105 protein-coding genes (1 of these 105 cut by a window edge) are annotated in these 114,748 nt (G+C 59.6%); 59 read left to right on the forward strand and 46 right to left on the reverse strand.

From position 1 onward, the window contains the following. Positions 1-29: 29 nt before the first annotated feature. The 6 genes from RHP74_RS24440 to RHP74_RS24470 form a co-directional block, all read right to left on the reverse strand. Positions 30-1,085: an ABC transporter ATP-binding protein gene (locus tag RHP74_RS24440; protein ID WP_010457573.1), complete on the reverse strand. Its 1,056-nt coding sequence runs from the start codon at positions 1,083-1,085 to the stop codon at positions 30-32. A gap of 15 nt (positions 1,086-1,100) precedes the next feature. Further along, complete coding sequence (locus RHP74_RS24445) at positions 1,101-1,949, reverse strand: ABC transporter permease (protein WP_010457574.1); 849 nt, start codon at positions 1,947-1,949, stop codon at positions 1,101-1,103. Continuing rightward, positions 1,946-2,854: an ABC transporter permease gene (locus RHP74_RS24450; protein ID WP_311096491.1), complete on the reverse strand. Its 909-nt coding sequence runs from the start codon at positions 2,852-2,854 to the stop codon at positions 1,946-1,948. Before RHP74_RS24450 ends, RHP74_RS24445 begins: the two co-directional genes overlap by 4 nt. A gap of 194 nt (positions 2,855-3,048) precedes the next feature. After that, positions 3,049-4,152 (reverse strand): extracellular solute-binding protein, encoded by a 1,104-nt coding sequence (locus tag RHP74_RS24460; RefSeq protein ID WP_010457579.1) that lies wholly within the window; start codon positions 4,150-4,152, stop codon positions 3,049-3,051. Between the two features lie 217 nt (positions 4,153-4,369). After that, a complete protein-coding gene (locus tag RHP74_RS24465; protein WP_288110739.1) occupies positions 4,370-5,818 on the reverse strand; it encodes an aldehyde dehydrogenase family protein in 1,449 nt (482 codons plus the stop codon). After that, on the reverse strand, positions 5,815-7,452 hold the full coding sequence (locus tag RHP74_RS24470; protein WP_077750445.1) for a 5-guanidino-2-oxopentanoate decarboxylase: 1,638 nt from the start codon (positions 7,450-7,452) through the stop codon (positions 5,815-5,817). Before RHP74_RS24470 ends, RHP74_RS24465 begins: the two co-directional genes overlap by 4 nt. 159 nt (positions 7,453-7,611) lie before the next feature. On the opposite strand from RHP74_RS24470, the gene RHP74_RS24475 reads away from it, so the two are divergent. Continuing rightward, complete coding sequence (locus RHP74_RS24475; protein ID WP_010457585.1) at positions 7,612-8,493, forward strand: LysR substrate-binding domain-containing protein; 882 nt, start codon at positions 7,612-7,614, stop codon at positions 8,491-8,493. A 56-nt stretch (positions 8,494-8,549) separates the two neighbouring features. Here the strand turns inward: RHP74_RS24475 and RHP74_RS24480 are convergent, their stop codons facing one another. The 3 genes from RHP74_RS24480 to RHP74_RS24490 form a co-directional block, all read right to left on the reverse strand. Beyond that, positions 8,550-9,497, reverse strand: a complete 948-nt coding sequence (locus tag RHP74_RS24480) for an IS110 family transposase (protein WP_042932411.1) — start codon at positions 9,495-9,497, stop codon at positions 8,550-8,552. A gap of 300 nt (positions 9,498-9,797) precedes the next feature. Beyond that, entirely contained in the window at positions 9,798-10,412 is a 615-nt protein-coding gene (locus RHP74_RS24485) for an NAD(P)-dependent oxidoreductase (protein WP_311096493.1), read from the reverse strand. Positions 10,413-10,624: 212 nt separating this feature from the next. After that, positions 10,625-11,512, reverse strand: coding sequence for an MBL fold metallo-hydrolase (locus RHP74_RS24490; protein ID WP_311096494.1), 888 nt, complete (start codon positions 11,510-11,512; stop codon positions 10,625-10,627). Between the two features lie 115 nt (positions 11,513-11,627). On the opposite strand from RHP74_RS24490, the gene RHP74_RS24495 reads away from it, so the two are divergent. Together RHP74_RS24495 and RHP74_RS24500 are read left to right on the forward strand one after the other, a co-directional pair. Further along, positions 11,628-12,533, forward strand: a complete 906-nt coding sequence (locus RHP74_RS24495; RefSeq protein ID WP_311096495.1) for a LysR family transcriptional regulator — start codon at positions 11,628-11,630, stop codon at positions 12,531-12,533. Between the two features lie 1,302 nt (positions 12,534-13,835). Further along, entirely contained in the window at positions 13,836-14,012 is a 177-nt protein-coding gene (locus RHP74_RS24500; RefSeq protein ID WP_010457594.1) for a hypothetical protein, read from the forward strand. Between the two features lie 9 nt (positions 14,013-14,021). On the opposite strand, the gene RHP74_RS24505 is transcribed toward RHP74_RS24500, so the two are convergent. Continuing rightward, the gene (locus tag RHP74_RS24505; protein ID WP_010457596.1) at positions 14,022-14,918 is read right to left on the reverse strand and encodes a helix-turn-helix domain-containing protein; all 897 of its coding nucleotides are present in this window, start codon (positions 14,916-14,918) and stop codon (positions 14,022-14,024) included. Between the two features lie 188 nt (positions 14,919-15,106). Here RHP74_RS24505 and pobA point away from each other — a divergent pair, with 188 nt between their 5' ends. Together pobA and RHP74_RS24515 are read left to right on the forward strand one after the other, a co-directional pair. Then, a complete protein-coding gene (gene pobA / locus RHP74_RS24510; protein ID WP_172962138.1) occupies positions 15,107-16,291 on the forward strand; it encodes a 4-hydroxybenzoate 3-monooxygenase in 1,185 nt (394 codons plus the stop codon). A gap of 79 nt (positions 16,292-16,370) precedes the next feature. After that, positions 16,371-17,888: an MDR family MFS transporter gene (locus RHP74_RS24515; RefSeq protein WP_311096496.1), complete on the forward strand. Its 1,518-nt coding sequence runs from the start codon at positions 16,371-16,373 to the stop codon at positions 17,886-17,888. 136 nt (positions 17,889-18,024) lie between these two features. Here RHP74_RS24515 and RHP74_RS24520 read toward each other — a convergent pair whose 3' ends face one another. From RHP74_RS24520 to RHP74_RS24535, 4 genes are all read right to left on the reverse strand, one after another. After that, positions 18,025-18,873, reverse strand: a complete 849-nt coding sequence (locus RHP74_RS24520; protein WP_077750482.1) for a cache domain-containing protein — start codon at positions 18,871-18,873, stop codon at positions 18,025-18,027. 93 nt (positions 18,874-18,966) lie between these two features. Continuing rightward, on the reverse strand, positions 18,967-19,842 hold the full coding sequence (locus RHP74_RS24525; protein WP_311096497.1) for an ATPase: 876 nt from the start codon (positions 19,840-19,842) through the stop codon (positions 18,967-18,969). A gap of 121 nt (positions 19,843-19,963) precedes the next feature. Continuing rightward, positions 19,964-20,956 (reverse strand): NAD(P)-dependent oxidoreductase, encoded by a 993-nt coding sequence (locus tag RHP74_RS24530; protein WP_010457606.1) that lies wholly within the window; start codon positions 20,954-20,956, stop codon positions 19,964-19,966. 96 nt (positions 20,957-21,052) lie between these two features. After that, positions 21,053-21,952, reverse strand: a complete 900-nt coding sequence (locus RHP74_RS24535) for a LysR family transcriptional regulator ArgP (RefSeq protein WP_083375865.1) — start codon at positions 21,950-21,952, stop codon at positions 21,053-21,055. Between the two features lie 95 nt (positions 21,953-22,047). On the opposite strand from RHP74_RS24535, the gene RHP74_RS24540 reads away from it, so the two are divergent. The 3 genes from RHP74_RS24540 to RHP74_RS24550 all read left to right on the forward strand — a co-directional run bounded on the left by RHP74_RS24540 (position 22,048) and on the right by RHP74_RS24550 (position 23,831). Then, positions 22,048-22,449 carry an ACT domain-containing protein gene (locus tag RHP74_RS24540; RefSeq protein WP_010457610.1) on the forward strand — a complete coding sequence of 134 codons (402 nt, stop codon included), beginning with the start codon at positions 22,048-22,050 and terminating at the stop codon, positions 22,447-22,449. Between the two features lie 6 nt (positions 22,450-22,455). Next, positions 22,456-23,058: a LysE/ArgO family amino acid transporter gene (locus RHP74_RS24545; protein ID WP_010457612.1), complete on the forward strand. Its 603-nt coding sequence runs from the start codon at positions 22,456-22,458 to the stop codon at positions 23,056-23,058. A gap of 176 nt (positions 23,059-23,234) precedes the next feature. Beyond that, positions 23,235-23,831: a superoxide dismutase gene (locus RHP74_RS24550; RefSeq protein ID WP_010457614.1), complete on the forward strand. Its 597-nt coding sequence runs from the start codon at positions 23,235-23,237 to the stop codon at positions 23,829-23,831. Positions 23,832-24,048: 217 nt separating this feature from the next. Here RHP74_RS24550 and RHP74_RS24555 read toward each other — a convergent pair whose 3' ends face one another. Next, positions 24,049-24,405, reverse strand: coding sequence for a DUF6124 family protein (locus tag RHP74_RS24555; RefSeq protein WP_154501498.1), 357 nt, complete (start codon positions 24,403-24,405; stop codon positions 24,049-24,051). Between the two features lie 1,310 nt (positions 24,406-25,715). On the opposite strand from RHP74_RS24555, the gene RHP74_RS24560 reads away from it, so the two are divergent. From RHP74_RS24560 to RHP74_RS24590, 7 genes are all read left to right on the forward strand, one after another. Beyond that, positions 25,716-27,767 (forward strand): bifunctional diguanylate cyclase/phosphodiesterase, encoded by a 2,052-nt coding sequence (locus RHP74_RS24560; protein ID WP_010457618.1) that lies wholly within the window; start codon positions 25,716-25,718, stop codon positions 27,765-27,767. Positions 27,768-28,000: 233 nt separating this feature from the next. Further along, positions 28,001-29,344, forward strand: a complete 1,344-nt coding sequence (locus tag RHP74_RS24565; RefSeq protein WP_311096498.1) for an imelysin family protein — start codon at positions 28,001-28,003, stop codon at positions 29,342-29,344. 752 nt (positions 29,345-30,096) lie between these two features. After that, a complete protein-coding gene (locus RHP74_RS24570; RefSeq protein WP_311096499.1) occupies positions 30,097-31,524 on the forward strand; it encodes a di-heme oxidoredictase family protein in 1,428 nt (475 codons plus the stop codon). Between the two features lie 26 nt (positions 31,525-31,550). Further along, positions 31,551-32,615 (forward strand): imelysin family protein, encoded by a 1,065-nt coding sequence (locus RHP74_RS24575; RefSeq protein WP_077749880.1) that lies wholly within the window; start codon positions 31,551-31,553, stop codon positions 32,613-32,615. 14 nt (positions 32,616-32,629) lie between these two features. Further along, positions 32,630-33,727, forward strand: coding sequence for a DUF1513 domain-containing protein (locus RHP74_RS24580; protein WP_311096502.1), 1,098 nt, complete (start codon positions 32,630-32,632; stop codon positions 33,725-33,727). 240 nt (positions 33,728-33,967) lie between these two features. Further along, positions 33,968-35,116 carry an efflux RND transporter periplasmic adaptor subunit gene (locus RHP74_RS24585; RefSeq protein WP_311096503.1) on the forward strand — a complete coding sequence of 383 codons (1,149 nt, stop codon included), beginning with the start codon at positions 33,968-33,970 and terminating at the stop codon, positions 35,114-35,116. A 13-nt stretch (positions 35,117-35,129) separates the two neighbouring features. Beyond that, the gene (locus tag RHP74_RS24590; protein ID WP_311096504.1) at positions 35,130-38,162 is read left to right on the forward strand and encodes a multidrug efflux RND transporter permease subunit; all 3,033 of its coding nucleotides are present in this window, start codon (positions 35,130-35,132) and stop codon (positions 38,160-38,162) included. Positions 38,163-38,337: 175 nt separating this feature from the next. Here RHP74_RS24590 and RHP74_RS24595 read toward each other — a convergent pair whose 3' ends face one another. From RHP74_RS24595 to colR, 5 genes are all read right to left on the reverse strand, one after another. Next, entirely contained in the window at positions 38,338-38,565 is a 228-nt protein-coding gene (locus RHP74_RS24595) for a hypothetical protein (protein ID WP_077749882.1), read from the reverse strand. A gap of 2 nt (positions 38,566-38,567) precedes the next feature. Continuing rightward, positions 38,568-39,281 carry a lipopolysaccharide kinase InaA family protein gene (locus RHP74_RS24600; RefSeq protein ID WP_311096505.1) on the reverse strand — a complete coding sequence of 238 codons (714 nt, stop codon included), beginning with the start codon at positions 39,279-39,281 and terminating at the stop codon, positions 38,568-38,570. A 4-nt stretch (positions 39,282-39,285) separates the two neighbouring features. Next, positions 39,286-39,954: a class I SAM-dependent methyltransferase gene (locus RHP74_RS24605; RefSeq protein ID WP_304816620.1), complete on the reverse strand. Its 669-nt coding sequence runs from the start codon at positions 39,952-39,954 to the stop codon at positions 39,286-39,288. A 160-nt stretch (positions 39,955-40,114) separates the two neighbouring features. Next, positions 40,115-41,389, reverse strand: a complete 1,275-nt coding sequence (locus RHP74_RS24610) for a HAMP domain-containing sensor histidine kinase (RefSeq protein ID WP_311096507.1) — start codon at positions 41,387-41,389, stop codon at positions 40,115-40,117. After that, positions 41,379-42,062 (reverse strand): two-component system response regulator ColR, encoded by a 684-nt coding sequence (gene colR, locus RHP74_RS24615; protein ID WP_010457636.1) that lies wholly within the window; start codon positions 42,060-42,062, stop codon positions 41,379-41,381. Before colR ends, RHP74_RS24610 begins: the two co-directional genes overlap by 11 nt. 218 nt (positions 42,063-42,280) lie before the next feature. Between colR and RHP74_RS24620 the strand changes: the two genes are divergently transcribed. Continuing rightward, complete coding sequence (locus RHP74_RS24620; protein WP_311096508.1) at positions 42,281-43,024, forward strand: phosphatase PAP2 family protein; 744 nt, start codon at positions 42,281-42,283, stop codon at positions 43,022-43,024. Between the two features lie 169 nt (positions 43,025-43,193). Here RHP74_RS24620 and groL read toward each other — a convergent pair whose 3' ends face one another. The 4 genes from groL to RHP74_RS24640 all read right to left on the reverse strand — a co-directional run bounded on the left by groL (position 43,194) and on the right by RHP74_RS24640 (position 46,703). Beyond that, entirely contained in the window at positions 43,194-44,837 is a 1,644-nt protein-coding gene (gene groL / locus RHP74_RS24625; RefSeq protein ID WP_008155543.1) for a chaperonin GroEL, read from the reverse strand. A 49-nt stretch (positions 44,838-44,886) separates the two neighbouring features. After that, positions 44,887-45,180, reverse strand: a complete 294-nt coding sequence (locus tag RHP74_RS24630; RefSeq protein WP_007948593.1) for a co-chaperone GroES — start codon at positions 45,178-45,180, stop codon at positions 44,887-44,889. Between the two features lie 248 nt (positions 45,181-45,428). After that, positions 45,429-45,905, reverse strand: coding sequence for an FxsA family protein (locus tag RHP74_RS24635; RefSeq protein ID WP_010457646.1), 477 nt, complete (start codon positions 45,903-45,905; stop codon positions 45,429-45,431). Between the two features lie 66 nt (positions 45,906-45,971). Then, positions 45,972-46,703 carry a HugZ family protein gene (locus tag RHP74_RS24640; RefSeq protein WP_311096512.1) on the reverse strand — a complete coding sequence of 244 codons (732 nt, stop codon included), beginning with the start codon at positions 46,701-46,703 and terminating at the stop codon, positions 45,972-45,974. A 166-nt stretch (positions 46,704-46,869) separates the two neighbouring features. Between RHP74_RS24640 and RHP74_RS24645 the strand changes: the two genes are divergently transcribed. Continuing rightward, positions 46,870-47,628 carry an SDR family oxidoreductase gene (locus tag RHP74_RS24645; protein WP_077749886.1) on the forward strand — a complete coding sequence of 253 codons (759 nt, stop codon included), beginning with the start codon at positions 46,870-46,872 and terminating at the stop codon, positions 47,626-47,628. A gap of 125 nt (positions 47,629-47,753) precedes the next feature. On the opposite strand, the gene apbC is transcribed toward RHP74_RS24645, so the two are convergent. Continuing rightward, the gene (apbC, locus tag RHP74_RS24650; protein ID WP_010457651.1) at positions 47,754-48,848 is read right to left on the reverse strand and encodes an iron-sulfur cluster carrier protein ApbC; all 1,095 of its coding nucleotides are present in this window, start codon (positions 48,846-48,848) and stop codon (positions 47,754-47,756) included. Positions 48,849-49,174: 326 nt separating this feature from the next. Between apbC and metG the strand changes: the two genes are divergently transcribed. From metG to RHP74_RS24690, 8 genes are all read left to right on the forward strand, one after another. Further along, entirely contained in the window at positions 49,175-51,226 is a 2,052-nt protein-coding gene (gene metG, locus RHP74_RS24655; RefSeq protein WP_010457653.1) for a methionine--tRNA ligase, read from the forward strand. Positions 51,227-51,369: 143 nt separating this feature from the next. Then, complete coding sequence (locus RHP74_RS24660; protein ID WP_010457655.1) at positions 51,370-51,939, forward strand: electron transport complex protein RnfA; 570 nt, start codon at positions 51,370-51,372, stop codon at positions 51,937-51,939. Beyond that, complete coding sequence (rsxB, locus tag RHP74_RS24665) at positions 51,936-52,952, forward strand: electron transport complex subunit RsxB (protein WP_083375854.1); 1,017 nt, start codon at positions 51,936-51,938, stop codon at positions 52,950-52,952. Before RHP74_RS24660 ends, rsxB begins: the two co-directional genes overlap by 4 nt. Further along, positions 52,939-53,922 (forward strand): RnfABCDGE type electron transport complex subunit D, encoded by a 984-nt coding sequence (locus RHP74_RS24670; protein WP_311096515.1) that lies wholly within the window; start codon positions 52,939-52,941, stop codon positions 53,920-53,922. Before rsxB ends, RHP74_RS24670 begins: the two co-directional genes overlap by 14 nt. Further along, a complete protein-coding gene (locus RHP74_RS24675) occupies positions 53,919-54,530 on the forward strand; it encodes an RnfABCDGE type electron transport complex subunit G (RefSeq protein ID WP_010457660.1) in 612 nt (203 codons plus the stop codon). The genes RHP74_RS24670 and RHP74_RS24675 overlap by 4 nt, the downstream gene beginning before the upstream one ends. Then, positions 54,523-55,032: an Rnf-Nqr domain containing protein gene (locus RHP74_RS24680; protein WP_221107219.1), complete on the forward strand. Its 510-nt coding sequence runs from the start codon at positions 54,523-54,525 to the stop codon at positions 55,030-55,032. Before RHP74_RS24675 ends, RHP74_RS24680 begins: the two co-directional genes overlap by 8 nt. Before the next feature lie 25 nt (positions 55,033-55,057). Next, on the forward strand, positions 55,058-55,696 hold the full coding sequence (gene nth, locus RHP74_RS24685) for an endonuclease III (RefSeq protein ID WP_311096517.1): 639 nt from the start codon (positions 55,058-55,060) through the stop codon (positions 55,694-55,696). A 107-nt stretch (positions 55,697-55,803) separates the two neighbouring features. Beyond that, entirely contained in the window at positions 55,804-55,983 is a 180-nt protein-coding gene (locus RHP74_RS24690; protein ID WP_010457665.1) for a PA3496 family putative envelope integrity protein, read from the forward strand. 95 nt (positions 55,984-56,078) lie between these two features. Here RHP74_RS24690 and RHP74_RS24695 read toward each other — a convergent pair whose 3' ends face one another. After that, positions 56,079-56,705 (reverse strand): response regulator transcription factor, encoded by a 627-nt coding sequence (locus tag RHP74_RS24695; protein ID WP_010457667.1) that lies wholly within the window; start codon positions 56,703-56,705, stop codon positions 56,079-56,081. Between the two features lie 598 nt (positions 56,706-57,303). Between RHP74_RS24695 and RHP74_RS24700 the strand changes: the two genes are divergently transcribed. After that, a complete protein-coding gene (locus tag RHP74_RS24700) occupies positions 57,304-57,873 on the forward strand; it encodes a hypothetical protein (RefSeq protein ID WP_311096520.1) in 570 nt (189 codons plus the stop codon). A gap of 182 nt (positions 57,874-58,055) precedes the next feature. On the opposite strand, the gene RHP74_RS24705 is transcribed toward RHP74_RS24700, so the two are convergent. Then, a complete protein-coding gene (locus RHP74_RS24705; protein ID WP_007898502.1) occupies positions 58,056-59,273 on the reverse strand; it encodes an argininosuccinate synthase in 1,218 nt (405 codons plus the stop codon). Positions 59,274-59,402: 129 nt separating this feature from the next. Continuing rightward, entirely contained in the window at positions 59,403-60,311 is a 909-nt protein-coding gene (locus RHP74_RS24710; protein ID WP_288114795.1) for an OmpA family protein, read from the reverse strand. Positions 60,312-60,468: 157 nt separating this feature from the next. Here RHP74_RS24710 and pyrC point away from each other — a divergent pair, with 157 nt between their 5' ends. Further along, positions 60,469-61,515: a dihydroorotase gene (gene pyrC / locus RHP74_RS24715; protein WP_311096523.1), complete on the forward strand. Its 1,047-nt coding sequence runs from the start codon at positions 60,469-60,471 to the stop codon at positions 61,513-61,515. Then, the gene (rnt, locus tag RHP74_RS24720; protein ID WP_008155580.1) at positions 61,512-62,189 is read left to right on the forward strand and encodes a ribonuclease T; all 678 of its coding nucleotides are present in this window, start codon (positions 61,512-61,514) and stop codon (positions 62,187-62,189) included. The genes pyrC and rnt overlap by 4 nt, the downstream gene beginning before the upstream one ends. A 75-nt stretch (positions 62,190-62,264) precedes the next feature. On the opposite strand, the gene RHP74_RS24725 is transcribed toward rnt, so the two are convergent. Next, a complete protein-coding gene (locus tag RHP74_RS24725; protein ID WP_010457682.1) occupies positions 62,265-62,867 on the reverse strand; it encodes a peroxiredoxin in 603 nt (200 codons plus the stop codon). Between the two features lie 315 nt (positions 62,868-63,182). On the opposite strand from RHP74_RS24725, the gene RHP74_RS24730 reads away from it, so the two are divergent. After that, a complete protein-coding gene (locus RHP74_RS24730) occupies positions 63,183-63,401 on the forward strand; it encodes a bacterioferritin-associated ferredoxin (protein ID WP_007943567.1) in 219 nt (72 codons plus the stop codon). A 199-nt stretch (positions 63,402-63,600) separates the two neighbouring features. Then, positions 63,601-64,074: a bacterioferritin gene (gene bfr, locus RHP74_RS24735; protein WP_010457685.1), complete on the forward strand. Its 474-nt coding sequence runs from the start codon at positions 63,601-63,603 to the stop codon at positions 64,072-64,074. A 221-nt stretch (positions 64,075-64,295) separates the two neighbouring features. On the opposite strand, the gene grxD is transcribed toward bfr, so the two are convergent. From grxD to RHP74_RS24760, 5 genes are all read right to left on the reverse strand, one after another. Then, a complete protein-coding gene (grxD, locus tag RHP74_RS24740) occupies positions 64,296-64,637 on the reverse strand; it encodes a Grx4 family monothiol glutaredoxin (protein WP_010457686.1) in 342 nt (113 codons plus the stop codon). Positions 64,638-64,734: 97 nt separating this feature from the next. After that, positions 64,735-66,843 carry a molybdopterin oxidoreductase family protein gene (locus RHP74_RS24745; RefSeq protein WP_311096526.1) on the reverse strand — a complete coding sequence of 703 codons (2,109 nt, stop codon included), beginning with the start codon at positions 66,841-66,843 and terminating at the stop codon, positions 64,735-64,737. Positions 66,844-66,977: 134 nt separating this feature from the next. Next, positions 66,978-67,271, reverse strand: a complete 294-nt coding sequence (locus tag RHP74_RS24750; protein ID WP_010457688.1) for a hypothetical protein — start codon at positions 67,269-67,271, stop codon at positions 66,978-66,980. A gap of 156 nt (positions 67,272-67,427) precedes the next feature. Continuing rightward, positions 67,428-67,763 carry a hypothetical protein gene (locus RHP74_RS24755; RefSeq protein ID WP_138739082.1) on the reverse strand — a complete coding sequence of 112 codons (336 nt, stop codon included), beginning with the start codon at positions 67,761-67,763 and terminating at the stop codon, positions 67,428-67,430. Further along, on the reverse strand, positions 67,744-67,950 hold the full coding sequence (locus RHP74_RS24760; RefSeq protein WP_010457690.1) for a hypothetical protein: 207 nt from the start codon (positions 67,948-67,950) through the stop codon (positions 67,744-67,746). The genes RHP74_RS24755 and RHP74_RS24760 overlap by 20 nt, the downstream gene beginning before the upstream one ends. A gap of 448 nt (positions 67,951-68,398) precedes the next feature. On the opposite strand from RHP74_RS24760, the gene argF reads away from it, so the two are divergent. After that, the gene (gene argF, locus RHP74_RS24765; RefSeq protein WP_010457691.1) at positions 68,399-69,319 is read left to right on the forward strand and encodes an ornithine carbamoyltransferase; all 921 of its coding nucleotides are present in this window, start codon (positions 68,399-68,401) and stop codon (positions 69,317-69,319) included. Further along, entirely contained in the window at positions 69,316-70,425 is a 1,110-nt protein-coding gene (locus RHP74_RS24770; protein WP_311096529.1) for an ABC transporter ATP-binding protein, read from the forward strand. The genes argF and RHP74_RS24770 overlap by 4 nt, the downstream gene beginning before the upstream one ends. Positions 70,426-70,481: 56 nt before the next feature. Here RHP74_RS24770 and RHP74_RS24775 read toward each other — a convergent pair whose 3' ends face one another. Both RHP74_RS24775 and ybaK read right to left on the reverse strand, forming a co-directional pair. After that, complete coding sequence (locus RHP74_RS24775) at positions 70,482-71,264, reverse strand: PhzF family phenazine biosynthesis protein (protein ID WP_010457693.1); 783 nt, start codon at positions 71,262-71,264, stop codon at positions 70,482-70,484. Between the two features lie 15 nt (positions 71,265-71,279). After that, a complete protein-coding gene (gene ybaK / locus RHP74_RS24780; protein WP_077749898.1) occupies positions 71,280-71,750 on the reverse strand; it encodes a Cys-tRNA(Pro) deacylase in 471 nt (156 codons plus the stop codon). Positions 71,751-72,121: 371 nt separating this feature from the next. On the opposite strand from ybaK, the gene RHP74_RS24785 reads away from it, so the two are divergent. From RHP74_RS24785 to glpD, 4 genes are all read left to right on the forward strand, one after another. Then, positions 72,122-72,973: an MIP/aquaporin family protein gene (locus tag RHP74_RS24785; protein WP_010457695.1), complete on the forward strand. Its 852-nt coding sequence runs from the start codon at positions 72,122-72,124 to the stop codon at positions 72,971-72,973. Between the two features lie 75 nt (positions 72,974-73,048). Further along, positions 73,049-74,554, forward strand: a complete 1,506-nt coding sequence (gene glpK / locus RHP74_RS24790; protein ID WP_311096532.1) for a glycerol kinase GlpK — start codon at positions 73,049-73,051, stop codon at positions 74,552-74,554. 94 nt (positions 74,555-74,648) lie between these two features. Beyond that, on the forward strand, positions 74,649-75,404 hold the full coding sequence (locus RHP74_RS24795) for a DeoR/GlpR family transcriptional regulator (protein ID WP_010457697.1): 756 nt from the start codon (positions 74,649-74,651) through the stop codon (positions 75,402-75,404). Positions 75,405-75,720: 316 nt separating this feature from the next. Further along, the gene (gene glpD / locus RHP74_RS24800) at positions 75,721-77,259 is read left to right on the forward strand and encodes a glycerol-3-phosphate dehydrogenase (protein ID WP_010457698.1); all 1,539 of its coding nucleotides are present in this window, start codon (positions 75,721-75,723) and stop codon (positions 77,257-77,259) included. Between the two features lie 61 nt (positions 77,260-77,320). Here the strand turns inward: glpD and RHP74_RS24805 are convergent, their stop codons facing one another. Further along, positions 77,321-78,208, reverse strand: coding sequence for a LysR family transcriptional regulator (locus RHP74_RS24805; protein ID WP_311096533.1), 888 nt, complete (start codon positions 78,206-78,208; stop codon positions 77,321-77,323). Between the two features lie 105 nt (positions 78,209-78,313). On the opposite strand from RHP74_RS24805, the gene RHP74_RS24810 reads away from it, so the two are divergent. From RHP74_RS24810 to RHP74_RS24865, 12 genes are all read left to right on the forward strand, one after another. Continuing rightward, positions 78,314-79,681, forward strand: coding sequence for an MFS transporter (locus RHP74_RS24810; RefSeq protein WP_311096534.1), 1,368 nt, complete (start codon positions 78,314-78,316; stop codon positions 79,679-79,681). Then, entirely contained in the window at positions 79,662-80,072 is a 411-nt protein-coding gene (locus tag RHP74_RS24815) for a DUF4440 domain-containing protein (protein ID WP_311096536.1), read from the forward strand. Before RHP74_RS24810 ends, RHP74_RS24815 begins: the two co-directional genes overlap by 20 nt. A 286-nt stretch (positions 80,073-80,358) precedes the next feature. Next, entirely contained in the window at positions 80,359-81,285 is a 927-nt protein-coding gene (locus RHP74_RS24820) for a glutamate/aspartate ABC transporter substrate-binding protein (protein ID WP_145308525.1), read from the forward strand. 192 nt (positions 81,286-81,477) lie between these two features. Beyond that, entirely contained in the window at positions 81,478-82,224 is a 747-nt protein-coding gene (locus RHP74_RS24825) for an amino acid ABC transporter permease (protein WP_010457703.1), read from the forward strand. Next, positions 82,224-82,895 (forward strand): amino acid ABC transporter permease, encoded by a 672-nt coding sequence (locus tag RHP74_RS24830; protein ID WP_010457704.1) that lies wholly within the window; start codon positions 82,224-82,226, stop codon positions 82,893-82,895. The genes RHP74_RS24825 and RHP74_RS24830 overlap by 1 nt, the downstream gene beginning before the upstream one ends. Then, a complete protein-coding gene (locus RHP74_RS24835) occupies positions 82,892-83,626 on the forward strand; it encodes an amino acid ABC transporter ATP-binding protein (RefSeq protein ID WP_010457705.1) in 735 nt (244 codons plus the stop codon). Before RHP74_RS24830 ends, RHP74_RS24835 begins: the two co-directional genes overlap by 4 nt. Positions 83,627-83,721: 95 nt before the next feature. Beyond that, positions 83,722-85,623 (forward strand): sensor histidine kinase, encoded by a 1,902-nt coding sequence (locus RHP74_RS24840; protein ID WP_311096538.1) that lies wholly within the window; start codon positions 83,722-83,724, stop codon positions 85,621-85,623. Positions 85,624-85,667: 44 nt separating this feature from the next. Beyond that, positions 85,668-86,948, forward strand: coding sequence for a sigma-54 dependent transcriptional regulator (locus RHP74_RS24845; RefSeq protein WP_229801794.1), 1,281 nt, complete (start codon positions 85,668-85,670; stop codon positions 86,946-86,948). Between the two features lie 8 nt (positions 86,949-86,956). Beyond that, positions 86,957-87,286, forward strand: coding sequence for a GlpM family protein (locus RHP74_RS24850; RefSeq protein WP_169857921.1), 330 nt, complete (start codon positions 86,957-86,959; stop codon positions 87,284-87,286). A gap of 268 nt (positions 87,287-87,554) precedes the next feature. Continuing rightward, a complete protein-coding gene (locus RHP74_RS24855; RefSeq protein ID WP_083375844.1) occupies positions 87,555-88,475 on the forward strand; it encodes an arginase in 921 nt (306 codons plus the stop codon). After that, positions 88,472-88,846 (forward strand): transporter, encoded by a 375-nt coding sequence (locus RHP74_RS24860; protein ID WP_311096539.1) that lies wholly within the window; start codon positions 88,472-88,474, stop codon positions 88,844-88,846. Before RHP74_RS24855 ends, RHP74_RS24860 begins: the two co-directional genes overlap by 4 nt. A 10-nt stretch (positions 88,847-88,856) precedes the next feature. Next, positions 88,857-89,255: a transporter gene (locus RHP74_RS24865; RefSeq protein WP_010457712.1), complete on the forward strand. Its 399-nt coding sequence runs from the start codon at positions 88,857-88,859 to the stop codon at positions 89,253-89,255. Positions 89,256-89,409: 154 nt separating this feature from the next. Here RHP74_RS24865 and RHP74_RS24870 read toward each other — a convergent pair whose 3' ends face one another. Next, complete coding sequence (locus RHP74_RS24870) at positions 89,410-90,171, reverse strand: MipA/OmpV family protein (protein ID WP_311096540.1); 762 nt, start codon at positions 90,169-90,171, stop codon at positions 89,410-89,412. Positions 90,172-90,391: 220 nt separating this feature from the next. Between RHP74_RS24870 and RHP74_RS24875 the strand changes: the two genes are divergently transcribed. The 6 genes from RHP74_RS24875 (at position 90,392) to RHP74_RS24900 (ending at position 97,816) form a co-directional block, all read left to right on the forward strand. Continuing rightward, positions 90,392-91,090 carry an MtnX-like HAD-IB family phosphatase gene (locus tag RHP74_RS24875; protein ID WP_010457714.1) on the forward strand — a complete coding sequence of 233 codons (699 nt, stop codon included), beginning with the start codon at positions 90,392-90,394 and terminating at the stop codon, positions 91,088-91,090. Continuing rightward, complete coding sequence (locus RHP74_RS24880; protein WP_010457715.1) at positions 91,083-92,477, forward strand: aspartate aminotransferase family protein; 1,395 nt, start codon at positions 91,083-91,085, stop codon at positions 92,475-92,477. The genes RHP74_RS24875 and RHP74_RS24880 overlap by 8 nt, the downstream gene beginning before the upstream one ends. Then, positions 92,474-93,367: a carboxylesterase gene (locus RHP74_RS24885; RefSeq protein WP_042932618.1), complete on the forward strand. Its 894-nt coding sequence runs from the start codon at positions 92,474-92,476 to the stop codon at positions 93,365-93,367. The genes RHP74_RS24880 and RHP74_RS24885 overlap by 4 nt, the downstream gene beginning before the upstream one ends. A gap of 174 nt (positions 93,368-93,541) precedes the next feature. Beyond that, positions 93,542-94,669: a GNAT family N-acetyltransferase gene (locus tag RHP74_RS24890; protein WP_311096541.1), complete on the forward strand. Its 1,128-nt coding sequence runs from the start codon at positions 93,542-93,544 to the stop codon at positions 94,667-94,669. Then, positions 94,666-96,438: an ATP-binding protein gene (locus RHP74_RS24895; protein WP_311096542.1), complete on the forward strand. Its 1,773-nt coding sequence runs from the start codon at positions 94,666-94,668 to the stop codon at positions 96,436-96,438. The genes RHP74_RS24890 and RHP74_RS24895 overlap by 4 nt, the downstream gene beginning before the upstream one ends. Then, positions 96,428-97,816 carry a sigma-54 dependent transcriptional regulator gene (locus RHP74_RS24900; RefSeq protein WP_311096543.1) on the forward strand — a complete coding sequence of 463 codons (1,389 nt, stop codon included), beginning with the start codon at positions 96,428-96,430 and terminating at the stop codon, positions 97,814-97,816. Before RHP74_RS24895 ends, RHP74_RS24900 begins: the two co-directional genes overlap by 11 nt. A 157-nt stretch (positions 97,817-97,973) precedes the next feature. Here RHP74_RS24900 and RHP74_RS24905 read toward each other — a convergent pair whose 3' ends face one another. Continuing rightward, complete coding sequence (locus RHP74_RS24905) at positions 97,974-98,639, reverse strand: DsbA family oxidoreductase (protein ID WP_311096544.1); 666 nt, start codon at positions 98,637-98,639, stop codon at positions 97,974-97,976. Between the two features lie 534 nt (positions 98,640-99,173). Here RHP74_RS24905 and RHP74_RS24910 point away from each other — a divergent pair. Both RHP74_RS24910 and RHP74_RS24915 read left to right on the forward strand, forming a co-directional pair. Then, positions 99,174-99,533, forward strand: a complete 360-nt coding sequence (locus RHP74_RS24910; RefSeq protein WP_311096545.1) for a DUF6124 family protein — start codon at positions 99,174-99,176, stop codon at positions 99,531-99,533. 282 nt (positions 99,534-99,815) lie between these two features. Beyond that, positions 99,816-101,147: an IS110 family transposase gene (locus RHP74_RS24915; protein WP_304875483.1), complete on the forward strand. Its 1,332-nt coding sequence runs from the start codon at positions 99,816-99,818 to the stop codon at positions 101,145-101,147. Positions 101,148-101,340: 193 nt separating this feature from the next. On the opposite strand, the gene RHP74_RS24920 is transcribed toward RHP74_RS24915, so the two are convergent. Together RHP74_RS24920 and metE are read right to left on the reverse strand one after the other, a co-directional pair. Then, positions 101,341-102,360, reverse strand: a complete 1,020-nt coding sequence (locus RHP74_RS24920) for an alpha/beta fold hydrolase (RefSeq protein ID WP_010457723.1) — start codon at positions 102,358-102,360, stop codon at positions 101,341-101,343. A gap of 248 nt (positions 102,361-102,608) precedes the next feature. After that, positions 102,609-104,921, reverse strand: coding sequence for a 5-methyltetrahydropteroyltriglutamate--homocysteine S-methyltransferase (gene metE / locus RHP74_RS24925; RefSeq protein ID WP_010457724.1), 2,313 nt, complete (start codon positions 104,919-104,921; stop codon positions 102,609-102,611). A 107-nt stretch (positions 104,922-105,028) separates the two neighbouring features. Between metE and metR the strand changes: the two genes are divergently transcribed. Next, a complete protein-coding gene (gene metR, locus RHP74_RS24930) occupies positions 105,029-105,946 on the forward strand; it encodes a transcriptional regulator MetR (protein ID WP_221107237.1) in 918 nt (305 codons plus the stop codon). A gap of 121 nt (positions 105,947-106,067) precedes the next feature. On the opposite strand, the gene RHP74_RS24935 is transcribed toward metR, so the two are convergent. The 5 genes from RHP74_RS24935 to RHP74_RS24955 form a co-directional block, all read right to left on the reverse strand. Beyond that, complete coding sequence (locus RHP74_RS24935; RefSeq protein WP_010457726.1) at positions 106,068-106,565, reverse strand: GNAT family N-acetyltransferase; 498 nt, start codon at positions 106,563-106,565, stop codon at positions 106,068-106,070. Positions 106,566-106,567: 2 nt separating this feature from the next. Further along, on the reverse strand, positions 106,568-107,206 hold the full coding sequence (locus tag RHP74_RS24940) for a LysE family translocator (protein WP_010457727.1): 639 nt from the start codon (positions 107,204-107,206) through the stop codon (positions 106,568-106,570). Between the two features lie 192 nt (positions 107,207-107,398). Then, positions 107,399-107,803 (reverse strand): hypothetical protein, encoded by a 405-nt coding sequence (locus RHP74_RS24945; protein WP_311096546.1) that lies wholly within the window; start codon positions 107,801-107,803, stop codon positions 107,399-107,401. A gap of 862 nt (positions 107,804-108,665) precedes the next feature. Next, positions 108,666-109,100: an NUDIX domain-containing protein gene (locus tag RHP74_RS24950; RefSeq protein WP_311096547.1), complete on the reverse strand. Its 435-nt coding sequence runs from the start codon at positions 109,098-109,100 to the stop codon at positions 108,666-108,668. A 197-nt stretch (positions 109,101-109,297) separates the two neighbouring features. Further along, positions 109,298-110,677 carry an HD domain-containing phosphohydrolase gene (locus RHP74_RS24955; RefSeq protein ID WP_311096548.1) on the reverse strand — a complete coding sequence of 460 codons (1,380 nt, stop codon included), beginning with the start codon at positions 110,675-110,677 and terminating at the stop codon, positions 109,298-109,300. Between the two features lie 259 nt (positions 110,678-110,936). Between RHP74_RS24955 and RHP74_RS24960 the strand changes: the two genes are divergently transcribed. After that, on the forward strand, positions 110,937-113,231 hold the full coding sequence (locus RHP74_RS24960) for a bifunctional diguanylate cyclase/phosphodiesterase (RefSeq protein ID WP_154912501.1): 2,295 nt from the start codon (positions 110,937-110,939) through the stop codon (positions 113,229-113,231). Further along, positions 113,231-114,748, forward strand: the 5' portion of a protein-coding gene (locus RHP74_RS24965) for a bifunctional diguanylate cyclase/phosphodiesterase (protein WP_010457731.1). Its footprint extends 357 nt past the window's final position; the window shows 1,518 of its 1,875 coding nt (coding positions 1-1,518); its start codon is at positions 113,231-113,233; its stop codon lies off the right edge, out of view. Before RHP74_RS24960 ends, RHP74_RS24965 begins: the two co-directional genes overlap by 1 nt.

A 114,748-nucleotide genomic window follows, 5' to 3' on the forward strand; every position in this document is an offset into this window, starting at 1 on the left:
GTGAGCCTGCTCGCGATGGGGCCAGTCAGTCAGGCGCCGAGTACGCGGCACGCCTCAGCCGGCAAGGTCACCGACACCGGGTTGCCAATGCTCAAACCAAACCCCTGACACGGCGTGCTCAGCGCCGTAAATGAAACCCCGGAACACTCCACCGTCGTTTCAATCGTCGCGCCGATATCGCGTACGAACGTCACCGTACCGAGCAACCGATTTCCCGCCGTGGCCTGCGGGTGCGACAGTTGCAGGTCTTCAGGACGAATCAGCATCTTCACCTTCTCCCCCACCACAATGCTGCTGCAAATCGGCACTTCCAGCGCGGCGCCCCCCGGCAACCCGACCTTGCCGTTGCCCAGCGCCGTGGCGGGGAAGATGTTGCCCGAGCCGATAAAGTCGGCGACAAATTCGTTGGCCGGGTGCCGGTAGATTTCAATCGGCGACCCCACCTGCTGCACCCGATGCTCACCCAGCACCACCACGATATCGGCCATGGTCATGGCTTCACGCTGGTCGTGGGTCACCATGATCGTGGTGATGTTCAGGCGCTGTTGCAGCTGACGAATTTCCACCTGCATCGATTCGCGCAGCTTGGCGTCGAGCGCCGACAGCGGTTCATCCAGCAGGAGGATTTTCGGGTGGTTGGCAATCGCCCGGGCAATCGCCACGCGCTGGCGTTGACCGCCGGAGAGTTTGGCCACCGGGCGATCAATCATCTCGCTCAGCTGAATCAATTCCAGCAACTCCACCACCCGCGCCTGCTGATCAGCCTTGCTGACCCCGCGCAGTTTCAGCGGATAGGCGATGTTCTCCCCCACCGTCATGTGCGGGAACAGCGCCAGGGACTGGAACACCATGCCGAAGTTGCGCTGATGCGCCGGGGTGTGGCCGATGTCTTCACCGTCCAGGCGAATTTCGCCGCCGCTCAGGGTCTCAAGCCCGGCGATCATCCGCAGCAAGGTGGTTTTACCGCAGCCCGACGGGCCGAGGAAACACACCAGTTTGCCTTCCGGCAAATGCAGGTTTACATCCTTTACCGCGCAGGCCGAGCCGTAATGTTTCTCGACGTTTTCCAGAATCAGACCAGACATAAATCACCTCAAGAATCAGAACGAAACGCCACCTTCACCGACCAGCTTCTCCAGCGCCCAGATCAGGACGAAGTCGATCAGCACGATCAGCACGGCAAACGAAAATACGGTGGGGTCGAGCGACGACACGGTGCGGCTGTACATCCAGATCGGCACGGTCATCACATCGATGGTGTAGAGGAAATAGGTCACGGTGAATTCGTTGAACGAGACGATGAACGCCAGCAGCATGCCCGCCAGAATCCCCGACTTCATCAACGGCACCACCACATCGATGATCGCCCGCAGCGGTGAAGCGCCAAGCATTTGCGCGGCCTCTTCGACTTCGCTGCCGATGGAGAGCATTGCGGCGGTGCAGTTCTTCACCACGAACGGCAGGGCCAGGATCACGTGGGCAATCACCAGCCGCGAGGTGGTCATCTGGAACGGCAGGCTGTCGAACACCAGCAGCAATGCCAGGCCCAACACCACCATCGGAAACACCAGCGGCAGCGACATCAGTTGCAGCGCCACGGCCTTGCCACGGAACTCGCAACGGGTCAGCGCGTAAGCCGCCGGCACCGCCACAATGGTGGCGAAGACCATGGTCAGGCACGCCACCATCAGGCTGGTAGTCATGGCTTTGCCCAGGCTCAGCACATCGCTGGCATCGGGCGACACAAAGGTGTGCCAGGCCGCCTTGTACCATTGCAGGCTGTAACTGCTCGGCGGGAAGTCGAGGTTCGATGCGCCGCTGAACGACATGACGATCATGGTCAGGATCGGCAACACCGCCAGCAGCAGGATGAAGCCCGAGAGAATGCCGGCAAACTTGCCGGTCTCACCGGGCAGCAGCCCATAACGTTTCTTGGTCAACGTGCTCATTGGGAAGCCTCCAGCATGCGCCGACGACGGCCAGTGATGAATTCGGACAAGGTCATGATCGCCAGGGTGGTGACAATCAGCACCACTCCGGCAGCGGACGCGGCGGGCCAGTTCATCAGCGGGGCGATCTGGTCATGCACCATCACCGCCAGCATCGGCACGCGCCGACCGCCGAGCAACAACGGCACCACAAAACTGCTGGCGTTGTAGGCAAACACTAACGTCGCGCCGGTGATGATCCCCGGCATGCTCATCGGCAGCACCACCTGGCGGAACACTTGGAAGCGACTTGCCCCCAGGGTGGCGGCGGCTTCTTCGTAAGTGCGGGCGACGCCGCGCATGGCGCTGGCAATCGGCAGCACGGCCAACGGGAACGCGGTTTGCACCAGGCCCATCAACACGCCGTTCTGGTTGTAGAGCAGCATGATCGGTCGCTTGATCAGGCCCAGGCCCATCAGTGCCTGATTGAGCATGCCGCCAGGGCCGAGAATCACCAGCCAGCCGTAGCTTTGCAGCAGCAGGTTGACCAGCAACGGCAGCAGCACCGCCGCGAGGAAGATCCGTCGCACGAACGGCGAGGTCAGGCGCGACATGGTGTAGGCCACCGGGATCGCCAGCAACACCGCGATCACCGCGCTGATCAGCGCCAGACGCAGGGTCAGCAGCAAGGATTTGAGGTAATAGGGTTCGAGCAATTGGGCATAACTGGCCAGGCTGAACCCGGTCCACTCTGCGCCTTTGGTGCCCACGCTCATGCGCAGTACCAGCAGGCTGGCGGCAATCAGCACGCCCAGAAACAGCATCGAGGGCGAGAGGAAAAACCACGCACGCGCCGTCGGCGAAACACCCCGATTGGCACGCACGGGAGTGGCGGCGACCGGATGAGTCAGAGGTTGGTGTTCCATAGCAAAGGTCTCGTCAATGGAAAGCAGCTGACAAACACAGCCCTCAAAACCACATCAGCCCCCTGTGGGAGCGAGCCTGCTCGCGAAAGCGATCCATCAGTCGACATCAATGGTGAATGTCAGACCGCATTCGCGAGCAGGCTCGCTCCCACAGGGGATCTTCAGTGGTTGAAGATCTTGTGTTCGCCACTCAATCAGGAAGAAAAGATTTCCGTGTAACGACGAATCCATTGGTCATGCACGGAGGCCAGGAAGGCGTTGTCGTGCATGATCGCCTTCTCGGCAATCTGCTCCGGCGTGAGGATGTAAGGGCTCTTGCGCGCTTCGGCGGAGATGATCGCCTTGGCGTTGACCGGGCCGTTGTAGATGTCCTCGGCCATCTTGCCCTGCACCAGCGGGTCCAGAGAGTGGTTGATGAAGGCGTAGGTCAGGTCGGTATCGCCCGGACGGTTCTTCGGCATCACCGAGAGCATCAGGTCGGTGTAGAAACCTTCCTTCATCCCGAACGTAGCGCCCAGGCCATAGGCCGGATCGCGGATCTGTTTCGGGAAGAACGCCGGTGCGTACAGGCCGCCCATGTCCAGGGAACCGGTGCGGAACAATTCGGCGATCTGGTTCGGGTTTTCACCCAGGGTGACCACACGGTCTTTCAGCTCGGCGAGTTTCTTGAAGCCCGGCTCGATGTTGTGCTCGTCACCCCCGGCCAGTTTGGCGGCGATGATGATCAGGTCCATCGCTTCGGTCCAGTTCGGCGGCGGCAGGAAGATGTTCGGCGACAGCTCGGCGTCCCACAGGGCGGCGTAACTGTCCGGTGCTTCCTTGATGGTGCGGGTGCTGTAGACGAGGCTGTTGCACCACAGCAGGTAACCGATGCCGTGACCGTTAGCGCCGGTACGGTATTTCTCCGGTACGTCGACCAGGTTGGGAATGCGGTTAAGGTCTGGTTTTTCCAGCAGATTGGCTGCTGCCAGACCTTCGGCGCCGACGCCGGCCAGGGTGATGATGTCGTACTGCGGACGATCACCGGCGGCCTTGAGTTTGGCGACCATTTCCGAGGTGCTGCCGGTGCGGTCAGCGATGACCTTGCAACCATATTTGTCTTCGAAGGTGGCCGCGATGTTACGCAGTGCAGCCAGGCCGGTGTCGTCGGACCAGGTCAACAGGCGCAGGGTCTTGCCCTGGAAGCGCGTGTCGCTGGCATTGGCCTTGACGAAGGGCAAACTCATGGCCGCCGCGGCTACGGACGCCACGCCCACGGTTTTGATGAATTGACGTCTGTTCAGATCATGTTCGCCCATTACGGACTCCCTTTGTTTTTGTAGGTATAAGGCAGGTCGAAACTGTTGCATCCGCGCAGCCGGATCAGCGTTTTCCCTCGTATTTTCGGGGGTTTGGCTGAACCAGTGAGTTCATCCTGAGGTCGTGCAAAACACCTGACTATCGATAAAAACTCATCGAAGCCATGACACCAGTGCATGCCTCGATACGAGGCATGCACTCACCTGTTTCGTGCCTTCAGACGGCGCGAATCACGTGTTTGATTTCCTGGAAAGCCTGCAAGCCCCACGGCCCCAATTCGCGGCCGATGCTGCTCTGTTTGTAGCCACCCCAGGCGGTCTGCGGGAAGATCACTTGCGGCGCGTTGATCCACACCAGCCCCGCCTGCAAGGCGTTGGCGACCCGATCCGCGGCTTCGTTGTCGCGAGTCACCACGCTGGCCACCAAACCAAACTGGCTGTCGTTGGCCAGGGCAATCGCTTCGGCTTCGGTGGCGAAACTGCGCACGCAGATCACCGGGCCGAAAATCTCTTCACACCACAACGCACTGCCCTGGGGCACTTCGGTGAAAATCGTCGGCTGCAAAAAATAGCCGCGGGGCAGGTCTGCAGGGCGATTACCGCCGCAAACCAGCTTGGCCCCGGCGCTCAAACCGCGATCGATGTGGCCCAGCACACGCTGGTATTGCGCCTGATTGACCAGCGCGCCCATTTCCACGTTCGGGTCGAACGGGTCGGCGACGCGAATGGCTTCGGCGCGGGCCTTCAATCGGATGAGGAACTCATCTGCCAATTCATCAGCGACCAGCACGCGGCTGGTGGCGGAGCACATTTGCCCGGCGTTGAAGAAACCGCCGCCACAAGCCACTTCCACCGCCAGTTCGATGTCGGCGTCAGCGAGCACCAGCAGCGAAGATTTGCCGCCCAGTTCCAGGCTCACGCCTTTGACGGTTTCCGCCGCACGTTGCATGACCTGCACACCGACCGCATTGCTGCCGGTGAAGGAAATTTTGGCGATGCGCGGGTCGGCCGACAGCGGCGCGCCGACGGCCAGGCCCGTGCCGCAGACCAGGTTGAACACGCCATCCGGCAAGCCGGCCTCAGCGACGATCGCCGCCAGTTCCAGCTCGGGCAACGGCGTGACTTCGGACGGTTTGAGCACCACGCAGCAACCGGCCGCCAGGGCTGGGGCGAGTTTCCAGGCCGTGGTGACCATCGGGAAATTCCACGGCACGATCAGGCCGACCACGCCGCACGGTTCACGGCGCACGCGAGCGCTGAAATCGTCGGTGGGCAGCTCGACGTTGCTGTCTTGTCTGGCATCGAGGCCTTCGGCGAGACCGGCGTAGTACTCGAACGTCGCGATCACGTCATCGACGTCGATGGCGGCTTCGAACAGCGGCTTGCCGTTGTTGCTCGACTGCAACTTCATCAAGTGGTCGCGCCCGGCCTGCACGCCGGCGGCGATTCTGCGCAGGATCGCGCCGCGTTCGGCACCGGTGGTTTTCGACCATTCGCCGAACGCCTGGGTGGCGGCGGTGACCGCTTGATCGACGGCTTTTTCATCGCCGCCATTCACGGTGGTCAACAGGGCTTCGGTCGCCGGGTTGATCACACGCAGATGTTCGTTGCCAGCCGACCATTGGCCGTTGATGTACAGGCCGTCCAGAGTGGTAGGGAAACTCATTTCGACACCGCCTTCATCCACTGGGTCTGATCGATTTCAATCAGGGTCGGGCCCTGACGGTCGGCGGCGCTGCGCAAGGCGCTGCGCAGTTGTTCAACACCGTTGACCGCTTCCGCCGCACAGCCCAGCGCCTTGGCCACACCGATGAAGTCCGGGGTGTAGATGTCCACGCCCACCGGTTCGATGGCGCGGTTGACCATGTATTTCTTGATCTCTTCGTAGCCCTGGTTATTCCACAGCAGGACGATCACCGGGGTGCGCGCTTCAACGGCGCTGGCCAGTTCCGGCAGGGTGAATTGCAGGCCGCCGTCACCGATCAGGCACACCACCGGAGGACGCGCGCCGTTTTCAAGGCTGCCACCGAGCCAGGCGCCGATTGCCGCCGGCAAGGCGTAACCGAGGGTGCCGTAACCGGTGGACGAATTGAACCAGCGACGCGGGCGTTCCGGGTTGAAGGTCAGGTTGCCGGTGTACACCGGTTGGGTCGAATCGCCGACGAACACTGCGTCCGGCAATTCGTGCAACACGGTTTCGAGGAAGCGGGTCTGGGCCAGGGTCGGGGCGTCCCAGGTGGCGGCGAGGTCGTCACGCAGACGGGCAGCGCGGACTTGTCCCCAATCGTTGCGACGCTCGGCCAGCGAGTGCTTGGACAGTTCACTGAGCAAGGCTTGCGCGGCGTTACGCGAGTCCGCCACCAGGGCGACTTTCGGCGGGTAATTGCGCACGGTCTGGTCGGGGTCGATGTCCACGCGCAGCAGCACGCCGGGAATCTCGAAACCGCCGGCAAACGTGACGTCGTAATCGGTCTCGGCCAGTTCGGTGCCGATGGCCAGCACTACGTCGGCCTCGGCGACCAAGGCACGGGTCGCAACCAGGCTCTGGGTCGAACCGATCAGCAGCGGGTGACTGGACTCGAGCATGCCTTTGGCATTGATGGTCAGGGCCACGGGTGCGTCCAGCCGTTCGGCCAACTCGGTCAACTCGGCGGCGGCATCAATGGCGCCGCCACCCGCGAGAATCAGTGGGCGCTTGGCGCCGGCCAGCAGCGCGGTCATGCGGCTGATGGCGCTTGGCGAGGCGCCGGCACGGTCGATGTTCACCGGGAGACTGGCGAGTAGGTCATCGGCTTCTTCGACCAGCACGTCCAGCGGAATTTCGATGTGAACCGGGCGAGGACGGCCGGCCTGGAACAGAGCAAAGGCGCGGGCCAATACGCCCGGCAATTCAGCCGCCGACATCAGAGTGTGGGAGAACGCCGCCACGCCGCCGACCAATGCGCTCTGGTTCGGCAGCTCGTGGAGCTTGCCGCGACCACCGCCCAACTGGCTGCGCGATTGCACGCTGGAAATCACCAGCATCGGGATCGAATCGGCGTAGGCCTGGCCCATGGCGGTGGTGATGTTGGTCATGCCCGGGCCGGTAATGATGAAGCACACACCCGGTTTGCCACTGGTGCGCGCATAACCGTCGGCCATGAAACCGGCGCCCTGTTCGTGACGCGGCGTGACGTGGTTGATGCTCGAACGGGCCAGCCCGCGATACAGCTCCACGGTATGAACCCCGGGAATGCCGAACACCTGCTCGACCCCGTAATCTTCGAGTAACTTGACCAATACTTCGCCGCACGTCGCCATGTCTTTGCCCTTTTTGTTCGTTTGAGACGCCGGGCCTGCGCAGTGTTTATGATGCGTGGGCAGGTCCAGGGATGGCCTCATTGGAACGGGCGACACGTAGCCGCAACAATGGATAAAAAGTCATACTAGCCATGTCCTCACGTCATACCTTGGATCCAAATGAAACGATTGCCTCCCCTGCCGGCGCTGCACACTTTTCTGATTACCGCGCAGTGCTGCAACTTCACTCGGGCCGCCGAACAGCTCTACATCACCCAAGGCGCGGTGAGCCGGCAGATCGCCGGGCTGGAAGAACATCTGGGTTATGAGTTGTTTATCCGCCAGGCCCGGGGCTTGAGCCTGACCGCTGAAGGACGCGAGTGGCTGCCACGGGTGCAGCAGATTTTCGGCTTGATCGACGAGGCGGTGGAACAGATCGGCGAGAAGCGCGAAACCCTGCAACTCAAGGCCCCGACATGCGTGATGCGCTGGTTGTTGCCGCGCCTGGTGCAGTGGCAAAGGGAGCGCCCGGACGTGCCGGTCGAACTGACCACCACGGTAAAACACGGCGTGGATTTTCATCGCGAGCAGTTCGATGCGGCGGTGATCTATGGCGTACCCCCGGAGACATCACTGGCGTCCCATCGACTGTTCGATGAGCAACTGACGCCAGTCTGCTCCCGGCCGTACCTCGAGGGGCCTGTGCCGCTGCAAGCGCCGGAGGATCTGGAACAACACATGCTGTTGCACCCGACCCGCGATGAACGCGACTGGAAAGCCTGGCTGGCCAGCGCCGATATTCGCTTGAGCAATGTCGGCAAGGGCCAGCATTTCGAAACCCTGGACCTGGCGATGTCGATGGCGTCCCAAGGGACTGGCGTGGCGATTGGGGACTGGTCGTTGATTGGCGACGACCTGAGCGCTGGGCGACTGGTCATGCCGTTTGAATTGAAGGTGAAGACAGGGTTGGCGTATTACCTGGTGTTCCCGGAAAAACCCGGGCCTTCGCCGAAGTTGCGCGAGTTGTTGGGGTGGTTGGTGGAGCAGGCTCAGTCACGCTGAGCCGCGAAGACTTGGTGCATAACCCTGTGGGAGATTCTATGGTTGAGGGGAAACCCTCAACTGACCTTTGACTGATATTCGCTTTGCCCTTTCAGCAAGGCGAATGCCACCCGCGCAAGCTTGCGAGCCAGCATCACCAGCGCCTCAGTAGTGCTGAAGCCCCGGGCTCTTTGGGCTTCGTAAAACCCTTTCCAGGCTTTCGTACGGCTAGCCGACATCGCTGCATTGTGCAGAAGCCGGCGGGCCTCGGGGTCACCGCGCTTGGTCAAACTGCGGCGACCGTCCTTCTGTCCTGATTTAGACACCCGTAAATCCATGCCCAGGAAGGCGATAAACGCATCCGCGTTTCTAAAATCCCCGCGCTGAAATGCAGTTATCAAGCGAGCCCCAGTCAAAAATCCAATGCCTTCAACTTTCAGGCAACGTTTCAGTTGACCGAGTAAACCGGCTTCTTTGAGCTGATCGTTGATCGTCTTTTCGATCAGCGTTTCAAGCTGCTGCATGGACTTCACTTGTTCTGCAAAAGCCGCTTTCAGCAGCGGCTCATTCGACCAACTCTGCACCAGGCCAACCCTAGCCTGGACCAAGGCAGCCCGGCGGCGGAAGAGGCTCAGGAGCTGGCGGTACAGCGGTGATGGAGGGGTCCAAGGGCGCAACTCCTCGGCTTCGTTCTTCAGGTAACGGGCCAGCAACTTGGCGTCCAGCGCGTCGGTTTTGGCGCGGATTTTCACGCCTTCGCGATAATGTTTGAGTTCATAGCCTCCCACCATGTAAATCGCACATCCGGCCTCATAGGCCAGATCAGCAAAGTCCAGGTGATAGATGTTGGTCGCCTCAATGGCAATAGCCACCGTCCCCGGCAACGTATTCAGCCACTGCTTGATGGATGTTTTAGTGTTGGGAATCTCTTTAAGCAAATCGTTATCAGCCTGATAAATCACCAGTTCATTCTTGGCGACATCCACGCCCACGATCGGTTTTGATAGAGAGACCGGCATTGCCATAGGATTTCCTCCGAGATAAGGTTTGAGCACTTGAAGGGCTCACCCAGAGGCGCAGGCTTGTTCCTATCGTCGGTCTAGCCAGATGCATTCTTTATCGGCGCTTGGGTGAAAGGAGGAGGGGCGAAATCTCCCACAGTCTGTACTGCGTCAACAGTCAGAATCGAGCCTTGTCCCTCCTCCTCCCTTCAAGTCCTACCATACAAGCGAGCCTGCTCGCGATAGCGGTGAGTCAGTCGGCATATTTGTTGAATGACCCACCGCTATCGCGAGCAGGCTCGCTCCCACAGGTTTTTCAGTGACTCAGTAACCGACGGTGAACCGCTGACGCGAATGCTTCGGCGCTTCCACTTCATCGATCAGCGCAATCGCGTAATCGGCGAACGAAATCCAGCTCCGCCCTTCGCTGCTCACCAGCAAATCATCCTTGCCCACCCGAAACGCCCCCGTACGCTCACCTTCGACGAACTCCGCCGACGGTGACAGAAAGGTCCAGTCCAGATCCTGTTCCTCACGCAGGTTTTCCAGAAACAAAGCCCCGGCGCTCGCCTCAGCCTTGTACTCCTCAGGAAATCCCTTGCTGTCGATCACTCGAGTGCCGTCCGGCAGCAACAGCGAACCCGCACCGCCCACCACCAGCAGGCGTTTCACCCCGGCCTTTTTCACCGGCCCGATCACCGCGCTGGCGGGAAGGGTCGCGAAGTGCGCCGCGCTGATGACCACGTCATGGCCTTCGACGGCCGCCTGCAACGCTTGGGCATCAAGGGCATCGACATCCTTGGCGACCACCCCGGCACGCGGGGCGATTTTCGAGGTGTCGCGGGCAATGGCCGTGACGCTATGACCCCGACGCAGGGCTTCTTCCAGCAATTGGCTGCCGGCACGGCCGGTGGCACCGATGATTGCGATTTTGCTCATGACGTTCTCCAGTTGGCTTGAGTACACGCGTATTCGTTTGGCATCCAACATTGTGGCGAGGGAGCTTGCTCCCGTTCGGCTGCGCAGCAGTCGTAAAACCTGAGAGTGCGCTGTGGCTCAAACACTGCGGAGGAGCGCTTCGCACTGGAGCGCCAGCCCGGTCCAGCGGGAGCAAGCTCCCTCGCCACAGTTAATCCACTCGCCACATAAACTCATTCACCCCACTTCATCTCGCCCTTGGCGACTTTCGCGCTCAGCTCCAGCGAGCTGTCTTCGCCCAAAGTCGGGAAGCGTTTTTTCATGGCGGCGATCAGCGCGGCGGCGTCTTTGGCCTTTGGGGTTTCTTCGTCGAAGGCCTTGATGTAATCGGCAGTAAACTGCACCGCGGCCAGCGAACGGGCGCTCTCACCGAGGTAATGCCCCGGCACGATGGTTTTCGGTTTCAAGGTTTCGATGGCATGTAGCGTAGCCAACCAATCGGTGTGGGATTGCGCAGTCTGGGTGTCGGCCATCCACACGTGGATGTTTTCGGCGACGACCACGCCACCGACCACGGCCTTGATCGACGGGATCCACACAAAGGTCCGGTCCGGCTGCTTGCCGTCCAGGCCCACCACCTGCAACTTCTGCCCTTCAAGCATCAGGCTGTCACCCTTGAGTACGCCCGGCACGATGGTTTTGGCCGGCACGTCGGCGCCCATTTTCGGGCCCCAGAACGCCAGTTTGCCGTCGACGGTGTGCTTGATGTGATCCACGGTCGGCTGCGAGGCCAGCACTTTGGCGTTCGGGAAGGCGGCGGTCAGGGTGTCGAGGCCGAAGTAGTAATCCGGGTCACCGTGGCTGATGTAGATGGTGGTCAGTTGCTTGCCGCTGGCGCGGATTTTCTCGACCACCTGTTCGGCCTGGGACTTGCCGAATTGCGCGTCGACCAGAATCGCTTCTTTCTCACCGCTGACCAGAACCGAAGTCACCGGGAAGATTGCCTTGTCGCCCGGGTTGTACACGTCCAGGGTCAGGGTCGATGCCGCAGCCGCGTGGGCCGCGAAGCCGAGGGTGGCGGTGGCCAGGAAAAAGCGCTTGAGAGAGGTGAAGCCGATCATCTGTTGCTCCGTTGTCCAAATGCCGTGTCTGGCGATGGGGACAGAGCTTAGTTGCATGACTCAGTACAAAAAATGCGATGCTTGAACATAGTTTGTTTCTGAAAGCGGGCAAATCATGGATCGTCTACAAGCAATGCGAGTGTTCGTCTCAGTGGTCGACCTCGGCAGCCAGTCGGCCGCCGCCGATCATCTGGACCTGTCACGGCCGGTGGTATCGCGTTATCTGGCCGAGCTGGAAGACTGGGTCGGCGCGCGTTTGATGCACCGCACCACGCGCAAATTGAGCCTGACTGCCGCCGGCAGCGAGATTCTGCCCCGGTGTCGGCAGATGCTCGACCTGTCCACCGACATGCAAGCCGCTGTCAGCGAGCCGGACGAGGCGCCACGTGGCTTGCTGCGCATCAGCGTCAGCACCTCGTTCGGCCAGGCGCAATTGGCGGATGCCATGGCGGCTTACGTCAAAAGGTACCCCGGTGTCAGCATCGACATGCAGATGCTCGACCGCACGGTGAACCTGGTGGATGAACGCATCGACCTGGCGATCCGCACCAGCAACGACCTTGACCCGAACCTGATCGCCCGGCGGCTGACCGTCTGCCGCTCGGTGATCTGCGCCTCCCCTGCTTACCTGAGCGAACACCCGACACCGCAGCGGGTCGAGGACTTGAGCCAGCACAACTGCCTGACCCACTCCTACTTCGGCAAAAGCCTCTGGCATTTCGAGGAGAACGGCGAGCCGGTGTCGGTGCCCGTGCAGGGCAACATCAGCGCCAACGAAGCCAGCACATTGCTGCGCGCAACCATGGCCGGTGCGGGGGTGGCAATGCTGCCCAGTTATCAGGCGGGTGTGCATATCCACAACGGCGAGCTGATCCGCCTGCTGCCACACGCCGAGCCCCGGCAGATGAACGTGTACGCGGTGTACGCCTCACGCAAGCACATGCCGGCGGCGCTGCGCAGCATGCTGGATTTTCTGGTGCTCAGGTTTCCCGAAGAACCGGCATGGGATATCGGCCTGTAACCGAATCCCCTTGTAGGAGCGAGCCTGCTCGCGATGACGGTCTGAAATCTGACATCTTTGTTGCCTGACACTCCGCTATCGCGAGCAGGCTCGCTCCCACAGTTTGATTGGTGATACCGCAGCCTTTGCGCTCGACTCCACTCCCCTTGTGGGAGCGAGCCTGCTCGCGATGACGGTCTGACATTCAACACCTCTGTTGCCTGACACTCTGCTATCGCGAGCAGGCTCGCTCCCACAGTTTGATTGGTGATACCGCAGCCTTTGCGCTCGACTCCACTCCCCTTGTGGGAGCGAGCCTGCTCGCGATGTCGGTCTGACATTCAACATCTCTGTTGCCTGGCACTCCGCTATCGCGAGCAGGCTCGCTCCCACAGTTTGATTGGTGATACCGCAGCCTTTGCGCTCGCCTCCACTCCCCTTGTGGGAGCGAGCCTGCTCGCGATGACGGTCTGAAATCTGACATCTTTGTTGCCTGGCACTCCGCTATCGCGATCAGGCTCGCTCCCACAGTTTGATTGGTGATACCGCAGCCTTTGCGCTCGACTCCACTCCCCTGTGGGAGCGAGCCTGCTCGCGATGACGGTCTGACATTCAACATCTCTGTTGCCTGGCACTCCGCTATCGCGAGCAGGCTCGCTCCCACAGTTTGATTGGTGATACCGCAGCCTTTGCGCTCGACTCCACTCCCCTTGTGGGAGTGAGCCTGCTCGCGATGACGGTCTGACATTCAACATCTCTGTTGCCTGGCACTCCGCTATCGCGAGCAGGCTCGCCCCCACAGTTTGATTGGTGATACCGCAGCCTTTGCGCTCGACTCCACTCCCCTTGTGGGAGTGAGCCTGCTCGCGATGACGGTCTGACATTCAACATCTCTGTTGCCTGGCACTCCGCTATCGCGAGCAGGCTCGCTCCCACAGTTTGATTGGTGATACCGCAGCCTTTGCGCTCGACGCCACTCCCCTTGTGGGAGCGAGCCTGCTCGCGATGTCGGTCTGAAATCTGACATCTTTGTTGCCTGACACTCCGCTATCGCGAGCAGGCTCGCACAGTTTGATTGGTGATACCGCAGCCTTTGCGCTCGACTCCACTCCCCTTGTGGGAGCGAGCCTGCTCGCGATGACGGTCTGACATTCAACATCTCTGTTGCCTGGCACTCCGCTATCGCGATCAGGCGCACTCCCACAGGGGGGTATCAGTGTTCTGAATGTCGGGGTACATACAAAAGCCCTGTCACTGGCAACTCACTCCCGCTGACCTATGCTCAAAGTAATACCGGAGGGTATTCGTTCAGAGGTCAACGCCATGAACACCAAAACAAGAAGATACCTCGCCATTTTCGTCACCTGCGCGGCGACGCTGGCGCTGTATGGCACCGCCGCCTGGCGTGTCGAGCAGTTGCGACAACTGCCCCGCGACTACGCGAGTTGTAACTTCGAGCGCTGCATTCCCCACAACGCGACCCTCAACGCCCTTCGGTAACGAAGGCGGTCAGGCCTCGTTGTCCTGATCGGCCTTCAAGCGGTCGCGAAAAGCCTTGGGCGAGATCCCTACCCGACGCCGGAACAGGCGTGTGAAGTTGGTCGGATCGGAAAACCCCAACACGTCGGACATTTCGTAAATGGTCATGCTGGTGTAGGTCAGCAAGCGCTTGGCTTCCAGCAACTGTCGCTCGTGCATGATCTGCAACGCCGGTTGCCCCGCCAGCTCACGACAGGTGCCGTTGAGGTGCGACACGGAGATCCCCAGCCGATGCGCCAGGTCCTCGACCTTGACGTGCTGACGGTAGGTCTCTTCCACCAGCTGGATAAAACCGTTGAGGTACTCCCGGGCACGGTGCGGACGCTGACTGGCAGCGCGGCGCGAAATCACCTGGCGGCTGACCCACACCATGATCACGCTGACCAGCGAATGCATGAGCATTTCACGCGCAGGCTGGTGCCCGGTGTATTCCTCTTGCAGCGCTGAAAACAGGCTGTTGAGGTAATCGCTGTCCTTGCCCGCCGGGTAACTTTCGGCTTGGGCCAACGCGTTCACCGAATTGCCCAGTTGCGCCTGAAGATGGGCAATCAATGGCGCGGCCAGGGTCACGACGAACCCTTCGACGTCCTCGGAAAACCGGTAACCATGCACCGATAACGGCGGCAGGATCAGGATCGCCGGTTCGGTGAGCTCCGTGTGTTTGCCTTCGATTTCAAGCTCTGCCTGACCTTTGAATACGAAGAGCAACTGGCACAAATCAGCGTGACGATGGGGTTTGATTTCCCATTGATGTTCGCGGCTGCGTTTGGAAATGGTTTCACAGTGCAGCAAGTCGGGGGTCGGCCAGTCCAGGCTTTCACCGTAGAGCTTGAACACTGGAATCGAAGGTAGGTCAGGCTTGTTCATCACTTCAATCCAGGCCTCAGAGGGTTACGGGCGATAATCGCACCGATTGGCAGAATGTACAGGTATCGGCTCAGTTTTCACCTTCAATTGACAGACCCGCAAGGGAAAAATGCAAGCACTCGATCCATAAAAATCATTCACCGGCCGTGGTCGCGTGAAGCTTGCGAGTCATAAAAACAATGAAAACGCTGAAAACCCAAATCGCCATCATTGGCGCCGGCCCCTCCGGTTTGCTGCTCGGCCAATTGCTGCATAACGCCGGAATCGACACCCTGATCCTTGAACGACAGACCCCCGACTATGTGCTCGGCCGAATCCGCGCCGGTGTCCTCGAACAAGGCATGGTAGAGCTTTTGCGTCAGGCCGGGGTGGGCCAGCGCATGGATGCCGAAGGGCTGGTCCATGGCGGTTTCGAGTTGGCCCTCGACGGACGCCGGGTACACATCGATCTGCAAGCCCTGACCGGTGGCAAAACCGTGATGATCTACGGTCAGACCGAAGTCACCCGGGACCTGATGGCCGCTCGTCGGGAGGCTGGCGCGCAGACGATTTACCAGGCCGGCAACGTCGTACCGCACGCAATGAAAACCGCAGAACCGTTCGTGACGTTTGAGAAGGATGGCGAGACCTGGCGCCTTGATTGCGACTACATCGCCGGGTGCGACGGTTTCCATGGCGTGGCGCGACAGTCGATTCCTGCCGAATGCCTGAAGGTCTTCGAGCGGGTCTATCCATTCGGCTGGCTCGGGATTCTCGCTGATACGCCGCCGGTCCATGACGAACTGGTCTACGCCCGCCACGAACGCGGTTTTGCCTTGTGCAGCATGCGTTCGGCAACCCGCACGCGTTACTACCTTCAGGTGCCGGCCGACGAGAAGGTCGAGGCCTGGTCGGATGAGCGCTTTTGGGAGGAGCTCAAATCGCGCCTGCCTGCGGCGCTGGCCGATACTCTTGTGACCGGGCCGTCCATCGAAAAAAGCATCGCGCCCCTGCGCAGTTTTGTAGTCGAACCGATGCAGTACGGGCGGATGTTCCTGGTCGGCGACGCCGCGCACATCGTCCCGCCCACCGGTGCCAAAGGCCTGAACCTGGCGGCCAGCGACGTCAGCACCTTGTTCACCATTTTGCAAAAGGTGTACACCGAGGGACGCCTCGATCTGCTGGAGAAATACTCTGAGATCTGCCTGCGCCGGGTCTGGAAAGCCGAACGGTTTTCCTGGTGGATGACGTCGATGCTGCACCGCTTCGATGATCACGACGCCTTCAGCCAGCGCATCTGCGAGTCGGAACTGGATTACTTCGTACACTCCGAGGCCGGTCGAAAAACCATTGCAGAAAATTACGTCGGGCTTCCTTATGAGGCTATCGAATAGCCTCCTACCGACTTACACTGGCGAGCATCCCCGCTCGCCATTGCCTCGTGCGGGACACTCACTGCCGGCAGGTTCCACCGTGACCAATCTCAACCAGCCTGAAACGCCTAAACCGGCTATTCGCAGCGTGTTGATCGCCCTGATGCTGGCGATCTTTCTCGGCGCACTGGACCAGACCATCGTCGCCGTTTCCATGCCGGCCATCTCCGCGCAATTCAAGGACGTCAGCCTGCTGGCCTGGGTGATTTCCGGCTACATGGTGGCGATGACCGTGGCGGTGCCGATCTACGGCAAGCTCGGCGACCTGTACGGCCGACGCAAGTTAATGCTGTTCGGAATGGGGCTGTTCACCCTCGCCTCGCTGTTCTGCGGCATGGCCCAAAGCATGGAACAACTGGTGCTGGCGCGAATCATCCAGGGCATCGGTGCGGGCGGGATGATTTCGGTCAGCCAGGCGATCATCGGGGATATCGTCCCGCCCCGGGAGCGCGGTCGCTATCAGGGTTATTTCAGCAGCATGTACGCCGTGGCGAGTGTGGCCGGCCCGGTGCTCGGCGGTTACATGACCGAATACCTGTCGTGGCGCTGGGTATTTCTGATCAACCTGCCGCTGGGCATCGGGGCCTGGCTGGTGGCCAATCGCACACTGGTGGGTTTGCCCGTGCCACAACGCCAACCGATCATCGATTACCTCGGCACATTACTGATGATTATCGGTTTGACCGCCTTGCTGCTGGGCATCACGCAAGTCGGTCAGGGCCACTCATGGCGTAGCGCCGAAGTGCTGAGCCTGCTCGGGGGCGCGGTGCTGGTGCTGGCGCTGTTCGTCTGGCATGAGCGCCGGGCGCGGGAGCCATTGCTGCCGATGCACCTGTTTGCCAACCGCAACGCGATCCTGTGCTGGTGCACGATTTTCTTCACCAGTTTCCAGGCCATCTCGCTGATCGTGCTGATGCCGCTGCGCTTCCAGAGCGTCACCGGCGCCGGGGCCGACAGCGCCGCGCTGCACCTGTTGCCGCTGGCCATGGGCTTGCCAATCGGGGCTTATTTCGCCGGACGCCGCACCTCGGTGACCGGGCGCTACAAACCGATGATCCTGGCAGGGGCGGTGCTGATGCCGATCTCGATTCTCGGCATGGCTTTCAGTCCGCCCCAGGCGTTCTTGCTCAGCAGTCTGTTTATGTTGCTCAGCGGCATTGCCAGCGGCATGCAATTCCCGACGTCATTGGTCGGCACGCAGAACTCGGTGGAACAGCGGGACATCGGCGTCGCCACCAGCACCACCAACCTGTTCCGCTCGCTGGGCGGCGCGGTGGGGGTGGCATTGATGTCGGCGCTGCTGCTGGCGCTGCTGCAGGATTCGAGCTTCGCCCACCTGGCCGGTTCGTCGATGATTGCCGAGGGCCGTTCAGGGAATGTGTTGCTGGACGGTTTGAACGCTGCACCGGGGGAGGCGCAGAACGCCTTGCGCGCCGAGTTGGCGCTGACGTTCAGGCATTTGCTGATGGTCAGTGCGGCGGTGTCGTTGCTGGGGTTGGCGGCGGCGGTTGCGATGCCGAACAGGGTGTTGCGGGGGCGTGAGGATAAAGTCCGATAGATAGACCGAGTCGCCCGCCATCGCGAGCAGGCTCGCTCCCACAATGGATCTTTGTCGTCCACAAATGCTGTGAACACTTGAGATCTACTGTGGGAGCGAGCCCGCTCGCGAAGGCGTCCTCACAGACACCGATGAATCAAGGGCTGTAATACCCGACCGCCACCAGAAAATGCCCGACCTTTTTCAGGTAGGCATGCTTGTCTTCAACCTTGCTGGTGACCGGGTTTTTCCAGCGGTATTCGTATTCGCCGTAATCCTGCTTGGCAATCAACGCCAGGATCGGCTCGCCCACCGGTTTGCCTTCCGGGTCCTTGATCTTGCCGAAGTCGGTATTGATCAGCCGCAGGTTGGTGCCGTGGGCCACGTAACGCTGGGTGTTGAGGTCAACGACGAACACGTACAGGTCATCCTGCAAGTAGCCGCCCTTGAGGGAGTTGATCGCAGTCAGCGTGCCCTTTTCGTCTTTGGCCAGATCCGTCGCCGCTTTGTTCAGCAAGGCCATCGCCTGTTCCGCCGACGCCCGTGGCAGGTAGTAACCCACGGCCAGAATCCGCTGGCCAACGCGCTGATAGAACACATGCTTGCGCTCGACCTTGCCGTCGGACCAGTTCTGCCAGCGGTATTCAGCCTGCTGAATCCCATTGCCCTCCGGCACTTTCAAGGCGTCCTTGAAGGCCTTCTGCAAATCCGGTCCCAGGGTTTCGGTCACATCACGCCCGATCAAGGCCGAAGACGGCCCGCCACTGGCAAGCATCACGCCCTTGGTATCGACCACGAAGACGTAACGATCCTTGTCGACAAACTCGCCCTGACGGCTGAACGCCGCGAACGCCTTGTCGCCGTTGTCGTGGTAGTAGGCCAGGGCTTTTTCCAGCAAGGCTTTGGCCGCCTGGCTGTCATCCTTTTCCGCCGTAGCCGCCTGAACCTGCCCCAGACACAACAACAGCATCCACCCCAGCACGGCCCACTTGTGCAGAACCCCCATAGCGCATCCCCTCGTTCTTGTCGGTGTTTCAAGAGCGTAGACGGCTATGGGATATGTACGAATTTTCAGGCCCTTGTAGCAGCTGTCGAAGGTTTACTGCCTTGCGCGGAGTTGCTGCTGCAGATTCTGGATCTGCGCCTGAAGGGTGTTGATGTTGCGGGTGGTCTGGCCGCGGAAGGCATCGAACTCGGCGGTATTGGTGACGCCTTGCGCTGATGCCGGGCGGTTGTCCTGCTGGCTTTTGAGCACGATCATGTCTTGTTCCAGTCGCTCGATGGCGGCGCTCGGGTTGCCCTGTTTTTTCAGCGCGACGATGTCGGCGCCGAGGCTTTTGAGCTGGGCGTCGAATTTGCTGGTGTCGTCCGGGGCGCTTTTCAGCGCAGCCAACTCGGTGCTCAAGGCTTTGACCTGCGCCTGCAATTGCGTGTTGGCGGCCTGGTGTTCGGTGCTCTGGGCAGTCATCTGCGCCAGGCGCTTGTCCAGGTCGGTGGTTTGCGCGGTCATTTGTGCCAGACGCTTGTCCAGGTCGCTGGTCTGACCGACCACACCTTGCTGCTGCTTGCTTTGGTCCTGCAACTGGTTTTCCAGCTGCTTGATTTGCAACTTCAGGGCTTCGCTGTCGCTGGTGACGTTGGTCTGGCTGGCGACCACCTTGCCGGAAATGTCCTGCAAGCGTCCCGCCGCATCCTCACTGATCCGCGCGAAACTTTCCTGGGTGGCCACCAGTTGCTGTTCCATCAGCGAAATCTGCTGAAAGCTCCACCAGGCAAGGCCGGCGAATGCGAAGAACAAAGCGCCGACCAAGGCCCACAGAGGCCCGGTACTGGCGCTTTTGACTTTGACTACCGGTGCCGGGCGCGAATGCACGGAGGTGCGTTTCGAGGTCGGAAAATCATCGTCATCGGGGACGTCGGCCCGCAGGTTCGGGACATCGTCGAAGTCGTCGTTGGCATCGTTACGCATGGACATTGAGTCAACCTTTGTGGAACGCGGTGATGGCTATAGGCGGCGAGTATAAACCCCACGGCCGCAGCGATTGACCCTCAACGCCAAACTCGGTTCAGTGCTGGCAGGTTTGTCACTGCAAAAGTCAGCGAATGTCCTGGGCTTTCCACCAGCCGCAGAATTCATCGAGGGCCGTCCAGAGACTGACTTTCGGATCGTAGTCCAGATAATGCCGGGCGCGGCTGATGTCCAGGGTGAAATTTTTGTTCATCACCTGCATGCCCAGTCGTGACAACGTCGGCTCGGGACGGCCCGGCCACAATTTACACACCCCTTCGTTGAGCGCGGCAACGCTGTAGGCCAGGCCGTAGGAACGGTAGCGCGTCACTTGTGGGACTTCCATCTTGCGCATGACGTAATTGACCACGTCCCACAACGGCACAGGCGTGCCGTTGCTGATGTTGTAGGCCTTGCCCAAGGCCGAGTCGCTGGCCAGCAAGCTGCTGAGCAATGCTTCATTGAGGTTTTGCACACTGGTGAAGTCGACCTTGTTCAGGCCGTTGCCGATGATCGCCAGGCGTCCCTTGCGCTGCATGTTCAGCAGCCGCGGGAAGATACTCATATCACCCGCCCCGGTGACGAAACGCGGGCGCAGGGCCAGGGTTTCGAGACCGAACTCCTGTGCGCCAAAGACCTTTTGCTCGGCGAGGAATTTGGTGGCGGCGTAGGGATGCTTGAAACGTTTAGGCACCTGTTCTTCGGTCAGCCCCAGATGATCACGGCCATCGAAGTAGATCGACGGTGACGACAAATGCACCAGGCGCCGGACCCGTTGTTTCAGGCAGGCCTCGACCACGTTTTCAGTGACCTGCACGTTGCCTTGATGAAAGTCCTGATAACGTCCCCACAAACCGACCGCGCCGGCACAATGCACCACGGCCTCGACATCGGAACACAGCTCGCGCGCCAGCTCCGGGTCGCTCAAGTCGCCCGGGATAAACTCGGCGCCACGGCGCACCAGGTGTTCGACGCTTTCGGCCCGGCGACCATTGACCCGCACGTCCAGGCCCTGCTCCAGGGCGAAACGCGCAAAGCGTCCGCCAATGAAGCCGCTTGCGCCGGTAACCAGAATTTTCATGTAGTGCTCCAACAAATGCAGCGGTGAGCATCAAGCTACACGCAGCAAGTTAAAAACGGTCCGCAAGCGCTTCACTTGCGGCTTGCAGCTTGACGCTTATGGCTGCTTCCAGGGCACCAGCCATTGCTTCGACGAACGCACCAATTGATCGGTCAGCAACCCCAGCAGCTGACCGCCATTGCGCCAATGATGCCAGTACAGCGGCACATCGATGGGCTTATCTGGCAAAAGCTCCACCAATACACCGCGTTCCAGTTGCTCGCGCACCTGCAATTCGGGCACCAGGCCCCAGCCAAGCCCGGCTTCGGTCAGGCGGATAAAGCCTTCAGACGACGGGCATAAATGGTGTTCGAAACCGCCATCGACCCCGAGGGATGCGAGGTAGCGATGCTGCAGGAAATCGTCCGGGCCAAAGACCAGCGCCGGGGTTTTTGCCAGCAGGTCAGCACGCACGCCTTCAGGAAAATGCCGGGCGATGAACGCCGGGCTGGCTAAGGCGCGATAACGCATGGCACCCAATAACACGCTACGTGCGCCAGCCACCGGGCGCTCGCTGGCGCAAATGCACGCGGCCACTTCGCCAGCGCGCATGCGCTTGAGGCCGACGGTCTGGTCTTCGACGACCAGGTCCAGCAGCAGGTGTTGCTCAGCGCAGAAATCACTGACGGCTGCGGCCCACCAAGTCGCCAGGCTGTCGGCGTTCAGGGCGATGCGCAGACGTTCCGGCAGACCTTCTTCGTCCAGCGCCGGTACCAGCGTCTGTAGATCCCGTTCCAGCAAACGCACCTGCTGGACATGGTTGAGCAGCCGCCGACCAATCTCGGTAGGCGCCGGTGGCGTGACCCGCACCAACACCGGCTGACCGACCCGCGCCTCCAGCAACTTGATGCGCTGGGAAATCGCCGATTGCGACAAGCCCAGCACCTGCGCGGCACGTTCAAACCCGGCCTGCTCGACCACGGCGGCCAGGGCGGACAGCAATTTATAGTCGAACATCAGTTTTCCTAATGAGCGATCAGCATGATTGGTTTTTCTTATACCGCGTTGCACCGGAGAATAGCCAGCAAGCACTCTTGAACAGGATCACCGACATGGCTGGCGAAACTTCATTGGCAACCCTGCTGCGCAGCATGAGCCCGCACCTCAATGAGGGCGAATATGTATTTTGCACCCTGCGCGACGGCCAATTGCCCGCCGGCCTAGCGATCGTCGGCAGCTTTCGCGAGCAGGAGGGGCTGACCGTCATTCTCGAACGCTCCCTCGCCGAGCAGGCCGGTTTCAGCTTCGACTACGTCGCGGCCTGGATCACCTTGAACGTGCACTCGGCCCTCGAAGCCGTCGGCCTCACCGCCGCCTTCGCCACGGCATTGGGCCAGGCCGGCATCAGTTGCAACGTGATCGCCGGTTACTACCACGACCATTTATTCGTCGGTCAGGCCGATGCCCAACGCGCAATGCACGTGTTGCGCGACCTGGCAGCCAACGCGGAGTAAACCCTTATGTGGCAAAGCTATGTGAACGGCCTGCTGGTGGCCGCCGGGCTGATCATGGCGATCGGCACTCAGAACGCGTTTGTGCTGGCGCAGAGCCTTCGACGTGAACATCACCTGCCGGTGGCGGCGCTGTGCGTCACCTGCGACGCCTTGCTGGTGGCCGCCGGGGTATTCGGGCTGGCGACGGTGCTGGCGCAAAACCCGACCTTGTTGGCGGTCGCCCGCTGGGGTGGCGCGGTATTTCTGATTTGGTATGGCAGTCAGGCGCTGCGTCGGGCGTGCTCGAAACAAAGCCTGCAACAAGGTGAAAACCAGACGGTGCGCTCGCTACGTGCGGTGATGCTCAGCGCGTTGGCCGTCACCTTGCTCAACCCGCACGTTTATCTGGATACCGTGTTGTTGATCGGCTCCCTCGGCGCGCAGCAAACCGAGCCCGGCGCTTATGTCGTGGGGGCGGCCAGTGCGTCGTTGTTGTGGTTTTTCACCCTGGCACTCGGCGCGGCATGGTTGGCACCCTGGCTGGCACGGCCCAGCACCTGGCGGATTCTCGATCTGCTGGTGGCGGTGATGATGTTTGCCGTGGCGTTTCAATTAATCGTCGCCAGCTGATTATTCCAAAAGGCTCTGGAACCTCTATCCCACACAGTTGTTGCGTGGTTATGCCGCACCCCCGGTGCTATGATCCGATCCGATGCGCCGCAAAGAGTACAAACTCCCCGGCGCTTGTCTGGCCGCCCGTGATCGGCCTTGCGCTCACCGCAACTGACCTGATTAGGAGAATCATCATGGCTTTCGAATTGCCGCCGCTGCCTTACGCACACGATGCCCTGCAGCCGCACATTTCCAAGGAAACTCTGGAATACCACCACGACAAGCACCACAACACCTACGTCGTGAACCTGAACAACCTGGTGCCAGGCACCGAGTTCGAAGGCAAGACCCTGGAAGAAATCGTCAAGTCTTCCTCGGGCGGCATCTTCAACAACGCCGCTCAAGTCTGGAACCACACTTTCTACTGGAACTGCCTGGCGCCAAACGCCGGCGGTCAACCAACCGGCGCACTGGCTGAAGCCATCAACGCTTCTTTCGGTTCGTTCGACAAGTTCAAAGAAGAATTCAGCAAAACCTCCATCGGCACCTTCGGTTCCGGTTGGGGCTGGCTGGTGAAAAAAGCTGACGGTTCCCTGGCCCTGGCCAGCACCATCGGCGCCGGCAACCCGCTGACCAGCGGCGACACCCCGCTGCTGACCTGCGACGTCTGGGAACACGCTTACTACATCGACTACCGCAACGTTCGTCCGAAATACGTCGAAGCGTTCTGGAACCTGGTCAACTGGAAATTCGTGGCTGAGCAATTTGAAGGCAAAACCTTCAAGGCTTAAGCTCGACGCCAGACAAGAAACCCGGCTTTTATGCCGGGTTTTTTTATGGACTTTGGAAGTATTCACTGCCGTGTGTCGCTCTAAACATCGAATCAACTACCCGGCCGCCTTCGCGAGCAGGCTCGCTCCCACAGTGAACACACCCTTTATAAAACCCGCTCGATCTCCTGCGGGAGCGAGCCTGCTCGCGAAGAACGATGACGGGGTCTCTGGAATGCTATGCCGGATCGACGTTATCAAGCGCCCGGTTCACGGCCAGTTCTGCCAGCATGATGATCTGCTGGATTGCCAGCACGGTGTTGCGCTGCGGACCGATCAGGTTCGAGGCGAAATCGCTGGCCATGACGCTGGCCGAAGCCAGGGACTCGCAGGCTTGGACCAGGAGGCTTTCAGTGTCCATGTCGGGGGCGATCATGAACATCGTGCTGGGGCGCCGGGGTTTTTCGAGGTATTGGTTTGGCGGGTCGAGGTAGTAGTCGAGGGCGCGTTTTATGGCTTCGTGGTCTTTGAGGAGCGTTTCGGCTTCGGTGGTGGGAGCGATGTTGACGGGTGGGTCGGGGATTAATTTGTCCATTGAATTTCTCCAGCGTTGGAGCCTCCACTTGCCGCTTCTCACACGGCGAAGAGGTGGCAGCTATGTGCGAGGTGAGAAGACCGGTTATGGACACCCGGCCGGACCGAAGTCCGCCCGCACACAGCCGCCATAACGCAAATACTGGCAGCGGATAAGCTGGCGGCGATTATGCGTGTACAGACACTGGATGACCATAAGTTGCCGGGCTCTCACACCCGGTCGCTGAGTTTTCAGCGACAGCCAGAGGTTAGAGAACACGCTTCCTACCCGGCAACCTGAAAAATGCGTGGGAAAACGCTGAGTTTTTTACACATTGTTCAACACACAAAAATGGAACGCGGAGCGTCCCGGGCGACATTCCCACGCGGAGCATGGGAACGATCAATCGGGAGGCATCAGGAAGAGATTAGTTGGCTGTCAGGCCGCCTTCGCGAGCAGGCTCGCTCCTACAGTGGAATGGGTGTACCTGCAAAAGATTGGTCGGCTGTCAGGCCGCCTTCGCGGGCAAGCCTCGCTCCTACAGTGGAATGTGGGTACCTGCAAGAGATTGGTTGGCTGTCAGGCCGCCTTCGCGGGCAAGCCTCGCTCCTACAAGGGGTTCGCTGTACACGCTTCGCTCTTCACCACTCATCAGGCCGAGCGTTAGCTCGCCTGCAGCTCTTGATCTTGATCTACCCGCCCCTTTCGGGAGGCTGAGTGGAGGTGTTCATCCGGGGAGTGGCGCGCAGCGCCGTTCGACGCAGTCGAACACGCTGCATGTAGGTCGTCGCGAAGCAGACCGGAGGGCAGTGTCCCCGGATGGATACCGGAGCGAAGGAACGCCGAGCCTTAGCGAGGGGCCGGACGCTTGGGGCGAGACTTTTTGGTTCCTTTTGTGGCGTTTGACAAAAGGGACTCGCCGTAAGGGCGAAACCGCCAGCCGCCGTTACCGCAGAAACGGATATGTACCCGGTCAACCACAACATGGTCGGCCCGAAGGCCGCCATCGCGAGCAGCCTCACTCCCACAGTTGAAATGTGGACACCAGCAGAACCCAAGCCAATCTCCGACAATGAAACCAGCATTCAGCCCCTTGCCCCCCCGCCACAGCAGGCTAACATCAACAAAAGGAAAAATAGTCCCAATCCCCCTCAAGTTGAAGGACCCAACTACCGACACAGTACTAATAGGGCAAATACTCAAAACAACAGCATTTTCTGCCAAGCTGCAGGCAAAAAACCATGAGATTGAATGTCCCTTTGACTGCCATCACGGGATTGCCAATACTCATGGCAACTTGATGCTACCCGCACGGAACAAGGAATAACCCTTTGAAGCTGGAACTCAAGAACAGCTTGTCGGTGAAGTTGCTCCGGGTCGTGCTCCTGTCGGCATTGATCGTCGGCGTAGTCTTGAGCTGCGCGCAGATCGTTTTCGATGCCTATAAAACACGCCAGGCCGTGGCCAACGATGCACAACGCATCCTCGACATGTTCCGCGACCCCTCCACCCAGGCCGTCTACAGCCTGGATCGGGAAATGGGCATGCAGGTCATCGAAGGCCTGTTCCAGGACGAAGCCGTGCGCCAGGCCTCCATCGGCCATCCCAACGAAGCCATGCTCGCGCAAAAATCTCGTGAGTTGCACCATTCAAACAGCCGCTGGCTGACCGATCTCATTCTTGGCAAGGAACGCACCTTCACCACCCAACTGGTCGGCCGCGGCCCCTACAGCGAGTATTACGGCGATCTGAGCATCACCCTCGACACCGCCACCTACGGGCAGGGTTTCATCGTCAACTCGGTGATCATCTTCATTTCCGGCGTATTGCGCGCCCTCGCCATGGGCCTGGTGTTGTACCTGGTCTACCACTGGCTGCTGACCAAACCTCTGTCGCGCATCATCGAACACCTGACCGAAATCAATCCGGACCGCCCCAGCGAACACAAGATCCCACTGCTCAAGGGTCACGAAAAGAACGAACTGGGGATCTGGATCAACACCGCCAACCAGTTGCTCGAATCCATCGAACGCAACACCCACCTGCGCCACGAAGCGGAAAACAGCCTGCTGCGCATGGCCCAGTACGACTTCCTAACCGGTCTGCCGAACCGTCAGCAATTGCAGCAACAACTGGACAAAATCCTGGTCGACGCCGGTAAGTTGCAACGTCGGGTTGCGGTGCTGGTGGTGGGCCTGGACGACTTCAAAGGCATCAACGAACAGTTCAGCTATCAGACCGGCGACCAATTGCTGCTGGCCCTGGCCGATCGTCTGCGCGCTCACAGCGGTCGCCTCGGCGCCCTCGCCCGTCTCGGTGGTGACCAGTTCGCCCTGGTCCAGGCCGATATCGAACAACCTTACGAAGCCGCCGAACTGGCGCAAAGCATTCTCGATGATCTGGAAGCGGCGTTTGCCCTCGATCATCAGGAAATCCGCCTGCGCGCGACCATCGGCATCACCCTGTTTCCCGAGGACGGCGACAGCACCGAGAAACTGCTGCAAAAAGCCGAGCAGACCATGACGCTGGCGAAAACCCGCTCGCGCAACCGTTATCAGTTTTACATCGCCAGCGTCGACACCGAGATGCGTCGCCGTCGGGAACTGGAAAAAGACCTGCGCGACGCCCTGCGGCGGGACCAGTTCTACCTCGTCTATCAACCGCAGATCAGCTACCGCGATCACCGGGTGGTGGGTGTCGAGGCACTGATTCGCTGGCAGCATCCCGAACATGGCCTGGTGCCGCCGGACCTGTTCATTCCGCTCGCCGAGCAGAACGGCACCATCATCGCCATTGGCGAATGGGTACTGGATCAAGCCTGCAAGCAATTGCGCGAATGGCACGATCAGGGTTTCCCGGATCTGCGCATGGCGGTGAACCTGTCGACCGTGCAACTGCACCACGCCGAATTGCCGCGAGTGGTCAACAACCTGCTGCAGATGTACCGCCTTCCCCCTCGCAGCCTGGAGCTGGAAGTCACCGAAACCGGCCTGATGGAAGACATCAGCACCGCCGCCCAGCATCTGTTGAGCCTGCGCCGCTCCGGCGCATTGATTGCGATCGACGATTTCGGCACGGGTTATTCGTCCTTGAGCTACCTGAAAAGCCTGCCGCTGGACAAGATCAAGATCGACAAGAGCTTCGTGCAGGACCTGCTCGATGACGACGACGATGCCACCATCGTTCGAGCGATCATCCAGCTGGGCAAGAGCCTGGGCATGCAGGTGATTGCCGAAGGCGTGGAAACCGCCGAGCAAGAGGCCTACATCATCTCCGAAGGCTGCCACGAAGGTCAGGGCTACCACTACAGCAAACCGCTGCCGGCACGGGAATTGAGCGCCTACCTGAAACAGGCGCAGCGCAGTAACGCAGCCATTTTGTAGAGATCAAACAATCGCAGCCTCGTTCCACTCAACAGCTGCTACGGGTCCGTGTGCTTGTAGCCGCTGTCGAGTGAAACGGGGTTGCGATGTTTTTTGATCCACGACACAACGCTTGTACGAATAAGAAATATTTCCAGCTACAACCCTTTACAGATAATGCGAAAGATTTGCATTATGTCGCAGTTTTGCGCACCCGCTGCGCCATACCCCCCTCTCGAAGCAGGATGTTCGCCATGATTCGTATGCCTCTGGCTACCGCCAGTCTGTTGGCCATCGCTATTTCCCTCGCCGGTTGTGGCGAAGGTAAAGACAAGAACGCCGCTACGCCGACGCCGGCCGCCAGCACCGCTGCGGCTCCAGCTGCCGCCCCGGCCGCTACCAGCAAAGTCGACGAAGCCGCCGCCAAAGCCGTTGTCGCGCACTACGCCGACATCGTCTACGCCGTTTACAGCGATGCCGAATCCACCGCGAAAACCCTGCAAACCGCCGTCGACGCCTTCCTCGCCAAGCCGAACGCCGACACCCTGAAAGCCGCCAAGGCTGCCTGGGTGGCTGCCCGCGTTCCTTATCTGCAGAGCGAAGTGTTCCGCTTCGGCAACACCATCATCGACGACTGGGAAGGTCAGGTGAACGCCTGGCCACTGGACGAAGGCCTGATCGACTACGTCGACAAATCCTACGAACACGCACTGGGTAACCCGGGCGCCACAGCCAACATCATCGCCAACACTCAGGTGCAGGTCGGCGAAGACAAGATCGACGTCAAAGACATCACCCCGGAAAAACTCGCCAGCCTGAACGAACTGGGCGGTTCGGAGGCCAACGTCGCCACCGGCTACCACGCCATCGAATTCCTGCTTTGGGGCCAGGACCTGAACGGCACCGGCCCTGGCGCCGGCAACCGTCCAGCCTCCGACTACCTGGAAGGCAAAGGCGCCACTGGCGGTCACAACGATCGTCGCCGCGCTTACCTGAAGTCCGTGACCCAGCTGCTGGTCAGCGACCTGGAAGAAATGGTCGGTAACTGGAAGCCGAACGTGGCCGACAACTACCGCGCCACCCTGGAAGCGGAACCGGTTGATTCGGGCCTGCGCAAAATGCTGTTCGGTATGGGCAGCCTGTCCCTGGGCGAACTGGCGGGCGAGCGCATGAAGGTTTCCCTGGAAGCCAACTCCCCTGAAGACGAACACGATTGCTTCAGCGACAACACCCATAACTCGCAGTTCTACGATGCCAAGGGTATCCGCAACGTGTACCTGGGCGAATACACCCGCGCAGACGGCACCAAAATGACCGGCGCCAGCCTGTCGTCCCTGATGGCCAAAGCTGACCCGGCAGCCGATACCGCGCTGAAAGCCGACCTGGCTGCAACCGAAGCCAAGATGCAGGTCATCGTCGATCACGCCAACAAGGGTGAGCACTACGACCAGCTGATCGCCGCCGGTAACACCGCTGGCAACCAGATCGTGCGCGACGCCATCGCCGCCCTGGTCAAGCAGACCGGTTCGATCGAAGCCGCCGCTGGCAAACTGGGTATCAGCGACCTGAACCCGGACAACGCTGATCACGAATTCTGATCAACGCTGGCTGAGTGACTAAAGAGGCGACCTTCGGGTCGCCTTTTTCATGCCTGCCTGACACGAACCACTGTAGGAGCGAGCCTGCTTGTGATGGCGCCGTGTCAGTCACCCTCCATGTTGAATTCAATACCGCCTTCGCGGGCAAGCCTCGCTCCTACAGGATCTGCGCTGAACCCGTAGGAGCGAGCCTGCTCGCGAAGGCGCCGTGTCAGTACCATCCATGTTGAATTCAATACCGCCTTCGCGGGCAAGCCTCGCTCCTACAGGATCTGCGCTGAACCCGTGGGAGCGAGCCTGCTTGCGAAGGCGCCGTGTCAGTCACCCTCCATGTTGAATTCAATACCGACTTCGCGGGCAAGCCTCGCTCCTACAGGGGCTGCGCTGAACCCGTGGGAGCGAGCCTGCTCGCGAAGGCGCCGTGTCAGTCACCCTCCATGTTGAATTCAATACCGTCTTCGCGGGCAAGCCTCGCTCCTACAGGGGCTGCGCTGAACCCGTGGGAGCGAGCCTGCTCGCGAAGGCGCCGTGTCAGTCACCCTCCATGTTGAATTCAATACCGCCTTCGCGGGCAAGCCTCGCTCCTACAGGGGCTGCGCTGAACCCGTGGGAGCGAGGCTGATTGCGATGGCGGCGCCTCGGTCCCCTGTGAAAACCTGCCCCACATCAACCAAACGATAATTCCTCTTATTCAAACTCCCTTGCCCTGTTAGACTTTGCGCCCTTGTTTTGCTCGTCTTGCAGGATGTCTGATGCCCTCGCTGCTTCTTCGCTTGTCCGCACTGTTTCTGGCCTTGGGCCTGAGTGCCTGCGATGACGCCCCGCGTTTTACCAAGGCCGAACCCGGTGAAGCCCGGTCCGGTGGCGCGGCGACTGTGCGCAAGACCGATCAAAATGCGTTCTCACTGCCCTCCGCGAACCTGTCGCCGTCACGGCGCGTGGATTTCAGCGTCGGCAACAGTTTCTTCCGCAACCCTTGGGTGATCGCCCCTTCGACCACCACCGCCCGGGACGGCCTGGGTCCGCTGTTCAATACCAACGCCTGTCAGGGCTGTCACATCAAGGACGGTCGCGGTCATCCGCCGACGCCCGATGCGGCGAACGCGGTATCGATGCTGGTGCGCCTGTCGATCCCGAATGCACCGGCCTATGCCAACGTCATCGAGCAGCTCGGCGTGGTCCCGGAGCCGGTCTACGGCGGCCAGTTCCAGGACATGGCCATACCCGGCGTGACCCCGGAAGGCAAAGTGCGGGTCGATTACACCCCCGTTCCGGTCCGCTTCAAGGACGGCACCGAAATCGAGTTGCGCAAGCCCAGCCTGAACATCACTCAACTGGGTTACGGCCCGATGCACCCCGACACCCGTTTCTCGGCACGCGTTGCCCCGCCGATGATTGGCCTGGGCTTGCTCGAAGCCATCCCCGACGAAGCGATCCTGGCCAACGCCGAGGCTCAGGCCAAGGACAAAAACGGCATCGCCGGGCGACCGAACCGGGTCTGGGACGACGTGCAGCAGAAGACCGTTCTCGGCCGCTTTGGCTGGAAGGCCGGGCAACCGAACCTCAATCAGCAGAACGTTCACGCGTTCTCCGGTGACATGGGCCTGACCACCAGCCTGCGCCCCTTCGACGACTGCACCGAGGCGCAAACAGTCTGCAAACAGGCGCCGACCGGCAACGGCCCGAATGGCGAGCCGGAAGTCAGCGATAACATCCTGCGCCTGGTGCTGTTCTACAGCCGCAACCTGGCTGTACCGGCTCGTCGCGACGTCAATGCGCCCGAAGTGCTGGCCGGCAAGAACCTGTTTTTCCAGGCCGGATGCCAGTCCTGTCACACACCGAAATACACCACCGCCGCCAACGCCGCCGAACCTGAACTGGCCAATCAAGTGATTCGCCCTTACAGCGATCTGCTGCTGCACGACATGGGCGACGGCCTGGCCGACAACCGCAGCGAATTCCAGGCCAGTGGCCGCGACTGGCGCACCCCGCCGTTGTGGGGCATCGGCCTGACGCAAGCGGTCAGTGGCCACACCCAGTTCTTGCATGACGGCCGCGCGCGCAATCTGCTCGAAGCCGTGCTCTGGCATGGCGGCGAAGCGAAAGCGGCCCAGCAACAGGTTTTGTCTTTCAATGCCGAGCAGCGCGCTGCGTTGCTGGCGTTTTTGAATTCCCTTTAATACGTATTCCATAGCGGGAGCCCGACATGTTCCGTCCCAAATTGTTGTTCACCAGCCTCGCAGCACTCGCCCTCGGCGCTTGCTCGCCACAGGACCCGCAAGCCGTCACCTCGGCCGCCATCGCCAAATCGGTGATCCTGCCAACGTACACCCGCTGGGTTGAAGCCGACCGCCAATTGGCCGTCAGCGCCCTCGCCTACTGCGAAGGCAAGGAAAACCTCGACACCGCCCGCGCCGACTTCCTGCACGCGCAGAAAGCCTGGGCCGAGCTGCAACCGCTGCTGATCGGGCCGCTGGCCGAAGGCAATCGCGCCTGGCAGGTGCAGTTCTGGCCGGACAAGAAAAACCTGGTCGGCCGTCAGGTCGAGCAATTGGTCACCGCGCAGCCGCAGATCGATGCCGCCGCCCTGGCCAAGTCCAGCGTCGTGGTTCAAGGCCTCTCGGCCTATGAATACATCCTGTTCGACAGCAAGCCGGACGTGGCAAACGACGCGCAAAAAGCCAAGTACTGCCCACTGTTGAAGGCGATTGGCGAGCGTCAGAAACTGCTGGCCGAAGAGATTCTGCAAAGCTGGAACAACACCGACGGCATGCTCGCGCAGATGAGCAAGTTCCCGAACCAGCGCTACGCCGACTCCCACGAAGCCATCGCCGACCTGCTGCGCGTCCAGGTCACCGCCCTCGACACCTTGAAGAAAAAACTCGGTACGCCGATGGGCCGCCAGAGCAAGGGCGTGCCGCAACCGTTCCAGGCCGATGCCTGGCGCAGCCAGTCGTCCCTGGCCGGCCTTGAAGCCAGTCTCGCCGCCGCCAAAACCGTGTGGGAAGGCGTCGACAACAAAGGCCTGCGCGGCCTTTTGCCGAGTGAGCAAAAACCGTTGGCCGACAAGATCGACGCCGCTTACGCCGCGTCCCTGAAACTGTTCGCCAGCAACCAGCGTTCGCTGACCGAGATGCTCAACGACGATGCCGGCCGCCAGCAACTCAACGATATCTACGACAGCCTCAACGTCGTCCATCGCCTGCACGAAGGCGAACTGGCCAAGGCGCTGGGCATCCAACTGGGCTTCAACGCCAACGACGGTGACTGATGAGGGCAAGTGCCATGCTGCGACGTCAGGCTCTGACTTTAGGTAGTTTGCTGCTGGGAGCAGTGACACTGGGCGGCTGGACGCTGTTCAAACAACAGGACAAGAGCCCGCTGCTGCTTTCGGCGCGGGACGATGGCGACGGCAAGCATTACGCCGTCGGTTATCGGCTGGACGGCACCCGGGTGTTCGCCACCCAGGTCGGGCAGCGTTGCCACGACATCATCAACCACCCGACGCTGCCGATTGCGCTGTTCGTCGCACGACGTCCGGGCACCGAAAGCTATCTGATCGACCTGCGCGACGGCGCGCTGCTGCAAACCGTGGCCTCGCTGCCCAACCGGCACTTCTACGGGCACGCGGTGATTCACAAGAGCGGCGACTGGCTGTACGCCACCGAAAACGACACCTCCGATCCGGGTCGCGGACTGTTGGGTGTGTATAAGTTCGAAGGTGAACGGCTGGTGCACAGCGGCGAGATTTCCACCCATGGCATCGGCCCCCATCAGGTGTCGTGGATGCCAGACGGCGAGACGCTGGTGGTGGCCAATGGCGGCATTCGCACCGAGGCTGAAAGCCGGGTCGAGATGAACCTCAACGCCATGGAGCCGAGCCTGGTATTGATGCAACGCGACGGTACCCTGCTGAGCAAGGAAACCCTCGCCCAGCCGATGAACAGCGTGCGTCACCTGGGGATCGCCAGCGATGGCACCATCGTCGCCGGCCAGCAATTCATGGGGCCGTCCCACGAGTCCTCAGAGTTGCTGGCGATCAAGCGTCCGGGCCAACCGTTCGTGGCGTTTGCGGTGCCTGAACATCAGTTGCAGGCGATGGGGCATTACACCGCCAGCGTGGCGGTCCACAGTGACTTGCGATTGGTCGCGTTGACTGCGCCGCGCGGCAACCGCTTTTTCATCTGGGACCTGGACAGCGGTGAAGTGCGCCTGGATGCGCCGCTTCCCGATTGCGCCGGGGTTGGCGCCGTGGCTGACGGGTTTGTCGTGACCTCGGGTCAGGGCCGCTGCCGGTATTACGATTGCCGTCAGACAACGCTGGTTGCAAAACCATTGGAGCTTCCGGCGGGGCTTTGGGATAACCACCTTCACCTCATCTGAGCCCGTTTCCTGTGGCGAGGGAGCTTGCTCCCGCTGGGCTGCGAAGCGGCCCCAAAATGGGACTGCTGCGCAGTCCAGCGGGAGCAAGCTCCCTCGCCACAGGTTATTCATCGTTCGTTAGTCCCCTTGAGTGACAGGCGCTCGAAGGCCTCGCCTGTAATTTCTTCCAGTTGGAATCACCCTGCGACTCAGATAATGTGCCCCACTGTCTCACCTGATTTTCTCCAAGGAAGTGGAAATATGCTGCGTCGCCGCATGCTGATCATGTTGGGTGTTGTTCTGCTGATCGTGCTGATCCTGGCCGGTTATAAAGCCTTCTCCATCTACACGATGATTCAAGGCTTTTCCGCGCCGAAACCGCCGATCAGTGTCGCCGCGACCACTGCCGTGGAACGTCCGTGGCAAGCTCGCCTGCCAAGCGTCGGCACCCTCAAGGCGCTGCAAGGCGTGGACCTGAGCCTGGAGACCGACGGCACCGTCATCGATTTGCAGTTCGAGTCAGGCCAGAAGGTCAAGGCCGGCCAACCGCTGCTTCTGCTTGATAGCGTGGTAGAAACCGCCCTGCTCGAAACCGCTCAAGCCGACCTGGGGTTGGCGCAGCTCGATTACGGTCGCGGCAGCCAATTGGTCGGCAGCCAGGCCATTTCCAAAGGCGAGTTTGACCGGCTCTCGGCGATATTGAAAAAGAGCCGGGCCACGGTGAATCAGCTCAAGGCGGCGCTGGCCAAAAAACGCTTGCTCGCACCGTTCAGCGGGACCATCGGTATTCGTCAGGTGGACATCGGTGACTATCTCGCCAGCGGCACCATGATCGCCACCCTGCAAGACCTCAGTAGCCTCTACGTCGACTTTTTCGTGCCCGAGCAGTCGGTGCCGAAGATCGGCGTCGGCCAGTCGGTACAGATCATTGTCTCGGCCTACCCGACACAGACCTTCCCCGGCACCATCAGCGCGATCAACCCGAAAGTCGAAAACAGCACCCGCAATGTTCAGGTCCGCGCGACCTTGGCCAACCCCGACGGCAATCTGCTGCCGGGCATGTACGCCAGCCTGCAGGTGATGCTGCCCGACCCGCAGCCGCGCATCGTCGTGCCGCAAAGCGCGATCACGTACACGCTGTACGGCAACTCGCTCTACATCGTCGCGCAGAAAAAAGCCGAAGACGGCAGCCTCGAAAAAGACGACAAGGGCCAGCCGATCCTGATCGCCGAACGGCGTTTCATCGAAACCGGCGAGCGTCGCGACGGGCTGGTGGTGATTACCAAAGGCTTGCAGAACGGCGAAAAAGTGGTCACGGCCGGTCAGATCAAACTGGACAACGGCGCACACATTGCCATCAGCGACGACAAGACCCTGACCGATAAGAACAGTCAGCCACGTACTGACTGATCAAGGAATCCTCATGGCTTTTACCGATCCGTTCATCCGCCGCCCGGTGCTCGCCACCGTGGTCAGCCTGTTGATTGTGCTGCTGGGCTTCCAGGCCTGGAGCAAGCTGCCGCTGCGCCAATACCCGCAAATGGAAAACGCCCTGATCACGGTCACCACGGCGTACCCCGGGGCCAACGCCGAAACCATCCAGGGCTACATCACCCAACCGATGCAGCAAAGCCTGGCCAGCGCCGAGGGCATCGACTACATGACCTCGGTCAGTCGCCAGAACTTCTCGGTGATCTCGATCTACGCGCGCATCGGCTCCAACAGCGACCGCCTGTTCACCGAGCTGCTGGCCAAGGCCAACGAGGTGAAGAACCGGCTGCCCCAAGACGCCGAAGACCCGGTGCTGAGCAAGGAAGCCGCCGACGCCTCGGCCCTCATGTACATCAGTTTCTTCAGCAAGGAGCTGAGCAACCCGCAGATTACCGATTACCTGTCGCGGGTCATCCAGCCAAAACTGGCGACCCTGCCGGGCATGGCCGAAGCCGAGATTCTCGGCAACCAGGTATTCGCCATGCGCCTGTGGCTGGACCCGGTAAAGCTGGCCGGTTTCGGCCTGGCCGCCAGCGACGTGACCAACGCGGTGCGCCAGTACAACTTCCTCTCTGCGGCCGGTGAAGTGAAAGGCGAGTACGTCGTCACCAGCATCAATGCCAACACCGAACTCAAGTCCGCTGAAGCGTTCGCTGCGATTCCGCTCAAGGTCGAGGGTGACAGCCGCGTGCTGCTCAGCGATGTGGCGCGGGTTGAGATGGGCGCGGAAAACTACGACTCGATCAGTTCGTTCGGTGGTACTCCTTCAGTGTACATCGGCATCAAGGCCACGCCGGGTGCCAACCCGCTGGACGTGATCAAGGAAGTGCGCAAGATCATGCCGGAGCTGGAAGCCCAGTTGCCGCAAAACCTCAAAGGAGAAATCGCTTACGACGCCACGCTGTTCATCCAGGCCTCAATCGATGAAGTGGTGAAAACCCTCTTCGAAGCCGTGCTGATCGTGATCGTGGTGGTGTTTCTGTTTCTCGGGGCGCTGCGTTCGGTGGTGATCCCGGTGGTCACCATTCCGCTGTCGATGATCGGCGTGATGTTCTTCATGCAGATGATGGGCTACTCGATCAACCTGCTGACACTGCTGGCGATGGTGCTGGCGATCGGGTTGGTGGTGGACGATGCCATTGTGGTGGTGGAGAACATTCACCGACACATCGAGGAAGGCAAGAAGCCGCTGGATGCGGCCATCGAAGGCGCCCGGGAAATCGCCATGCCGGTGGTCTCGATGACCATCACCCTGGCGGCAGTCTATGCGCCCATCGGTTTTCTGACCGGGCTCACGGGGGCGCTGTTCAAGGAGTTCGCCCTGACGCTGGCCGGTGCGGTGGTGATTTCCGGCGTGGTCGCGTTGACCCTGTCGCCGATGATGTGTGCCTTGCTCCTGCGCCACGACGAAAATCCCAGCGGCCTCGCGCACCGCCTGGACCTGATTTTTGAAGGCCTCAAGCGCCGATACCAAAGCATGCTCCACGGCACCCTCAACACCCGGCCGGTGGTCCTGGTGTTTGCGGTGATTGTGCTGTGCCTGATTCCGGTGCTGCTCAAGTTCACCAAGTCGGAACTGGCGCCCGACGAAGATCAGGGCATCATTTTCATGCTGGCCAACGCCCCGCAACCGGCCAACCTCGATTACCTGAACACTTACACTGACGAATTCATCACGATCTTCAAGGAGTTTCCCGAGTACTACTCTTCGTTCCAGATCAATGGATTCAACGGCGTGCAATCGGGGATTGGCGGTTTCCTGCTCAAACCGTGGAACGAGCGCGACCGCACGCAGATGGCCATCCTGCCCGAGGTCCAGCGCAAACTGGAGGGCATTGCCGGACTGCAGGTCTTCGGCTTCAACCTGCCCTCGTTGCCCGGCACGGGTGAAGGGTTGCCGTTTCAGTTCGTCATCAACACGGCCAACGATTATGAAGCGCTGCTGCAAGTGATGGACCGGGTGAAAAAACGGGCGATGGAGTCCGGCAAGTTCGCCTTTGTCGATGTCGACCTGGCCTTCGACAAACCCGAAGTCGTCGTGGACATCGATCGCGCCAAGGCCGCGCAGATGGGCGTGTCCATGCAGGACCTGGGCGGAACACTGGCCACATTGCTGGGACAGGCGGAAATCAACCGTTTCACCATTGAGGGTCGTAGCTACAAGGTCATCGCTCAGGTCGAACGACCGTTCCGCGACAACCCGGACTGGTTGAACAACTACTACGTGAAAAACAACCAAGGCCAACTGCTGGCCCTGTCGACCCTGATCACCGTCAGCGATCGGGCGCGTCCACGGCAGTTGAACCAGTTCCAGCAGCTCAACTCGGCCATCCTGTCAGGTGTGCCGCTGGTCAGCATGGGTGAAGCCATCGATGTCGTGCGCCAGATTACGCTGGAAGAAGCGCCGGCCGGTTTTGCCATGGATTACGCCGGCGCCTCGCGCCAATATGTCCAGGAAGGCAGCGCGCTGTGGGTGACCTTCGCCCTGGCGCTGGCGATCATTTTCCTGGTCCTCGCGGCCCAGTTCGAGAGCTTCCGTGACCCGCTGGTGATTCTGGTGACAGTGCCGCTGTCGATCTGTGGCGCGTTGATTCCACTGTTCCTGGGTTGGTCGAGCATGAACATTTATACCCAAGTGGGCCTGGTGACCTTGATCGGCCTGATCACCAAGCACGGAATCCTGATCGTCGAGTTCGCCAACCAGCTGCGCAGAGAGAAAGGCCTGACACCTCGCGAAGCTGTGGAAGAAGCTGCTGCAATCCGGCTGCGCCCGGTGTTGATGACCACGGCGGCGATGGTATTCGGCATGGTGCCATTGATCATCGCCACGGGCGCGGGCGCGGTCAGCCGGTTTGATATCGGCATGGTGATCGCAACCGGAATGTCGATCGGCACGTTATTCACGCTGTTCGTGTTGCCGTGCATCTACACCCTGCTGGCCAAACCCGACGCAAAAGAACACTGATAATCCATGTGGGAGCGAGCCTCCTCGCGATGGCGGTGTGTCAGGCACCTCAATGTTGACTGTGCCGCCGTCATCGCGAGCAGGCTCGCTCCCACCTTGGGCCATGCACGGCTTGAAATTCGGCACAAAAAAAGGCCTCGCATTGGCGAGGCCTTTTATTTTGGCTTCAATCTGTTCAACTCTGCGGCCTCATTCCTTGAGAAAGTCCGAACATGAACAGCAACAAATCATGATCGGGTTGAGATGCCACAGATGCCTTGGCAACCCGTGGCAACGGACAGTGCGCGTCACCGTTCACTGAACTGAGAACTTGCGTGCGGGGCTGTTCCCACGCCGCCACCGCCAATGAAGCAACTGCCAAGGCTCCTATCAGAAAAACACCTCGTGCAATTTCTAGTTTCATTGCTATAAACCTTTGATAGCGCTGCCAAACGCCGTCTCATAAAAGTAGACGAGTTTGCGCCAGTCCGCCGTGCTGAACGACGAGTGGCGACGCAGCTGCTTCATGTCATGAGCCGCCGCCCGATAGGCGGTCAAGCGCTGCCGGCACTTCTCCAGGTCGATCAAGGCGATTTCGACCTTGGCCGCCTCGCCTTCACCGGTCACCCGCACGAAAACGTGCTTGATATAGATGCAGCTGTGCTGCCAACGGCCCTTGTGCATGCGGGCCAGGTTTTCGGCCAGGTCCTTCAACACGCGCTCATGCACCGCTTCGCCGAGACGCTCGCGACCGCCGCCGGCGTACCAGTGTTCGATTTCCTCGAAGCCGTCCAGCGACTTCGTCACCAGCAATGCGCGCCATTTGTGCACGGGGTCGCGCTGTGCGCCGCAGAAAACGATTTCCGGAACTCTCACCCCAAGCGCGCGCAGGCCAATGAGCGCATCACGCTCGCGCAACACGGTCGGACGACCGAAGGGGTGCAGCCAGCTGCGATAGATATGCCCGGTCTGCCGCTTGGCATAGAGCAGTTGACCATCGCTGCCCGTGACCCGCTGCACGCCACTTTCTCCACCGCGACGGACGTTGGGTTCTTCTACCCACTCACCGCGCTGATTCCAGAAATAGTCGAAGCGGTCCTGGGAAGCGACGTCCGTTTCTGCTGCACATTGCACTGCCATCCTGTTACCTCTTGCGTAATACGTAAACTCGCCACATGGCATAGAGCGGTAAAAAGTCCAGTTGTTCCTGAATACGGAACCCCGCTTGTTCAAACTCTTTTTCTACCGTGGCCGCCGGTAACACAAACCGGTTTTGGTAACCTTCCTGCCCACGCCGTTTCTCTGAGCGCTTGCGTTTCCAGGCTTTGAAATTGCCGTCCACCCACAACGAAAGGATCACGCTGTCTCGCGTGACTCGTTCAAATTCGCGCAGAATGGCCAGTCGATGCTCGGCTTCACCGATGTGATGCAGCAAACGCATGCAGAAAATGCTGTCGACAGCGTTGTCGGGCAAGGCAATGTCGAATGCGGAAGTGTGCAAGGGTTGTACCCGTTTCACCACGTCGGCCGGTTGCGCCTGGGTGGCAATCTTCAACATTGACTCGGAGTTGTCGGCCCCGATGATCGCTCGATTGGCTTTCTCCGCCAGCATTGGCCAAAAACGCCCTGCCCCACACGGCAAATCGAGGACCAGCCCTGGCTCACCGACCAGCTTCAGCGCCTTTCGCGCCAACTGCACGTCACGCCAGTGGGATAGCTTACGACCAAGGCCATCCTGGTGCTTCTGCAAATACCTTTGAGCGTGTTGATCGTCGTACTTTTCGGAAAAATCGAGTTTGATCGGGCCGTCCATCATTAAGGTCTCCTGAACTTCTGATGGCACCTACCTTAGGTAGCGTAGTGTCAGTGTCAGGTCATACCTTTGTGAAAAAATTGTTAAGGAAATGTTGAATCATTACAAGATTTTTCAAGTTGACCACCATGGCTCGGAGCCCCGACTGCTCAAACAAGCGCTAGCTTTGGCTCAATTGCACCTGAAAACGACAGCCATTAGGTTCCATATTGGTCAAGCTGACGCTCCAGCCCTGGTTCTCGCAAATCCGCTGCACCAGCGACAACCCCAGTCCCAGGCCCTCGCCGCGCTTTTCACTGCCGCGCACGAAAGGTTCGAACATTGCCTCGCGTTTTTCCTCGGGAATGCCCACACCGCTGTCCTCGACCGTGAAACCCGTGGCCGTGAGGGTCAAGCGGATAAACCCGCGCTCGGTGTAATGCAGCGCGTTACGCAACAGGTTGCCCATGACGGCGTGCAAGAGGGTTGCGTTGTAACAGGTGTCCAGCGGATTGCCCGGTTCGAAGATCAGGCTCAGCCCCTTGGCTTCGATCGGTTCGCGCCACTGGTTGAGCAGCCCGTCGGCGACCTGGCTCAACGACTGCTGCGGCGACATGCTCGCGTCTTCTCGCTGGGCCCGGGCCAACATCAGGAACGTTTGCACCAGCTCGCGCATCTCGGCGCACGCGCGGGCAATTCGCTCGACCTGGGCATGGCCACGCTGGTCGATACCGGGGTTTTCCAACAGCAGCTCACAGGAACTGGCCAGCACCATCAAGGGCGTGCGCAGTTCGTGGCTGACGTCACTGGTAAACAATCGCTCACGGGTCAATGCCTGGCGCAGCCGCCCAAGGGTGGCATCGAAGGCAACCGCCAGCTCGCCCACTTCGTCAGCGGCATAATCCGGTGCCAAGGGTGGCGCCAGACCCAGCAATTGATCGCGATGACGCACCTGGCGAGCCAAACGCACCACCGGCGCCATCACTTTGCGCGCCAGGACCCAACCGAGAAAGACTGCCAGCGCCAGGCTCAGTACGAAGCCCACCAGCACCACGGCAAACAGCACTCGCTCACGTTCTTCGAAATCGCTTTGATCCTGCAGCAGTACGTAACGCCGGCCATCGACCACTTCAACCATCGCGTGATACGACAGCTGCTCGCGAAAGACCTCGTGGAAACCGGGCTCCAGATGCCGTAAATCCTTGGGCAACTCGAAGTCCCCCGGCCCACCGCTGAAATAGAACAGCTGGTCCGGCTCGGGGCGATGGCTCCAGTCAGAGACGCTGTCCATCAGCAGAAGCCGTTGAAGATCGCCACCCAGCCCGGCTGAAATCAGCTTTTCTTCCACCAGGTGCACGGTCGCCACAATGCCCATGGCGAAGGCGCCTGCCACCAATGCACTCATCAGCGCAAAGGCGATGATGATCCGTTGAGCGAGGCTCTGCTTAAACTCCATCGCGACTCTCGGCCAAGCGATAACCCACACCGTGCACGGTTTGCAGCAAGGGCTTGGCGAAGGGCTTGTCGATCACCTGGCGCAGTTGATGGACGTGGCTGCGCAGGCTGTCGCTGTCCGGGCAGTCATCACCCCAGAGGGCTTCTTCGAGAATTTCGCGGCGCAGAACATGCGGGCTTTTCTGCATCAGCACGGCCAGCAACTTGAGGCCGACCGGGTTGAGCTTGAGCAGGCGACCTTCGCGGGTCACCTCCAGGGTATCGAGGTCGTAGCTCAGATCACCCACCTGCAAGGCGCGTCGACCGCCACCCTGGGCACGACGCATGACCGCTTCGATACGCGCCGCCAGTTCGGACAGGGCGAACGGTTTGATCAGGTAGTCATCGGCACCGGACTTGAAGCCTTGCAGCCGGTCATCCAGCTGATCGCGCGCGGTGAGCATGATCACCGGCGTGTCGCGGCGGGCGTCTTCGCGCAGGCGTTTGCACAGCGTATAGCCGTCAATGCCGGGCAGCATGATGTCGAGCACGATCAAGTCATAGTGCTCGGTGGCAGCCAGGTGCAGGCCTGACAAACCGTCCTGCGCGCAATCCACGGTGTAGCCTTTGAGCCCCAGGTAATCGGCCAGATTGGCCAGGATATCGCGGTTGTCTTCAACCAATAGAATTCGCATGGGCACCTCCTCCGCACACAGTAACGGCCGTCATGGCCCGCGCAGCTTAAGGCCAAGTGTGGCTCAGGGCTAGGACTGCGTGCTGTTGTCAATCCGATAGAAAAACCGATGAAGGCTTAACAAGTTTTTCACTATCGATTCACACGCCAATGACAGCGCCGGGCTCAGACTCCGCGCGGATGCGCACTTCATACCCCTTCACCGACCAAGGAACTGCCATGGCTTCGACCGCTGCCCGCCCCGCTTCCAGACCGCTCAACTTTTGGGTGTGTCTGGGTGTGCCCGCTATCACAGCGATCAGTTTGGTGCTGCTTGAGCTGACGTCTCTGGACATGAACCTGGCCAAACTGTTCTACGACCCGGTCGCCGGGGAATTCATCGGACGCCACAGTTACTTCCTTGAAGACATCCTGCATGACCGAGCCAAGCAATTGGTCATCGCCTTTTCGGTGTTTGCGATCATCGGCTTTATCGGCTCATTTTTCATCGCCAGGCTCAAGCCGCTCAAACGCGAACTGGGTTGCCTGGTGATGTCGCTGGCGCTGGCGACCTCGTTCGTGACCCCAGTGAAAGCGGTGACGGCCGTGCAATGCCCGTGGAGCCTCGAGCAATTCGGCGGCCACGAAACCTACAGCGAACTGCTCAGCCCGCGTCCGCAAACCGACAAGCCTGGGCGTTGCTGGCCTGGGGGTCATGCCGCCACCGGGTTTACGCTTTTTGCGCTGTTTTTTGTACTGCGAGACCGTCGTCCGCGACTCGCGCGCCAGGCGTTTGTGTTTGCGTTTGCACTGGGGACGGTGTTTTCCGTGAGCCGGATGATGCAGGGGGCGCACTTCTTTTCGCATAACGTGTGGACGGCGATTTTTTGCTGGCTGATCTGTCTGGGGTCTTACTACTACATCCTGTATCGACCGGCGTCCAAGGCTGAAAAAGAGTCCGAAGCACAACCGGTTAGCGTATGAACTGACGCCTTCGCGGGCAAGCCTCGCTCCTACAGGGATTTCGCTGGACCTGTAGGAGCGAGGCTTGCCCGCGAAGAGGCCCTTAAAAACCACACAACTTTATGCCGGGCAATAAAAAACCCCGCCGGTTCATCACCGGCGGGGTTTTCATGTACGGGGTAAGGCTGGCTTACATCATGCCGCCCATGCCGCCCATACCGCCCATGTCTGGCATGCCGCCACCCGCTGGGCCGTCTTCCTTGATCTCAGCGATCATGGCTTCGGTAGTGATCATCAGGCTGGCAATCGACGAAGCCGCTTGCAGAGCCGAACGAGTCACTTTAGCCGGGTCCAGGATACCCATTTCGATCATGTCGCCGTATTCGCCGGTCGCAGCGTTGTAACCGTAGTTACCCGAACCTTGCTTGACCTTGTCGACCACAACGCTTGGCTCGTCGCCGGAGTTGGCAACGATCTGGCGCAGTGGCGCTTCTACAGCGCGACGCAGCAACTGGATGCCAACGTTCTGGTCATCGTTGTCGCCTTTGAGCTCGGAGATTGCCTGCAGAGCGCGAACCAGTGCCACGCCGCCGCCAGGTACCACGCCTTCTTCAACGGCTGCACGGGTAGCGTGCAGGGCGTCTTCAACGCGGGCTTTCTTCTCTTTCATTTCAACTTCGGAACCGGCGCCAACCTTGATCACTGCAACGCCGCCGGACAGCTTGGCCAGACGCTCTTGCAGTTTTTCACGGTCGTAGTCGGACGAAGTGTCAGCCACTTGCTGACGGATCTGCAGAACGCGAGCCTGGATGTCAGCTTCAACGCCGGCGCCGTCGATCACGGTGGTGTTTTCTTTGGACAGGATCACGCGCTTGGCATTACCCAGGTGTTCCAGGGTAGTGCTTTCCAGGCTCAGGCCGATCTCTTCGGAGATGACGGTACCGCCAGTCAGAACAGCGATGTCCTGCAGCATGGCCTTGCGACGGTCGCCGAAGCCTGGAGCCTTGACGGCTGCGACTTTAACGATGCCACGCATGTTGTTCACAACCAGAGTCGCCAGGGCTTCGCCTTCAACGTCTTCGGCCACGATCAGCAGTGGACGGCCGGCTTTGGCAACGGCTTCCAGGACTGGCAGCATTTCGCGGATGTTCGAGATCTTTTTGTCGACCAGCAGGATCAGCGGACCGTCCAGCTCGGCAGTCATGGTCTCTGGCTTGTTGACGAAGTACGGGGACAGGTAGCCACGGTCGAACTGCATGCCTTCAACAACCGACAGTTCGTTTTCCAGGCCCGAGCCTTCTTCAACGGTGATCACGCCTTCTTTACCGACTTTTTCCATGGCTTCGGCAATGATGTCGCCGATGGAGCTGTCGGAGTTGGCCGAGATGGTGCCGACCTGAGCGATGGCCTTGGTGTCAGCGCAAGGCTTGGACAGGGCTTTCAGCTCTTTGACGATAGCGATGGTCGCTTTGTCGATGCCGCGCTTCAGGTCCATCGGGTTCATGCCGGCAGCGACGGCTTTCAGGCCTTCGTTGACGATCGACTGAGCCAGAACGGTAGCGGTGGTGGTGCCGTCGCCTGCGTCATCGTTGGCACGGGAGGCAACGTCTTTGACCAGCTGCGCGCCCATGTTTTCGAAGCGATCTTTCAGCTCGATTTCTTTGGCAACGGACACGCCGTCCTTGGTGATGGTCGGAGCGCCGAAGCTCTTCTCGATGATCACGTTACGGCCTTTAGGGCCCAGGGTCGCTTTTACTGCGTCAGCCAGGACGTTGACACCGGCGAGCATTTTCTTGCGGGCGGAATCGCCGAATTTAACTTCTTTAGCAGCCATGATCGATATTCCTTAAATACTTTGTAGTAACGGGAAAATGAGCGGGGAATCAGCCTTCGACAACAGCGAGGATTTCGCTCTCGCCGATGACCAGCAGGTCTTCGCCGTCAACTTTCACAGTGTTGCTGCCGGAGTAAGGGCCGAACACAACCTTGTCACCCACTTTCACGGACAGCGCACGCACTTCACCGTTGTCCAGGACTTTGCCCGGGCCTACAGCGAGGACTTCGCCCTGGTTTGGCTTTTCAGCAGCCGAACCTGGCAGGACGATACCGCCAGCGGTTTTCTTTTCTTCTTCGCTGCGACGGACGACGACGCGGTCATGCAGAGGACGAAGCTTCATTGTCGATCTCTCCTAATTGTGGTTTTCATCGGCCGGTGTATTCCCGGCGGGTTTAACAAATCCGGCGGTGCCGGGTGCGGTTCGTCAAGCGAACCGCGGAAGTCTGTCTGGCGTGATCGCCAGAAACCTTGCGGTGACCGTTACATAAGGGCGCATAAGCTTATTACAAGGGCGGGGATCGAAATTTTTTTGCATCAAGGCCCCGAAAACGAACACGGCACCCGAAGGTGCCGTGCAGCTGAAACGCTTTACTTGGAATCGCGGTGTTCGAACTCGCCTTCGATTACGTTCGGCTCGCGGCCCAGCGGCTGCTGCGGAGCAGGACCGCCACGTGGTTGAAGATCATCGGCAAACGCCCGCTGGCGGATCGCTGCCTCTTCAGCGCGCTGGCGCATTTTATTGGCCAGCAGTCGACGGGAGATCGGCAGCAGCATGATCAGACCCAGCACGTCCGTGACGAAGCCCGGCAGAATCAACAGACCGCCCGCCAGGGCCAGCATCAAGCCTTCAAGCATGGTCTGGGCCGGCAACTCGCCGCGGTTCAGGCTCTCACGCGCACGCAACGCAGTGGCCAGACCGGCGATGCGCAGCACGAACACGCCGAGCATCGAGCCGAGAATGATCAGCAGCAGGGCCGGGAAAAACCCGATGGCCCCGCTGACCTTGACGAACACGAACAGCTCCAACACCGGAAACAGTACAAAGAGCAATAAAAAAGGGCGCATCAAATGGTTCCTCAACGCAAGAATGCCTTGCCAGTCTTCCCTAGATGACGTCGCCGTTTCGTGAATTCAAGCGTCAGCCACTTCATTTTTCGGCCAATGCTCGGCGTGAGCCAGGAAAACCAAGGCTTCGCGCACTTGTGTCGGCGTATTACAAGCTGCCTGGAACGGCAGCCAGTACAGGGCCTGGCCAATGCGTAGGTGCATGCCTTCGCTGTCGATACCCGCCAGTTGCGCCGGCTCGGTTTTCGGCAGCCCCGCCAAATCGACGTAGTGGGCGATGGCTTTGGCGTGATCGGCGTTCATGTGCTCGACCATGCTCAGTTCGGCTTTGCCGGCGAACGGATTGGCCAGGGTCAGTTGGTCGACCCAGTGAATCGCACCGAAACCGCCGATGTAACGGTGACGCACAGGCTTGAGCACCCAGAAATCGAAATCGTGGGCCTTGTGGTAGCTCTGCGACTCCGGGAAATAGCGGTAGTAACGCTCGGCCGCCGCTTCGATCGCGGCCTCGTCTTCGAGCTTTTCTGCTTCGGCGAGATAAGTCAGGCGACCAACGGCTTGCACATCGTCGGCCTCACGTTCGCCCACAAAGAGCGAGCATTTCGGATCTTTCTGCAGGTTATGGGTGTGCTGGGCGATGCGGCTGATAAGGATCAGCGGCCGGCCCTGCTCGTCCAGGCAATACGGAACCACGGAGCCAAACGGGAAACCGGGCATCGACTTGGAGTGCGTCGACAGCACCCCGCGGTATTCCTTGAGAAGCAATTCTCGGGCATTCTTGGCCGCTTCAACGCTCAATTTATGACTCCTTATATAGAATCCGTCGAAAAAACGGACAGGCGCCTGGGGATAAGTTCCAGTACGCCATCGGGGCAGTTCTCATGTGCAACCAGGCCACATCAGGTGCAGATCGAGAGGCCCTCTAGGAAGGAAACCACTCTGAACCTGCTATTGGGGCATGCGAATGCAACTCACTGACAAAGTAATCATTATCACTGGCGGTTGCCAGGGTTTAGGCCGTTCCATGGCCGAGTATTTCGCGGGTAAAGGCGCGAAGCTGGCGCTGGTGGACCTGAACCAGGAAAAGCTCGACGACACCGTCGCGGCGTGCAAAGCCAAGGGCGTAGAAGCTCGGGCTTACCTGTGCAACGTTGCCAACGAAGAGCAAGTGACGCACATGGTCGCCCAGGTGGCCGAAGATTTCGGCGCGATTCATGGATTGATCAACAACGCCGGCATCCTGCGCGACGGCCTGCTGCTGAAGGTCAAGGATGGCGAAATGACCAAGATGAGCCTGGCCCAATGGCAGGCGGTCATCGACGTCAACCTGACCGGCGTGTTCCTGTGCACCCGTGAAGTCGCGGCAAAAATGGTCGAGCTGAACAACAGCGGCGCGATCATCAATATCTCCTCGATCTCCCGCGCCGGCAACGTCGGCCAGACCAACTACTCCGCCGCCAAGGCTGGCGTGGCCGCGGCAACCGTGACCTGGGCCAAGGAACTGGCACGTTATGGCATTCGCGTGGCTGGCATTGCACCGGGCTTTATCGAAACCGAGATGACGTTGGGCATGAAGCCTGAAGCGCTGGAGAAGATGACGGCCGGGATCCCGCTCAAGCGCATGGGCAAACCGGAAGAGATCGCCCATTCGGCGGCGTACATTTTCGAGAACGACTACTACACCGGCCGGATTCTGGAAATGGATGGCGGGCTGCGGATCTAAGGCCTCATAGATCAATGTGGGCGCTAGACTGCTAGCGATTGAGCGGGTTCAGCCAACTTATTTGTTGAATGTGAATCCGCTATCGCTAGCAGGCTAGCTCCCACAGTAAGTTGTGTTTCAGGCCATCAATCGTCGCTGATGGTGATGTTCGGCATCGCCGGCGACACCGCTTCCTGCAACACAATCCGCGCGCCGACGTGGCGGGCGAGTTCCTGGTACACCAGGGCAATCGGGCTGTCAGGTTCGGCGATCACCGTAGGCTTGCCGCCATCGGCCTGTTCGCGGATAGCCATTGCCAGCGGCAACGACGCCAGCAGTTCGACGCCATACTGGTTGGCCAGCTTCACCCCTCCGCCCTCACCAAACAGATGCTCGGCATGCCCGCAGTTGGAGCAGATGTGCACGGCCATGTTTTCCACCACACCGAGCACCGGGATGTTGACCTTGCGGAACATCTCCACGCCCTTGCGTGCGTCCAGCAATGCCAGATCTTGCGGCGTGGTAACGATCACCGCGCCAGCCACCGGGACTTTCTGCGCCAGAGTCAGCTGGATATCACCGGTGCCTGGTGGCATGTCGATGACCAGGTAATCCAGATCGCCCCAGGCGGTTTGCGTGACCAGTTGCAACAATGCGCCGGAAACCATCGGCCCACGCCAGACCATCGGCGTGTTGTCGTCGGTCAGGAACGCCATCGACATCACTTCAACGCCATGGGATTCAATCGGCACGAACCATTTCTGATCCTTGACCTTCGGTCGGGTGCCTTCGGGGATGCCGAACATGATGCCCTGGCTCGGACCGTAGATGTCCGCGTCGAGAATCCCGACCTTGGCGCCTTCACGGGCCAGGGCCAGCGCGAGGTTGGCGGCGGTGGTGGACTTGCCCACGCCGCCCTTGCCGGACGCCACGGCGACCACGTTCTTGACGTTGGCCAGGCCCGGGATTTGCGCCTGGGCCTTGTGCGCGGCGATCACGCTGGTGATGTCAACGCGCGCGCTCGTCACGCCGTCGAGGCCTTCGATCGCCATTTGCAACATTTGCGACCAGCCACTCTTGAACAGACCGGCGGCGTAGCCCAGTTCCAGTTGCACGCTGACGCGATCGCCCTGGATGTCGATGCTGCGCACACACCCGGCGCTGACCGGGTCCTGGTTCAGATAAGGGTCGGTGTATTGGCGAAGGACGGCTTCCACCGCTGCGCGATTGACGGCGCTCATGGGCAACTCCGATAGCAAGACTGGAAAATCAGGGGGGTATCCTACGCCGGACATACATTTGTGGCGAGGGAGCTTGCTCCCGCTCGGCTGCGAAGCAGTCGCAATCGGGCAGACGCACTCCTTGCGCCGAAAACGGGTTGGAGGGTTTGGGGCGGCTTCGCCACCCAGCGGGAGCAAGCTCCCTCGCCACAGAAGCATTTTCACGCTCAGACTGCCGGTGCACAGGTTTGGGCATTCGATGCAACCGGAAACAGGCTGACGGGGTGAAAAATATGCGCCAGCGCTTTATAGTGGCCGACCTCCGTTTCATCAAGTAGCCGAGCCCCATGTCCGAGCCACGCAAGATCCTCGTCACCAGCGCCCTGCCCTATGCCAATGGTTCGATCCATCTTGGCCACATGCTGGAATACATCCAGACCGATATGTGGGTGCGCTTCCAGAAGCACCGCGGCAACCAATGCATTTATGTCTGCGCCGACGACGCCCATGGTTCGGCCATCATGCTGCGCGCGGAAAAGGAAGGCATCACCCCGGAACAACTGATCGCCAACGTCCAGGCTGAACACAGCGCCGACTTTGCCGAGTTCCTGGTGGACTTCGACAACTTCCACTCCACTCACGCCGAAGAAAACCGTGAGCTGTCGAGCCAGATCTACCTCAAGCTGCGCGACGCCGGGCACATCGCCCAGCGCTCGATCACTCAGTACTTCGACCCGGAAAAGAAAATGTTCCTGGCCGACCGCTTCATCAAGGGCACCTGCCCGAAATGCGGCACTGAAGACCAGTACGGCGACAATTGCGAAAAATGCGGTGCAACCTACGCACCCACCGACCTGAAGGATCCGAAGTCGGCGATCTCTGGTGCCACTCCAGTGCTCAAGGATTCCCAGCACTTCTTCTTCAAGCTGCCGGATTTCCAGGAAATGCTGCAAGCCTGGACCCGCAGCGGCACCCTGCAAGAAGCCGTGGCGAACAAGATCGCCGAATGGCTGGATGCCGGCCTGCAACAGTGGGACATCTCCCGCGATGCGCCGTACTTCGGCTTCGAGATCCCCGACGAGCCAGGCAAATACTTCTACGTCTGGCTGGACGCGCCGATCGGCTATATGGCCAGCTTCAAGAACCTGTGCGCCCGCCGTCCGGAACTGGATTTCGACGCGTTCTGGGGTAAGGACTCCACCGCCGAGCTGTACCACTTCATCGGCAAGGACATCGTCAACTTCCACGCCCTGTTCTGGCCAGCGATGCTCGAAGGCGCCGGTTTCCGCAAGCCGACCGGCATCAACGTGCACGGCTACCTGACCGTCAATGGTCAGAAAATGTCCAAGTCCCGCGGCACTTTTATCAAAGCCCGGACTTACCTGGACCACCTGTCGCCGGAGTACCTGCGTTACTACTACGCGGCCAAGCTGAGCCGTGGCGTCGATGACCTGGACCTGAACCTCGAAGACTTCGTGCAGAAGGTCAACTCCGATCTGGTCGGCAAAGTCGTCAACATCGCCAGCCGTTGCGCCGGGTTTATCCACAAGGGCAACGGCGGTGTGCTGGTGGCCGGCAACGCCGCACCGGAACTGACCGAAGCGTTCCTGGCCGCAGCGCCAAGCATTGCCGAGGCCTACGAGGCGCGCGACTTCGCCCGTGCCATGCGCGAGATCATGGGCCTGGCCGACCGTGCCAACGCCTGGATCGCCGACAAGGCACCGTGGTCGCTGAACAAACAGGAAGGCAAGCAGGACGAAGTCCAGGCCATCTGCGCCTTGGGCGTGAACCTGTTCCGCCAACTGGTGATCTTCCTCAAACCGGTGCTGCCGCTGCTGGCCGCCGACGCCGAGGCGTTCCTCAACGTCGCGCCGCTGACCTGGAATGACCACGCGACCTTGCTCAGCAACCATCAACTGAACGAGTTCAAGCCGTTGATGACCCGTATCGACCCGGTAAAAGTCCAAGCCATGAGCGATGCATCGAAAGAAGACCTGACCGCCAGCGCAACCGACACCGGCAATGCCGCGCCGGCCGGCAATGGCGAACTGGCCAAGGATCCGCTGTCGCCCGAAATCGATTTCGACGCCTTCGCCGCGATCGACCTGCGCGTTGCCTTGATCGTCAAGGCCGAACACGTGGAAGGTGCCGACAAGCTGCTGCGCCTGACCCTCGACATCGGTGACGAGCAACGCAACGTGTTCTCCGGGATCAAGAGCGCTTACCCGGATCCGTCCAAGCTCAATGGCCGTCTGACCATGATGATCGCCAACCTCAAGCCACGGAAAATGAAATTCGGCATCTCCGAAGGCATGGTGATGGCAGCCGGCCCTGGTGGAGAAGAAATCTACCTGCTCAGCCCCGACAGCGGCGCCAAGCCGGGTCAGCGCATCAAGTAAGTTTCTGCGCTAAATCGATCCCACAGTCGTGCCTGGCGCGACTGTGGGATTTTCATATCAGGCCCCACCCTCCGTCCTTCCCGGATAATGCCTAAGCTTTTTAGAACGCTCTGTTAAAAAGCCCTCTTTCTACCGGCACAATCATGACCGAGATGCTGCTTACGCTTATCAGCGCCGCCCTGATCAACAACCTCGTGTTGCACTGGCCGCTGGGCGTCGATCCGCTGCTGGGCAGCGAGCGCGATCAGGTTCATGCATTGGGTATTGCGACGACGTGTCTGATGCTGATGGTCGGCATACTGGGCTACCCGGCTTATCACTGGTTGCTGGTGCCGCTGGAACTGACTTCGCTGCGTCTTTTCGTGTTCCTGCCCTTGAGCGTATTGCTGATCGGCCCGCTGCTGAAAGCGCTTTCCCGGTTACTTCCAAAGCTTGCGTTTGATGGCCTCTGGCCGTTGCTGCTGGGCAACGCGGGTGTGCTGGGGCTGGCATTGCTCAACGCTCAGGACGACAAAGGATTCTTCCACGCCACCGCCCTGTGCCTCGGTGCAGGACTGGGGTTCTGGCTGGTGCTCAGCCTGTTCAGCGACTTGCGCCAGCGCACAATCGAAAATGATATTCCCCTGCCCTTTCGCGGCCTGCCGATCGAACTGATCGGCGCCGGACTGATCGCAGTGGCTTTTCTCGGATTCAGCGGGCTGATCAAAACATGAGTCTGATTCAACGCATCGACGCCCTCTTGCCGCAGACCCAATGCGGCAAGTGCGGCCACCCCGGATGCAAGCCTTACGCCGAAGGCATCGCCAGCGGCGAGCCGATCAACAAGTGCCCGCCAGGGGGCAGCGAAACCATCTCGGCGCTGGCCGAGTTGCTGCAAGTGCCGGTGCTGGAACTGGACGTCAGCCGCGGCTCGGCACCGGCGCAGATCGCTTACATCCGCGAAGCCGAATGCATCGGTTGCACCAAATGCATCCAGGCGTGTCCGGTGGATGCCATCGTCGGTGCTGCCAAATTGATGCACACGGTGATCATCGACGAATGCACCGGTTGCGACCTGTGTGTCGCGCCGTGCCCGGTGGATTGCATCGAAATGCGGCCACTGCCCTTGGCCACGGTGCTGCCGATTGTTGGTGGCCTGGCGTTCAGCCTTGAGGAACAACGGGCGCGCACCGCCAAACGCAATCATGCGCGGCGTCGCTTCGAACAGCGCAACGCCCGTTTGCGCCGCGAGGAAGAGCAGAAACTCGCCGAACGTCAGGCCCGCGCTCAACGCGCCACGCCGCAAAACGAAGTGCCGACGCTCGACCCGGTTCAGGCTGCGCTTGAGCGGGTGCGTGCGCAGAAAGCGGCAAACGCTGATGCGGCGTTGAAAAAAGCCAAGATCGACCTGGCGATGAGTCGTGCGCAACTGAACAAGTCGCTCAAGGCGTTCGGGCATCCGCCGACCTTCGAGCAGCAGTCGCAATTGATCGTGCTGCAACAGCAATTCGAGATGGCAGAGCAAGCCTTGGCCAAGCTGGAAAGCAGCGCGCCGCCCATCCCCGCACCGGCACCCGCCGCGCCAGCGAAGGATGCCGAGCTGAAACGGGCGAAGATCCAGCTGGCCATGCGCCGCGCCGAACTCAACAAGGCGCGAACCGGCGAAGCCGCAGCTGAACAGATTGCAGCGCTGGAACGCGCTGTGATGGACGCCGAGCGTCAGGTGGATGCCTATGTCGCCCCTTGAATCGGTGGACGAACGCCTTCAGCAGGCCATGAAGCTGGTGTTGTTGGCCACGGTGCCGGGCATGCTGGCGTTGTTCTGGTTGTATGGCTGGGGCGTGTTGATCAACCTGATTTTGACGGCTGTTACCGCATTGGCGGTTGAAGCTGCGGTGCTGCACCTGCGCAAGCAATCGATCAAGCCAACGTTGAGCGACGGCAGCGCGCTCGTCAGCGCGACGTTGCTGGCCTTGGCCTTGCCGCCTTATTGCCCGTGGTGGCTGACGGTCAGTGCGGCGGCATTCGCCCTGCTCGGTAAACACCTTTATGGCGGGGTTGGCAAAAATCCGTTCAACCCGGCGATGCTTGGTTTTGCCCTGGTGCTGGTGACCTTTCCCCAACAGATGACCCTCTGGCCATCGGCCCACGGCATGAGTCTGCTCGGTGGCTTGCAACAGGTCTTCGGCTTCGGTCAGGCGCCAGATGCCTGGGCCCAGGCCACGGCGCTGGACAGCCTGCGAATCAACAAAAGCCTGACCATGGATGAACTCTTCGCGAGCAATCCGGCGTTCGGCCATTTCGGCGGACGCGGTGTGGAATGGGTCAACCTGGCCTTTCTCGCTGGCGGCGCGTTTCTTCTGCAACGGCGGGTGTTCACCTGGCACGCACCGGTCGGCATGCTTGCCAGTCTGTTCATCATCAGCCTGCTGTGCTGGAACGGTTCGGGCTCCGACTCCCATGGCTCGCCGCTGTTTCACCTGCTCACCGGCGCGACCATGCTGGGCGCGTTTTTTATTGCCACCGAGCCGGTGTCCGGCGCGAAGAGCCCCGGTGCCCGATTGTTGTTCGGTGCCGGCGTGGGATTACTCACCTACCTGATTCGTACTTGGGGCGGATACCCCGACGGTATAGCGTTTGCCGTGTTGCTGATGAACCTTGGCGTCCCGGCGCTGGAGCGGTTAGTCGCGTCCAGGCAGGAGCAGATGGCCCCATGAACCGAGCGACGAGCGTTGTGATGCTGGTGCTGCTGGCCGGGTTGGGAATTGGCGTGACGTACGTCGTGCAGCACGCCAGCGAACCGCGTATCAGTGCGCAACAGCGCTTGATCGACAGCCGCAACCTGCTGGACCTGCTACCGCCAGACAGCTACGACAATCAGCCGTTGGACCAGCCACTCGCCCTCGAAAACATCCGGCTGCCCAACAGCACGCTGCTGGGCGGCTATTTGGCGACCAAGGCCAGCCAACCGAGCGCGGTGTTGCTGCGCAGCCAGACCTTGGGCTACGAGGGCTCCATCGAGCTGCTGATCGCCATCGGCGCCAACGGCAAGTTGCTGGGGGTCAAGACCCTCAAGCAATCGGAAACCCCAGCCCTGGGCGGCAAGATCGCCGACTGGCCCAATACCTGGCTTCAGGTGTTTACTGGCAAGTCGCGAAACGACCCCGGCGACACCGGCTGGGCCTTGAGAAAAGACCAGGGTCAATTCGATCAGATAGCGGGCGCGACCATTACTTCACGGGCGGTGATCAGCGCCGTTCATGACGCGTTGCGTTTCTTCGACGAACACCCGCAACAGCTAATCGGGAGCAGTGCGCATGAATAAGACATCGACACTGCGCAACTCTCTGATGCTTGCGCCTCTGATCGGCGCTACGCAGGCCTGGCCGACCGCTCTCGGCCTGTGGCTGATGTTCTTCGTAGTGATCAATGCATATGACCTCAGCATGGCCACCTTGCGAGCACGGCTGATCCCGTCCACCCGCTTGCTTGCCAGCATCCTGTTGGCCGCCACGTTGACCAGTTGCGCGGAACTGGCCGCGCAGGTCGGGTCACTTCAATGGCATCAGCACACGGGGATCTATGCAGGATTGATCGCCTTGCAATGTGTGGTGCTGGAGCACAATGGTTTTTTCCAGGAACCGCGGCTTGATCGCCTGCGTTTGTGTGGCCTGTTTGGCGCGCTATTGGTGGGGCTAGGCCTGCTGCGCGAGGTGATCGGCAACGGCGGTCTGCACCTGGCCACGCTGGTCCCTGGCGGATTCATTCTCTTGGGACTGCTGATCGCCGCCTGGCAGGCCTGGCACCGACCGACTCCCTCACACTGACCGACTTCGAGGAAACGCACTGTCCATGAATGCCGCAAAACGTCTGGAAATTTTCCGCAGGTTTCACGAAGACAAACCGGAACCGAAGACCGAACTGGCCTATTCCTCGCCGTTCGAATTGCTGATTGCGGTCATTCTGTCCGCCCAGTCGACCGATGTCGGTGTGAACAAGGCCACCGCCAGACTCTATCCGGTGGCCAACACGCCGGCGGCGATCTATGCCTTGGGCGTCGAAGGGCTGTCGGAATACATCAAGACCATCGGCCTGTTCAACAGCAAAGCGAAAAACGTGATCGAAACCTGTCGTTTGCTGGTTGAGCGCCATGGTGGCGAGGTTCCGCAAACCCGAGAGGAACTGGAGGCGCTGCCCGGCGTCGGCCGCAAGACCGCCAACGTGGTGCTCAATACCGCTTTCCGGCAATTGACGATGGCCGTTGATACCCACATTTTCCGAGTCAGCAACCGCACGGGCATTGCACCGGGCAAAAACGTGGTCGAGGTGGAGATGAAGCTGATGAAGTTTGTCCCCAAGCAATACCTGCTCGATTCACACCATTGGCTGATCCTTCATGGACGCTACGTTTGCCTGGCCCGCAAGCCTCGTTGCGGGAGCTGCCGGATCGAAGACCTGTGCGAATACAAGCAAAAGACCTCGGACGATTGAGGCAGTATTAGTTTTATTGATCCATCGATTGAAAAAATCTTTTTTACCCGCCGGGAGTTTGTCGATATAAGGAGCGCCAAAGGCAGTCTTAGCCTGGAGTTAATCTTATGAGCACTGGCAAAGAGCAATTGGACGTAGAAGACGACTTCACACCTGTTGAGACCGATGATGCTGAACCGGTGGTTGAAGTGGCGAAGACCAATCTGAGCAAACGCCGCACCATTGACAATCTGCTGGAGGAGCGTCGACTGCAAAAGCAGTTGGCCGATTACGATTTTGACCTTTGACACCTGAAAGCCTCCCGAAACGGAGGCTTTTTACTGAGTGCTGCCCGCCCCCCGATGAACGCCCTTTCATCACGCCTCGTCAATCGCCAGTGCGTTCATACCAGTCCATTACGTTGAGCGAGTTCGATCAGATCAACCAATGAGCGAGCATTGAGCTTCAACAACAGGCGTGTCTTATAAGTACTGACCGTTTTATTGCTGAGGAACATGCCATCGGCAATCTCCTTGTTTGTCTTTCCTCGAGCCAACTGTTGCAACACCATCATTTCGCGCCCGGACAGGCGATCCACCATATCGGCTTCACTGGCATTCCCGAGACTGGAACGAACGGTATGCAGCGCTTGATTCGGAAAGTAGCTGTAGCCCGAAAGCACGGCCTTTATCGCACTGAGCAATTCAGTGAGATCCTGTTGTTTGCAGACATACCCAGCGGCCCCCGACTGCATGCAACGCATGGAAAAATGTCCGGGGGCCTGAGAGGTCAGGATCAGCACTTTAAGAGGCATCGCTGTTGTTGTCAGACGCGCAATGACTTCCAGCCCGTCCAGCTTCGGTATCCCAATATCCAGAATGACAATATCCGGCATAAGTTCGCGGGCAAGTTGTAACGCATCCACACCGTTATCTGTTTCTGCAATGACTTCGTAGCCATGACGTTCCATCAGCATACGTACCGCAAGACGAATGACGGGGTGATCATCCACGATCAGCACTTTATTCATGGGCAAGTCCAATTTCGCTGTTCGAATTTTTAGAGCCCGCACAATAGCCTAGTCGTTTCATCCGTGGCATGCCGCCCCCCTCGGCCACCCGCAGCGAAAGACATTCCCTACAAACAAGCAGGACATGTCTTACAAAAATCAGACGAATACTGTGTGTCTTAAATTTTACCGCCCCGGCGGGACGGCGCTTTCAAAAGTGTTTTTGTATCGATTTACATCAGGAAATCAAAGAAACCAGAGGTTGACCGAAGGATCCGACAGACGCTGACGATTGAGCTACGCTTAAAAACAACCGATATTTTCAGGCAAACATTCACACTCGCTCGTTAAAAGCCAAGACGTGACCACTAATTCAATTACAACAATCCTTACACCAGGCAACACTTCAGAAACAGCAATAAACGCTGAACTTTCCAAAACAACAATAACAAAAATACCCGAGGCGCAAATAATACAGCTACTATGACCCCCATTAACAAATCTACTAAAAGGACACCACCAAAACAGCAGACCGCTTTCCCGACCCCGGCAACTTACCGACACCCGAAACCTCTCCATAAATTAATCGAGAACAGACAATCTTCCATGAGCAAACAACATGAACAAACTCAAAACAAGAATTTCCAACCCCATGACAATCATTGCGATATTTGCAACACTGTCTGAAACTTCGGCTGCTATCTCTCTTCCATTTCTCGACAATAAGGAACGAGAGATCTATATCTGGTTCCTTATCAGCTTTCCCTTTTATTTGCTCTTCCTATTCTTCGCCACACTCAACTTCAACTATCGATCGCTTTATGCGCCCTCTGATTTTGAGAAAGGCAAGCATTTCATCAAGGCCATGACCGATGCCGATCACGCGCAAGTCAATACACCCGAGCATTTGATTGAGCACCCCTTACGCTCATCGGTGTTGCTAAAGGATCTGCACATCGTCGATGCACGATGGATGAGCAACAAAATGGACTTCAACACTTTGATGGAAAAGATCCAGCAACCACAGGAAAACCCTGCGCGCGTGATCGTGTTCCTAACCTGTACTGATTCAGAGGCGTTACTGAAGGAAGGCGCACACAAGCATTCGAAACAAACAAAGAAACGCAACAGCACTACGTTCTGGGTTGCCTACAATTTGAGCTCACATGGCATGACGACGATGGCTTGAGCGCCAATAGCAGAAGACCGATTGCGACGGGCAGTCGGAGAGTAAAGCAGACGAAAGCTTATTTGTAACAACAACAAGAAAGTTGATACATGATACCCGGCAGGAAAAATCCCTCTTTCAGAATGTGGCCTTGTCACTGACAAGGCCACATTTCCATTACCGTCGTTGCAGCTTCAAAGATCTCAGAAAAGCTTCCGGCCTTTGTTTGCAGCAATGCGCATGCGCAAGGCGTTGAGCTTGATGAAGCCCGCTGCGTCGGCCTGGTTATAGGCGCCGCCGTCTTCTTCGAAGGTCGCGATGTTGGCATCGAACAACGATTCGTCGGACTTGCGACCGGTGACGATCACATTGCCCTTGTACAGCTTCAGGCGCACAACGCCGTTCACGTGTGCCTGGGACGCATCGATCATCTGCTGCAGCATCAGACGCTCAGGGCTCCACCAGTAACCGGTGTAGATCAGGCTGGCGTATTTAGGCATCAGCTCGTCTTTGAGGTGAGCCACTTCGCGGTCCAGAGTGATCGATTCGATCGCACGGTGAGCGCGCAGCATGATGGTGCCGCCAGGAGTTTCGTAGCAACCACGGGACTTCATGCCCACGTAACGGTTCTCGACGATGTCGAGACGGCCGATACCGTGTTCGCCACCGATACGGTTCAGGGTCGCCAGCACGGTGGCCGGGGTCATTTCGACGCCGTCCAGTGCCACGATGTCGCCGTTGCGGTAGGTCAGTTCCAGGTACTGCGCCTTGTCAGGAGCCTTCTCCGGGGAGACGGTCCATTTCCACATGTCTTCTTCGTGCTCGGTCCAGGTGTCTTCCAGCACGCCGCCTTCATAGGAAATGTGCAGCAGGTTGGCATCCATCGAGTACGGGGATTTTTTCTTGCCGTGACGCTCGATCGGGATATTGTGCTTTTCAGCATAATCCATCAGCTTTTCACGGGAGAGCAGGTCCCATTCGCGCCAAGGGGCGATCACTTTCACGCCAGGCTTCAGTGCGTAGGCGCCCAGTTCGAAACGAACCTGGTCGTTACCCTTGCCGGTGGCGCCGTGGGAAATGGCGTCAGCGCCGGTTTCGTTGGCGATTTCGATCAGGCGTTTGGCGATCAACGGGCGAGCGATGGAAGTACCCAGCAGGTACTCGCCTTCGTAAACGGTGTTGGCGCGGAACATCGGGAAAACGAAATCGCGCACGAATTCTTCGCGCAGATCGTCGATGTAGATCTCTTTCACGCCCATGGCCTGAGCCTTGGCGCGTGCAGGTTCAACCTCTTCGCCCTGACCCAGGTCAGCGGTAAAGGTCACCACTTCACAGTTATAAGTATCCTGCAGCCACTTGAGGATCACCGAAGTGTCCAGGCCGCCGGAATACGCCAGAACGACCTTGTTTACGTCCGCCATGCCATCACTCCACGGGGTTCTACGGAAAGCCGTGAAGTCTACCGGTCATACGGAATAATTTACAGAGGCGCGACAGCTTATGACGACGAAGCGACAGATTCTGTCGAGCGAGCGACGAATTCAGCAAACTCAGGATGTCGCCGAAGAGCTTCCCGGCGTCGTGGTTTGAGGCGCGACTTTCTCGGTCGGTGCCACCCGCTCCAGGCGCACCGCGACCCGGCGATTCTTCGCGCGGTTGGTGGCGCTGGTGTTCGGCGCCACAGGGTAGCGCTCACCGTGGAAACGCAGGGTGATCTGCGATTCCTGGACGCCATTGGCCTTGAAATAGTCCATCACCGCCAACGCCCGGCGGCGTGACAGCTCGCGGTTGGTCAGGCGATTGCCGCTGTTGTCGGAGTGCCCGTCGAGTTCGATGTGATTGACCGTCGGATCCGCTTTCATGAACTCCAGCATCACCTGCAACTGCGCCTTGGCTTGCGAATCAAGATCAACGCCTTCACCCGGGAAACCGATCTCGGACTGTTTGACCTGCTCGAAATTCTTCGGCAGCAGTTTCGCCACGCAACCCTGGTAGTCGTTGAAGGCCTTGCTGAACTTGACCGGCAACAGGCGCACTTCAGAGACGCGGCCATCACCAGAGGAATGCCGGATGACCGGACTGCGGCCGTCCATCAACCCGCTGATCAGGCGACCGGCCTGAACTTGCGAACTGTTGAACAACACGTTGCCGCTGCCGATTCTCACCGATCCCAGATTGATGTCGCCACGTCCCGGTTGCCACGGCGCAGCGGCCGCCAGCAGGGTTGCTGAACCGCCACCGATCATCGCGTTGTAAGCTTTCAGACGAAACGTCGCCTGCTCGCCGGCGCGGCGCACGAATTCACCCGAACCGAAATCGGTAATCGGTTGAGTCAGGCGGCATTCGAACTTGTCACCTTCGACCGTCCACTCGATGCTCTCCAGACGTGTCTGGAAAGTGAGCGCCATCGCAGGGAGGCTGGCAAACACACTGAGCAAGGCTAAATAACGCTGGCGCACGGGAGGCTCCACTGGCTTCTACAACAAAAAGACCGACACACATATTTACGGCATACCTGTTGGATATCGGAAGCTTCCTGCAAAACTTGATAGCGAGTGCCTGAGAGAGTCTTTTCCGGTAGCATTCCCCAGAGTTTGACCCGCCTGGAATCCCCTCATGTCCGACCGCCTGACCCTGCTGCGTCCCGACGACTGGCATATTCATCTTCGCGATGGTGCTGTGTTGACCAATACCGTTGCGGATGTCGCGCGTACCTTTGGTCGCGCCATCATCATGCCCAACCTGGTACCTCCGGTGCGTAACGCCGCTGAAGCCGACGGCTATCGCCAGCGGATTCTCGCTGCACGTCCGGCCGGCAGTCGTTTCGAACCGTTGATGGTGCTGTACCTGACCGACCGCACCCAGCCCGACGAAATTCGCGAGGCCAAGGCCAGCGGTTTCGTTTACGCCGCCAAGCTGTACCCGGCCGGCGCGACCACCAACTCGGACTCGGGTGTCACCAGTATCGACAAGATCTTCCCTGCACTTGAGGCCATGGCCGACGTCGGGATGCCCTTGCTGATTCACGGTGAAGTCACCCGCGGCGATGTCGATGTGTTCGACCGCGAAAAAATCTTCATCGATGAGCATATGCGTCGTGTGGTCGAGCGTTTCCCGACGCTCAAAGTGGTGTTTGAACACATCACCACCGCGGACGCCGTGCAGTTCGTCAACGAGGCTTCGGCCAACGTTGGCGCGACCATCACCGCGCATCATCTGCTGTACAACCGCAATCACATGCTGGTGGGCGGGATTCGGCCGCACTTCTATTGCCTGCCGATCCTCAAGCGCAACACCCACCAGGAAGCCCTGCTCGACGCCGCCACCAGCGGCAGCAACAAGTTCTTCCTCGGCACCGACTCGGCGCCTCACGCCCAGCACGCCAAAGAAGCGGCCTGCGGCTGTGCCGGTTGCTACACCGCTTATGCGGCGATCGAGATGTACGCCGAAGCCTTTGAACAACGCAACGCGCTGGACAAGCTTGAAGCCTTCGCCAGCCTCAACGGCCCGCGCTTCTATGGCCTGCCGGTGAACACCGATCGCATCACCCTGGTCCGCGATGAGTGGACCGCCCCAACCAGCCTGCCATTTGGCGAGCTGACCGTAATCCCGCTGCGCGCCGGTGAAAAACTGCGCTGGCGCCTGCTGGAGGAACACGCGTGAGTGAAGACCATTTCGACGACGAACAGGACGGTCAAGGCGGCGGAGGTGGTTCGCGCCACCCCATGGCTGAGCGCTTCCGTGGGTACCTGCCAGTTGTTGTCGACGTTGAAACCGGTGGTTTCAACTCTGCCACTGACGCCCTGCTGGAAATCGCCGCGACCACGATCGCCATGGATGAAAAAGGCTTTGTGTATCCCGATCACACCTATTTCTTCCGCGTCGAACCTTTTGAAGGCGCGAACATTGAAGCCGCGGCGCTGGAATTCACCGGGATCAAACTCGATCACCCGCTGCGTATGGCGGTGAGCGAAGAAACGGCCCTGACCGATATCTTCCGTGGTATCCGCAAGGCCCTGAAAGCCAACGGCTGCAAACGGGCAATTCTGGTTGGGCACAACAGCAGCTTTGACCTGGGTTTCCTCAACGCCGCTGTCGCACGCCTGGACATGAAACGTAACCCGTTTCACCCATTCTCCAGTTTCGATACCGCGACCCTCGCTGGCCTGGCTTACGGTCAAACCGTACTGGCCAAGGCTTGCCAGGCGGCGGACATCGACTTCGACGGTCGTGAGGCTCACTCGGCGCGCTACGACACCGAGAAGACGGCCGAGCTGTTCTGCGGCATCGTCAATCGCTGGAAACAAATGGGCGGCTGGGAAGACTTCAACGACTGATCCCGGTCGCTGAATTTCTCCCGACCATAAAAAAACCGGCCTCAGTGGCCGGTTTTTTTATGCCTCGAACGTGCCTTACAGCGCAGCAGCGTTCTCGGTCAGGTAAGCCGCGACGCCTTCGGTCGAAGCAGTCATGCCTTTGTCGCCTTTTTTCCAGTTGGCAGGGCAGACTTCGCCGTGCTCTTCGTGGAATTGCAGCGCGTCGACCAGACGGATCAGCTCTTCCATGTTACGGCCCAGCGGCAGGTCGTTGATGATCTGCGAACGGACAACGCCTTTGTCGTCGATCAGGAACGCGCCACGGAAAGCCACGCCGCCTTCGGACTCAACGTCGTAGGCCTTGGCGATTTCGTGCTTCATGTCGGCAGCCATGGTGTAACGAACCTGGCCGATACCGCCATTGTTCACCGGGGTGTTGCGCCATGCGTTGTGGGTGAAGTGCGAATCGATCGACACCGCGACCACTTCAACGTTGCGCGCCTTGAAGTCAGCCATGCGGTTGTCCAGAGCGATCAGCTCGGACGGGCAAACGAAGGTGAAGTCCAGTGGGTAGAAGAACACCAGGCCGTATTTGCCTTTGATGGCCGAGGACAAGGTGTAGCTGTCAACGATTTCGCCATTGCCGAGGACGGCAGGTACGGTAAAGTCCGGGGCTTGTTTGCCTACGAGTACGCTCATTGAATATCTCCTGGTCTATATATCGTGAAGAACTGGGTTCGTGTCAGCCTGCCACCCTCAGGCGACAGCCCTGTGACACGCCCCCCTTCGCAAGGACCGACCATCATACACGGCGTTTTTGGGCTGTCCTCAACGGTTTTTCAACCGCACGTCAAATTGGTCGTCGCGGCAGGTGATGGCAGACGCCTGGATGAAAACCGTTCGTCAGTCATACTCGCTTATAACGCGAAGCTTTCAGAAAGCACTTTGACAATCATTCTCGTTAACATTAAGATCCATCGCAACTGAGTCACCACCAGCGACGGTTCTTAGCTTATGTATGTCTGCCTCTGCACTGGCGTCACCGACGGTCAAATCCGCGATGCAATCTATGAAGGTTGCTGCAGCTACAAAGAAGTCCGCCAGGCCACTGGCGTAGCCAGCCAATGCGGTAAATGCGCCTGCCTTGCCAAGGAAGTGGTGCGTGAAACCCTGACCAAATTGCAATCGGCCCAGGCTGCGATTCCTTTCCCTGTAGAATTTACTGCCGCGTAACTACCCTATTCCAAAGAACCGGACTTGATGTCCGGTTTTTTTATGTCTGAAAATCAACTGCTTACGCTCCAGACGCGGAACACAAACATTCTTATTCCGATTAATTTTCATTTAAGTTTCAATAACTTAGGTTTGACACTGTTAGTTGTGCGGCTCAAACTCCGCCTTATTGACAGCTAATACAGGGCAGGACCCCATCATGAAAGGCGACATTACAGTCATCCAGCATCTCAACAAGATCCTTGCCAATGAGCTGGTCGCGATCAATCAATATTTTCTGCATGCGCGCATGTACGAAGATTGGGGTCTGAACAAGCTCGGCAAGCACGAATACCACGAATCCATCGACGAGATGAAACACGCGGACAAGCTGATCAAGCGCATCCTGTTCCTCGAAGGCCTGCCGAACGTCCAGGACCTGGGCAAGCTGCAGATCGGCGAACACACCCAGGAGATGCTCGAATGCGACCTGCGTATTGAGAAAACTGGTCATGCCGACCTCAAGGTTGCCATCGCTCATTGCGAAACCGTGGGTGACTTCGGTAGCCGTGAATTGCTCGAAGATATCCTTGAGTCCGAAGAAGAACACATCGACTGGCTGGAAACTCAACTGGGCCTGATCGATAAAATCGGTCTTGAGAACTATCTGCAATCGCAGATGGGCGAAGAGTAAGTTAGCGCCCGCTAAACTCGAGACAATAAAAAGCCCCGCACTCTTTTATAGAGGCGGGGCTTTTTAATGCCCTTTGTCTCGTCCTGAACAAGGTTTGCACCTGTTTCAGGACGAAACATCTGCAGGAGCGAAGCTTGCTCGCGAAAGCGGTAGTCCAGTCAACTTATGTGCTGAATGTTGTACCGCTTTCGCGAGCAAGCTTCGCGCCTACAGGTACCGGGTCAGGCTTCGGTCTTGTTCGCAGCAGCCGCTTCAACGGCAGCCTTGATCGTGGCCTGCAGCGAACCATCAGCCGACATTTCAGTCATGATGTCGCTACCGCCGACCAGCTCACCACCGACCCACAGTTGCGGGAAGGTTGGCCAGTTGGCGTATTTTGGCAGGTTGGCGCGGATTTCCGGGTTCTGCAGGATGTCCACGTAAGCAAACTTTTCACCACATGCCATCACGGCCTGCGCGGCTTTCGCGGAGAAGCCACACTGCGGGGCATTCGGCGAACCTTTCATGTAAAGCAGAATGGTGTTGTTAGCAATCTGCTCTTTAATCGTTTCGATGATATCCATGGAGCACCTCGGCTGAACTTTCCGACTCAGAGGTCGGCACGGTGGCGCATTGTAACGGAAACCCGAGCGCCATGCTCGGTCTCCCCGACAGACACAATCAGGCCGCCGCCACTGTCACCGGAACACCGTTCAACGCAGCATTCCCCGACAACTCGTCGAGCTGACATTCATCGGTCAGGTCGTTGGCGCTGGAGCCCGGTTGACTACTGGCGATCGTCATCTGCACGCCGGGCCGTGCATGCCCCCAACCGTGAGGAAGGCTGACCACGCCTTTCATCATGTCCAGGCTGGCGAGCACTTCTACTTCGATCACACCGACCCGCGAACTGACCCGCACGCGCTGCCCGTCACCGAGTCCACGACTGGCCAGGTCATCCGGGTGCATCAACAATTGATGGCGCGGCTTGCCCTTCACCAGACGGTGATAGTTGTGCATCCACGAGTTGTTGCTGCGCACATGGCGACGGCCAATCATCAGCAATTCGTCGGCAGCCGGTGCTTGCAGCGCGGCGAAACGGGCAAGGTCAGCGAGAATCGCAGCCGGCGCGGCCTGGACTCGCTGGTTGGCGGTTTTCAGGCGTGGCGCCAGGTTCGATTTGAGCGCGCCCAGATCGACGCCGTGCGGGTGATCGAACAGCGTCGCCAACGAAAGCTTGTGCGCCGAGGCATCGCCATAAAGCCCCATCCGCAGCCCACGATCGATCATCTGCGCCGGTGCAATGGTCGGTTTCAGCTCCTTGCCGGTCTTCGCCGCAAAAGCCTGGGCCAGTCCGACAAAGATCTCCCAGTCATGCAATGCACCTTCGGGCTTGCCCAGGATCGCCCGGTTGAAACGGGTGACGTTGCGCACCGCGAACATGTTGAACGTGGTGTCGTAGTGGTCGTTTTCCAGTGCCGAAGTCGACGGCAGGATCAGGTCGGCATAGCGCGTGGTTTCATTGATGTACAGGTCGATGCTGACCATGAACTCCAGACCGTCCAGCGCCTGTTCCAGTTGCCGGCCATTGGGTGTGGACAGCACCGGATTGCCGGCCACGGTGATCAGGGCACGAACCTGCCCTTCCCCGCCCGTCAGCATCTCTTCCGCCAGGGCCGACACAGGCAACTCACCACCGTACTCGGGACGCCCGGACACCCGGCTCTGCCACAGATTGAAATGCCCACCCGACGTCGAAGCCACCAGATCCACCGCAGGTTCAGTGCACAAGGCACCGCCGACGCGGTCGAGGTTGCCGGTGACCAGGTTGATCAATTGCACCAGCCAATGACACAGCGTGCCGAAGGCCTGGGTCGAGACGCCCATCCGGCCATAGCAGACCGCTGTCGGCGCCGCCGCGAAATCCCGGGCCAACTGACGAATCTGTTCTGCCGGCACCGCGCACAAGGGGCTCATGGCGTCGGCAGTGAATGTGCTGATCGCCTGACGGACTTCATCCAGACCGTCGACCGGCAAATGGCTGTCGCGAGTCAGACCTTCTGCGAACAAGGTATTGAGCAACCCGAACAACAGCGCCGCATCGCCACCGGGGCGCACGAACAGATGCTGATCGGCTATCGCTGCCGTTTCGCTGCGGCGCGGATCGACCACCACCACTTTGCCGCCCCTGGCCTGAATCGCCTTCAGGCGCTTCTCCACATCCGGCACGGTCATGATGCTGCCGTTGGAGGCCAGGGGATTGCCCCCGAGGATCAACATGAAATCGGTGTGGTCGATGTCCGGAATCGGCAGCAGCAAGCCGTGGCCGTACATCAAATGGCTGGTCAAGTGATGAGGCAACTGATCGACCGAGGTCGCGGAAAACCGGTTGCGGGTTTTCAGCAGGCCCAGGAAATAATTGCTGTGGGTCATCAAGCCATAGTTGTGCACGCTGGGGTTGCCTTGATAAACCGCCACCGCATTCTGCCCATGATGCTCCTGAATCGCCGCCAAGCGTTCGGCGACCAGGCTGAAGGCGTCTTGCCACTCGATAGGCTGCCATTCGCTGCCCACTCGCAACATCGGCTGACGCAGGCGATCCGGATCGTTCTGGATGTCTTGCAAGGCAACCGCCTTGGGGCAGATGTGCCCACGACTGAACGTATCCAGCGGGTCACCCTTGATTGAGGTGATCTGCACGCCATTGCCTTCGACCTCGGAGGTCTCGATGGTCAGGCCGCAGATGGCTTCACACAGGTGGCAGGCACGGTGATGGAGAGTCTTGGTCATGGCCAGTCTCTGTTTTGTTCTGGGCGGGCAATATCAGCCGCGGGAACAAAACTATGGCGCGTGACCCGCGACTGCGCCAGCGACGTTCGTCTTGTGAATCGACGACCATCAGGCTAGCCGATGGCCGTGCACGATCAGTTCGGCGGCAACCTGGGCGGCGGCGCCTGCAACTGGATCTCCTGAATGGTTTCGATCTGTTCCTGGGCGATATGTACGCCGGTGAGCTCGCCGATCAGTCGCCAGTGTTCGTCGAGCCCGGTACTAATGGTTGCCATGCGATCGATCATGCGTCGACCGGCCGCTTTGGTCACTTCGTCTTCACTGCGCATCAATTCGAAGGACATCGACGTCATGGAAGCGGTGAGGTGGGTCAAGGAGCGGGCCGTGAGGCTGAGTAAGTCCATTAAAAGCTGTTCTTTCGATTCCATTCCGAAGGCTTCCTGCGTCACTCGTGAGTTAGTTATAACCCAGCACTTTGTATTAGCAAACGTTTCATCCAGAACACGGTGACAACCGGCGCCTTGAACAACAGACAAGACACGAAACGACCTCGTCAAAACCTGCGTTCGACCACACAGACAGGCTCACTGAGGCTGAGAAATCTTCGACGCCTTCTTTTTGAGCGGTGAGGCCAAGGCCGTCCAGATTCCGCCGACCGCCAGCCAAAGCATCACGCCGGACCCGATCAGGATGATAGCTTTCTGGTTTGCCAGGATGCCCAGCTGATGAGGCTCGGCTTGATAGACCTGCAACGCGATATCAATGACGCTCACCACTGTGAACCACGCGACCACCAGGGCAGCTCCATGCTTCAGGTCCGGCGTCGATCGCGCGAGTAGCGAAGCTCCCAGATAGATTCCAATTGCGACCAATCCTCCCACTACCAAAAACTGGGTCGAATCAATCTGCAATCGCGTCATCCCTGAAATTCTTCACGCCGATAAAAGCGCCGACGATGGCGCCCACCACTGCGCTCGGAACGCCTGGATAAATCGTGCTTGCGATAATCGCGAAGCCCATGACCGTAGAAATGACAGCCATATCGAAGGCCGGCGAAACACGACGAAGGCGCGTCAGACCAGTGTGTCCGGGTTTATTGATCGCCATACAGCGCTCCCTCCCTGGGAGTGTTTGACTTTACGCAGTCGAGAATCCGCAATGAGGCGGATAATACCTGAGCGCAATCCGAAACCCGGCACCTGAAAACGTAACAGCAAACAACTCCGCGAGCTTGTAAGGGGCCCGGAGGGCGCTGTTCAGCGGGTCTTCCATTCTTCGCCGGATATCGAGCCAGATCACGGCAGTTATTGCAATCGAGCTTCGGCACCGTGTACAAATGCTGCTCACAAACTCGCAACGCGGATCGCGTTGTATCGCTTGGAACATGTTGGAAACCGTAAAAAAAGCCTCCTATTGGAAAAACGCGACATTTAATGTCAATATCGCGCCTCTCCCTATTTCGTCGCCCCGTGCGGCTTACGCCGCAGGTCTCGCCCGTTTTTCAGTTAAACAAGGCTTTGAGTATCTGCGGTCTGTTGCAAAAAGGTAGTCAATGATGAGCGCAAGGCACTTTCTCTCCCTGATGGATTGCACGCCCGAAGAGCTGGTCAGCGTGATCCGTCGAGGCGTTGAGCTCAAAGACCTGCGTAACCGCGGCGTACTGTTCGAGCCTCTGAAAAACCGCGTACTCGGGATGATTTTCGAGAAGTCCTCGACCCGTACCCGTATTTCGTTCGAAGCCGGCATGATCCAGCTCGGCGGCCAGGCCATCTTCCTGTCGCCGCGCGACACGCAACTGGGCCGTGGCGAGCCGATCGGCGACTGCGCCATCGTGATGTCGAGCATGCTCGACGCCGTGATGATCCGCACCTTTGCCCACAGCACCCTGACCGAATTCGCCGCCAATTCCCGCGTTCCCGTGATCAACGGCCTGTCCGATGACCTGCATCCGTGCCAGTTGCTGGCCGACATGCAGACGTTCCTCGAACATCGCGGCTCGATTCAGGGTAAGACCGTGGCCTGGATCGGCGACGGCAACAACATGTGCAACAGCTATATAGAAGCGGCGATCCAGTTCGACTTCCAGTTGCGCATCGCCTGCCCTGAAGGGTTTGAACCCAACCCGCAGTTCGTGGCCATGGCCGGCGATCGCGTGACCATCGTCCGCGATCCGAAGGATGCCGTACGCGGCGCCCACCTGGTGAGCACCGATGTCTGGACCTCCATGGGCCAGGAAGAAGAAACCGCCAAGCGCCTGAAGCTGTTCGCGCCGTTCCAGGTGACTCGCGCCCTGCTCGACCTGGCGGCCGAGGATGTGCTGTTCATGCACTGCCTGCCGGCCCACCGTGGCGAGGAAATCAGCCTCGACGTGCTCGATGACAAGCGCTCGGTCGCCTGGGACCAGGCGGAAAACCGCCTTCACGCACAAAAGGCCCTGCTCGAGTTCCTCGTCGAGCCGGCGTATCACCACGCATGAGTCCTCCATTACTGCTTAACCTGCGCAACCTCGCCTGCGGCTATCAAGACCAGCGCGTCGTGCAGAACCTCAACTTGCATTTGAATGCCGGTGACATCGGTTGCCTGTTGGGCTCCTCGGGCTGCGGCAAGACCACCACGCTACGGGCGATTGCCGGTTTCGAACCGGTGCAGGAAGGTGAAATCACCCTCGCAGGCGAGACCATCTCCCGCGCCGGCTTCACCCTTGCCCCGGAGAAACGCCGGATCGGCATGGTGTTCCAGGACTACGCGCTGTTTCCGCATTTGAGCGTGGCCGAGAACATCGCCTTCGGGATCCGCAAGCACCCGCAAAAGGATCGTGTCACCGAAGAGTTGCTGGAGCTGGTCAACCTGAAAAACCTCGGCAAGCGCTTTCCGCACGAGTTGTCCGGTGGTCAGCAGCAGCGTGTCGCGCTGGCCCGCGCACTGGCACCGGAACCGCAATTGCTGTTGCTCGACGAACCATTCTCCAACCTCGATGGCGAACTGCGACGCAAGCTCAGCCATGAGGTGCGCGACATTCTCAAGGCCCGTGGCACCAGCGCGATTCTGGTGACCCACGACCAGGAAGAAGCCTTCGCGGTGAGCGATCATGTCGGGGTGTTCAAGGAAGGTCGGCTGGAACAATGGGACACGCCCTACAACCTGTATCACGAGCCACTGACGCCGTTTGTGGCCAGCTTCATTGGCCAGGGTTATTTCATTCGCGGCCAGCTGAGCAGCCCCGAGTCGGTGCAGACCGAATTGGGTGAGTTGCGCGGCAATCGGGCCTACACCTGGCCCGTGGGCGGTGCGGTGGATGTGTTGCTGCGTCCGGACGATATCGTTTATGCACCCGAAAGCGGTTTAAAGGCGCGGATTGTCGGCAAGTCGTTCCAGGGGGCCTCGACGTTGTACCGTTTGCAGCTGCCGACCGGGGCGCAACTGGAGTCGATTTTCCCGAGCCATGCCGATCATCAAGTCGGTGCCGAAGTGGGTATTCGAGTCGCGGCTGAACACCTGGTGCTGTTCCAGGCATCGGGCAGCACGGCTGCGCAGATTCCGGTGGTAGAGTCCGGTGTCCGGCGCTACAGCACCGCCAGCTAATACACACGGACAAAAAATGTGGGAGCGTGGCTGCTCACTCCCACATCAAATTTGGGTTAACCGAGAATGAGTGTTCCGCTCGCAACCAGCGTCGCATTCCCGCCTATCTTCACCCGGTCCCCTTCCAGTCGGCAGAACAACGCCCCGCCTCGCTTCGAGCACTGATAAGCGCTGAGACTCGTCTTGCCCAACCGCTTCGACCAATACGGAATCAAGCTGCAATGGGTCGAACCGGTCACCGGGTCCTCATTGATGCCGATTGCCGGGGCAAAGTACCGGGACACGAAATCATGCTGACTCCCCTTGGCGGTGACGATTGCACCCGGCCACGGCAGCTTGGCCAGGGCGATCATGTCTGGCTGGCAGTTGAGCACGGCCTGCTCGGACTCCAACACCACGAACAACTCGTTGGAACCCAGAACATCGACCACTTCGACGCCCAAGGCGCGCTCGACATCCAGGGTCACGCCCACTTCAGATGGCACGACGGCCGGAAAATCCAGCCACAAGCGCCCGTCCTCGCGGCTTACGCTCAACGGGCCGGACTTGCAGATGAAGTCCAGGCGCTCGACCGGCTCCTTATAGATGTCAAATAACACATGCGCACTGGCCAGGGTCGCATGGCCGCACAATGGCACTTCGGTCGTCGGGGTAAACCAGCGAATGTGCCAACCTTGCCCTTCACGCACCACGAAGGCCGTTTCGGCGAGGTTATGTTCGGCGGCAATCTTCTGCATCAACTCATCGGCTAGCCACGCCTCGAGCCGATACACCATGGCCGGGTTACCACTGAACGGACGATCACTGAACGCATCGACTTGATGAAATTCAAGCTGCATAACCTTCTCCCTGATTCAGGCGCGGCCGATATCGGCAAACTTGGCCTGAGTGTGTTCGGCCAGCACCGCCGGCGCCAATTCAACCTCAAGACCGCGCCGGCCGGCGCTGACGAAAATGGTCGCAAAGGGCTGAGCGGAGTTATCGATAAAAGTGCGCAAGCGCTTCTTCTGCCCTAACGGACTGATCCCGCCCAACAGATAACCCGTCGCGCGTTGCGCAGCGGCAGGATCGGCCATTTCGGCTTTTTTCACGCCCGCCGCGTGAGCCAGATGCTTCAAGTCCAAAGTTCCGACGACCGGCACCACCGCTACCAGCAACTCACCTTTCTCACTGGCTGCCAGCAATGTCTTGAACACCTGCGCCGGGTTCAGCCCCAGTTTCTCCGCGGCCTCCAGCCCATAGGACGCAGCCTTTGGATCATGTTCATAACTGTGCACGCGATGTTCGGCTCGAACTTTTTTCAACAAATCCAATGCGGGGGTCATGGCAGCTCCAGAGTGGGCGGCAGTAGAAAAATCCTGCGCTGGATTCTAGGACATTGGTCGGCAAAAGGCTCTATTGCGCCACTGTTTCAGCGGCTTGACGGCACAGGCTACCGTTCGTCCGTGCCAGGCCGGACGCGTGAACAATACGATCATTCACATGACTAATAGTTGAATTGTGACCGACAGTTCACTTTCGACCTTTGACAGCAGCGTTTCTTGTCTATATTTTTTCGAATCTGAATACTGTACGAATGTGTCATCGCAGCACCCCAGTAGCAGGCCGAGAACAGGATGGGGATTCTGCCTCGGTGGAAAACGCGCTTTGGCCATGATGAAAGAAGCGCCAGACAACAACAAAAACGAGGTTTTCAATGACAACTGCTTTACAACAACCGTCGCTCTCAAGCCAATGCATGGCCGAGTTTCTGGGCACTGCACTGCTTATCTTTTTCGGCACCGGTTGTGTTGCCGCTCTCAAGGTCGCGGGTGCCAGCTTTGGCCTGTGGGAAATCAGCATCATCTGGGGCGTCGGCGTGAGCATGGCGATCTACCTGACCGCCGGGGTTTCCGGAGCTCACCTCAATCCCGCCGTGAGCATCGCACTGAGCATTTTCGCCGACTTCGAAAAACGCAAACTGCCGTTCTATATCCTCGCTCAAATTGCTGGCGCGTTCTGCGGCGCATTTTTGGTCTACACGCTGTACAGCAATCTATTCTTCGATTTCGAACAAACTCACCATATGGTCCGTGGCACCCAGGCGAGCCTCGAATTGGCGTCGGTGTTCTCCACCTTCCCTAACCCGGCCCTGTCCACCGCCCAGGCTTTCCTGGTGGAAGTCATCATCACCGCCATCCTGATGGGCGTGATCATGTCCCTGACCGATGACAACAATGGCCTGCCAAAAGGGCCGCTGGCACCGCTGCTGATTGGCTTGCTGATCGCCGTGATTGGCAGCTCGATGGGCCCGCTGACCGGTTTCGCGATGAACCCGGCGCGTGATTTCGGTCCGAAGCTGATGACTTTCTTCACCGGCTGGGGTGAAATTTCCCTCACCGGCGGCCGCGATATCCCGTATTTCCTGATTCCGATTTTTGCACCGATTGTCGGTGCCTGCCTCGGCGCTGCCGCGTATCGCGGGCTGATTGCCCGTCATCTGCCCAGCGCCACACCTGCTACACAGGACGTAACACCGGCCATTGACGGCAAACCAAGAACTTCTTGATACCGTAGGTGCGTGATCCTGCCCATAAGATCACGCGCCGGACCTCTCTTCCTTTTTTCGTCCAAGGCAATCGACATGACCGACATTCAGAATAAGAACTACATCATTGCCCTCGATCAGGGTACGACCAGCTCCCGCGCGATCATTTTCGACCGCGACGCGAACGTGGTCTGCACGGCCCAGCGCGAATTCGTCCAGCATTACCCGCAAGCCGGTTGGGTCGAACACGACCCGATGGAAATCTTCGCCACCCAAAGTGCCGTGATGGTCGAGGCCCTCGCTCAAGCCGGCCTGCATCACGACCAGGTCGCGGCCATCGGCATCACCAACCAGCGCGAAACCACTGTGGTCTGGGACAAGACCACCGGCCGCCCGATCTACAACGCGATCGTCTGGCAATGCCGCCGCAGCACCGAAATTTGCCAGCAGCTCAAACGCGACGGCCACGAGCAATACATCAGCGAGACCACCGGCCTGGTCACCGACCCGTACTTCTCCGGCACCAAGCTCAAGTGGATCCTCGACAACGTCGAGGGCAGCCGTGAGCGTGCGCGCAACGGCGAACTGCTGTTCGGCACCGTCGACAGCTGGCTGATCTGGAAATTTACCGGTGGCAAGGTCCACGTCACCGACTACACCAACGCCTCGCGCACCATGCTCTTCAACATCCACACGCTTGAGTGGGACACGAAGATGCTGGAGGTGCTGGATATTCCGCGCGAGATGCTGCCGGAAGTTAAATCTTCGTCCGAAATCTACGGCCACACCAAAAGCGGCATCGCCATCGGCGGCATCGCCGGCGACCAGCAGGCCGCCCTGTTCGGCCAGATGTGCGTCGAGCCAGGCCAGGCGAAAAACACCTACGGCACCGGCTGCTTCCTGCTGATGAACACGGGCGACAAAGCCGTGAAGTCCAAGCACGGCATGCTCACCACCATCGCCTGCGGCCCGCGTGGCGAAGTGGCTTACGCGCTCGAAGGCGCAGTGTTCAACGGTGGCTCAACCGTTCAGTGGCTGCGTGACGAACTGAAGATCATCAACGACGCCCACGACACCGAATACTTCGCCAACAAGGTCAAGGACAGCAACGGCGTGTACCTGGTGCCAGCCTTCACCGGCCTCGGCGCGCCTTACTGGGACCCGTATGCCCGTGGCGCCCTGTTCGGCCTGACCCGCGGCGTGCGTGTGGATCACATTATTCGTGCAGCCCTGGAGTCGATTGCCTACCAGACCCGCGACGTGCTGGACGCCATGCAACAGGATTCCGGCGAACGTCTGAAATCCCTGCGCGTGGACGGCGGCGCGGTTGCGAACAACTTCCTGATGCAGTTCCAGGCCGACATCCTCGGCACTCAGGTCGAGCGTCCGCAAATGCGCGAAACCACCGCACTGGGCGCCGCTTACCTGGCCGGCCTGGCGTGTGGCTTCTGGGGCAGCCTGGATGAGCTGCGCGGCAAGGCGGTGATCGAACGCGAATTCGAACCGACCCTGGACGAAACCGCCAAGGAAAAACTCTACGCCGGCTGGAAAAAAGCCGTCAGCCGCACCCGCGACTGGGAACCACATGAAGGCGCTGAATAAGCCAACCTGAGTACTCGTATCGGTATGTAACTGGTAGGGAGCAGATTCCTGCGGCATCATGGGCAAATTTTGCACGGCAGCCAAAGGAAGCCCCATGAATCTGCCTCCCCGTCAGCAGCAAATCCTCGAACTGGTCCGCGAACGCGGCTATGTCAGCATCGAGGAAATGGCTACGCTGTTCGTCGTTACACCGCAAACCATCCGCCGCGATATCAATCAGCTCGCGGAAGCCAATTTGTTGCGTCGCTACCATGGCGGCGCAGCCTACGATTCCAGTGTCGAGAACACCGCCTACGCCATGCGCGCCGACCAGATGCGCGATGAGAAGCAGCGTATCGGTGAAGCCATTGCGGCTCAGATCCCGGATCACGCCTCGCTGTTCATCAATATCGGGACTACCACCGAATCGATTGCCCGGGCGCTGCTCAACCACAACCACTTGAAAATCATCACCAACAACCTGCACGTGGCCTCGATGCTCAGCGCCAAGGACGACTTCGACGTTCTGCTGACGGGCGGCAATGTGCGGCGCGACGGTGGCGTGGTCGGCCAGGCGAGTGTCGATTTCATCAACCAGTTCAAAGTCGACTTTGCCTTGGTCGGCATCAGCGGTATCGATGAAGACGGCAGCCTGCTGGACTTCGATTATCAGGAAGTGCGGGTATCCCAGGCGATCATCGCCAACGCCCGGAAGGTCATTCTGGCGGCTGACTCCAGCAAATTCGGGCGCAACGCCATGATTCGCCTGGGGCCGATCAGCCTGATTGATTGCCTGGTCACCGACCAACAACCTTCGCCGGCGCTCGCGCAGCTGCTGAGTCAGCACAAGATTCGGCTGGAAGTCGTATAACCCTTTCCAAACAGCGCGCTCCCTTGTGGCGAGGGAGCTTGCTCCCGCTGGGCTGCGAAGCAGCCCTGAAACCGGTAATCGTTGTATTTCAGGAAGAGCGTGTCGACTGATTTGCGTCTGCTGAGCAAGCTCCCTCGCCACAAAAGCCTCCACCCCCCTCATTTAATGTTCGTATATTTTCCTTTCTCGGTCCTTCGATCAGTATTTTCAATCGAAGTTGACTGGCTGTGGGCGGCTTTATGGGCTACCATTTTCGCAAATGAACATTAATGTTCGAATTCCAATACAGAAAATCAAAAGAGCCCGAGGCCAGCCGATGCCCACTTCTACCTTGCCTACGCCCCCTCTCGCTGAGGTCTACGACATCGCCGTCATCGGTGGTGGGATCAATGGCGTTGGGATCGCAGCGGATGCCGCCGGTCGCGGCCTTTCGGTGTTCCTTTGCGAAAAAGATGACCTGGCCAGCCACACTTCGTCGGCCAGCAGCAAGCTGATCCACGGCGGCTTGCGCTACCTCGAACATTACGAATTCCGCCTGGTACGCGAAGCCCTCGCCGAACGCGAAGTGCTGCTGGCCAAGGCGCCGCACATCGTCAAGCAAATGCGCTTCGTGTTGCCGCACCGTCCGCACCTGCGTCCAGCCTGGATGATCCGCGCCGGCCTGTTCCTGTATGACAACCTCGGCAAGCGGGAAAAACTCGAAGGCTCGAAAAGCCTGAAGTTCGGTCCGGACAGCCCGCTGAAAAGCGAAATCACCAAAGGCTTCGAATACTCCGATTGCTGGGTCGACGATGCGCGCCTGGTGGTGCTGAACGCCATGGCCGCCCGCGAGAAAGGCGCCCACGTTCACACCCAGACCCGCTGCGTCAGCGCCCGTCGTACCAAGGGCCTGTGGCATCTGCACCTGGAACGCGCCGACGGCAGCCTGTTTTCGATCCGCGCCAAAGCGCTGGTGAACGCCGCCGGCCCTTGGGTCGCCAAGTTCATTCGTGATGACCTGAAGATGGAATCACCCTACGGCATTCGCCTGATTCAGGGCAGCCACCTGATCGTGCCGAAACTGTATGAAGGCGAACACGCGCACATTCTGCAAAACGAAGATCAGCGCATCGTCTTCACCATTCCGTACCTCAATCACTTCACCCTGATCGGCACCACCGACCGCGAGTACACCGGCGATCCGGCCAAAGTGGCGATCACCGAAGGCGAAACCGATTACCTGCTGAAAGTGGTCAACGCCCACTTCAAGAAGCAGATCAGCCGCGACGATATCCTGCACAGCTATTCCGGCGTCCGTCCGCTGTGCAACGACGAATCCGACAACCCGTCAGCCGTCACCCGCGACTACACCCTGGCGCTCTCGGGCACTGGCGAAGAAGCGCCGTTGCTGTCGGTGTTCGGCGGCAAGCTGACCACCTACCGCAAACTGGCCGAGTCGGCGCTGGCACAATTGGCGCCGTACTTCACGCACATCAAGCCAAGCTGGACTGCCAGCGCCACCCTGCCGGGCGGCGAAGACATGACCACCCCGCAGGCGCTGAGCTCGCTGATTCGCGACAAGTTCGACTGGGTTCCGACTGAAATCTCACGCCGCTGGGCAACCACCTATGGCAGCCGCACCTGGCGCATGATGGAAGGCGTGCAGAACCTCAACGACCTGGGCGACCACATTGGCGGCGGTCTCTACACCCGCGAAGTCGATTACCTGTGCAGCGAAGAGTGGGCAACCACCGCCCATGACATTCTGTGGCGCCGCAGCAAATTGGGCTTGTTCACTACCCCGGCGGAACAGCAGAAACTGGTGGATTACCTGAGCAAGGTCGAGCAGAACCGCAGCAAGATCGAAGCGGCCTGATCGCCATCCGTTTAAATGAAAGCCCCTGAATCCGACGATTCAGGGGCTTTTTTGCAGGCGCTCATTGCGCCAGATGCAGCAACAGGAAATCAATGAACGCCCTCGTTTTGTGGGGCAAATGCGGGCTGTTGGGAAACACCACGTTGACGGACTGCGAAGGCAGCGAATAGTCGGGCAACAGGCGAATCAGCCGCTCGCTGGCGATGTCGTCCTTGACCATCCAGGCGGGCAGCACCGAGACGCCCAGCGACGACAACGTCATGGAGCGAATGGCCGTGGAAGAGTTGGATTCAAACTGATTGATCCCGTTGATCTCGACAGCCCCTGATTGCGGATGACGCAACGTCCACTGGGTCGGTGCCTGCAGGTTGCTGTTGGCGATCCACGGCACCGAGTTCAGGTCCTGAGGCGTTTGCACCGGGTGACGCGCAAGGAACGTCTGCGTAGCCACCAGGACAATTTCATAATCCGCCAGCTTACGACTCTTGAAAGCCGAGTCTGCCAAGTTGCCCAGACGAATAACCAGGTCTAACTTTTCCGCCACCAGATCATTGAGTGAAGAGTTAAAGTCATAGCAAAGTTTTATTTCCGGATAGCGCTCTATAAATTGCGGTATCAACGGAAGGATATAAGCCTCGCCGTATTCTATGGTGGAACTTAACCGCAACTTTCCGGTGACACGGTTATGACCTTTCAATACATTATCGAAGGCACTATCGATGTCCGCGACAATACCTTTGAACGATTCATAAAAATCCTGACCTATTTCCGTGAGGGAGATATTTCGGGTACTTCGAATCAACAACGTTGCAGACAGCACATCCTCCAGCGCCTTGACATGCAGGCTGGCCATGGCTTTGCTGATATTCAGGTAATTGGCGGCCTTGGTGTAAGAACCAAAATCGACCACCGCCAGAAATGTCTGTACCCGATTAAGATGAGTGTGCATAGCAATAGAGCTCACTGTTCAATCCCGTCAAACATTGTTTCAAGGATAGTCGTATCGACAGTTCAAGTCCATCGCCCCTATGCTTTGCGACAAAGGGGAAACAACATGACCTATCGCTACAAAGTTGCACTGATATTTCTCATCGGCTTTTTTATAGACTGCATTAACATCTTTATATCGGCGGTCGCACTACCGACTCTATCGGCGGCGCTGCACGTTAGTACTTCAGACGTTGCCTGGGTGGCTAACGCTTATATTCTGGGGCTGACACTGATCATCCCGGTCAGCACCTGGCTGGCCGGTCGTTTTGGCAGTCGGGAAATCCTCACCGCCTCGATGATCCTGTTCACAGCCTCCGTGTGGATGTGCGGGCTGGCGGACAGTTTCAACGAGCTGGTGATCTGGCGCTTCGTCCAGGGGATGGGCGGCGGTCTGTTGATTCCAGTCGGCCAGGCACTGACATTCAACCTGTTCAAGGGTGAGCAGCGGGCGAAAATATCCACGTTGGTCATGGCTGTTGCCCTGATAGCGCCCGCCATTTCACCGACCATCGGCGGCATCATCGTCGACAGCAGTTCCTGGCGCTGGGTGTTCTACAGCAACATCCCGTTCTCGCTGATCGCGGCTTTGCTGTCCTGGTTCTGGATCAACGAAGCGCGGCCGACAAGTTTGCCCCGGCCCGACATCAAGGGTTTGCTGCTGGTCAGCGCCGCACTCGGCAGCCTGTTGATGGGCATGTCGTTGTATGGCGGCGACGCTCCGGCCTGGGTGGCCGCCCTCTTCGTCACGGCCGGCGTTACGTTTGTCCTGCTGTACGGGCTGCACTACCGCCGCTGCAAAAACCCGATCATTGAACTGAGCCTGCTCAAAAGCAAAAAACTCAGCACCTCCATCTTTATCTATTACGCGATTCCCGGTGTGTTCACGGGGGTCAACCTGATGAGCATCTTCTTCCTGCAAAACACCCTGCACTTCAGCGCCCGACTGACTGGGATGTTCATGATCCTCTACGCCATCGGCGCATTCATCGCGATGTTGATCTGTAGCCGGACCTACAACCGGATGGGCGCCAAACGGTTGTTTGCCCTCGGCATGCTGTTGCACAGCGCCGGCATTGCCACCCTGTTAATGGTCAACGATCCCTCGGACCTCTGGGTAATAGTCATCGCCTACAGCTTGATGGGGATTGGCGGTGGCATCGGTGCCAACACCGCACAAACCACATCGCTGATGGACTTCGAGGGCAATGACATGCACAAGGCCAGTGTCATCTGGAACATCAACCGACAGATGTCATTCAGCATCGGTGCCGCCCTGTTCCTGATGGTTTTCAACCTGCTCTTGAAGCACTTCGATACCACCCAGGCCTATCACGCGACCTTCGCCATCGCCGCGCTGGCGGGTCTGTTTCCACTCTTTCAACTGAGTCAGTTGAACACTCAAAAGGACTGTCATGCACAACGAAATAGTTGAACTGGCGCACCACAGCGTTCATCACGTGCACGAGTTGATTCAAACCCTGTTCTCCGATGCAAACGGTCAGGGACAGGCCATGCTCGAGCCGCTGATGTCGGCATTCGCCGAGCACTTCAGCATGGTCACCACCTCGGCCACCATCGTCAGCCGGGCGACGGTCGAACAGATGTTCAAGGGTGCAATCGGCGCCAAGCCAGGTCTGGAGATCACCATCAGCGACCTGCAAACGGTCTGGCAGGAAGGCCACAGCGTGGCGATCCGCTACAAGGAAACCCATCGCCTCGACCAGCGCGAAAGCTCAAGGGTTTCGGTGGCGATCATTGATCTGCATCACCGCAACGCCCAGTGGATCTACCTGCATGAAACGCCGCTAAGCCAGGAAAGCTGATTTTCGATAATCAGCTGGCAGCCTCAAACACTATTCGGTTTTCCGAACACGACCTGTCGGTCGATTCGGTTAACCGGATTATCCTTCACAAAAAAAGAACGCCATAAATATTTAATACCCTTATAAATCAATAACTTGATTTGACTCGCCTGGCCTGGCACGAGTCATGCTCTACACTCTTGGACGAATGCCTGTTGCGCACCCACTTCAGGAGCCGTCAGGCATTCGAAGCACAAAAGGGCCGATGAACTGGCTCCATAAAAAAAACAATGTCGAGGAAAATTTGATGCGCATCGTTCCCCATATCCTGGGCGCAGCCATTGCTGCCGCTCTGATTAGCACTCCAGTTTTCGCTGCCGAACTCACCGGCACACTGAAGAAGATCAAAGAGTCCGGTGTGATCACCCTCGGGCATCGTGACGCTTCCATCCCGTTTTCCTATATCGCTGATGCTTCCGGCAAACCGGTCGGCTACTCCCACGATATCCAGCTGAAAATCGTCGAAGCCATCAAGAAAGACCTGGACATGCCCAACCTCCAGGTCAAATACAACCTCGTGACCTCGCAAACCCGTATCCCGCTGGTGCAGAACGGCACCGTGGACGTCGAGTGCGGTTCCACCACCAACAACGTGGAACGTCAGCAGCAAGTTGCCTTCTCCGTCGGCATTTTCGAAATCGGTACGCGTCTTCTTTCCAAGAAAGACTCCGCGTACAAGGACTTCGGCGACCTGAAAGGCAAAAACGTCGTGACTACCGCGGGCACCACGTCCGAGCGCATCATCAAGTCGATGAACGCCGACAAGCAGATGGGCATGAACGTCATCTCCGCCAAAGACCATGGCGAATCCTTCCAGATGCTGGAAACCGGCCGCGCCGTGGCTTTCATGATGGACGACGCCTTGCTGGCCGGTGAAGCAGCCAAAGCCAAGAAGGCGGATGACTGGGCCGTGACTGGTACTCCACAGTCCTACGAGATCTACGGCTGCATGGTTCGCAAAGGCGACGAGCCGTTCAAGAAGGCGGTGGATGACGCCATCAAGGCAACCTACGCTTCGGGCGAGATCAACAAGATCTACGAAAAATGGTTCATGCAGCCAATCCCGCCTAAAGGCCTGAACCTGAACTTCCCGATGAGCGACGAGCTCAAGGCCCTGATCGCCAATCCGACCGATAAAGCGGCTGACGACAAGCCTGTAGAAAAAAAGTCCTGAATTCTGACTAACCTTATCTCCTGAGAGGGCCACTGCCCTTTCAGGGGATAGTCACTCCCTGCTGGCATTTTTGGAAACACTCGAACCGGTGGTTGTCGAGCCGCTCGTGTGTGCCTGACCATCAGAGTCGGGCGGGAACGGAGCTTCCCCAAGCGGGCACTTGTACATCGAACGATCTGAGGGGAGACCCTAATGAATTACAACTGGGACTGGAGCGTGTTCTTCAAGTCCACCGGCGTGGGCAGTGAGATTTATCTCGACTGGTACCTCTCCGGTTTGGGCTGGACCATTGCCATCGCCGTCGCCGCCTGGATCATCGCGCTGCTGTTGGGCTCGATTCTGGGTGTCATGCGCACCGTGCCGAATCGCATCGTATCGGGCATCGCGACCTGCTACGTCGAACTCTTCCGTAATGTGCCGCTGCTGGTTCAGCTGTTCATCTGGTACTTCCTGGTGCCCGATCTGCTGCCGCAAAACCTGCAGGACTGGTACAAACAGGACCTGAACCCGACCACCTCGGCTTTCCTCAGCGTCGTCGTTTGCCTGGGCCTGTTCACCGCTGCTCGTGTATGCGAACAAGTGCGTACCGGCATCCAGGCGCTGCCTCGCGGCCAGGAAGCCGCCGCTCGCGCCATGGGTTTCAAACTGCCGCAGATCTACTGGAACGTGCTGCTGCCCCAGGCCTACCGGATCATCATTCCGCCGCTTACCTCGGAATTCCTGAACGTGTTCAAGAACTCCTCCGTGGCGTCGCTGATCGGCCTGATGGAGTTGCTCGCGCAGACCAAACAGACCGCCGAGTTCTCCGCCAACTTGTTCGAAGCGTTCACCCTGGCCACCCTGATCTACTTCACCCTGAACATGAGCCTGATGCTGCTGATGCGTGGGGTCGAGAAGAAAGTCGCCGTACCGGGCCTGATCTCCGTAGGGGGTAAATGATGGAATTCGACTTCTCGGGTATCGTTCCGTCCCTGCCGGGCTTGTGGAACGGCATGGTCATGACCCTGCAACTGATGGCGCTGGGCGTCGTCGGCGGGATCATCCTCGGCACCATCCTTGCGCTGTGCCGTCTGTCCCACAGCAAACTGCTGTCGAACCTGGCTGGCGCCTACGTCAACTATTTCCGTTCGATCCCGCTGCTGCTGGTCATCACCTGGTTCTACCTGGCGGTGCCGTTCGTGCTGCGCTGGATCACTGGCGAAGACACCCCGATCGGCGCGTTCGCCTCCTGCATCGTGGCCTTCATGATGTTCGAAGCGGCGTACTTCTGCGAAATCGTCCGGGCCGGCGTGCAGTCGATTCCCAAGGGCCAGATGGGGGCTGCCCAGGCTTTGGGCATGACGTATGGCCAGATGATGCGTTTGATCATCCTGCCGCAAGCGTTCCGCAAGATGACCCCGCTGCTGCTGCAACAGAGCATCATCCTGTTCCAGGACACTTCGCTGGTCTACGCGGTCGGCCTGGTGGACTTCCTCAATGCTTCCCGTGCCAGTGGCGACATCATCGGTCGCTCCAATGAGTTCCTGATCTTTGCAGGTCTCACGTACTTCACAATCAGCTTTGCCGCCTCGCTGCTGGTCAAGCGTCTGCAAAAAAGGTTTGCCGTATGATCTCTATCAAGCAAGTCAACAAGTGGTATGGCGACTTCCAGGTACTGACTGATTGCAGCACCGAGGTCAAAAAAGGCGAAGTGATCGTGGTGTGCGGGCCGTCCGGTTCCGGCAAATCCACCCTGATCAAATGCGTCAACGCCCTGGAACCGTTCCAGAAAGGCGACGTGGTGGTCGATGGCACGTCCATCGCCGACCCGAAGACCAACCTGCCGAAACTGCGTTCGCGCGTCGGCATGGTGTTCCAGCATTTCGAACTGTTCCCGCACCTGACCATCACCGAAAACCTGACCATTGCGCAGATCAAGGTGTTGGGCCGCAGCAAGGAAGAAGCCACCAAGAAAGGCCTGCAACTGCTTGAGCGCGTTGGCCTCTCGGCTCACGCCCACAAGCACCCGGGCCAGCTCTCCGGTGGCCAGCAACAGCGTGTGGCAATTGCCCGTGCGCTGGCGATGGACCCGATCGTCATGCTGTTCGACGAACCGACCTCGGCGCTGGACCCTGAAATGGTCAACGAAGTGCTCGACGTGATGGTGCAACTGGCCCACGAAGGCATGACCATGATGTGCGTGACCCACGAAATGGGCTTTGCCCGCAAAGTGGCGGATCGCGTGATTTTCATGGACCAGGGCAAAATCATCGAAGACTGCAAGAAAGAGGACTTCTTCGGCGATATCACCCACCGCGCCGAGCGTACACAGCACTTCCTTAACAAGATTCTGCAGCACTAAGTTCTACCACCGCCCCCCTGTGGGAGCGAGCCTGCTCCCACAAGGGTCCGCGGCGATTTACAAGTAAGTGTTGTGGTTGACCCAAGGCATCTGTGATGAAATGCGACCCCACTCTCTATCGCGCTGCGCCGCCATCACTCGCCGTGAAACCCCGTCTGATTCGCCATCTGTTCCTGCCCCCCCTGGTCATCGCCCTGATGATCGGATTGGGTTACCTCGGCTTCTGGGTCAGTGAGCACTACGGGATTCGCAGCCTCAGCGAGAACGGCCAGCGTCAGCTTGAACTGCACGCCCGCGCCGTCGAGAGCGAGATCAGCAAGTACACCTACCTGCCCAGCCTGCTGGAACTTGAATCCAGTGTTTCAAAACTGCTGGCCAACCCGTCACCGGAACACCGGCAGACGGTCAATGATTACCTCGAAGGCCTGAACCGGCGGAGCCGCAGTCGGGCCATCTACGTGATGGACACCACCGGCCGCGTCATGGCCACCAGCAACTGGCGCGATGTCGACAGTTACCTGGGCGAAGACCTGTCCTTTCGCGCCTATTTCCAGAACGCCGTGCGCGGTCAACCGGGGCGCTTCTACGGGATCGGCAGCACCAGCGGCGAACCCGGTTACTACCTGGCCCACGGCCTGGAAGAACACGGCAAAATCATCGGCGTCGCGGTGGTCAAAGTCCGCCTGGAAGCCATGGAAGAACGCTGGCAGCGTGCGCGCCTCGAAGCCTTTGTCAGCGACGAGAACGGCATCATCATTCTGTCCAGCGATCCCGCGCGACGGCTCAAATCGGTGGTTCCGTTGAGCGAAGAAACCAAGGAAAAACTGGCCCGCAGCCTGCAGTACTACTGGTTCCCGCTGAACGAATTGCAGCCACTGGCCCGGGAAAAACTGGCCGAAGGTGAAGAAAAACTGACCTTCCCCGCCAACAGTGAAGTGGAGTCAGACGAAGAGGACATCAGCTACCTCTCGCAGACCCGCCCCCTGAGCGACACCCCGTGGAACTTCACCCTGCTCACGCCGCTCCAGGATTTGCGCCGTGAAGCGATCAATCAAGGGATTCTGGTGGCAGTGGCGTTTGCCCTGGTGGCGTTCCTGCTGATTGCCTGGAACGAGCGGCGCAAGGTGATCGCCACCCGCCTCGCCGCCCGTGAAGCCCTGCAGCAAGCCAACAATCAACTGGAGCGTCGGATTACCGAACGCACCACGGACCTGCGCGCCAGCAACGAACGCCTCAAGGGGCAGATCCGCGAACGGCGTCAGGCTGAAGAGACGTTGCGCCGCGCCCAGGATGAGCTGGTGCAGGCCGGAAAACTCGCCGCCATCGGCCAGATGTCGACCAGCATCGCCCACGAACTGAACCAGCCGCTGGCGGCGCTGCGCACCTTGTCCGGCAATACCGTGCGTTTTCTCGAACGCGGTCAACTGGACGTGGCCAGCACCAACCTGAAGACCATCAACGAATTGATCGACCGCATGGGCCGGATCACCGCCAGCCTGCGCTCCTTCGCCCGTCGCGGTGACGACAAGGGCCAGGCGTGCCTTGGCAAAGCGGTAGATGCCGCGTTGCAACTGCTGGGAGGTCGCGTGGAAAGTGTCCATCTGCAACTGCATCGTGACTTCAAAGACGTGCAGGTGCAGATCGACCAGACCCGTCTCGAGCAGATCCTGGTCAACCTGATCGGCAATGCCCTCGATGCCATGCAGGCACAACCGTTGCCCGAGTTGTGGCTGGAAGGCGAAGCATTTGATGGCAAATATCGCCTGCGCGTGCGCGACAACGGCCACGGTATCGACGCCGAAGCACGCAAGCATTTGTTCGAACCGTTCTTCACCACCAAACCCGGCGAACAAGGCCTGGGCCTGGGCCTGACACTTTCCGCCAGTCTGGCCGCCGCCACCGGCGGGCACCTGGGTGTCGAACACCCGGCCAGCGGTGGCACCACCTTCGTCCTCAGTTTACCGTTGGTAAGCCCCACTCACGCCGAGCCAATATGAACAACGACCTTAGTGTGCTGATCGTCGAAGACGACCCCCATGTGCTGCTCGGCTGCCAACAGGCGCTGACCCTGGAAGACATTCCCTGCGTGGGCGTGGGCAGCGCCGAAGAAGCGCTGGAGCGGGTTGGCGACAATTTTGCCGGCATCGTCATCAGCGACATCCGTCTGCCGGGCATCGACGGCCTGGAACTGCTGACCCGGCTCAAGGCGCGCGATCGCAGCTTGCCGGTGGTGCTGATCACCGGCCACGGCGACATCTCCATGGCCGTCGGCGCAATGCAGAAAGGCGCCTATGACTTCATGGAGAAACCTTTCTCCCCGGAACGCCTGGTGGACGTCGCCCGCCGCGCGCTGGAGCAACGCAGCCTGGCCCGGGAAGTGTCTTCGTTGCGCCGGCAACTGGCGGAGCGCGATTCCCTCGAAGGCCGCATCATCGGCCGCTCGCCGGCCATGCAGAACCTACGCGAACTGATCGCCAACGTCGCCGATACCTCGGCCAACGTGCTGATCGAAGGCGAAACCGGCACCGGCAAGGAATTGGTTGCGCGCTGCCTGCACGACTTCAGTCGCCGCCACACCAAGCAATTCGTCGCGCTGAACTGCGGCGGCCTGCCGGAGAACCTGTTCGAAAGCGAGATCTTCGGCCATGAAGCCAACGCGTTCACCGGCGCCGGTAAACGACGGATCGGCAAGATCGAACACGCCGACGGCGGCACGCTGTTCCTGGATGAAGTCGAAAGCATGCCCCTGCCCTTGCAGATCAAACTGCTGCGGGTGTTGCAGGAGCGCACCCTCGAACGCCTGGGTTCGAACCAGAGCGTGGCCGTGGATTGCCGGGTGATTGCCGCGACCAAGTCCGACCTCGACGAGTCGAGCAAGGCCGGCGAGTTTCGTAGCGACCTGTATTACCGCTTGAACGTGGTGACCCTCGAATTGCCGCCCTTGCGCGAACGTCGCGAAGACATCCTGCAACTGTTCGAACACTTCCTGCAGCAGTCGTCCCTGCGCTTCGACCGCGCCGTGCCGGAACTGGACAACCAGACCCTGTCGAACCTGATGAGCCACGACTGGCCGGGCAACGTGCGCGAACTGCGCAACGTCGCCGAGCGTTTTGCCCTTGGCCTGCCGGCCTTCAAGAAATCCGGCACCAGTGGCAGCAATCAGGGTCTGGCCTTCGCCGAAGCAGTGGAAGCGTTCGAACGCAACCTGCTCAGCGACGCCTTGCAACGCAGCGGCGGCAACCTGACCCAGGCCAGCCTGGAACTGGGAATGGCCAAGACCACGCTGTTCGACAAAGTGAAGAAATACGGGCTGAGCCACTGATGGACCTGATCCTCAAAGCAGCGCTGGGGGCGGCGGTGGTCGTCATCCTCGCGGCACTGGCCAAGACCCGAAACTATTACATCGCAGGCCTGGTGCCGCTGTTTCCGACCTTTGCGCTGATTGCGCATTACATCGTCGGCAAGGGGCGTTCGCTGGAGGATTTAAAGACCACCATCGTGTTCGGGATGTGGTCGATCATTCCGTACTTCGTTTACCTGGCGACGTTGTACGTGATGGTCGACCGGATGCGGCTTGAAGCGTCGCTCGCCATCGCGGCAGTGGCGTGGCTGATGGCGGCCACCGTCCTCGTCACCGTCTGGGTCCGCCTCCACGCTTGACCATCCCCCCCCTGTGGCGAGGGAGCTTGCTCCCGCTGGGTTGCGAAGCAACCCCATTACCTGCAATCGAGTTTCAGCAGAAAAACCTCCTTGACCGCTTAGGGGCTGCTTCGCAGCCCAGCGGGAGCAAGCTCCCTCGCCACAATGAATTTCAGTGCAGCAGACGGCTGGCCCGCCCCTTGCATTTACCCCCAAAAGCCCCCTCGGCCGGCGTTCATGATGGATGAAGCCGGTGTCTGGGAGGGTCTGCCAAGGGTGAATTGCGACCTTGAACATTTTAGATCTCGACCACAGCCTGACGGCCCAGGCGCCCATCTCGCGACTGCTGGAAAGCGGCCGTGCCAAACGCCTCGACTTGCTCGACCTCGGCCCGAAACTGCGGCTGTGGTCCAGCGAACGGACCTGGCGGCGGTTCGCCGAACGCTTGCAGCAACGGCCCCGGCACAGCGGCCCGCAACCGGAAATCTTCTTCGTCGGTTCCGGTGATTACCACCATCTGACCCCGGCATTTCTGACTGATTTGCCGGAGCCGGCAAGCCTGATCCACTTCGACAACCACCCCGACTGGGTCCGCTTCGCCCCCCGTCGGCATTGCGGTTCGTGGGTCAATCAGGCACTGAAACTGCCGAACATCCAGCGCATCGTCACCCTCGGCCCGTGCAGCGACGACCTGCAGAATCCACAGCTCAAGGGCGGCAATGTCCGGGCGCTCAAACGCGGCGTGTTGCAGCTGTTTCCGTGGCAGCGCCCGCCCTCGAAAGTGTGGGGCCGGGTCGGTGACGGCGCTGGCCATCGACAGCAGGAAAACCTGCTGCACTGGCGCAATCTGGCGGAGCTCGACTGGCCGGTGTTTCTCGAACAGATGATCGCCAGCCTGCCCACCCGCGCAGTGTGGATCACCCTCGACAAGGATGTATTGGCCTGCGAAGACGCGGCGACCAATTGGGACCAGGGCGGCATGCGCTTGAGCCACTTGCTGCAAGCCATCAGAGCCTTGGCGGCCAGCAAGCGAATCCTCGGCATCGACATCTGCGGTGAGTACGCCCGACCGGCCTTCAGCAACGCCCTCAAGCGCTGGGAAGCCAAATCGGACCAGCCCCCGGCCGAACGCTGGAGCGAAGCGGATCTGCTGCGCAACGCGACGACCAACCAGGCGTTGATCGATCTGTTCGAGGAGTTGTTTCCATGACCTTCACCGTGATTGTGCTGGTGGCGTTTTCCATTGTGCTGGACGTCATCGGCCAGCTCTGTTTCAAGCTCGGCCTGGATCGTTTACCAGAGCTCGAAGGCGGGTTTCGCCTGAATGCGTTCTGGGGCCAGGTATTCAACGCGCCGCTGCTGTGGTGCGGGATCGGCGCCTACGTAATCGAATTTTTCGTCTGGCTCGAAGCCCTGTCCCGGGCGCCGCTGAGCCTGTTGTTTCCAGCGGCGGCGCTGGCGTACTGCGGCGTGGTGCTGGCCGGCAAACTGATCCTCAGCGAGACCGTCAGCCGGCGGCGCTGGCTCGGCACTTTAGTGATTACGGCGGGCGTGATGCTCGTGTGTGTCACCCATGCATGAGGCAAAAGCGATGATCAGGAACAAGACCGACTGGCTGCATGAACGCCTCGGTACGGTGGTGCTGTGGGCGTTGTTGATCGGTTTTGAAAGCGCCGGCCAGATCGCCACCAAGGTCGGTGGAGACCAGCTGGGGCAGATGGATTTCAACCTGCAATGGCTGCTGGCTGTGGCGGTCAATCCCGGGGTGTGGTTTGCGATTGCCTGCTACATCGGGGCGTTTTTCGTGTGGATGCTGATCTTGCGGCGCAGCAGTCTGTCCTTGGCGTTCCCGCTGAGTTCGCTGGTGTTTGTCGGGGTGTTGCTCGGTTCGTGGCTGGGGCTGGGCGAGCAGATCAGCGTGCTGCACTGGGTGGGGGTGGCGGTGATCATGGGGGGGATTGCGTTGCTGGCCGAAGGCGAAGAAACCTGAAAATCACCGCAATTCCTGTGGCGAGGGAGCTTGCTCCCGTTCGGCTGCGCAGCAGTCGTAAAACAGGCTGGCGAGGTATTTCTGGAAGAATGACTTGCCAAGTTTGGGGGCCGCTTCGCGACCCGGCGGGAGCAAGCTCCCTCGCCACAAGTGCTTAGTTGAACTTGTAGGCCAGTGCCGCCTGCACTTCCCCTTGGTTGGTCTCACCGAGCTCTTTGACAAGGCTGCTGTCCGCCGCGGAACCCGTCAGGTGAACCCAGCTCGCGCTGGTCAACAACGACCACTGCGGCGCCAGCGGAAACTCGAAACTCTGAGTCAACGCCACATTCTGCAAACCACCGCCCGCGTTGTACGGCCGAATCCCCGAGGCTTGTGACTCATTGGCACTGACGCCGAAGAACGTCTGACTCTGCCGCGCATCCGCAAAATGCGCGGTCAGACCGGAGCTGCCAATCACCCCGCCACCCAGTGGATAACCCACCTCCCCGCCAACACGCCCCAACACCCCGCCCTGGCCGCCGCGCCCTCCAACCGCTTGCCCGACCGAGGCAAACACCCGCCAGAAATCAGCCGGCGCGTACTGCACAAAGCCCCCCACCTCGCCCATGTCCGGCACATCGCGCAACCCCTGCAGTTCGCCGTTGGACGTGCGCCCCGGCAGGTAATTCACGAACGGTCCGGCGCTGAAACCCTTGGTGTTCAGCGCGTCCCAGGTCAGCCCGTCGTCCGTACTGAGGCTGACATCGCCCCAATCCAGATCGAGGTAAGGCACCGGCCGGGTTTCGTAGCGGCTACCGGTCGGATCGTGGGGCTGATAGCTGAGGCCAGCCCCCGCCTCACCGGTGATGCCGTCCGCTGAAACGCTGCCCGAAAGGCACGTCAGCGCGGCAAATAGAGCAACAGTAATCCTCGACATGAGGCCATTCCTTGAACTGGATGTGCGCGCATCAATCCCCGAATCGCCCCTCTCGCGCAAGCACTCATGTTGTTTGTAGCGACCTACAAAAATTGTAGCTTCACCGCCATCCACACCCGCCTGAACCCCAGCCCCGCTGGGCCAAACCCGGTTGGCACAGTCCCTGCTCTACCCCCTTGGCAAGCGCAAACAGCGCCTCCTGCCAAGATAGGTACAACAGATGATTGACTGGCATATCGTGTGTGATTTCGACGGGACCATCACCCGCACCGACGTGATCGACAGCATCCTCCAACGGTTCGCCGACCCGAGCTGGGAAGCGATCGAAAACGAGTGGCTGGCGGGTGACATCGGTTCCCGTGAATGCCTCAGCCGCCAGCTCTCGCTGGTCAAGGCCACACCGGGCGAACTGCTCGGGTTCTTCGACACCATCGAGATCGACCCGGACTTCCCTGACTTCGTCGACCACGTCATCGGCCTCGGCGCTTCCCTTGAAGTGGTCAGCGACGGCATCGAGCAAGGCATTGCACGGATCCTGGCGCGCCACTACGTCAGCCTTTTGCCGATCCTCGCCAACCGCCTGCGGCAGCTCGACCACCAGAGCTGGCGCATCGACTTCCCTCACGCAAGCGATGCCTGCCGCGCCGCGTCCGGCAACTGCAAATGCAAATCCACCCCCAGCGCCAAACGGGTGCTGGTGATCGGCGACGGTCAGTCCGACATGTGCGTGGCCGCTACCGCCGATTTCGTATTCGCCAAGGATCGCCTGGCCGAGCACTGCGAGCGCAACGGCATCGCCTACGCCCGCTTCGACAGCTTCGCCGATCTGCCTGCGTTGCTCGCCCTGCTGCCAAGCGCCAGCGCCGCCAACGCCACCTCTTTCAACGTAGAAACACAGGAACGCTTCCATCATGTCTGATATTCGAATCGCCACACCTGAAGACCAGGTCCTTCTGGATAAAGAAGCCAAGTACTGCTCCTACGGCGACACCGTTCACTACATCGATCCGCCGCGCATTTTCAGCCGCTGCGAAGGTTCCTACGTCTGGGACACCGAAGACCAGGCCTACCTCGACCTGCAAATGTGGTACTCGGCGGTCAACTTCGGTTATGCCAACCCGCGCCTGAACAATGCGCTGAAACAGCAGATAGACACCCTGCCGCAGATTGCCAGCCAGTACCTGCACAAGGGCAAGATCGAGCTCTCGGAAATGATCGCCGTGGACGCGAAAAAGAAGTTCGGCCTCGACGGCCGGGTGCACTTCAACGTCGGCGGTTCGCAGTCCATCGAGGACTCGCTGAAAGTCGTGCGTAACGCCACCAATGGCAAAAGCCTGATGTTCGCCTTCGAGGGCGGTTACCACGGTCGCACCCTCGGTGCGTCGTCGATCACCTCCAGCTACCGCTATCGCCGCCGCTACGGCCACTTCGGCGAGCGCGCCAATTTCATCCCGTTCCCGTATCACTTCCGGGGCCCGAAAGGCATGACCAAGGAAGAGTACGGCAGCCATTGCGTGCAGCAATTCGCCCGCCTGTTCGAGACCGAATACAACGGCGTCTGGGACCCGAAAGTCGGCCAGAGCGAATACGCCGCGTTCTACGTCGAGCCGATCCAGGGCACCGGCGGTTACGTGATTCCGCCGATGAATTTCTACAGCGAACTCAAGCATGTGCTGGACCAGCACGGCATTTTAATGGTGGTCGATGAAATCCAGATGGGCTTCTGGCGCACCGGCAAGCTGTGGTCGATTGAGCACTTCGATGTCAAACCGGACGTCATCGTCTTCGGTAAAGCCTTGACCAACGGTCTCAACCCATTGGGCGGCATCTGGGCCAGGGAAGAGCTGATCAACCCGAAAATCTTTCCGCCAGGCTCGACCCACTCGACCTTCGCCTCCAATCCGCTGGGCACGGCGGTCGGCCTGGAAATGTTCAAGATGACCAGCGAAGTCGATTACGGCAAGAGGGTCATGAACAAGGGCAAATACTTCCTCGAAGGCTTGAAAGACTTGCAGAAACGCTACCCGATCATCGGCGACGTCGATGGCCTGGGCCTGGCACTGCGTTGTGAAATCTGCGGGCCGGACGGCTTTACGCCGGACAAGGCAACGCTCGACTTCATGGTCGAAGAAGGCATGAAAGGTGACATCGAAATTGACGGCAAACGCTTGGGCCTGATCCTCGATGTGGGCGGTTACTACAAGAACGTGATCACCCTCGCGCCGTCGCTGGAAATCAGCTACCCGGAGATCGACCTCGGCATCGCGCTGCTCGACCGTCTGCTTGATCGGGCGATGAAACGATGAACCCCTCTTTTTCAAGGGCAGACGAGATCGACATGGGCGAAGGCAGCGCCGGTTTCGTTCTCGGCAACGGCGAGGTCGCGGTGTTGTTGATCCACGGCCTCACCGGCACGCCGACCGAATTGCGACGGGTCGCGATGGGCCTGGCCAAGGCCGGCTGCACGGTCTATGTGCCGACCCTGGCCGGCCACTGCGGGGACAACGCCGACCTGCAAGCCACCGGTTGGCACGACTGGTACGAGAGCGCGCGCAACACCTTTGTTGGTGTGCGACGCAAGCATGAGCATGTGTTCGTCGGTGGCTTGTCGATGGGCGCGGTGCTGGCGATGTACCTGGCGGCCGAGCATCCGGGGCAGATCAAAGGCTTGCTGCTGTATTCGACCACCCTGCGCTACGACGGCTGGAACATGCCTTGGGTCGCCAAACTGAGCAGCCTGGTGATGTCGATTCCGTTTGGCGTGCACCTGTGCCGCTTCAACGAAAAATCACCGTTCGGCATCAAGGACGAACGTTTGCGCGCCATTGTCGAACGGCAGATGAAGGCCGGTGAAAGCGCCAATGCCGGATTGCTGACCATGTCCGGCGTGAGTGTCCGGGAACTGCATCGATTGGTGGCCGCGGTGAAAAAGCGCATGCCGCAGATCACTACCCAGGCGCTGGTGCTGCACTCACGGGAAGACGACATCACCAGCCGCTGGAACGCCGACTATGTCGAACGCAAACTCGGCGGCCCGGTAGTGAAAGTCCTGCTCGACGATTGCTATCACATGATCACCGTCGACCTGCAATACCGCCGGGTCGTGGAGCTGAGCGCGGACTTCATCCAGCACCGGTTCATGCAACAAGTCACCGCCCCGCAACCCATGCGCCAGGACTATCGGCAACTGGCCTGAACACATTTGAAGAAGCTACGCATGCCCACCCTGTTACCCACCATGGCAGCCGTCCCCCAATCCCTGTAGGAGCGAGCCTGCTCGCGATGCACTCAAGAGCGCCGCGTTTCTCCTGTAACCCCACGTTATCGTTAACGACCATTGCGAGCAGGCCCGCTCCTACAAGGAAACGAAGTGATCACTGCCCTTGCCTATTCAACCATCGAAGCCATCGACCGCAGTGCCTGGAATGCCTGTTTCCCCGGCGAACTGGAGGACTGGGATTATTACCGGGCCGTTGAACAGGCAGGCATTGCGGATTTCCGGTGGCGCTATCTGGCGCTGTACGAAGACGAGGTGTTGGTCGCGGCGGCAGTGGCATTCACTACCGCGTATTCGCTGGACACCACGGTTCAGGGACCGGGTAAACGCGTCACCGAACAGTTGCGCCGCTGGTGGCCGGGGCTGTTGGACGTCCGCTTGTACGCCCTCGGTTCGCCGGTGGCCGAGCAATGCCATGTGGGGACCGCACGCCAGATCGACCCCGCACGGCGTCCGGCCTTGCTTGAGCAATTGTTAATCCTGGCGCGCAACGACGCCGACCAGGCCGGAATCGGTCTGCTGGCGGTCAAGGACGCGTCCCATCGCGATCCACAGTGGTTGCAGGTGTGCCAGGCGGCCGGTCTGCAAAGCATGCCCGGCCTGCCCAGCGCCGAACTGCCGATCCGTTTTGGCTCCGTGGACGCTTACCTCGGCACGCTCGGCAAATCCACCCGTAAAGACCTGCGCCGCACGTTGCGCGGGCAAGGTCCGCGTATCGAATGGCGGCGCACTGTGGAAGACCTGCTCCCACACATGATGGCGCTTTACGAAGCCACCCTTTCACGCAGCGACCTGACCTTTGAACGCTTGCCATCGGACTACTTCCGCCAGGTCCTCGAATACCTCGATGAACGCGCCGCGTGCGTGCTGTACTGGGTCGGCGATGAGCTGGTAGCGTTCAACCTCGTGCTGCTGGACGAGCAACGCCTGGTCGACAAATTCTTCGCCCATGACCTGACCCGAACCCGCGAGCACAATCTGTACGTGCGCAGCTGGCTGGCCAATGTCGACTACTGTATTGAACACGGCATCCCGATCTACACGTGCGGTCAGGCCGGCTATGCCAGTAAGCTGCGCCTGGGTTGCTCGTTCACCGGCAACACCGTGTTTTTCCGCCATCGCAACCGAGTGCTCGACGGTCTGTTGCGACTGGTGAAAATGTTCATTCGACCGGACCGCTCCGACCCTGCCATGGCTGCTGCATTAAGCGAAACTTCATGATCAAAAACCGCCCCGCCACCGCCCGACCTTTCGCCCTCTCCGGCTGGAGCCTGCAGCGCAAACTGGTGTTGGCGTTCTGGCTGGTCAGCGTGATTCCGACCATGATCGCCGCAGAACTGGCGGCCACCACCCTGTCGCAGATTTTCGACAGCAACGTGCGGATCTGGCTGCAGGAATCGACCCAGATCGTCGAGGACGAGATCACCGAGATCCGCCGGGATAACGCCCGGGCCGCGCAGTTGTTCCTGCGCTACACCCGCCCGCCGACGGACCGGTTATCGAGCAAGCACGACAAACTGACCACCGACATCGCCGATTCCATGGGTATCGACGTGGTGGCGCTGGTGCGCAACAGCGATCACAAAGTGGTGTTCAGCACCGCCGCCGATGACATCGTCCGGCAAATCAGCACCGAGTCCAAGGCGTTGTTGCAGACCCTGCAAGTTGGCGGCATCCCCACCGGCACGGTGGTCTCGACCTTCGAGACCGATCAGGACGGCATCGACTACAAACTGGTGATCGCCACCTATCTGGACAGTAGTTTCCTCACCAGCGTCGCCGATGTGCACTCCCTCGACCTGCGCCTGTACCTGGCCAAGGCCGATGACTTCTCGGAGATCTTTTCCACCCAGCGCTTCGAAGATCACCCGGCGGCGGTACCGGAAAAAATCGAACAGACCCTGCGCAGCACCAAGCAGCCGATTGAACAATTCACCAATCGCTACAGCGGCATCTACCGGCCGATCCTCAATGAAAGCGGTGAGCTGCAAGGCGTGATTTTCAGCGGTCTGCTGCGCCACACCAGCCTGGTCGGGCTGGTGAACCAGAGCAACCTGTTCATCCTGATTTTCCTGCTCAGCTCGGCGGCGTCCCTGGCGGTCGGCTGGATTGTTTCGCAACGCCTGACCAAGCCGTTGCGCGGGTTGTCCAAAGGCGTGCAAGCGGTGATTGCCGGGGATTACCGCCAACGCCTGGCGGTCACCGGCGGCGACGAACTGGCGGAATTGAGCAGCACCTTCAACCACATGAGCGAACGCCTCGGCGAGTTACAGCACCTGGAATCGCAACTGCGCCGCCGCGACCGTCTGCATGCCCTGGGTGAAGTCGCCATGGGCCTGGCCCATGAAATCCGCAACCCGCTGGGCATCATCAAGACCGCCACGCAACTGCTGCACCGGCGCGCCGATTTGCCCGAGACCGACAAGCGTCACCTGGAATACGTGGTCAGTGAAGTCAGCCGCATCAACGACCTGATCACCGATTTCCTCGACTTCGCCAAGCCCAGCGCGCCGATGCGTTCGACCCAGGCGGCGCGACCGCTGGTGGATGACCTGATCGGCTTCTGCGCCCCGGAGCTGGCCAGCCATAACATCGATGTGCACATCGACGATCAGGCCCCCGGCGCGACCCTTCATGTCGACGCGCGGCAACTCAAGCAGGCCGGCCTGAACCTGATCGTCAACGCCATCGACGCCATGCCCGACGGTGGACGGCTGACCGTGGCGATCAGCAGCGAATCGCCGTACACCGTAATCAGCATCAGCGACACCGGCCAGGGCATCGAACCGGATATGCTCGAACGGATCTTCACGCCGTTCGTCACCACCAAGGCTTCGGGTACCGGCCTGGGGCTGGCGAAGGTGTTCTCGATCATGGAAGGTCATGACGGGCGCATCGAATGCGTCAGTGAAAAAGATGCCGGGACCACCTTCACGCTGTACATTCCGGCCAACGGTGAAGACTTCGACGAGGGCAGCGATGACACATAACGTACTGGTGGTGGATGACGAGCCCAAGCTCTGCGACCTGCTGGCATCGGCCCTGGGTCAGAACGGCATCCAGGTGTTCATCGCCGGCAACGGCTTGCACGCGCTCAAGGTGCTGGAGTGCGAGGACATCGACCTGGTGATCAGCGACTGGCGCATGCCCGGCATGGACGGCCCGCAGTTGCTGGCGGAAATCAAAAGCCGTTTTCCGCAGCTGCCGGTGATCGTCATGACCGCCTACAGCACGGTGAAAAACGCCGTGCAGTCGATGCGCAACGGCGCCTTCGACTACATCGCCAAGCCGTTCGACATCGACGAACTGGACATCACCGTCAGCAAGGCCCTGCAATTTCGCGACATCCTCAAAGACAACCAGCGCATGCGCGCCGAGCTCGATGAGCATCAGCAGATCGACAGCCTGATCGGCGACAGCCCGAGTTTTCGCCGGGTGCTGCACGCCATCGATTCCGTGCGCGAAAGCAACGCGACGATTCTGCTGACCGGCGAAAGCGGCACCGGCAAGGAAATGGTCGCCCGGGCGATCCACAAACACGGTAACCGCGCTGACAAACCGTTTGTGGCGGTGAACTGTGCGGCGATCCCGGAAGGGTTGCTGGAAAGCGAAATGTTCGGTCACCGCAAAGGCGCGTTTACCGGCGCCGTGGCGGATCGCGTCGGGCGCTTCATGCAGGCTGACAAAGGCACGTTGTTCCTTGATGAAATCGGCGAAATGCCGCTGGCCTTGCAGGCGAAAATCCTCCGGGCCTTGCAGGAACGGGTGATCGAGCCGGTGGGCGATCCGCGCGAGCGCAAGGTCGATGTGCGGGTGATTGCCGCGACCAACAAGAACCTGCTGGACGCGGTGGCCAACAAGGAGTTTCGCGAGGACCTTTATTACCGCCTCAATGTGTTCCCGATTCCCTTGCCGGCCCTGCGCGAACGTGTGGAAGACATCGCGCCGCTGGCCAGGCATTTTGCTCACACCCTGGGCGCCACGGCAGGCAAGCGTTTTACCGGATTCAGCGCGGAAGCCTTGCAGGCCATGGCCCATTATTCGTGGCCAGGGAATATTCGTGAGCTGCAGAACTGCGTGGAACGAGCGACGATTGTCGCGTCGGGGGCGGTGATTGAAGAGGAAGATTTGCCGGCGTATCTGTTTGCCTCAAATGCCGGCACCAGCGGTGCGCTGGTCACCGAAGGCAGCGTGCCGGCGGATCTGGAAGCCGCGTTGGCGGAGGTCGAGAAGGCTTACATTCTGGCGGCGCTGGCGCAGAGCAATGGTGTACAGGCTGCGGCGGCGCAGTTGATCGGGATCTCCGAGCGCAGCTTCTGGTATCGCCTGAAGAAACTGGGCATCCATGTCGACAAAATCGTCAGGTAACCGCTCCCCCTGTGGCGAGGGAGCTTGCTCCCGCTCGGCTGCGCAGCAGTCGTAAATCCAGCGAATGCGGTCTGCCTGGCTACAACGGTGCTGACATTGGGGCCGCTTCGCAGCCCAGCGGGAGCAAGCTCCCTCGCCACAGAAGCACTCCCGGTAATTAGCTCACGGTCCCGCCCTTCGATTCACTCATGATCTGCCGAATCGCCCCGACAAAGGTCTCGACCGGCTGCCCGCCCGTCACCGCGTACTGCCCGTTGAACACCACCGTCGGCACCGAACTCACCCCGCGCGACAGCCACAACTGCTCTTCTTCGAGCACCTCTTTGGCAAATTCATCGGACGCCAGAATCGCCTCCGCCCGCTGCCGATCCAGCCCCACGCTTTCAGCCATCAGCGCCAACTGCTTGTGATCCGACGGATTGCCGCCCTCAGTGAAATACGCCTTGAACAGCGCTTCCTTCAGATTGAACTGCAACCCTTCCAACCCTGCCCAAAACAACAACCGATGCGCATCAAAGGTGTTGTAGATGCGGCTGTTGCCATCAGTGCGAAACGCGAACCCGACCTCGGCGCCACGGGCGCGGATCATCTCGCGGTTCTTCTGCGACTGCTCCGGGGTCGAGCCGTACTTTTCAGTGATGTGTTCGGTGATGTTCTGCCCTTTCGGCCCCATTTTCGGGTTCAGTTCGAACGGCTGGAAACGGATCTCGGCCTGGACCTCATCGCCCAGCAAATCCAGGGCCCGGGTCAGGCCATACAGACCGACCACGCACCATGGGCAGGACACGTCGCTGACGAAATCGATTTTCAGGGGGGTACTCATCATTCACCTCGCAGGCTTGGATCGCGCGGAAAGCTGGAACAATACACCCGAAGACTGGCGCGCGCAGGTCCCTTGTAGGAGTGAGCCTGCTCGCGATTGCGGTCTGACATTCAACATTGATGTTGACTGATACACCGCCATCGCGAGCAGGCTCACTCCTACAGGGATCGGGGGTGTTTGGGAGGGGGTGTTTAGTTCTGTTTAAGGTTACTTCCTGAAAGCTACAGCGCCTTGCGCCGTCGCCTACAACAACGTCAGAATCCGCTGGCTTGTGCGCCTGGGTGGCCGTCGGTAACTTGGTTCGTGTCACTGATTCCCAGTGATCGGGTTTAGTAGCCCGGCTAATACGCTTACGGTTGCACAAGTGTCATCCCGTCAGGTTTTCACCTGCACTTGATGGTAGCTGTGCGCATGGCGCCCTCGGGCGCGCCGGGTTTTGGGCGTATTTTACCGGTCTACTAACTTGCGCACAGCTGCCACCCCTCCGTTTAGTAGCGAGACAGGTTGCGGCTCTACTATTAGGAAAAATACCCCATGTTCAAAATTACTCCGAACCCACCGGAAACCGACGACGTCTCCCCCTACGAAACCCCGGACTCCAAAAAACTCAACGAAGCCGCCGACCGCGCCCTCGATTACTACCTCAAACCGGTCATCCCCAAAGACACCCCACGCCGGCCGAGCACCATCTACATCATCGCCCCCGACATCGATCAAGAAACCCTGCTGGCCAACGCCTGCGAATCCCTGGCGTCAGCGAGCGTGATGCTGAGTGATTTCGCCGGGTTGCTGGAAGGCCCGCAGCGCAACACTGTGCTGGGCATTCAGCAGTCCGTCATGCTGGGTGAACTGGCGGTGAACCGGATGCTGGATAACTTCGTTCCATCGACATAACTCGACTGGAGTGAGGCGCTTTTGTGGCGAGGGAGGCCCCGCGCCGTCTTCGACGCCGCGCTGTCGCGCAGCAAACAGGTTCATCGTAAAGTTTGAAGAACGCGCGCGGGGCAAAGGCCGTAACCAGCACTGGTGTGACAGCACCCGAGAGGGAGAGTGGCCTGCACGGTATCGGCGTGGAGTCGCTGACGGCATGGCGTAAGCCATGACCTCGTATAAGAGAGTGAATCCGTTCGCCACCGTGTACCCCGCGCGCGTTGTTCAATCCTGCGAGGAATTGTCATGGCGCGCAAGAACCAAAAGCGTTTTGAGATTATCCATCATCACTGTGCCGGCATTGATGTCGGCCTTCGCGAACACTGGGTCGCCGTGGATTCAGGGCGATGTGATTCACCTGTTCGTCAATTCTCCACCTTCACCGACGACTTGATTGCTTTGGCCGACTGGCTCCAGTCACTGAACATCAACGTGGTGGCCATGGAGGCGACGGGGGTCTACTGGATCCCCCTTTTCGAAGTGCTGGATGCACGCGGATTCGAGGTTTACCTCGTCAACTCGCGCGCCACCCGGCAGACCTCAGGTCGCAAGTCCGATGTGCTCGACTGCCAGTGGATTTGGCAGCTCATGACCCATGGTCTGCTCAGCGGTGCGTTTCGCCCTTCGGATGAAATCTGCTCAATGCGCTCTCTGGTCCGTCAGCGAGCCAATAAAGTCTGCGATCAAGCCAAGTCCATCAATCGCATGCAAAAAGCCTTGAGCCAGATGAACATCCAGCTGGCCCAAGTCATCAGCGATATCACCGGGGTGACGGGCCTGAAGATTTTGCGGGCTATTGTCGGCGGCGAGCGTAACCCTGAACAACTCGCAACGATGAAAGACGGGCGCATCAAGGCAGATCAGGCGACCATTGCCCGCAGTTTGCATGGCAACTGGCGAGCCGAGCACTTGCATGCTCTGAGTCAGGAATTGGCCTGCCATGACTTTCTGGAAACCCAGATCGCCGAGTGTGACCGGGCCATCGCCCAGGCACTTGAGCGACTACCTGTTCTTGAGCATGAACCAGTGGCACCCGGCAAGCCGCTGCGCAGCCCGCACCGCTCGACCGACCAACAGCAAGCGTTGCACCGGGCATTGAACAAGGTAATGGGTGTGGACCTGACGGCTATTCCCACCATCGGGATTGATACGGCGCTGGTATTAGCCAGTGAATTGGGGCCGGATTTGTCACGTTTTCCCACCTCTCAGCACTTTTGTTCCTGGCTGGGCGTGGCACCGCCTACGCGGATATCAGGAGGTAAACCGCTTCCAGGGAAAGCACCGAAAATCATTAATCGAGCAGCTCAAGCGCTTAAGCAAGCGGCTTCCAATGGGCGACAGGACAAGAGTTTCATCGGCGCCAGCCACCGCGCCCGCCTGACGCGGATGGACACCCGTTGCGCGATCAAAGCCACCGCACACCAATTGGCGCGGCTGATTTACGCCATGCTGACCAAGGGGCAGCCCTATGTTGAGAAGGGAATTGAAGAGTTTGAAGAAAAAAGCCGCAGCCGACAGCTGCGCGCTCTGGAGCGAAAAGCGCGCAAGCTAGGCATGCAACTGGTCAAAGCAGCATGATTTTTCAAGAGCAAAAACAATGGGTTATTTTTTGTTTGATAAGAGCTTGCTCCCGCTCGGCTGCGCAGCAGTCGTAAAACCGGCCAATGTGGTTTGCCTGATACACCGCATGCGCAGGATTGGGGCCGCTTCGCAGCCCAGCGGGAGCAAGCTCCCTCGCCACAGGGTTTTGTCCCACAGTTGGATTGGGGGGTTACAGGAGGTTCGGAGTGGGCACCGGATCGATCTGTGCCCAATGCGAAGTGTCTTCGCGGTGGGCCTGCAGATACGGCAACACCGCCGCCAGCAACGGCGCCTTGAACGCTTCCTGGAATCGATGCGCCAACCCCGGAATCAGCTTCAACTGACTGCCACGAATGTGCGCCGCCAAGTGCACGCCATGCATCACCGGCAACAGCGGATCCGCCGTGCCGTGAACCACCAGCGTCGGCACGCGCAACTGGTTAAGCAGCGCCACACGACTGCGCTCGGCGAGGATCGCCATGATCTGGCGCTTCACGCCCTCCGGGTTGAACGCCCGGTCATAGGACAACGCCGCCTGATGCAGCAACGCTTGCCGATCATCACTGACGGTCGGGCTGCCCAGCGCTGCCAGCAAATCGGCCTGCTGTTCCAGCGCCACTTCGCGATTCGGCGCGCTACGCCGCGACAACAACTGCACCAACGCCGCACTCGGCGCCGGCAAGCCTTCGGCCCCGGAACTGGTCATGATCAGGGTCAGGCTCTCGACCCGTTGCGGCGCCATCGCCGCCATGTGCTGGGCAATCATCCCGCCCATGCTCGCGCCCAAGACGTGAAACTGCTCAACCTTCAACGCATCCATCAGGCCAAAGGCGTCGTCCGCCATGTCGGTCAAGGTGTACGGCGCCGCCACCGGCAGACCGAGTTTGTAGCGCAGCACTTCAAACGTCAGGTTGGCGTCGGCGGGCGTTTGCCGCCAGGTCGAGAGGCCGACGTCGCGATTGTCATAACGAATCACCCTAAAACCCTGCTGACACAGCGCGACCACCACCTCGTCCGGCCAGTGAATCAACTGCCCGCCCAGGCCCATCACCAGCAACAACGCCGGGTCGGACGCACGGCCGATGCTCTGGTACGCCAGGCTCACCTGCGCCAGATCGGCCTGTTGGGTGGGAACATTGACATCGCAACGAGACGCCGCCAAAGACGGCAGGCCAAACAACAGCAAGGCCAGAAAAATGAATGCACGCATGAAAAAACACCGAAACGCAGAACCCCAGTAGAGCGCGAGTCTGATGAAGTTTGATCAAGCGCGCTGCCACAGTTACGTGACAGTTTGATGAAGACTGCCGAGCGGTCATTTTTCGGGACCGCGTTATCGTTCATCGCGAGCAGGCTCACTCCCTCAGGATTGATGTCGTACACAATATTTGTGATCGACCTAGATCCAATGTGGGAGCGAGCCTGCTCGCGATGGCGTCCGAACAGACGCTACATCGGCTAAGCCAACTGACTGCGCAACTGCCGCGCCGCCGCCACCATGTTCACCAACGCCGCCTCGGTCTCCGGCCACGCCCGGGTCTTCAGACCGCAATCCGGGTTCACCCACAATCGCTCGGCCGGAATGCGCTTCACGGCTTTGCTCATCAACTTGACCATCTCAGCCGTGTCCGGCACCCGTGGCGAATGGATGTCGTAGACGCCCGGCCCGATGTCGTTCGGGTAGTCAAACGCTTCGAAGGCCTCGAGCAATTCCATGTCCGATCGCGAGGTTTCGATGGTGATCACGTCGGCATCCATCGCCGCGATGGACTCGATCACGTCGTTGAATTCGCTGTAGCACATGTGGGTATGGATCTGGGTTTCGTCGCGCACACCGGAGGCGCTCAAGCGGAAGGCTTCCACCGCCCAGTCCAGGTATTCCTGCCATTGCGCCCGACGCAGCGGCAAGCCTTCGCGGAACGCGGCTTCGTCGATCTGCACGATCTTGATGCCGGCACTTTCCAGGTCGACCACTTCATCACGCAGGGCCAACGCCAACTGCTGCGCCTGGATTTTGCGCGAGACGTCTTCGCGCGGGAACGACCACATCAGCATGGTCACGGGACCGGTGAGCATGCCTTTCATGACCTTGTCGGTCAGGCTTTGCGCATAGGTGATCCAGTCGACGGTCATGGCGTTCGGACGGCTCAGGTCGCCGTAGATGATCGCCGGTTTGACGCAGCGCGAACCGTAGCTCTGCACCCAGCCGAAACGGGTGAACAGGTAGCCGTCCAGTTGCTCGGCGAAGTACTCGACCATGTCGTTGCGCTCGGCTTCACCGTGCACCAGCACGTCCAGGCCCAGGCGTTCCTGGACTTGCACGGCGTGACGGATTTCGCTGTGCATGGCGTCGGTGTAATCGTTGGCCGACAGCTTGCCTTGCTTGAACGCCTGGCGGGCCAGACGGATCGAACCGGTCTGCGGAAAAGAGCCGATGGTGGTGGTCGGGAATGCCGGCAGTTTCAGCCGAGCGCGTTGCTGCTCGATGCGTTTGGCGAACGGCGAGTGACGTTGGCTGTCCGCTGCGCTGATCGCATTGATGCGTGCCTGCACGTGGGCTTTATGGATACGCGGCGACTCGGCGCGGCTCGTCTGAATCACTCGGCTCTGGGCCAGAGCCGCTTGTACTTTGGGCGATTGCGGGTCGTTCAGGGCATCGCGCAGTACGGCGATTTCACCGCACTTCTGCACGGCGAAGGCCAGCCAGCTTTTCAGTTCAGGATCGAGTTTGTCTTCCCGTTCCAGGTCCACCGGGCTGTGCAGCAGCGAGCAGGAACTGCTGACCCACAGGTTGTCGCCAAAGCGCTCTTGCGCCGGTTGCAGTTGCGCGAGCACTTGCTCCAGTTCGCAACGCCAGACGTTGCGACCGTTGACCAGGCCCACCGAAAGAATCTTGTAGGTCGGCAGACGGTCCAGCACCTGACCGAGTTGATCCGGCGCCCGCACTGCGTCGATGTGCAGGCCTTGCACCGGCAGGCCGACTGCCAGGCCGAGGTTGTCTTCCAGGCCACTGAAGTAGGTCGCCACGAGCTTTTTCAGCGGCGAGTATTGAAGGATGTGATAAGCGCGCTCGAAGGCGTTTTTCCAGGCTTGTGGCAGGTCGAGGGTCAGGATCGGTTCGTCGATCTGCACCCATTCCACGCCTTGGGCGGCGAGGCGGCCGAGGATTTCACCGTAGATCGGCAGCAGGCGTTCGAGCAGGTCGAGCTTGTCGAAGTCGTTGCCTTTGGCCTTGCCCAGCCACAGGTAAGTCAGCGGGCCGATGATGACGGGTTTGACGTTGTGGCCGAGGGCCTTGGCTTCGTCGACCTCGTCGAACAACTGTTCCCAGCTCAGTTTGAACTGTTGGTCAGCTGTGAATTCCGGGACCAGGTAGTGGTAGTTGGTGTCGAACCACTTGGTCAGCTCCTGGGCATATTGGGCCTGGGTGTGTTCGCCACCGCAGCAGGCCGCCGTGGCGCCTCGGGCCATGGCGAACAGGGTGTCGAGGGTCGGCAGGCCGCGCGCATCCTTGGCACTGTCGAAACGCTCGGGGATCACGCCGAAGGTCAGGGAATGGGTCAGCACCTGGTCGTACCAGGCGAAGTCGCCGACGGGCAGCAGGTCGATGCCGGCGTCTTTCTGCAACTGCCAGTGGGTGGCGCGCAGTTGGCGGCCGACGCTTTTCAGCGCGTCCTGATCGAGGTCGCCCTTCCAGTAGGATTCGAGGGCTTTTTTCAGTTCGCGGTCAGCGCCGATGCGCGGAAAACCAAGTGTGTGGGCCAGAGCCATGGTGAATTTCTCCCTGTAAAAGATGGCGCTATTGTCGACAGCCAACCCAACATGAGACAAACTCAACCTTTTCGTGTTGATCACAAGTTTTCCTCATGGAGCCCCCGGTGCTTGAAATCCGCCACCTGAAGACCCTGCACGCCTTGCGCGAAGCCGACAGCCTGGTCGATGCCGCCGACCGTCTGCACCTGACCCAATCGGCCCTGTCCCACCAGTTCAAGGAACTGGAGGAGCGCATGGGCATGCCGTTGTTCGTGCGCAAGACCAAACCGGTGCGGTTCACCAGCGCCGGGTTGCGCCTGCTGCAACTGGCCGACGCCACCCTGCCGCTGCTGCGCGGTGCCGAACGCGATATCGCGCGGTTGGCGGGCGGCACCGCGGGCCGTTTGCACATGGCAATCGAGTGCCACAGTTGCTTCCAGTGGCTGATGCCGACCATCGATCAGTTCCGCGATGCCTGGCCGGAAGTCGAGCTGGACCTGGCTTCGGGCTTCTCCTTCGCGCCGCTGCCGGCCCTGGCCCGTGGCGATCTGGATTTGGTGGTGACCTCCGATCCGCTGGAACTGGCCGGGATCACCTACGTGCCGTTGTTCACCTATGAAGCGATGCTCGCGGTGGCCAATCAGCACCGTTTGGCGAACAAGGCCTACATCGTGCCGGAAGACCTGCTCACGGAAACGCTGATCACCTACCCGGTGGAACGCGACCGGCTGGACATCTTCACCCGTTTCCTGGAACCGGCCGACATCGAACCGGCGCAGGTCCGCACCTCGGAACTGACGGTGATGATGATGCAGTTGGTCGCCAGCGGACGCGGCGTCTGCGGCATGCCCCATTGGGCGCTGCATGAATACAGCTCGCGGGGTTACGTGAAGGCCAAGCGGCTGGGCGACAAAGGATTGTTTGCGACGCTGTATGCGGGGATTCGTGCGGACATGCTGGATGCGCCGTACATGCGCGACTTCTTGCTGACGGCCAAGGACACATCGTTCTCGACACTCGACGGCGTCAGCGCAGTCCGCTGACACACCGCAACCGCTGTAGGAGCGAGACTTGCCCGCGAAAGCGGTGTATCAGCCAAGTAGATATCGACTGTCACGACGCCTTCGCGGGCAAGCCTCGCTCCTACAGGGGTCTGTGGTGGGTTTAGAGCTCGCGCCACATGTGGATTTTGTCGAAGTAGTCTTCGCCGACGCGCACCGCCATGGGTTCGAGGCCGAACTGTACGAAGCCGCAACGCTGGTACAGGTTGAACGCCGCCTCATTGCCGGCGGTGACGGTCAGCTGGATCAGCCGCAGGCCTTTATGGTTCTGCGCTTCATCCAGCGCGGCTTGCACCAGTTGCTGACCCAACCCGCGCTGCCGGACTTTGCCGGACACATACATGCCAAACAGCGTCGCCTTGTGCCGGGCCTTTTCCCGGGGTTCGAAGGCAAGGCCGACGATGCCTGACAACGCGCCGTCCTCGAACGCCCCGAACACCACATCCAGCTTGCTGGTCAGGCGCGACTCCCACCAACTCAGCGGCATTGTTGCGCGCTCGCGCACACTCGAAGTGAAGGCCTGCGGGTGCAGGTCGTAGGCTTCCAGCATCAGCGCCCGATAGTCCAGCGCATGGCTGGCATCCAGTCGTTCAATCCACATGATCAGGCCGTCCGTCGTTGCTCAAGCATCAGCCGTACCGCCAGCGCGGACAGGACAAACCCCATGAAATAACGCTGCAGCGCCAGCCAGGTCGGGTTGTTGACGAACCACGAAGCGATGCCCGCCGCAAAGATCGCGATCAGCAGGTTGACGCAGAAACTGACGCTGATCTGGGTCAGGCCCAGCACGATGCTCTGGGTGAACACCGAGCCATGCTCAGGCGTGATGAACTGTGGAAACACCGACAGGTAAAACACCGCGATCTTCGGGTTCAGCGCGCTGGTGAGAAACCCCATGGTGATCAGTTTGCGCGACGAGTCCGGCGGCAACTGCTGCGCTTCGAAGGGTGAACGTGCGCCGGGTTTGACCGCCTGCCACGCCAGCCACAACAGATACAGCGCGCCGGCCCATTTCAACACTTCGTAGGCCATCGGCACGGCCAGAAAGACCGCGGTCAAACCGGCCGCAGCGGCGAACAAGTGCACGAAGAATCCCGCCACCACGCCGAGCAACGAAGTCACGCCGGCCTTGCGCCCCTGGCAGATCGAACGGGAGATCAGGTAGATCATGTTCGGCCCCGGCGTCAGCACCATCAGCAACGCGGCAGCGGCGAAAATCAGCAAGTCTTGAAGTGGGATCATGGGCAGTCGTATTCCGTTAAACAGACATTGCGTAAATGATCAGACGATCGCGATTCTGAGGCTCGATAAAACGACAGGATCCGACCTCATGTCAACTGGAGTGACGGCGCCGCAGGTGGATCCGGGGGACGGACCTCGCTTCAACCCTTTGCGCCGCCTGCACGTATTGTTAATCGTTAAATATTTACTGCGCTATAAAACATTTTGCTCCGCCGCAAAATACTGGAATACGAATTGAGCGCTCCTATCAACTGGAAAGTCGATACGAATGATTGGAACAAAAACCCCACCGGTTTTATCGTAGTATTTTTTCTGATCAATCCGGGCGTTTTGCAGTCCGCTAGCAGCGCCGTTAGTTGTATAGAAAAAACCCTCAATAGGCAGGCGCTCCAAGTTAAAAGTCGGCCCTGAGTCAGTCCATGCCTTGATTCTCATTTCGGTGTGATCGAGGAAGAAGTAATACGGATCAAGGACAGGCACACGAATAGCTTCATTGAAGGCCCTGACGGCCTCGGCATTTAAATTATCCGTCACCATGAATGCACATGAGTAGGCGTTGGGTCTAGAAGCACCTGCCGGATTTCTGACGTGGGCCAACCACTGTTCCGCTGTCGTGATCCCTTGGTCCCGACACGGCCTGCTAGCCACCGGATACGGGTAGGTGTTGACACTTTCTCCACACCCCCTGCCACCGGGCGTACTTCTATAAAACGTAGCCCCGTCCCACGGAAAGTAACACACCACCTCTACTTTCTCTTTACCAGCAGGCGTACCCAGAACCGGATAAAAAATGAACCCGTTCTTGCCTGCCCAGTTGACTGTCTTAGAGAATTTTACATCCGACCTCACCCACGAGAATGAAACAGCACCGGTTGTTCTTGAGAAGTTGGAGTGAGTCCATGGATCATAAGCAGGATTGGTCTCAGTGATTCGTAAGGTAACACCGGAACAAAGAAAAGCCGGGGCCGACGGCCCGACACAGCTGGCCGCTAGATAGTTGTAACGACTGGTCAAATTCCGCGCGACACTGTCTCCGATTGCATTGCGAAGATTGTCTGAACTCGTGCTCAGCACGCCCATTGAAGTCGAAGTCGAAGTCGAAGTCGAAGTCGAAGTCGAAGTCGAAGTCGAAGTCGAAGTCGAAGGGGTAGACAAACACCCAGACAGGAAGAGCCCACTTAACAGTAGCGCCACATAAATTTTCATTTTATTACCCGCACAAATGAATGACAGGACTGACCTCAATCAGTCAGCCACGACCCACTTCAATAAGTTTCCAGCTACAACGCCATGAGGACATGGACTATTAGATTTGAATAAGTAGATTTTTCCTACTGTTAGATCTGACAGTAGGAAGGCATAAAACCAGATCAATTTGAAATATGTATTCGACCCATTAGATGAATACACTTATTACAAGGCGCACTTGCCTTAATAAGTGAACAGGACGAATAAGCACTCAGGCGGGGGTATTAAGAGAACTCCGATAAAACGGCAGGATCAGGTCCCGTGTCAATGGCGCCAACGAGAGATCGCCGTCGGTGGCCGGATCGATCCAGCGCACCTCTTCAATCTCCGCGGCGGGCGAGACGTCTGAATCGATGGTCAGCTGAAAGAGTTCAGCCTGGACGACAAAACCCGGCTCGTTGGCCGCCGGTGCCGAAAAGGGCCCCAGGTAGGTGGCGTGCGCGGGGTCGATGACCAGTCCAAGCTCTTCTTCCAGCTCACGGGCCAGGGCGTGAACCGGTTGTTCATGGGCCTCGATCTTGCCGCCGGGTTGCATGAAGGCTTCGGTGCCGCGTTTGCGGACCAACAGCGTGCGCCCGTCAGGGCCGATCAGCAGGGCGGCGGCGATGCGGATGGTGCGGGGGGAAGGGGCGGATGAAAGTGTCATGGATCTGAGCGTGCCTTGGGTGAAAGGCGCAAAGGATCACATGGGTGTCGCGCCGGCGTCACGGGGGAAAATAGCGGTCTAGCCCTTTGTGGGAGCGAGCCTGCTCGCGATAGCGGTCTTTCAGTCGACATCCATGGTGAATGTCAGGCCGTCATCGCGAGCAGGCTCGCTCCCACAGGGGGTCAGTGTTAAGGGGGTCAGGGCTGAGCCTGGACTAGCGGATCCGCTTCGAGAAGCGCAGCCGCCACCTCCTCCGGCACTTTCACAAAAACGCTGTATTTCGCCCCTTCCATCGCTTCGAACGCGATCAGTTTCTCCACCAGCGGCCCGCTCAGCACCTTCCCCGCATTGAGCAACAGCATGCCGTTATCGGCATTGAGGTTGCGCGCCAGAATCATGCCGGTCGCCAGGTCCCGGGTCGTCAGTACCTTGACCGTCGGATCGGCCAGTGACACATCGCTCTGGTAGGCGGCGCAGACCTGAATGAAGTCCTCCACCAGATCAGGATCGTAGAGACGACCGGCGTACTGGCGGATATAGACCAGGGCTTCATCGCTGTTCATCTGGCGCTCAAGGATCAGCCCACGCTGCAACTCGATGAAATCCACCGCCAGTTTCAGCCACCGCGCCCCGAGCGGAATCGCCTCGCCCTTGAGCCGGTCGGGGAAACCGGTGCCATCCCAGCGCTCCTGATGGTGAAGGATCAGGCGCGCCGCATCCTTCATCGGATCGAGGGTCATCAGCAACGATTCGCTCTGCTTCGGATAACCGCGATAGCGTTCCTGATCGTTGTGGTGCAGCAAGTCCGCAGGCGCGGTCATCATGCTGTCGGTCCAGCTCAGCTTGCCGATGTTGTAAAGCGCCGCGGCCATGGTCAGGTCGCGGGTACTGCCCTCGTCCAGGCCATGGAGTTTGCAGTACACCCGCACCAGTTCGATGATCTGCCGGTTCGTCTGCTTGGCCGGTGGCAAACGCAGGTTGGCCAGCAGCGAGAACACCTCGGTGCCGGTGACATAGCTGTGTTTGAGCTCTTCGTAGGCCAGGTCGAGCATGTCGGCGGTCTGCTGCAGCTCGGCGGTGCGGGACGCAACGTGTTTCTCCAGGGTCGCGTTGAGCAACCTCAATTCTTCGTTTTGCTCCCAGGTCTCCTGCACCAGATGCAGGCGTTCGCGCTCGGAACGCTGGTAGGCGAGGGATTGTCGCAACGTCAGCAGCAATTCCTCATCGTGCCAGGGTTTGCTGATGTATCGGTCAATCTGCCCGTCGTTGATTGCTTTGACGATCATCGTCAGGTCGGCATAACCGGTCAGCAAAATGCGCAGCGTGTCGGGATGGCGCTGGTGAATGTGCGCCAGCAGCGTGGCGCCGTCCATGTTAGGCATGCGCGCATCGCTCATCACCAGGTCGACGGGCTGTTTCGCCATGATATCCAGGGCTTGCTCCCCGCTGGTGGCCAGCAATACTTCGTAGGGCTGGCCGCGCAAGAGCCGGCGCAGACTGTTGAGGATAGACTCCTCGTCGTCGACCAGCAGAATCGTGGGTTTATCGGCAAAAGTAGTGGGGAGTTGCTCTTCCATGGCATTACCTCAAGCAAAACGGGCGTCGTCGCGTCAATCATCAGCCAGAACATTCCGTTTCTGGCGCTGCCTGAGCTACAGGCTAGATGATTTCCAGCGACGCCCCTGGAAATGATTCGTTTCAGGCGACCGGGCGAAGTGCTGCACAGGCGACTATGCTCAGTTCACTCGGATCCACTTTATGCGCTTGGCCACGTGATCAGGGAAAGGATGCCCCTATGAGCACACCGCACCACCACATTGCCACCGCTCCCGGCGTATGCCTATGAATACGCTGCTGGCACGAACCAACCGTCGGATACTTATCGTCGACGACACCGCGTCTATTCATGCGGACTTCATCAAGATCCTCAGCCCGCCATCGCCCGAAGACGACGACCTGATCAGCGCCGAAAAAGCCCTGTTCGGGACGCAAGCGACGGCAACCCTGCAAAGTTTCATGCTCGATTCGGCGTTTCAGGGGCTGGAAGCACTGGACAAGGTTGAACGAGCGCTGGCCAACGACCTGCCCTATGCGATGGCTTTCATCGACATGCGCATGCCGCCGGGCTGGGACGGCCTGGAAACCATCGAACGGCTGTGGCAGGTCGATCCCAAGCTGCAAGTGGCGCTCTGTACCGCTTATTCCGACTATTCCTGGGAAGACATCGATGAACGCCTGGAACTGGGCGATCGCCTGCTGATCCTGAAAAAACCGTTTGATGCGATCGAGATCCGTCAGCTCGCCAGCGCCCTGACCGCCAAATGGCAAATGACCGAAGACGCCGAACTGAAGATGTCGTTGCTGGAACAGGCCGTGGAAGAACGCACCCGGGAGCTGTCCGACGCCAACATCATCGTGCAGAACAGCCCGACCATTCTGTATCGCCTGCGGGGCGAACCGTCGTTTCCGCTGATGTACATCTCCCATAACATCACCAAGTACGGTCATGTCGCGGCGAATCTGGTCGCCTCGGCCAACTGGGCCCGGGAGTTGATCCATCCCGACGACCAGCCGAAAGTCGACACGGCCATGGCCCGAGTGCTGGATCGCCATGCGGGTGGCGCGTCCATCGAGTTTCGGATGCGCACCGGCGACGGTGCCTGGCGCTGGGTCGAAAACCGCTATATTCCGGTGCGAGACGCCGAAGGACGTTTACTGGAAGTCGAAGGCATCATCATCGACGTCACTGAACGCAAGGTCGCCGAGGAGAAAATCGCCCTGCTGGCCCGCACCGACGGGCTGACGGGGCTGGCCAACCGTGCCACCTTGATCGAGCGCCTGCATCAGGCCTTCGCCGCTGCGCGCCGGGGGGCAACACCGTTCGCGATGTTCTACCTGGACCTTGACCACTTCAAACGCATCAACGATACCCTCGGTCATCCGGTGGGCGATCTGTTGCTGCAGGAAGTGGCCCGGCGCATCAAAGCCTGTGTGCGCGAAAACGACGTGGTCGCCCGCCTCGGCGGCGACGAGTTTGCCATCCTGCAACTGGACGTCAGCGACCCGACCCAGTCCGCGTCCCTGGCGGCCAAGGTCCGCGACGCACTGGTGCTGCCCTACTCCCTGGCCGGCAATGACGTGCGGGTGTCGGTCAGCATCGGCATCAGCAGCTATTCGCCGCGCATCACCAGCGCCGACGGCTTGCTCAGCCAGGCTGACATGGCGCTGTATCGCTCCAAGGAAAAGGGCCGCAATCAGTATCACTTCCACTCCGAGGAGATCAATCAGGAGGTGGTCGAGCGCATGACCATCGCCAGCGAACTGCGCACGGCCATCGACCATGAAGAACTCGAACTCAGATACTGGCCAGAAGTCGACCTGAGCAGCGGCAAGATCCTCGGCATGGAAGCCCAGGTCTGCTGGAACCACCCCGAGCGCGGCTTGCTGGAAGCGTCGGCGTTCCTGCCGGCCGCGGAAAAAACCGGCGCCATCATCCCCCTCGGGCACTGGGTGCTGGATCGCGCCTGCCAGCAAATGCGTCTGTGGCGCGACGAAGGCATGGCGCCCCCGGTGATTGCCATCAAACTGTCCCTGGCCCAACTGAAAAGCGGGCCCGAGCTGATCTATGACGTACTGCGCACCACCGCGCGCTGGGAATTGTGCGCCTGGGACCTGCGCTTCGATGTCACCGAAGCCACCCTGGCCCAGACCAAATGGACCCACAACGACGTGCTGCCACGCCTGCGCGAGCTGGGGGTGAAGATCGCCATCGACGACTTCGGCACCGAATACTCCTCGTTCGACTACCTCAAGACCTACCAGGTCAATCACCTGAAACTCGCCCAGGCTTTCATCGACACCGCTGCCCGCGACCCGGCAAGTGCCAACACGTTGCGCGCAATCATCAATTTCGCTCGAGAAGTAGGGATCGGAATCATCGCCGAAGGTGTCGAAACCCAGGAACAGCGCAGTTCGCTGATGGCCACAGGCTCGCCAATGAACGCACAGGGTTACTTTTTCAGTAAAGCGGTCAGCAGCCAACAAGCCGCCCAGTTGCTCAAAGCCGGCAGCATCGTGCCCGCAAGCCACGGACCGATCCTGGACAACCCGCACGCCACGGAGGACAAGTGATGAAAACGTCGTCCGTCCGGACCAACCGGCGCATCCTGATCATCGACGACACGCCTTCGATTCATGAGGATTTTCGCAAGATCCTCGGCCCGGACTCTGAAGGTGAGCAGACCCTGGCTGGCACTGAAGAGGCGCTGTTCGGCACGCAACAGCCGGCTCGGCTGACCTTCCAGCTCGATTCCGCCTACCAGGGCCAGGAAGCCCTTGAGCTGGTCCAGCGGGCCCAGGCCGAAGGTCGCCCCTACGCCATGGCGTTCACCGACATGCGCATGCCGCCGGGTTGGGACGGGCTGGAAACCATCGAACAGCTCTGGAAGATCGACCCGCACCTGCAAATCGCGCTGTGCACCGCCTATTCGGATTACAGCTGGGAGGACATGGCTGAACGGCTGGAGTTCGGCGACCAGTTACTGGTGTTGAAAAAACCCTTCGACAGTCTGGAAATCCGCCAGATGGCCAGCGCCCTGACCTGGAAATGGCAGATGACCCAGGACGCGGAGACAAAAGTGCAAAGCCTGGAGCAAACCATCGAGGCGCGGGTCCACGAACTGCTCAAGGTGTCCCACCTGTTGCAATACGACGTACTGACCGAGCTGCCCAACAGCACGTTGCTCGGAGATCGACTGAACCAGTCCCTGGCGTTGTCGCGCCGCCATGACAAGCAGCTGGCGGTGATGTTCCTGGGTCTTGATCGCTTCAAGCGCATCAACAATGCCCTGGGCCATCCGGCCGGTGACGAGATGCTCAAACGGGTCGGGCAAAACCTGGTGTCCACGGTGCGCGAATCCGATTCGGTGTTTCGCTACGGCGCTGATGAGTTCGTGGTGATCCTCGCTGACATCCGCCATCCCCAGCAGACCAAAGGCATCGCCGAAAAACTCTTGAACGCCATTGGCACGACCCAGCACATCGCCGGCCATGACCTGAGCGTAACCGCCAGCCTGGGCATCAGCATATACCCCGATGATGGCTTCGATGCGATCGCGCTGATCAAGAAAGCCGAAACCGCGATGCGTCACGTCAAGGAAAGCGGCCCCAACGACTTCCGCTTTTTCATCGAAGAAATGAACCAGCGCGCCCGGGACCAGCAGACCATCGAGTCGGGCATTCGCCTGGCATTGGAGCGGGACGAATTTGTCCTGCATTACCAGCCCAAGCTCGACCTGGGCACCGGTGAGGTAGTCGGCGCAGAGGCCTTGATTCGCTGGCAGAAACCGGGGCATGGCTGGGTCTACCCGACGGACTTCATTGGCGTGGCCGAAGACAGCGGCTTGATCGTACCGTTGAGCAAATGGGTGCTGGCCCAGGCCTGTCGGCAAGCCTGCGCCTGGCAGGCGGCGGGGCTGCCGAGGCTGTGCATGTCGGTGAATGTGTCGGCCATCGACTTTCGCCAACGAGGCTTTGTCGAAGGCATTGAACAGGTCCTGAAACAAACCGGTCTGGACCCGTCATTGCTGGAGCTGGAAATCACCGAAGGCGTGCTGATGCAGAACGTCGATGCCACGGTCACCGCCCTG

Origin of the sequence: Pseudomonas sp. SG20052 (assembly GCF_031766055.1) — a bacterium.
In the GTDB taxonomy this organism is placed as follows: Bacteria; Pseudomonadota; Gammaproteobacteria; order Pseudomonadales; family Pseudomonadaceae; genus Aquipseudomonas; species Aquipseudomonas mandelii.

What these genes read in the sequence shown, in the direction of transcription:
- RHP74_RS24595 (WP_077749882.1), bottom strand. Translation starts at nt 38,565, where the DNA reads ATGAAACTAGAAATTGCACGAGGTGTTTTTCTGATAGGAGCCTTGGCA.
- RHP74_RS24635 (WP_010457646.1), bottom strand. Translation starts at nt 45,905, where the DNA reads ATGCGCCCTTTTTTATTGCTCTTTGTACTGTTTCCGGTGTTGGAGCTG.
- grxD (WP_010457686.1), bottom strand. Translation starts at nt 64,637, where the DNA reads ATGGATATCATCGAAACGATTAAAGAGCAGATTGCTAACAACACCATT.
- nth (WP_311096517.1), top strand. Translation starts at nt 55,058, where the DNA reads ATGAATGCCGCAAAACGTCTGGAAATTTTCCGCAGGTTTCACGAAGAC.
- RHP74_RS24520 (WP_077750482.1), bottom strand. Translation starts at nt 18,873, where the DNA reads ATGGGGGTTCTGCACAAGTGGGCCGTGCTGGGGTGGATGCTGTTGTTG.
- RHP74_RS24865 (WP_010457712.1), top strand. Translation starts at nt 88,857, where the DNA reads ATGATCAGGAACAAGACCGACTGGCTGCATGAACGCCTCGGTACGGTG.
- ybaK (WP_077749898.1), bottom strand. Translation starts at nt 71,750, where the DNA reads ATGACCCCCGCATTGGATTTGTTGAAAAAAGTTCGAGCCGAACATCGC.
- rsxB (WP_083375854.1), top strand. Translation starts at nt 51,936, where the DNA reads ATGAGTCTGATTCAACGCATCGACGCCCTCTTGCCGCAGACCCAATGC.
- RHP74_RS24825 (WP_010457703.1), top strand. Translation starts at nt 81,478, where the DNA reads ATGAATTACAACTGGGACTGGAGCGTGTTCTTCAAGTCCACCGGCGTG.
- RHP74_RS24445 (WP_010457574.1), bottom strand. Translation starts at nt 1,949, where the DNA reads ATGAGCACGTTGACCAAGAAACGTTATGGGCTGCTGCCCGGTGAGACC.
- RHP74_RS24960 (WP_154912501.1), top strand. Translation starts at nt 110,937, where the DNA reads ATGCCTATGAATACGCTGCTGGCACGAACCAACCGTCGGATACTTATC.
- RHP74_RS24820 (WP_145308525.1), top strand. Translation starts at nt 80,359, where the DNA reads ATGCGCATCGTTCCCCATATCCTGGGCGCAGCCATTGCTGCCGCTCTG.
- RHP74_RS24835 (WP_010457705.1), top strand. Translation starts at nt 82,892, where the DNA reads ATGATCTCTATCAAGCAAGTCAACAAGTGGTATGGCGACTTCCAGGTA.
- RHP74_RS24525 (WP_311096497.1), bottom strand. Translation starts at nt 19,842, where the DNA reads ATGTCCATGCGTAACGATGCCAACGACGACTTCGACGATGTCCCGAAC.
- RHP74_RS24805 (WP_311096533.1), bottom strand. Translation starts at nt 78,208, where the DNA reads ATGCACACTCATCTTAATCGGGTACAGACATTTCTGGCGGTGGTCGAT.
- RHP74_RS24620 (WP_311096508.1), top strand. Translation starts at nt 42,281, where the DNA reads ATGGCTTCGACCGCTGCCCGCCCCGCTTCCAGACCGCTCAACTTTTGG.
- RHP74_RS24870 (WP_311096540.1), bottom strand. Translation starts at nt 90,171, where the DNA reads ATGTCGAGGATTACTGTTGCTCTATTTGCCGCGCTGACGTGCCTTTCG.
- RHP74_RS24460 (WP_010457579.1), bottom strand. Translation starts at nt 4,152, where the DNA reads ATGGGCGAACATGATCTGAACAGACGTCAATTCATCAAAACCGTGGGC.
- RHP74_RS24770 (WP_311096529.1), top strand. Translation starts at nt 69,316, where the DNA reads ATGAGTCCTCCATTACTGCTTAACCTGCGCAACCTCGCCTGCGGCTAT.
- RHP74_RS24575 (WP_077749880.1), top strand. Translation starts at nt 31,551, where the DNA reads ATGTTCCGTCCCAAATTGTTGTTCACCAGCCTCGCAGCACTCGCCCTC.
- RHP74_RS24555 (WP_154501498.1), bottom strand. Translation starts at nt 24,405, where the DNA reads ATGGACAAATTAATCCCCGACCCACCCGTCAACATCGCTCCCACCACC.
- RHP74_RS24545 (WP_010457612.1), top strand. Translation starts at nt 22,456, where the DNA reads ATGTGGCAAAGCTATGTGAACGGCCTGCTGGTGGCCGCCGGGCTGATC.
- RHP74_RS24750 (WP_010457688.1), bottom strand. Translation starts at nt 67,271, where the DNA reads ATGGAATCGAAAGAACAGCTTTTAATGGACTTACTCAGCCTCACGGCC.
- RHP74_RS24745 (WP_311096526.1), bottom strand. Translation starts at nt 66,843, where the DNA reads ATGACCAAGACTCTCCATCACCGTGCCTGCCACCTGTGTGAAGCCATC.
- RHP74_RS24725 (WP_010457682.1), bottom strand. Translation starts at nt 62,867, where the DNA reads ATGAGCGTACTCGTAGGCAAACAAGCCCCGGACTTTACCGTACCTGCC.
- RHP74_RS24480 (WP_042932411.1), bottom strand. Translation starts at nt 9,497, where the DNA reads ATGGCAATGCCGGTCTCTCTATCAAAACCGATCGTGGGCGTGGATGTC.
- RHP74_RS24935 (WP_010457726.1), bottom strand. Translation starts at nt 106,565, where the DNA reads ATGTGGATTGAACGACTGGATGCCAGCCATGCGCTGGACTATCGGGCG.
- RHP74_RS24450 (WP_311096491.1), bottom strand. Translation starts at nt 2,854, where the DNA reads ATGGAACACCAACCTCTGACTCATCCGGTCGCCGCCACTCCCGTGCGT.
- RHP74_RS24775 (WP_010457693.1), bottom strand. Translation starts at nt 71,264, where the DNA reads ATGCAGCTTGAATTTCATCAAGTCGATGCGTTCAGTGATCGTCCGTTC.
- RHP74_RS24760 (WP_010457690.1), bottom strand. Translation starts at nt 67,950, where the DNA reads ATGGCGATCAATAAACCCGGACACACTGGTCTGACGCGCCTTCGTCGT.
- RHP74_RS24585 (WP_311096503.1), top strand. Translation starts at nt 33,968, where the DNA reads ATGCTGCGTCGCCGCATGCTGATCATGTTGGGTGTTGTTCTGCTGATC.
- RHP74_RS24440 (WP_010457573.1), bottom strand. Translation starts at nt 1,085, where the DNA reads ATGTCTGGTCTGATTCTGGAAAACGTCGAGAAACATTACGGCTCGGCC.
- RHP74_RS24495 (WP_311096495.1), top strand. Translation starts at nt 11,628, where the DNA reads ATGGATCGTCTACAAGCAATGCGAGTGTTCGTCTCAGTGGTCGACCTC.
- RHP74_RS24490 (WP_311096494.1), bottom strand. Translation starts at nt 11,512, where the DNA reads ATGATCGGCTTCACCTCTCTCAAGCGCTTTTTCCTGGCCACCGCCACC.
- RHP74_RS24955 (WP_311096548.1), bottom strand. Translation starts at nt 110,677, where the DNA reads ATGGAAGAGCAACTCCCCACTACTTTTGCCGATAAACCCACGATTCTG.
- RHP74_RS24830 (WP_010457704.1), top strand. Translation starts at nt 82,224, where the DNA reads ATGGAATTCGACTTCTCGGGTATCGTTCCGTCCCTGCCGGGCTTGTGG.
- RHP74_RS24610 (WP_311096507.1), bottom strand. Translation starts at nt 41,389, where the DNA reads ATGGAGTTTAAGCAGAGCCTCGCTCAACGGATCATCATCGCCTTTGCG.
- RHP74_RS24730 (WP_007943567.1), top strand. Translation starts at nt 63,183, where the DNA reads ATGTATGTCTGCCTCTGCACTGGCGTCACCGACGGTCAAATCCGCGAT.
- RHP74_RS24485 (WP_311096493.1), bottom strand. Translation starts at nt 10,412, where the DNA reads ATGAGCAAAATCGCAATCATCGGTGCCACCGGCCGTGCCGGCAGCCAA.
- RHP74_RS24470 (WP_077750445.1), bottom strand. Translation starts at nt 7,452, where the DNA reads ATGGCGACGTGCGGCGAAGTATTGGTCAAGTTACTCGAAGATTACGGG.
- RHP74_RS24875 (WP_010457714.1), top strand. Translation starts at nt 90,392, where the DNA reads ATGATTGACTGGCATATCGTGTGTGATTTCGACGGGACCATCACCCGC.
- RHP74_RS24670 (WP_311096515.1), top strand. Translation starts at nt 52,939, where the DNA reads ATGTCGCCCCTTGAATCGGTGGACGAACGCCTTCAGCAGGCCATGAAG.
- RHP74_RS24590 (WP_311096504.1), top strand. Translation starts at nt 35,130, where the DNA reads ATGGCTTTTACCGATCCGTTCATCCGCCGCCCGGTGCTCGCCACCGTG.
- RHP74_RS24810 (WP_311096534.1), top strand. Translation starts at nt 78,314, where the DNA reads ATGACCTATCGCTACAAAGTTGCACTGATATTTCTCATCGGCTTTTTT.
- RHP74_RS24465 (WP_288110739.1), bottom strand. Translation starts at nt 5,818, where the DNA reads ATGAGTTTCCCTACCACTCTGGACGGCCTGTACATCAACGGCCAATGG.
- RHP74_RS24920 (WP_010457723.1), bottom strand. Translation starts at nt 102,360, where the DNA reads ATGCGTGCATTCATTTTTCTGGCCTTGCTGTTGTTTGGCCTGCCGTCT.
- RHP74_RS24505 (WP_010457596.1), bottom strand. Translation starts at nt 14,918, where the DNA reads ATGAACAAGCCTGACCTACCTTCGATTCCAGTGTTCAAGCTCTACGGT.
- RHP74_RS24530 (WP_010457606.1), bottom strand. Translation starts at nt 20,956, where the DNA reads ATGAAAATTCTGGTTACCGGCGCAAGCGGCTTCATTGGCGGACGCTTT.
- RHP74_RS24795 (WP_010457697.1), top strand. Translation starts at nt 74,649, where the DNA reads ATGAATCTGCCTCCCCGTCAGCAGCAAATCCTCGAACTGGTCCGCGAA.
- RHP74_RS24535 (WP_083375865.1), bottom strand. Translation starts at nt 21,952, where the DNA reads ATGTTCGACTATAAATTGCTGTCCGCCCTGGCCGCCGTGGTCGAGCAG.
- RHP74_RS24550 (WP_010457614.1), top strand. Translation starts at nt 23,235, where the DNA reads ATGGCTTTCGAATTGCCGCCGCTGCCTTACGCACACGATGCCCTGCAG.
- RHP74_RS24500 (WP_010457594.1), top strand. Translation starts at nt 13,836, where the DNA reads ATGAACACCAAAACAAGAAGATACCTCGCCATTTTCGTCACCTGCGCG.
- RHP74_RS24950 (WP_311096547.1), bottom strand. Translation starts at nt 109,100, where the DNA reads ATGACACTTTCATCCGCCCCTTCCCCCCGCACCATCCGCATCGCCGCC.
- RHP74_RS24605 (WP_304816620.1), bottom strand. Translation starts at nt 39,954, where the DNA reads ATGGACGGCCCGATCAAACTCGATTTTTCCGAAAAGTACGACGATCAA.
- RHP74_RS24645 (WP_077749886.1), top strand. Translation starts at nt 46,870, where the DNA reads ATGCAACTCACTGACAAAGTAATCATTATCACTGGCGGTTGCCAGGGT.
- RHP74_RS24700 (WP_311096520.1), top strand. Translation starts at nt 57,304, where the DNA reads ATGAACAAACTCAAAACAAGAATTTCCAACCCCATGACAATCATTGCG.
- RHP74_RS24660 (WP_010457655.1), top strand. Translation starts at nt 51,370, where the DNA reads ATGACCGAGATGCTGCTTACGCTTATCAGCGCCGCCCTGATCAACAAC.
- RHP74_RS24910 (WP_311096545.1), top strand. Translation starts at nt 99,174, where the DNA reads ATGTTCAAAATTACTCCGAACCCACCGGAAACCGACGACGTCTCCCCC.
- RHP74_RS24675 (WP_010457660.1), top strand. Translation starts at nt 53,919, where the DNA reads ATGAACCGAGCGACGAGCGTTGTGATGCTGGTGCTGCTGGCCGGGTTG.
- RHP74_RS24895 (WP_311096542.1), top strand. Translation starts at nt 94,666, where the DNA reads ATGATCAAAAACCGCCCCGCCACCGCCCGACCTTTCGCCCTCTCCGGC.
- glpD (WP_010457698.1), top strand. Translation starts at nt 75,721, where the DNA reads ATGCCCACTTCTACCTTGCCTACGCCCCCTCTCGCTGAGGTCTACGAC.
- RHP74_RS24940 (WP_010457727.1), bottom strand. Translation starts at nt 107,206, where the DNA reads ATGATCCCACTTCAAGACTTGCTGATTTTCGCCGCTGCCGCGTTGCTG.
- glpK (WP_311096532.1), top strand. Translation starts at nt 73,049, where the DNA reads ATGACCGACATTCAGAATAAGAACTACATCATTGCCCTCGATCAGGGT.
- RHP74_RS24915 (WP_304875483.1), top strand. Translation starts at nt 99,816, where the DNA reads ATGGCGCGCAAGAACCAAAAGCGTTTTGAGATTATCCATCATCACTGT.
- argF (WP_010457691.1), top strand. Translation starts at nt 68,399, where the DNA reads ATGAGCGCAAGGCACTTTCTCTCCCTGATGGATTGCACGCCCGAAGAG.
- RHP74_RS24860 (WP_311096539.1), top strand. Translation starts at nt 88,472, where the DNA reads ATGACCTTCACCGTGATTGTGCTGGTGGCGTTTTCCATTGTGCTGGAC.
- RHP74_RS24840 (WP_311096538.1), top strand. Translation starts at nt 83,722, where the DNA reads ATGAAATGCGACCCCACTCTCTATCGCGCTGCGCCGCCATCACTCGCC.
- RHP74_RS24785 (WP_010457695.1), top strand. Translation starts at nt 72,122, where the DNA reads ATGACAACTGCTTTACAACAACCGTCGCTCTCAAGCCAATGCATGGCC.
- RHP74_RS24570 (WP_311096499.1), top strand. Translation starts at nt 30,097, where the DNA reads ATGCCCTCGCTGCTTCTTCGCTTGTCCGCACTGTTTCTGGCCTTGGGC.
- metG (WP_010457653.1), top strand. Translation starts at nt 49,175, where the DNA reads ATGTCCGAGCCACGCAAGATCCTCGTCACCAGCGCCCTGCCCTATGCC.
- colR (WP_010457636.1), bottom strand. Translation starts at nt 42,062, where the DNA reads ATGCGAATTCTATTGGTTGAAGACAACCGCGATATCCTGGCCAATCTG.
- RHP74_RS24705 (WP_007898502.1), bottom strand. Translation starts at nt 59,273, where the DNA reads ATGGCGGACGTAAACAAGGTCGTTCTGGCGTATTCCGGCGGCCTGGAC.
- RHP74_RS24565 (WP_311096498.1), top strand. Translation starts at nt 28,001, where the DNA reads ATGATTCGTATGCCTCTGGCTACCGCCAGTCTGTTGGCCATCGCTATT.
- groL (WP_008155543.1), bottom strand. Translation starts at nt 44,837, where the DNA reads ATGGCTGCTAAAGAAGTTAAATTCGGCGATTCCGCCCGCAAGAAAATG.
- RHP74_RS24900 (WP_311096543.1), top strand. Translation starts at nt 96,428, where the DNA reads ATGACACATAACGTACTGGTGGTGGATGACGAGCCCAAGCTCTGCGAC.
- metE (WP_010457724.1), bottom strand. Translation starts at nt 104,921, where the DNA reads ATGGCTCTGGCCCACACACTTGGTTTTCCGCGCATCGGCGCTGACCGC.
- RHP74_RS24600 (WP_311096505.1), bottom strand. Translation starts at nt 39,281, where the DNA reads ATGGCAGTGCAATGTGCAGCAGAAACGGACGTCGCTTCCCAGGACCGC.
- RHP74_RS24815 (WP_311096536.1), top strand. Translation starts at nt 79,662, where the DNA reads ATGCACAACGAAATAGTTGAACTGGCGCACCACAGCGTTCATCACGTG.
- RHP74_RS24695 (WP_010457667.1), bottom strand. Translation starts at nt 56,705, where the DNA reads ATGAATAAAGTGCTGATCGTGGATGATCACCCCGTCATTCGTCTTGCG.
- RHP74_RS24630 (WP_007948593.1), bottom strand. Translation starts at nt 45,180, where the DNA reads ATGAAGCTTCGTCCTCTGCATGACCGCGTCGTCGTCCGTCGCAGCGAA.
- bfr (WP_010457685.1), top strand. Translation starts at nt 63,601, where the DNA reads ATGAAAGGCGACATTACAGTCATCCAGCATCTCAACAAGATCCTTGCC.
- RHP74_RS24680 (WP_221107219.1), top strand. Translation starts at nt 54,523, where the DNA reads ATGAATAAGACATCGACACTGCGCAACTCTCTGATGCTTGCGCCTCTG.
- RHP74_RS24885 (WP_042932618.1), top strand. Translation starts at nt 92,474, where the DNA reads ATGAACCCCTCTTTTTCAAGGGCAGACGAGATCGACATGGGCGAAGGC.
- RHP74_RS24905 (WP_311096544.1), bottom strand. Translation starts at nt 98,639, where the DNA reads ATGAGTACCCCCCTGAAAATCGATTTCGTCAGCGACGTGTCCTGCCCA.
- RHP74_RS24690 (WP_010457665.1), top strand. Translation starts at nt 55,804, where the DNA reads ATGAGCACTGGCAAAGAGCAATTGGACGTAGAAGACGACTTCACACCT.
- RHP74_RS24475 (WP_010457585.1), top strand. Translation starts at nt 7,612, where the DNA reads ATGAAACGATTGCCTCCCCTGCCGGCGCTGCACACTTTTCTGATTACC.
- RHP74_RS24580 (WP_311096502.1), top strand. Translation starts at nt 32,630, where the DNA reads ATGCTGCGACGTCAGGCTCTGACTTTAGGTAGTTTGCTGCTGGGAGCA.
- pyrC (WP_311096523.1), top strand. Translation starts at nt 60,469, where the DNA reads ATGTCCGACCGCCTGACCCTGCTGCGTCCCGACGACTGGCATATTCAT.
- apbC (WP_010457651.1), bottom strand. Translation starts at nt 48,848, where the DNA reads ATGAGCGCCGTCAATCGCGCAGCGGTGGAAGCCGTCCTTCGCCAATAC.
- RHP74_RS24540 (WP_010457610.1), top strand. Translation starts at nt 22,048, where the DNA reads ATGGCTGGCGAAACTTCATTGGCAACCCTGCTGCGCAGCATGAGCCCG.
- RHP74_RS24755 (WP_138739082.1), bottom strand. Translation starts at nt 67,763, where the DNA reads ATGACGCGATTGCAGATTGATTCGACCCAGTTTTTGGTAGTGGGAGGA.
- RHP74_RS24880 (WP_010457715.1), top strand. Translation starts at nt 91,083, where the DNA reads ATGTCTGATATTCGAATCGCCACACCTGAAGACCAGGTCCTTCTGGAT.